Source organism: Bacteroides sp. AF29-11, assembly GCF_003602895.1.
Classification (GTDB): Bacteria; Bacteroidota; Bacteroidia; order Bacteroidales; family Bacteroidaceae; genus Bacteroides; species Bacteroides uniformis.
Genome location: NZ_QTLY01000008.1, coordinates 228,615 through 318,107, shown reverse-complemented (window position 1 = coordinate 318,107; position 89,493 = coordinate 228,615). Strand labels below are relative to the sequence as shown.

The following is an 89,493-nucleotide window of genomic DNA, read 5'->3' as shown; positions in this document are numbered from 1 at the left end:
GCCTCCGTGTCTGATAAGGATACGGAGGCTTTGTTCGTTTTTGGCGGTCTCATAAACTTTTCTTATATTTGCGCCGAACTAATTTTATATCAACGTTTAAAGCAAATTGAAAGTATGAAGACTAAAGTTTTATTGGCTGCCGTTGCGGTAGCGTTTTCTTTCGCAGTGACATCTTGTGGCAACAAAAAGGCTGCAGATTCTAATGCAACTGAGGCAGATTCTTGCTGTGCTGCAAAAACAGAACAAGTATGTGACTCTGCAAAGGCATGTTGCCAGGCTGCTGATTCAGCAGCGTGTCTTAAGGCTGCATGTGATGGTGCCAAGTGTGACAAACCTTGTGAGAAGAAGTAATTCAGAACTTGTATTGAACTGAAGAATAAGGAAAGGCGTACCTTGAGGTACGCCTTTTTTTGTGATATATTTCAGCGATAAATGAATACAAACTTATAAAATGATATTTTTTATCGGAAAAAAGTAACGAATTTGTTTGTGTGGTACGAAATAATATCTACCTTTGCAACGTCAAAACAAAAAAGAAGATGATTCAGAACTTTACATATATTCTACTGTGTGGTATTATTATTCTACTGGCAAAGTTTAGTGGAAGTGAGTGCTGTGCGTGAATATATATGTAAGATGCAATGATATATGAAGCCTTTCTCACTTCCAAGTGTGAAAGGCTTTTTTTATGGAACATAAATTAAATACAATAAAGCAATGAGTGACAAATTATTTATTTTCGACACAACGCTCCGCGATGGCGAGCAGGTTCCGGGATGCCAATTGAATACAGTGGAAAAGATTCAGGTAGCCAGACAACTGGAAGCCCTGGGGGTGGACGTGATTGAAGCCGGATTTCCGATTTCAAGTCCGGGAGATTTCAATTCGGTCATTGAGATATCAAAAGCTGTGACATGGCCCACCATCTGTGCCTTGACACGTGCCGTACAGAAAGATATTGATGTGGCAGCAGAGGCTTTGCAATTTGCCAAGCATAAACGTATCCATACTGGCATCGGTACATCTGACTCGCACATTAAATATAAATTCAATTCCAATCGCGAGGAAATAATAGAGCGTGCAGTGGCTGCCGTAAAGTATGCACGTAAGTATGTGGATGATGTAGAGTTCTATGCCGAAGATGCAGGCCGAACGGATAATGAATATTTGGCACGGGTGGTAGAAGCTGTTATCAAGGCAGGTGCGACTGTGGTGAATATTCCCGATACAACGGGGTATTGCTTGCCTGATGAGTATGGCGCGAAGATAAGATATCTGATGGAACATGTCAACGGTATTCATAATGCCATTATTTCTACTCATTGCCACAATGACTTGGGCATGGCTACTGCCAATACAATGGCTGGCGTACTGAATGGTGCCCGCCAGGTGGAGGTAACCATCAATGGTATTGGTGAACGTGCCGGCAATACTTCTCTTGAGGAAGTGGCGATGATTATCAAATGTCACAAGGACATAGAAATCGAGACCAACATCAATACACAGAAGATTTATCCAACCAGCCGTATGGTGTCCAGTCTGATGAACATGCCGGTGCAGCCCAACAAGGCTATTGTAGGTCGCAATGCTTTTGCCCATTCGTCGGGTATTCACCAGGATGGTGTGTTGAAGAATGTACAGACTTACGAAATCATTGACCCGCATGATGTGGGTATTGATGATAATTCCATCGTATTGACAGCCCGTAGCGGACGTGCAGCCTTGAAGAATCGTTTGTCGATATTGGGAGTACAGCTGGATCAGGAGAAGCTGGACAAAGTGTATGAAGAGTTCTTGAAACTTGCCGATAAGAAGAAAGATATCAATGATGACGACATTCTGGTATTGGCAGGGGCAAATCGTACGCAGAACCACCGTATCAAACTGGAATATCTCCAGGTGACCAGTGGGGTGGGGGTTCGTTCGGTTGCCAGTTTGGGATTGAACATCTCCGGTGAGAAGTTTGAAGCCGCTGCCAGTGGAAACGGTCCGGTAGATGCCGCTATCAAGGCTTTGAAGAAGATTATCGACCGCCATATGACATTGAAGGAATTCACCATCCAGGCTATTAGCAAGGGTAGCGACGATATGGGTAAGGTACATATGCAGGTGGAATACGATAATCATATTTATTATGGGTTCGGTGCCAATACGGATATTATCGCGGCATCAGTGGAAGCGTACATCGACTGTATCAATAAGTTCAAGATGTGATTTTAATCGTAAATTGTAAATAGCTAAATTGTACATAAAGAGATGAATACATTATTTGATAAAATCTGGGATGCCCATGTGGTACAGAAAGTGGAAGACGGTCCCACACAGCTTTATATTGACCGGCTTTATTGTCATGAAGTAACCAGCCCGCAAGCCTTTTCGGGATTGCGCGAACGTGGAATCAAGTGTTTCCGTCCGGAAAAGATTTTCTGTATGCCCGACCATAACACGCCGACGCATGACCAGGACAAGCCGATTGAAGACCCGGTTTCAAAGACTCAGGTAGATACACTGGCCAAGAATGCGGAAGAGTTTGGATTGGCCCATTTCGGCATGATGGACAAGAAGAACGGAATTATCCATGTAGTAGGCCCGGAACGCGGGCTGACCCTGCCTGGCATGACCATTGTCTGCGGTGACTCGCATACTTCCACCCACGGGGCGATGGGAGCAGTGGCTTTCGGTATCGGTACGAGTGAAGTGGAAATGGTAATGGCCTCGCAATGTATCCTTCAGACCCGTCCTAAGACAATGCGCATCACTGTCGACGGCAAACTTGGCAAGGGAGTGACGGCAAAAGATGTAGCATTGTATATGATGTCGAAGATGACGACCAGCGGCGCTACGGGATATTTCGTGGAATATGCCGGAGAAGCTGTGCGTGGTCTGACTATGGAAGGGCGTCTGACCTTGTGCAATCTGAGTATAGAGATGGGTGCCCGCGGCGGTATGGTTGCTCCGGATGAGACCACTTTCGAGTATATTAAAGGACGCGAATATGCTCCGAAGGGTGAGGCATGGGACAAGGCATTGGCCTATTGGAAAACATTGAAGAGTGATGAGGATGCAGTGTTCGACAAGGAAGTCCGTTTTGCTGCCGAAGATATTGAACCGATGATTACATACGGTACCAACCCGGGCATGGGTATGGGTATCACACAACATATTCCTACTACCGAAGGCATGGGAGAAGCTGCCCGGACCTCTTTCATGAAGTCTATTAGCTATATGGGTTTCCAACCGGGAGAACCTTTGCTGGGTAAGAAGGTTGACTATGTGTTTTTGGGTGCCTGCACCAATGGACGCATTGAGGATTTCCGTGCATTTGCCTCCATTGTGAAAGGCCGTCGGAAAGCCGAGAATGTAGTGGCATGGCTGGTTCCGGGCTCCTGGATGGTAGATGCACAGATTCGCGAAGAGGGACTGGACAAGATTTTGGAAGAGGCCGGTTTTGCCATTCGCCAACCGGGTTGTTCTGCTTGCCTGGCAATGAACGACGATAAGGTGCCTGCCGGAAAGTATGCAGTGTCTACCAGTAACCGTAATTTTGAAGGACGCCAAGGACCGGGTTCCCGAACACTGCTTGCCAGCCCGCTTGTAGCTGCAGCAGCGGCAGTGACTGGAGTAATTACTGACCCGAGAACGCTGATTTGATGTACGATTGGACGATTTACGATTAAAATTACTTCGTAAATCAAACATCGTTCAACAAAGGTAAATCAAGAGTATTTTCAATCGTAAAATCGTAAATAAAAAGATGAAGACAAAATTTGATAGATTAACCAGTACCTGTGTGCCTCTTCCATTAGAGAATGTGGATACAGACCAGATAATCCCTGCACGTTTCCTGAAAGCTACTACCCGTGAGGAAAAGTTCTTCGGAGATAATTTATTCCGCGATTGGCGCTATCATCCGGACGGTTCTCTGAACAAGGACTTTGTTTTGAACGACCCCACTTACGGCGGGCAGATTCTGGTGGCGGGAAAGAACTTCGGTTCCGGTTCCAGCCGTGAGCATGCTGCATGGGCCATTGCCGGTTACGGTTTCCGCGTGGTGGTATCGAGTTTCTTTGCCGATATACACAAGAACAATGAACTGAACAACTTTGTGCTTCCGGTGGTGGTAAGTGAGCCGTTCCTGAAAGAGTTGTTCGACTCTATCTCTGCCAATCCGAAGATGGAAGTGGAAGTGAATCTGCCCGAACAGACCATCACCAACAAAGCTACGGGCAAGATCGAACATTTTGAAATCAATGCCTACAAGAAACATTGCCTGATGAATGGCTTGGATGACATCGATTTTCTGGTTGAGAATAAAGATAAGATAGAAGCTTGGGAGAATAAAAATGAAGCATAATCATCCGAAGATAGAAATCATGGACACTACGCTCCGCGACGGTGAACAGACCAGCGGAGTCTCCTTTGTGCCCCATGAGAAGCTGATGATTGCCCGTTTGTTACTGGAGGAATTGAAGGTAGACCGGGTGGAGGTGGCTTCTGCGCGGGTATCCGAAGGAGAGTTTGATGCCGTAAAAATGATTTGTGACTGGGCGGCACGCCGTAATCTGTTGCCAAGAGTAGAAGTGCTTGGCTTTGTAGATGGCCACACGTCGGTGGACTGGATACATGCGACCGGTTGCCGTGTCATCAATCTGCTGTGCAAAGGCTCGCTGAAGCATTGCACCTACCAGTTGAAGAAGACTCCCGAAGAGCATATCGAGGATATTCTGTCCGTAGTGGATTACGCCAACGAGCAGGATATGGTAGTGAATGTCTATCTGGAAGACTGGAGCAACGGCATGAAAGATTCTCCGGAATATGTGTTCCGTCTGATGGACGCCTTGAAGCAGACCAATATCCGCCGCTATATGTTGCCTGACACGTTGGGCGTATTGAACCCGCTGCAGGTCATCGAGTTCATGCGCAAGATGGTGAAACGCTATCCGCATGCCCATTTTGACTTCCATGCCCACAATGACTATGACCTTGCCGTGAGCAATGTGCTTGCCGCCGTACTTAGCGGTTGCAAGGGACTGCATACTACCATTAACGGCCTGGGCGAACGCGCCGGCAATGCTCCGCTTGCCAGTGTGCAGGCTATCCTGAAAGACCACTTCAATGCCATTACCAACATTGACGAAAGCCGCCTGAACGACGTAAGCCGTGTGGTGGAGTCCTACTCGGGCATCGTCATTCCCGCCAATAAACCGATTGTTGGCGAGAATGTATTTACCCAAGTGGCAGGCGTCCATGCCGACGGTGACAATAAAAGTAACCTCTACTGCAACGACCTCCTGCCCGAACGCTTTGGTCGCAAGCGAGAGTATGCCCTGGGCAAGAACAGCGGTAAAGCCAATATCCGGAAGAATCTGGAGGACTTGGGGTTACAACTGGATGAAGATGCCATGCGCAAAGTGACCGAACGCATCATTGAGTTGGGCGACAAGAAAGAGCTGGTGACGCAAGAAGACCTGCCCTATATCGTTTCGGACGTACTGAAGCACGGAATGGCAGAAGAACGCGTCAGCCTTAAGAGCTATATTGTGAATCTGGCGTATGGATTGAAGCCGATGGCTACGTTGAAGATAGAAATTAACGGAAAGGAATATGAGGAAAGTTCCAGTGGAGATGGCCAGTATGATGCTTTTGTGCGCGCCTTGCGCAAGATATATAAAGTGACACTGGGTCGTAAGTTCCCGATGCTGACGAACTATGCCGTGACCATTCCTCCCGGTGGGCGTACCGATGCCTTTGTGCAGACGGTTATTACCTGGAGTTTTGAAGATACGATATTCCGTACACGCGGATTGGACGCAGACCAGACGGAAGCAGCCATCAAGGCGACGGTGAAGATGCTGAATATCATAGAAGACGAATACGAATCATAAAAAATGGATCTCATGGAGAAAAAGAAATCGTTTTTTGAGAGGCGTCCTTATGTATGCTATGCGTTGTATGCAGGCTTGCTTTTTGCTTTCAACCTCTTTCTGCGTTGGTGGAGCGGCGAGTTGGATGCGGACGAGTATCTTATGTCAGCCATCAATACCCTTATATTGACAGCTGGTTTTGTGTGGGGTGACCGGTATCGCCGCAAGAATCTTGCAAACAAAAAGAAGATAGATGAACTTTTAAATAATAAAGAAAACAATGGATTTTAAAATTGCAGTGTTGGCCGGTGACGGTATCGGCCCCGAAATCTCTACCGTAGGCGTGGATGTGATGACTGCCGTGTGTGAGAAGTTCGGACATAAAGTGAACTATGAATATGCCATCTGCGGTGCAGACGCGATAGACAAGGTGGGTGACCCGTTTCCCGAAGCCACTTATGAGGCTTGTAAAAATGCGGATGCTGTATTGTTCTCTGCCGTAGGTGACCCGAAATTCGACAATGACCCTACTGCCAAAGTGCGTCCCGAGCAGGGCTTGCTGGCTATGCGCAAGAAACTGGGACTGTTTGCCAACATCCGTCCCGTGCAGACCTTCAAATGTCTGCTCCATAAGTCTCCCCTTCGTGCGGAACTGGTGGATGGCGCCGATTTCCTTTGCATCCGCGAATTGACCGGTGGCATGTACTTCGGTGAGAAATACCAGGACAATGACAAGGCGTATGATACGAACATGTATACCCGTCCTGAGATTGAGCGTATCCTGAAAGTCGGATTTGAATATGCCATGAAACGCAGTAAACATCTTACGGTGGTGGATAAAGCCAATGTGCTTGCCTCTTCCCGTCTTTGGAGACAGATTGCCCAGGAGATGGCACCGCAGTACCCCGAGGTGACAACCGACTATATGTTTGTGGACAACGCCGCCATGAAGATGATTCAAGAGCCGAAATTCTTTGACGTAATGGTTACGGAAAATACGTTTGGTGATATTTTGACGGACGAGGGTTCCTGCATCAGTGGCTCTATGGGATTGCTGCCTTCTGCTTCTACGGGAGAGAGCACGCCGGTATTCGAACCTATCCATGGTTCCTGGCCGCAGGCGAAAGGCTTGAATATAGCCAATCCGCTGGCGCAAATTTTGTCTGTAGCCATGCTTTTCGAATACTTCGACCTGAAAGAGGAGGGGGCGTTGATTCGTAAGGCAGTTGATGCTTCACTCGATGCGAATGTACGTACACCGGAGATTCAAGTAGAAGGTGGCGACAAATACGGTACCAAGGAAGTGGGCGCGTGGATTGTAGACTATCTTAAGAAGTCTTGATAACAGTGTCTCATTACCGTTCTGTTCATCAGTAACTTCTCACTGCAAAGTTCTGCAAACCTTTTGCAGTGTCACTGCAAAGCTGTTACAGTTGCGCTGCAAAGCAGTTGCAGTACCACTGCAAACCTATTTGCAGTAACGCTGCAGCTCGTTTGCAGTACTACTGCAAAAAGCATGCACCATCTTTGCAGTGGGAAGTCGCTGATTGTCAGATATGGTTCTTCCTCCTCATCCTGCCTTCTTCAATCGTTTCATATCCTTTCATCCTCTTTATTCGTGTTAAGCTTTGATAGATGGCAGTATAATCTTTCCTTTCCCGCACGGTTTATTTCTTGGAATTTCCATATCTTTGTCAGCATATCCATGTTACATAAGTGTGTACGGGAAGAATGTATTAGACAGTGAGATTATGGCGAAAATTGCAAAGAACCTGACGGAGTTGATTGGGCATACTCCTTTGATGGAATTGGCTGAATACAGTCGTAAATACGGATTGAAAAGAAATATTGTGGCTAAGCTGGAATCTTTTAATCCGGCGGGAAGCGTGAAGGACCGTGTGGCATTTGCCATGATTGAGGATGCCGAGGCACGTGGGGCTTTGAAACCCGGAGCCACGATTATTGAACCTACCAGTGGCAATACCGGCGTGGGACTGGCGATGGTAGCAACCATCAAGGGATATCATTTGATATTGACCATGCCGGAGACCATGAGTGTGGAACGCCGTAATCTGTTGAAAGCCTTGGGTGCGGAGATTGTACTGACCGACGGACTGGCAGGTATGGCCGGCTCCATTGCCAAAGCGAAAGAATTGCGGGATGCGATACCTGGTGCGGTTATTCTGCAGCAGTTTGAGAATCCCTCCAATGCCAAGGCTCATGAACATACTACGGGGGAAGAAATCTGGACGGACACGGATGGTAAAGTGACTGTTTTTGTTGCCGGTGTGGGTACGGGCGGTACGGTCTGTGGAGTGGCGCGTGCCTTGAAGAAACATAATCCGGATGTCTATGTTGTGGCTGTAGAACCGGCCTCCTCTCCGGTTCTGGAAGGAGGGGAAGACGCACCGCACCGCATCCAGGGGATTGGGGCCAATTTTATTCCTTCCATTTATGATGCTTCTGTAGTAGACGAGATTATTCCGGTGCCCGATGACGAGGCCATTCGTGGAGGACGAGAGCTGGCTTCTACGGAAGGCTTGCTGGCGGGCATCTCATCCGGTGCGGCGGTATATGCGGCACGGTTGCTGGCCGAACGCCCTGAATTTGCGGATAAAATGATTGTTGCCCTACTGCCCGATACGGGGGAACGCTATTTGTCAACAGAACTGTTCGCTTTCGATACCTATCCTTTGGAATAAATACTGAACTATTATATGAAGAAACTTATTTTTTCTTTCTTCTTGTGTGGAGCCACGATGTTCCCTGCCTTTTCACAAACCTATCAGGAACTGAGCGAACGTGCGGTTGCAGCCACGGAGCAAGACAGCTTGTCATTGGCCGAAAAATACATTGAACAAGCTTTGAAAATGGAGCCCGCCAATCCTCATAACGCTTTGCTGTTCTCCAACTTGGGTACGATACAACGTCGGCAGCACCGGTATGAGCAGGCTCTTGACTCGTATACTCTGGCATTGAACATTGCTCCGCGTGCCATACCCGCCCTGATGAATCGTGCCGCTCTTTATCTAGAGTTGGGAAAGGATGACTTGGCCCGGATAGACTATTCTTTGGTGCTGGATATAGAGAGCGATAATCAGGAAGCCTTGCTGATGCGTGCCTATATCTATATGCGGCAGCGCAACTATAATTTTGCAAAGTCTGATTATGAACGTCTGCTGAAACTTGCCCCCCAGAGTTACAATGGCCGTCTGGGGTTGGCTACACTGGAGCAGAAGGAGGGCAAATATGAAGCGGCGCTTTCGATATTGAATGCCATGATTGCAGAAAAAGGAGGAGAAGCTACCCGGCTGACTACCCAGCAATATGCCGTACTTTACGTAGCACGTGCGGGTGTAGAGCAGGATATGAAACATGTGGACCTGGCCATGATGGACTTGGAAGAAGCCATCAAGCTGGATGCTTCGCAGACAGAAGCCTACTTGATACGGGGGCAAATTTACCTTTCTCAAAAGAAAAAGGAGTTGGCAAAACGTGACTTCGAAAAAGCCATTTCGCTTGGCGTGCCGCAAGGTGACCTTAGGGATTTACTGTTACAGTGTAAATAATATTCAACTGTATTTCCGTATCAGTTCCACAAACTCTTTTCCGTATTTCTTCTTTTTATATTCACCGATACCGCTGATATTACCAAATTCTTCTATGGTAGTGGGGCGGGAGGCGCTGAGTAGGTGGAGCACTTTGTCGGACAGTACGATATAGGCAGGAAGTGCTTCCTGGTCGGCAAGGCGTTTGCGGAGAGTGCGGAGAGCCTCGAAAAGTTCCCCACTTTCTGTATTGGGCAATCCCAATGGCAATTCTTTGGTTGGAACTGTAGCCTTGCGTTTACGGCCTCTTGTAGCTTGTACAGCTTCCTCGCGGCGGATGGTGACAAGCAGGGCGCGTGCTCTGCCAAACAAGACATCTGTTCCGCTTTGAGTAATTTTCAGATGGTCGTTTTCATTGTAGGCTATTTCGAAATAGCCGAGTTGCAACATTTGCAGCAGGTAGTCATGCCAATCTCTGGCAGGTACTTCACGCCCGGCTCCAAAGGTCTTAAGGCGATGGTATCCCCTTTCTGTAACTTCAGAACTCATGTTTCCTCGGAGGATGTCCACTAAAATACCGGTTCCTATCTGTTGCTCGGAACGCGCGATTGCACTAAGTGCCTTTTGTACGATTATTGTACCATCGAAACGTTCGGGGGGATTTTTGCATACATCACAGTTTCCACAGTCGCAGGTCGTATTTTCACCGAAATAGCTTAACAGAATGCGGCGGCGGCAGATATCTGCTTCCGCATATTGCTGCATGCGTTGCAGTTTTTCCAGGTTGATGCTTTGTTGTCCGCTGTCCGTTGCGAATTTAGTGAGCAGAATGAGGTCGGCCAGTGAATAGAACAAAAGGGTGTCACTGGGCATTCCGTCTCGTCCGGCACGTCCTATTTCTTGATAGAAACTTTCAATGCTTTTGGGCAAATTGTAATGAATTACCCAGCGCACATTGCTTTTGTCAATTCCCATTCCAAAGGCAATGGTGGCGCATACCGCTTGCACGCGGTCGTTGATGAAGTCGTCTTGTGCTTCATCTCTTCGTGCCGACGACAGTCCGGCATGATAGACTGCTGACTTTATCCCTTGTTTTTGAAGCATTTGTGCCACTGTTTCAGTCTTGCTGCGGCTCATGCAATAAATGATGCCGCTCTCTCCCGGATGGCGGGCGATGAAGTCGAGGATGGCTTTGCTTTTTTCCTTCTGCTGGTAACCTCTTTTTACGGTGAGACTCAGGTTGGGACGGTCGAAAGATGAAATGAAAATTCTCGGTTGGTTGAGGTGTAGCTGTTTAATAATATCTTCACGGGTTATTTTATCGGCTGTGGCAGTAAGTGCAATGATGGGAACCTGGGGAAACAGTTGGTGAAGGATGTCCATCTGTGTATATTCCGGACGGAAATCGTGTCCCCATTGTGAGATGCAGTGAGCTTCATCAATGGCGAAAAGGGAAATATGCATATCCCTTAACAGATAGTTGGCTTCCGCCAATAATTTTTCAGGAGAAATATATAGCAGTTTCAGCTTGCCTTCCATGCATGCACGTCGTAGGGAAGCATTCTCTGTTTCATCATTATTGCTGTTCAGTGCACCGGCCGCGATACCGTTTGCACAGAGCGTTTCCACTTGGTCCTTCATCAAGGAAATGAGCGGAGAAACCACTACCGCCGTGCCTTCACTCAATAGGGCGGGAAGTTGGTAGCAGATGGATTTTCCACCTCCCGTAGGCATCAGTACCAATGCGTCTTTACGGTCCATCAGATGGCGTATGATGTCTTCTTGTAAGGGGCGGAAACTGTCGTAACCGAAATATGTCTTGAGCGTTTGTAGCATAATCTGGCAGTATGGATTTCTTCCGGCAAAGGTACACTAATTATTGCATATACTACAAATGGAAAGTCATCAAGATTTTGTATCATATGAGTTTCTGCAAAAGGTTAAAGTTTCTTATTAATGGCTGAATTGACCTACTTTTCAACCTTTTTCGTTGTTTATTTATCAAAAATATATACGGGAAAAGTTGTGTATTAAAAAAAAATGTCTGACTTTTGTAAAGTCTAAGGGGCTAACCCTTTGGCTTTTCCGATTTTAAACAACCCTAACCAGTTAATTCAATGAGTGATTTAGAAAACAATGCCCAGGAAAAAGGAACGAAGAAACGTCCTTATAACCTGCGCGAAAAGAAAGAAAAGGATGCTGCCTACCGTTCTTTGATAAGGCCGGAATTGGCAGATGAGTTGTATGACAAGATATTGAATATCGTTGTTGTACAAAAGAAGTACAGAGATGCTGATTATTCCGCTAAGGATTTGGCGAAAGAATTGCAGACCAATACTCGCTATTTGTCTGCAGTGGTGAATTCACGCTTCGGCATGAACTATTCTTGCCTGCTGAATGAATATAGAGTAAAAGAAGCGCAGCATTTGTTGACAGACAAAAGATATGCTGACAAGAATGTAGAGGAGATCAGTACGATGGTCGGCTTTGCAAACCGTCAGTCTTTTTATGCTGCTTTCTATAAAAATGTAGGTGAGACTCCTAATGGATATCGTAAAAGACACGCAGAAAAAGAAGCTAAGAAGAAATAATTCTGTATGACTGAATGAATAAAAAGGAAATATTCCGGAACAGTTGTTTCGGGATACTTCCTTTTCTTCTTTTTTAATACCAATCTATATACTCCCGACACATGAAGAAACAACTAATTTCTATGGTGACTGCCCTTTCTCTATTGACGGCTTGTGGCGGAAATCCGAAAACAACTGCTGAGGCAGAAAAAATTGACTATACAGTGGAACAATTTGCAGATTTACAGATTTTACGTTACCGCGTACCAGGTTTTGAGGATTTGTCCCTCAAACAAAAAGAATTGGTTTATTATTTGACGGAAGCGGCTTTGCAGGGCAGAGACATTCTTTTCGACCAGAATGGCAAGTATAACCTGACGATTCGCCGGATGCTGGAAGCTGTCTATACCGGCTATAAGGGAGATAAGAATACTCCTGATTTCAAGGCTATGGAAGTGTACCTCAAGCGGGTATGGTTCTCTAACGGCATTCATCATCACTATGGTAGCGAAAAGTTCGTTCCGGGATTTACTCCCGAATTCTTCAGGCAGGCTGTACAGAGTGTGGATGCAGCTACATTGCCGCTTGCCGAAGGACAGACTGTGGAACAACTGTGCGAGGAAGTGTTCCCCGTTATTTTCGACCCCACGGTGATGCCCAAACGGGTGAACCAAGCTGCCGGTGAAGATTTGGTTTTGACTTCCGCATGCAATTATTACGATGGCGTGACGCAGCAGGAGGCCGAAGATTTCTATAATGCCTTGAAGAATCCGCAGGATGAAACTCCCGTTTCCTATGGTTTGAATAGCCGTTTGGTGAAAGAGGATGGCAAGATTCAGGAGAAAGTATGGAAAGTGGGGGGCTTGTATGGACAGGCACTTGAAAAGATTGTCTACTGGCTGAAGAAGGCAGAAGGAGTTGCCGAGACTCCCGAGCAGAAGGCGGTGATAGCCAAACTGATGGAATTCTATGAAACCGGCGATTTGAAGACATTCGATGAATATGCCATTTTGTGGGTGAAGGATTTGAACTCACGCATTGACTTTGTGAACGGTTTTACCGAAAGTTATGGTGACCCGCTCGGCATGAAGGCAAGCTGGGAATCTCTGGTGAATTTTAAAGATTTGGAAGCTACCCAGCGTACAGAGTTGATAAGCGGCAATGCACAGTGGTTTGAGGACCATTCGCCGGTAGACGGACAATTCAAGAAGGAGAAAGTGAAAGGGGTGTCTGCCAAGGTAATCACGGCGGCTATTCTGGCCGGTGACTTGTATCCTGCAACTGCTATCGGCATCAACCTGCCCAATGCCAACTGGATACGTAGCCATCATGGTTCGAAATCCGTTACAATCGGTAACATTACAGATGCTTATAACAAGGCAGCTCATGGCAACGGGTTCAATGAGAAGTTTGTGTACAGTGATGCAGAGCTTCAACTGATTGATAAGTACGCAGATGTGACAGATGAACTGCATACTGACCTGCATGAATGTTTGGGACATGGTTCCGGTAAATTGCTCCCGGGTGTGGACCCGGATGCGTTGAAGGCATATGGTTCTACTATCGAAGAAGCGCGCGCCGACTTGTTCGGACTCTACTACGTGGCCGACCCGAAGCTGGTGGAACTGGGGCTTACTCCAAGTGCGGATGCTTATAAGGCTCAATACTACACCTATCTGATGAATGGTTTGATGACACAGCTTGTACGTATCGAGCCTGGTAACAATGTAGAAGAAGCCCATATGCGCAACCGTCAGCTCATAGCCCGCTGGGTGTACGAGAAAGGTGCGGCGGAGAAGGTTGTGGAATTGGTAAAGAAGGATGGGAAGACGTACGTCGTGATAAACGATTATGAGAAAGTGCGTGACTTGTTTGGCCGGTTGCTTGCCGAGATACAGCGTATCAAGTCCACCGGTGACTATGCCGGTGCCCATGATTTGGTGGAAGCCTATGCCGTGAAAGTCGATCCCGCTTTGCATGCCGAAGTGCTGGAACGCTACAAGAAGCTGAATCTTGCGCCGTATAAGGGTTTCGTCAATCCCAAGTATGAAGCGGTGACGGATGCCGACGGTACTATAACAGATGTGACAGTGACTTATGATGAAGGTTATGCGGAACAGATGTTGCGTTATAGCAAAGACTATTCTACATTGCCTTCTGTCAATAAATGATGAACTATGATAGATACTAAAGAGCAGCTGCATCAGCGGCTGAAAGATATAAAGACACAGCTCCGTCTCTCAATGAACGGGGCTGTGTCCCAAAGTATGCGTGAGAAAGGGCTGGTATATAAGCTGAACTTTGGCGTGGAGCTGCCCCGTATCAAGGGTATTGCTACCGGTTACGAGAAGGACCACTCTCTGGCTCAGGCTTTGTGGAAAGAAGATATCAGAGAGTGCAAAATATTGGCGGGACTTTTACAGCCGGTAGAGAGTTTCCTGCCCGAGATAGCCGATATCTGGGTGGAAGATATCCGTAATATCGAGATTGCAGAACTTACCAGCATGAATTTATTCCAACATCTTCCTTATGCGCCTGCCAAGTCCTTCCATTGGATTGCAAGCGAGGACGAATACACGCAGGTTTGCGGCTTCCTCACCATAGCCCGTCTATTGATGAAGAAAGGGGATATGAACGAACGGGTTGAAAATGAGTTCCTCGACCAGGCAATAACGGCTTTTTTGTCGGGCTCCTACCATGTACGCAATGCAGCCATGACTGCCATCCGCCGCTTTATGCAGCAAAATGAGGAAAATTCTTTTCAAGTTTGCCGCAGGGTGGAGGGTATGGACAATTCTTCTTCTGATGTAGAACAATTACTATACAATCTTGTAAAAGAGGAGGTTTGTTAGATTAGTTCTATGGTTATAGAGACTGATGCGGTAAGGGAATATTTCCCTTATCGCAATTTTTATCTCTTTCTCGTTTGCTTTCCACAAAAAAGGATTAACTTTGTTGGCTGTAAAACTGCGCCGTCAAATGGAAAGTCAGAATGTGAAAGATACAGTTAGGCAGATATTCACTGAATATCTGAATGCGAACGGGCATCGGAAGACTCCCGAACGTTATGCTATACTTGACACCATTTACTCCATAGACGGTCATTTTGATATCGACACGCTCTATTCACTGATGGCCGACCAGGAGAACTTCCGCGTCAGCCGTGCAACGCTTTACAATACCATCATTTTGCTTATAAATGCTCGTCTGGTCATCAAGCATCAGTTCGGCAACTCTTCCCAATACGAAAAATCTTATAATCGCGATACGCACCATCACCAGATATGCACCCAGTGCGGAAAGGTGACCGAGTTTCAGAACGAGGAGTTGCAGCATGCCATTGAGAATACCAAACTGAGCCGTTTTAATCTTACGCACTATTCCTTATATATGTATGGGTTGTGCAGCAAGTGTGACCGGGCCAATAAACGGAAGAAAAAGAATAATAACCATAAAAAAGAAAAATGAAAGTAGACGTATTATTAGGATTACAATGGGGCGACGAAGGCAAAGGCAAAGTCGTTGATGTGTTAACTCCGAGATACGATGTCGTAGCTCGTTTCCAGGGCGGACCGAATGCCGGACATACACTCGAGTTTGAAGGGCAGAAGTATGTGCTCCGTTCCATTCCGTCTGGAATATTCCAGGGGGACAAGGTGAATATCATCGGTAACGGTGTAGTGCTTGACCCGGCTCTCTTCAAAGCGGAAGCCGAATCTTTGGAAGCGTCTGGCCATAACTTGAAGGAACGCTTGCACATTTCCAAGAAAGCGCACCTCATTCTGCCGACTCACCGCATACTGGATGCTGCATACGAAGCTGCCAAAGGCGATGCAAAGGTAGGAACGACCGGAAAAGGCATCGGACCGACTTACACGGATAAAATCAGCCGTAACGGTGTGCGTGTAGGCGACATTCTGCATGACTTTGACAAGAAGTATGCAGCGGCCAAGGCCCGTCATGAGCAAATCTTGAAAGGCTTGAACTATGAGTATGACATTACCGAAATGGAGAAGGCATGGTTCGAAGGTATCGAATACTTGAAACAGTTCCAGTTGGTGGATAGCGAACACGAGATGAACAATCTGCTGGCTGCCGGCAAGTCTGTATTGTGCGAAGGTGCACAGGGGACAATGCTGGACATTGATTTCGGTTCTTATCCGTTTGTAACGTCTTCTAATACGGTCTGTGCAGGTGCTTGTACCGGTCTGGGTATTGCTCCCAACAAGATTGGTGAGGTATATGGGATTTTCAAAGCCTATTGTACGCGTGTAGGTGCCGGTCCGTTCCCGACGGAACTCTTCGACAAGACCGGTGACCAGATTTGCACGCTGGGTCATGAGTTCGGTTCTGTGACAGGACGTAAGCGCCGTTGTGGCTGGATTGACCTGGTAGCATTGAAATATGCCATTATGGTAGACGGGGTTACCAAACTGATTATGATGAAGAGCGATGTGCTCGATTCTTTTGAAACCATTAAGGCTTGTGTAGCTTACAAGATGGATGGGGAAGAGATTGATTACTTCCCGTTCGATATCAACGAGACTATTGAACCGGTTTATGTAGAGCTACCCGGTTGGCAGACGGATATGACCAAGATGCAGAGTGAAGATGAGTTCCCGGAAGAATTCAATGCATACTTGTCATTCCTGGAAGAACAGCTTGGTGTGCCCATCAAGATTGTTTCCCTGGGACCGGACCGTGAGCAGACCATCGAACGCTATACAGAGGAATAATAAAACAAACAGATAACCTTAGGCACGGATTACACGGATTTCGCGGCTTCATCTGAAGAACCGTGGGTGTCCGGATAATCCGTGCCTTTTTTATTTATTGCCATGAAAACACGTCTTTTGTCTTTTTTACTGCTGTTGCTCCTTGTGCCCTCCGCACAGTCGCAGACTTATCAGCCGACGGAGGAAAATCTGAAATCCCGTCAGGAGTTTCGGGATGGCCGTTTCGGTATTTTCCTGCATTGGGGGATATACAGCATGCTGGCTACCGGAGAATGGACCATGACGAACAAGAATCTGAATTATAAGGAGTATGCCAAGTTGGCGGGCGGCTTTTATCCTTCCAAGTTCGATGCGGCCAAATGGGTAGCGTCCATCAAGGCATCCGGGGCAAAGTACATCTGCTTCACATCCCGGCATCACGATGGCTTTTCCATGTTCCACACACGCTTTTCCGATTACAATATTGTGGATGCCACCCCTTTCAAGCGGGATATTCTGAAAGAATTGGCGGACGAGTGCCACAAGCAAGGTATTCGTCTGCATCTCTACTATTCGCACATCGACTGGTATCGCGAAGATGCTCCGTGGGGACGCACCGGACGTGGAACGGGACGGCCGAATCCGAAGGGCGACTGGAACAGCTACTATAAATTCATGAACAACCAGCTGACCGAGTTGCTCACCAATTATGGAAAAATAGGTGCCATCTGGTTTGATGGCTGGTGGGACCAGGACCAGAATCCGGATTTTGATTGGCAACTGCCCGGGCAATATGCCATGATACACCGCCTGCAACCGGCTTGCCTGGTTGGGAACAACCATCATCAAGTACCGTTTGTCGGCGAGGACATCCAGATATTCGAGCGCGACCTGCCGGGAGAGAACCGTGCCGGTCTTTCCGGACAGGATATCAGCGCCTTGCCCCTTGAAACCTGCGAGACGATGAATGGAATGTGGGGATATAAGATTACGGACCAGGATTATAAATCCACCAAAACGCTGATACATTACCTGGTGAAGGCTGCGGGTAAAGATGCCAATCTGCTGATGAATATCGGTCCTCAGCCGGACGGTGAGCTGCCTGCTGTTGCATTGGAGCGTCTGGCAGAAGTAGGGGAATGGATGAAGGTATACGGTAAAACCATCTACGGAACCCGTGGCGGCTGCATTGTTCCGCATCCTTGGGGAGTCACTACACAAAGAGAAAATAAATTATACGTGCATATTCTCGAATTGCAGGATAAGGCTCTCTTCCTGCCGTTGGAAGGCAAGAAAGTGAGGAAGGCAGTGGGGTATGCCGACCGTCTTCCAGTGAAGTTCCGTAAGTGTGAAGGAGGGGTGATGCTTTACTTGCCGGAGGTTCCGACGGATATCGATAAAGTGATAGAGGTGGAGATTGAAAAATAAATTATAAATCAGAAATCTTTAATTCTTCCTAAAAGATAAAGGAAACGCTGGCATTGCTCACCGTTTCCTTTTATTTTTGGCAGACTATTTGTTATACAATAAGAAACGACTGATTTATTCACAATTTAAAGAAAGAAAATTATGGGAACAGGAATGATAGGAATGCAATGGATTATTTTTATCGGTATTGCCGTCGTCAGCTGGCTGGTACAGATGAATCTTCAGAACAAATTCAAGAAGTACTCTAAAATCCCTACCGGCAACGGAATGACGGGAGCAGACGTGGCCTTGAAGATGCTGCACGACAATGGCATCTACGATGTGACTGTGACGCATACTCCCGGACATCTGACCGACCATTATAATCCTGCCAATAAGACAGTAAACCTGAGTGAGAGTGTTTATAGCAGTAACAGCATCATGGCTGCTGCCGTTGCAGCCCACGAATGTGGTCACGCCGTGCAGCATGCACGCGCATATGCTCCGTTGACAATGCGCAGCAAGCTGGTGCCGGTGGTGTCTTTTGCTTCACAATGGATGACGTGGTTGCTGCTGGCAGGTATCTTGATGCTGAACTCCTTCCCACAACTGTTGCTGGCGGGCATTATATTGTTTGCATTGACAACTTTGTTCAGCTTCATCACCTTACCGGTGGAAATCAATGCAAGTAAGCGTGCGCTGGTATGGCTCAGCAACTCCGGCATTACGAATTCATATAATCATGCGCAAGCGGAAGATGCACTCCGTTCGGCTGCCTATACGTATGTAGTGGCTGCTCTCGGTTCGCTTGCTACCTTGATTTATTATATCATGATATTCCTGGGACGCAGAGATTAAACACATGATGCAGACATAAAAAACAGATGATGTGTCTCTGCCGGATGTATCATCTGTTTTTTTATTCCTGATAGGGCGACTGCCAGAACCAGGTATCGTCATTGACCACGTACTTGGCTTGGAAGAAGTTTTCTGCATTAGGGTCTGAGGGGCAAAGCAGTACATCGTCTGCTTTTATGCTATAGAGATTCTTGGCCATATAGCTGTCTAAATAATATTCTTTGGTAATCTTCTGCTGGTTGTTCCAGTTGGCTTCTTCATTTAGGATTACCGGACGACCGTCTCGCAGGCGTTCGCGCACTTCTTGCACACTTAGCATGATGCCGTTTTCATCCATCACCCAGGCATTGTTGGTGGGGTCTATCCATATCCATTTATCCAAGGTATTGGAATAAACTACGTTAATGGAATGGCATTCGCCGATGTATTTTTGAGGTAATCCGCTGATGTGGCGTGCCTTAAATCCCATGGACAGATAACAATCCTTCAGTACATGGGCAAGACCTCCGCAATGCAGACCTCGCGCACCGCCTTTGCAAGCTTCTGCCCATTTGATGATGTTGCTGCCTGCCGGACTTTCATGGTTTCCGTCATGTTTTATGGTATTGTGTATATAAGTCAGTATGTTCTTTATTTTTGATAATTCGTCGCCTGCGCCTGCCACACTGTCCAACTTGAAGTATTGGCGTACCTCTACTAAATACTTGTTGTTGGGATTGATGTATTCGAAGCGGGGGAGTGTATCAGGGCGCTCATTGTGGGTGTATCCCGGTGCTTTTTGAAGTATGTCGAGGTAGTCACCCACTTCCTTCACTTTGGCAAGCACTGCCTTGAAGCGTTTATCGCTGCGCAGGTTGTCTAAGTCGGTATCATTCATCATGTGGTTGTAATCTTGAAATCCATTGTCGTAGGCCAGTTCTAAATTTTTGATGGCTTCACCTTTTTTCTTTAACAAGGATTGGAAGCAGGCTAAATTGTAGTAATAGGACTGTATGAGCCAGCTGTACTTTTTCTGAGTGTTCTCGTCTTGTTCTTTGAACAGAGTTATCAAAGCCTTACCGTTCTTTTCGGCTTCTTTATAGTTTTTCTCATTGACGGCTTGTTGCAGCTTTTGTACGATGGCTTCTTCTTTTTGGTCGAAGTCTTTGGCGTTGCCGGATTGTGCCCGGCTAACACCGATGCCGCATAGCAACAACATGCAGAATAAAATCAGTCTCTCTTTCATAAATGTGTAAGTTTGAAGTTTGTTTTGGTCGTTTTTATGCGACGGTAATGATACAAAGGTAAACATTCTCTTTTCTTAATCAATAAAATACTGTAACTTTGTCGTCCGATTTTTAAAATAATTGAACTGATTATGGCAGCAAAACCAAGTATTCCGAAAGGAACCCGTGACTTCTCGCCCGTAGAAATGGCGAAGCGTAACTATATATTCAATACGATTCGTGAGGTATATCATCTCTATGGTTTTCAGCAGATAGAAACGCCCTCGATGGAAATGCTTTCTACCTTGATGGGGAAGTATGGTGAGGAAGGCGACAAGCTTTTGTTCAAGATACAGAATTCCGGTGATTACTTCTCCGGACTGACAGATGAAGAACTGTTGAGCCGTAATGCTCCGAGACTTGCCTGCAAGTTTTGCGAGAAAGGTTTGCGCTATGACCTCACAGTACCTTTTGCTCGCTACGTGGTGATGCACCGCGATGAAATAACTTTTCCTTTCAAACGTTATCAGATACAGCCTGTGTGGCGCGCCGACCGTCCGCAGAAAGGACGCTATCGTGAGTTCTATCAGTGCGATGCCGATGTGGTAGGCAGTGATTCCTTGCTGAATGAGGTGGAGCTGATGCAGATTGTCGATACGGTATTTACCCGCTTCGGCATCCGTGTTTGTATCAAGATTAACAACCGTAAGATATTGAGTGGCATTGCCGAAATCATCGGTGAGTCTGACAAGATTGTTGATATTACTGTGGCCATTGATAAGTTGGATAAGATAGGTCTGGACAATGTCAATGCCGAGTTGAAAGAGAAAGGCATCAGTGACGAGGCTATCGCCAAACTGCAACCTATCATTTTGTTGAGCGGAAGTAATGAAGAGAAACTTGCAACTCTGAAGGAAGTTCTTGCTGCCAGCGAGACCGGACTGAAGGGCGTGGAGGAAAGTGAATTTATCCTTTCCACCTTAAAGAACCTTGGCTTGAAGAACGAAATCGAGCTGGATTTGACATTGGCCCGTGGCTTGAATTACTATACCGGTGCCATCTTCGAAGTAAAGGCGCTGGATGTGCAAATCGGCAGTATTACTGGTGGAGGACGCTATGACAACTTGACGGGTGTATTCGGTATGTCCGGTGTCAGTGGTGTCGGTATCTCGTTCGGTGCAGACCGTATCTTTGATGTGCTGAACCAGCTTGACCTTTATCCGAAAGAAGCGGTGAACGGTACTCAGTTGCTGTTTATCAACTTTGGTGAGAAAGAGGCCGCATTCTCAATGAATGTATTGACTGAAGTGCGTGCGGCAGGCATCCGTGCCGAGATTTTCCCCGATGCAAGCAAGATGAAGAAACAGATGGGGTATGCGAACTCCAAAGCCATCCCGTTTGTGGCCCTGGTGGGTGAGGATGAAATGAATGAAGGTAAGGTGACATTGAAAAACATGGAGACCGGAGAGCAGAAAATGGTCACTCCCCAAGAGCTGGTTAGCGAACTGAAATAATAAAAACTGAAATACATTTAAAAAGGAGCACAAAATTGCTCCTTTTTTTGTATATTTATGGCACGAATATAGGTATTTGTAATAGTGGCGTAGGAGAAATGAAACATCCTGCATTTATCTTTGTACTGACAAAAAAAGGAGGTTCTTATGGTTTCTGTTGAGCTTAAGCAAGAAAAACACAATGCCCTCGTCAGTTTCCTGATGATTGTCATAGCGGCATTGTTCCTGCTCTATATGGGCAGTTCATTGGTACATTCTACAAAAGCGTTCTGGGAAAATTATTCCATAGAAGAGTTGCTGGAATAGAAGGAATTCAAGTCAAATCACTACCTTTGTCGGCAAAACATACTGCCGATGATACTTTATTTTACCGCAACCGGAAACTCACGCTGGATTGCAGAATTGCTTGCAGAGGCTATGCATGATACTGCCGTCAGCATTGTTGATTGCCTTAAGCAAGGCTCGATACCCGCAGGGCTGTCGACAGCTGACAGACTGGGCATTGTTTTTCCGGTACACTCATGGTATGCACCCCGTGTCTTGATTGATTTTTTGTCGCAGCTCCGGTTGCCGGACTGCTGTTACCGTTATGCCGTGTGTACATGCGGGGACGATATGGGAAAGGGAATGAACCGCCTGGCGGAACATTTTCCGTTGGATGCAGCCTGGTCTGTTGCAATGCCCAATACCTATGTACCGATGTTCAATTTGGACGATGGGGCGCTTTGCCTCAAGAAGATAGAGAACGCACGGCATGCTGTCGCTTCGATTGCCGAAGATGTCATTGCACGGAAGAGGGTCTGGAATGTGCATGAGGGCAGTGCTGCCTGGCTGAAAACGTATGTTGTGAATCCTTTGTTTGTCCGTTTTGTCATTGGTACAAGGAGTTTCCATGTAGATGAAGGCTGTATCTCTTGCGGAATATGCGGCAAATCTTGTCCGGTAGGTAATATCCGGTTGGTGGATGGGCATCCGGTGTGGGGAAAGCAGTGCATTCATTGTATGGCTTGTTTGCATTTTTGCCCCCGGAAAGTGATACAGTATGGAAAAGCGACACAGAAGAAGGGGAGATACCGGTTGGAAGATTATCTTTGCCGCTTCACCACTCCCACATAAATCAGCAGAATAACATTCATTACCAGTGCGTAGATAATGGCAGGTATTGCAATAATGTCATTGTTGAATACAAACGGACTACTGGCAACAGCAATTGCTTGTGCGGCATTCTGCATACCGATTTCTATAATGAGTGTACGTTGTTCTTTCCGGTTGAGGTGCATGGACTTCGATAGCACTACGCCGCCTCCCATAGCCAGCAGGATAAGAATGGAGATGCAGAGGCCCAGTTTGCCGAATTGCCCGGTGATGGTAGCATGGTGCTGTATGAAGAAGATGGTTGCCAGCAGGATAAGTGCAGGAAAGGCTGTCTTGGACAATATCTTATGAAGCCTTTCTGCCATTTGCGGACGGTAGCGCCTCGTGAGTATGCCGGCTACAATGGGAAGAAGCATTAGGACCAAGTTCTGCATGATGAGGCTGCCTACGGGGAGATGGATATCTATGTCCAGATTGCTGTCTACAAAGTGTGTGGCGAATTCCATAATCACGGGGATAGTGAACAGCGTAATAATGCTGCTGCATGCCGTCAGTGATACGGACAATGCTACGTCTCCTTTGGCTATCATGGAGAAGATGTTGGATGAGCTGCCGCCTGGCGAGCAGGCTATGAGTATGATGCCGATAAAGAACAGAGGTTCGAGATGGAAGACATGTCCTAAAGCAAATGCCAGTATCGGCAGTAGGATGATTTGGCCTGCCAGCCCGGCAATAATGGGGCGGGGGCGTTTGCGGAACAGTTGAAAGTCTTCGGTTTGTAATGTCAGTCCCAGTTCAAACATCAATAAGGTAAGAATGGGGAGGACTATCCATATTGCATTCATAAGTCAAATCATTTTGGAGGCTGCAAAGATAGCAAATCTTGTTTATACTTTGTCATTTTGTCAGTCTTTGTCTGCCAAACAAACAGCTTGTCGGTTTGGCACGGTTTTCGTAAGTTGTTTATTGCTTGTTTAAAGCAAAATTACTATTATAATAAATGTATAACATATAAAACAAAAAGACTATGAACATTAAACCATTAGCAGACAGAGTGCTGATACTCCCTGCACCTGCAGAAGAAAAGACAATTGGCGGTATCATTATTCCTGATACAGCGAAAGAGAAACCTTTGAAAGGTGAAGTTATTGCAGTAGGCAACGGAACAAAAGACGAAGAAATGGTGTTGAAGGTTGGTGACACAGTGTTGTATGGCAAGTATGCTGGTACTGAACTGGAAGTTGAAGGAACCAAGTATCTCATCATGCGTCAAAGCGATGTGCTCGCTGTTTTGGGATAATTTTTAATTAGTAAACCGTTAAATAGTAAATAAAATTATGGCAAAAGAAATATTATTCAATATCGATGCCCGCGACCAATTGAAGAAAGGTATCGACACACTGGCAAATGCAGTGAAAGTAACCCTCGGCCCTAAAGGTCGTAACGTTATCATCGAAAAGAAATTCGGTGCTCCCCACATCACGAAAGATGGTGTAACGGTAGCGAAAGAAGTTGAGTTGGCAGACGCATATCAGAATACCGGCGCACAGTTGGTAAAGGAAGTTGCTTCCAAGACCGGTGATGATGCAGGTGATGGTACTACAACCGCTACTGTTTTGGCTCAGGCCATCGTAGCCGAAGGCTTGAAGAACGTGACTGCTGGTGCCAGCCCGATGGATATCAAACGCGGTATCGACAAGGCTGTTGCCAAAGTGGTTGATTCTATCAAAGGACAGGCAGAGAAAGTGGGTGACAACTATGACAAGATTGAACAAGTTGCTTCTGTTTCTGCCAACAATGACCCCGTTATCGGTAAGCTGATTGCAGACGCTATGCGCAAAGTTTCCAAAGACGGTGTCATCACTATCGAAGAGGCCAAGGGTACTGATACTACTATCGGTGTGGTTGAAGGTATGCAGTTCGATCGTGGCTACCTCTCTGCTTACTTCGTTACCAACACGGAGAAGATGGAGTGCGAAATGGAGAAACCGTACATCCTGATTTATGATAAGAAGATTTCCAACTTGAAAGATTTCCTGCCCATTCTTGAACCGGCAGTACAGACTGGTCGTCCTTTGCTGGTTATTGCAGAAGATGTGGATAGCGAAGCGCTGACAACTTTGGTTGTAAACCGTCTGCGTTCTCAGTTGAAGATTTGTGCAGTGAAGGCTCCGGGCTTCGGTGACCGTCGCAAGGAAATGTTGGAAGATATTGCAGTGCTGACCGGTGGTGTTGTCATCAGCGAGGAAAAAGGTCTGAAGTTGGAACAAGCTACTATCGAAATGCTGGGTACTGCCGACAAGGTAACTGTCTCCAAGGATAATACAACCATTGTAAACGGTGCCGGTGACAAAGAAAACATCAAGGAACGTTGCGAGCAAATCAAGGCTCAGATTGTATCTACGAAATCTGATTATGACAAGGAAAAACTGCAGGAACGTCTGGCCAAGTTGTCTGGCGGTGTAGCTGTTCTTTATGTAGGTGCTGCTTCTGAGGTTGAAATGAAGGAAAAGAAAGACCGTGTAGACGATGCGCTTCGTGCTACCCGTGCCGCTATCGAAGAAGGTATTGTTCCAGGTGGTGGTGTAGCCTATATCCGTGCATTGGATGCTCTGGAAGGCTTTAAGGGTGACAATGTAGATGAAACAACCGGTATTGACATCATCAAACGTGCTATTGAAGAACCGTTGCGCCAGATTGTTGCCAACGCTGGTAAAGAAGGTGCTGTTGTTGTACAGAAAGTGCGTGAAGGCAAGGCAGACTTTGGTTACAATGCCCGTACAGATGTTTATGAAAACCTGCATGCAGCTGGTGTGGTAGATCCTGCCAAGGTTACTCGTGTGGCTCTTGAGAATGCCGCTTCTATTGCAGGCATGTTCTTGACTACAGAATGTGTAATCGTAGAGAAGAAAGAGGATAAGCCCGAAATGCCGATGGGTGCTCCCGGAATGGGCGGCATGGGTGGAATGATGTAAGACTTTTCCCCTGATTGCTTAATCAAATAGAAGAACCGCAGTGTCTTTTTGATAGATACTGCGGTTTTTTTGTTTCATTTTCCTTCTTGATTATCAATAAAAAGAGTGTAATATTACAAAAGTGTTGCAAAAACGGTTCATTTTTATATCTTTTGTTCGTTTTTGTTGTTAGTTAAATAAAAAATCATATCTTTACCCTTTGTAAAGATAACCTAATCAACAAGAGCTATTAACCTTTTTAATTAAAGAGAAAAATGAACAAAAGCGAAATTGGACTAAATGCTGGGAAAGTTTGGCAGTTGCTTAGCGATTATACCAGATGGAGCTACGATTCTTTAAAGAGGAAGTCCGGACTGAAGGACAAGGAATTGGGAGCCGCATTGGGGTGGCTTGCCCGTGAGGACAAGATTGAAATTCATCAGGAAGAAGATGAACTTTATGTTTCACTAGGGGTAAATGTTTATATCGGATAAAGGGAACCGAGTGAATGGATTGATTGAGGGGCACAGATTTCATAGTGCGGAAGCATTTTCTGCCGGGGGGATGAAATCTGTGCTCCTTTGTTTTTTCATGTTGCAGAATATTCTTTCCTTTGCACATTCTTTTCAATGAACAAAAACAGAAAGATTATGAGAAGTTTTGCTTCAGACAATAATTCAGGCGTACATCCGTTGGTAATGGAGGCACTGAACCGGGCCAACAGTGACCATGCTGTCGGTTATGGGGATGACCCTTGGACAGAAGAGGCTGTCCGTAAAATAAGGGAAGCGTTTACGCCGAATTGCGAACCGTTGTTCGTATTCAATGGTACGGGCAGTAATGCGGTGGCTTTGCAGCTGTGTACCCGCCCTTATAATTCCATTATTTGTGCGGAGACCGCACATATCTATGTCGATGAGTGCGGTGCGCCTGCCCGTATGACAGGTTGTCAGATTCGTCCTATAGCTACCCCTGACGGCAAGCTGACGCCCGATTTAGTCCGTCCTTATTTGTGCCATTTCGGCGAACAGCATCATTCGCAGCCCGGAGCCATCTATATTTCGCAATGTTCGGAGCTGGGCACTGTCTATAAGCCGGACGAGTTGCGGGCTTTGACGGATTTGGCCCATCGGCATGGCATGTATGTCCATATGGACGGAGCACGTCTGGCAAATGCTTGTGCAGCCTTGAATCTTGGCTTTAGGGAACTGACAGTGGATTGCGGGATAGATATCCTCAGCTTCGGTGGTACGAAAAATGGACTGATGTTGGGAGAAAGCGTGGTTGTCTTTAACCCAGCTTTGAAGAAGGAAGCTTATTTTGTGCGCAAGCAGTCGGCACAGCTCGCATCCAAGCTCCGCTATCTGTCCTGCCAGTTCACTGCCTACCTGACAGACAGCCTTTGGTTGAAAAATGCCGCGCATGCCAATCGTATGGCAAAGATTCTTTACGACGGATTGAAGGAATTGCCAGGTGCGCATTTTACGCAGAAGGTGGAAAGTAACCAGCTTTTCCTTACGATGCCCCGTCCGGTGATTGACGAGCTGTTGAAGGAGTATTTCTTCTACTTCTGGGATGAGGCCATCCACGAAATCCGTTTTGTAACCTCTTTTGATACTACGGAAGAAGATATCGAGCAATTGCTGCAATCGGTAAAAAGGCTTCTCTGAAATATATAAAAGCTCCTAACCTTCACAGGCTGGGAGCTTACTTCGAAACTTTCCCCTCTTGGGGGTAGGGGAAGGTTTACTGAAAACAAACCGATTGAATATTTACCTTAAATACCTTTGTACGATAACCTTTTTAACTAACCTTTTCAATAAATCCTTGTTAGAGTATGCTTATATACCGACAGCCTCGCGGACCGGTACAAAAGTGTAGCCTTTTCGTTTCAGCGTCTTAATCATTTTGTCCAGATAGCCATTATAGAACTTGTCTGTGCGGCGGTCGTCCGTTCCGAAGTGTATCAGCATCAAGTGTCCGTTCAGACCTTCTTTCTTTTCCACCTCCATAATCTTGTCGTAGATGAATTTGCTGCTCCGGTACTTCTGTCCCATGTCCGGAGTGGTGTAGTCGGCATTGCTCATGGTACCAGGGGTATAGTTGATAACTTGAATACCCATATTCTTTGCCCAGGCGGATATTTCCTTGTTATAGTATTCGTAAGGAGGAATATAGACGGGAGCGTCCTTGTATTCGATACCTGCCTTGCGGAGGGTCTCGTAGCTTTTCATCATATCGTTCTCAAACTCTTCTCGGGTGACCAGCAGAGAATCACGGTCTTCCCACGGCATGTACAAAAGATGTCCGTAACTGTGGCTGCCTACAAAATGCCCTTCGTCGAGTAGGTGTTTCACTACATCGGGATAGAGTTCATAGAACTCTCCGGTAAAAAAGAAGCTGCCTTTGATGCCATGCTTCTTCAAGGTGCTGATGATGGCATCGGCACCGTCTGCTTTGTCGGCGGCAGTGAATACGAGGGTGATTTGCTTTTTTGAGGGATCGGTGCGGATAATGCCTCCGTCCACATATACATTCTTGTCATTTGGGATACCGGCTTGCTTCATTCCATCCTTCTGCATGGCAGAGAGGTAGTACGTGAGGCAGGCGGTTCCGTCCATGGTAGGCTCATTGGTGGAATAGTCGTGGATGGCGTCGTGATATACCATCAGGTCTGGCTGGAAGCGTTCGTAGTCTTGTCCGGGAGTTCCGGGAATTCCCGTCATGTTGACACCGCGCAGGCTTTCGAAGATGGTACGATAGACAGGACCGTCCACCAGTCCGCCGGTAGTATTGCCCACGCCTGCATTCAGCAGTGAGGAGTGGGGTTGCGAGGGATAGTCTCCGTAAAGGGGAAGTTCCACAATCATGCTGGTTCCCCAAGGGTTACAGCCGAACAGCCAGTCGCGCAGGGAGGCTTCCATTTCGGCGTATGTGTCATCGCCGGTGGTTTCACGGTACAGCCGGCATTGGGTCAGCATGGCGGTAGTCAGATTGTTGGAACACCAGATGTAGGGTATACCGTGCAGGAAGGGGCTTTCTACCGCTTTCTCGTACGTGCGTTCAATGCCCGTACGCATGTTGCGGATGAATTCCTTGCTGATGCGGCTGTTGTCCACTTTGGCAAGATGGTAGTGCCCCATATTCATGAATGGATACCATTGGTAGTGGCGTGCACTGTCGGCGCCCATCCAGGGAGTCACCGGTTCGCGACGTCCGTATTCAAGGGCTTGGGCCAGGTATTTGTTGTCGCCGGTGGCTTTGTACAGCTCAATGGCTCCCAGTTCCATATCGTCCACCCAGTTGTCCTCTTCGTAAATGTAGGGAGACAAGACAGAGGCGGTCTGGCATGCTCCCGGTTTCTTGACGCCTTCCTGATAGGCGGCATCGGCCTTGGCTTCGATTTCTGCTGCAAATTCAGGATAGTAGTCTTTCAATATCTTGGCGCCTAAAGTGAAGCAGGAGGCAAACTTGCCGGCAGTGCTTGCCACTCCGGTCGTTGCGTTCTTGAACTCTCCACGTACTTGCGGTTCGCCACTGCAAAAGTAAACGGGGCGTCCTTTACCCGGTCCGTAGCCATAATTCACCAGGTCTTTGTTAGGTAGGCGCATTCCGGCATGGTCACGGTCGTCGGCTATCTGGTTGTACAGCTCGCCCGGAGCAGGATTCATCCTGTTCAGCCAGTCCAGTCCCCACTTGATTTCGTCCACGATGTCGGGAATGCCGTTGGCTCCCGGATTTCCGGCTGCATCATAGGCGTCACCGAATGATTCCGGATTTTCTTGATAGGCAAACATCATCTGGTAGATGGCATTGGCGGAAGTGGTGGTGTATTGCAGATAGTCCGTAGCATCGTGCCAGCCTCCGCGGACGTCTATATGTTGTCCGGTTTTGGTGGGGTGATAGACGATGTAGCCGTCGTGCACGTGGCAGCTGTCTTTCAGGAACGGATTATAGCCGCAGCGTTGCTGCCGCATGTAGTGCAGCAGGTAGTCTGCGGTACCGTTGTAGACTTGTGCATTGATGGGGAAACGGGGGGAGACCGCTTTGCCTGCTTTCAGATAATACGTGCCCGGTTCTGTGAAATCACTGAAGTTCAACCGGTAGGTACTCTTCATGCCTCCCATCTTGCCGGTGGCCTTGGCCGTGTTGAAGGTACGCACCACCTTTCCGGTGAAAGCGTCAATCAATGAATAATTTTCTACGTTTGTTCCTTCCTCGCTCATGAATACAGCGACTTTGACGGATTGCGGCAAATAGCCGAGTTGGTTGATTCTGATCCATTCGCCTGCTTTGCCCGGCAGGGCTACGAGAGCGAATATTACCGTTAGGAGCCAATAATTACTTTTCATAATGGGGGTTTTTAATCTAAGGTTGGGGATTATATATAAAACAAATTTTCCTTATTACAAATAAAGCATTTTCTGTCAATTTTAGGAAGATTTAGGATGAATAATTAGACGATATTAGGTGTCGTTTACACTATTTGGGTATTTTATAGACGTGAAATAAGTGTTTGGTTGAAACTAAATGTTTGTTTATTAAGTAATTATTATGCTTGATGATGCTTTTTAATTTTCGTTTACCTATTTTAGTAATGCGTAAAACAAATTGGCGTGTTATTTGTTTTATGGTATTTAGACAATAAAACTAATAGACTATGGCTTATATTGATTACTATCAGGTCCTTGGAGTGGACAAAAAGGCATCTCAGGATGACATCAAGAAAGCGTTCCGCAAGCTGGCGCGCAAGTACCATCCTGACTTGAATCCGAACGATGCTACGGCCAAGGATAAGTTTCAGGCTATCAACGAGGCGAATGAGGTGCTGAGTGATCCTGAAAAGAGAAAGAAATATGATGAATATGGTGAACATTGGAAACATGCCGACGAGTTTGAAGCGCAGAAGCGGGCACAGCAGCAAGCCGGAGGCTTCGGGGGATTTGGCGGTGCCGGTTTTGGAGGTTCCGGTGCGGGATTTGGTACGGACGGAGGCGGTACGTATTGGTATTCTTCCGACGGCCAGGAATTTTCGGGCAGTAATGCCGGTGGTTTCTCAGACTTCTTCGAACAGATGTTCGGTCATCGTACGCGCGGCGGAGGCGGTGCCAATGCCGGTTTCCGCGGGCAGGATTATCATGCGGATTTGAACCTCTCGCTTCGTGAGGCTGCGAAGACCCATAAACAGATATTGACGGTGAATGGCAAGCAAGTGCGTATTACCATTCCGGCCGGTGTGGCCAACGGACAGGTCATCAAACTGAAAGGCTATGGTGGCGAGGGCATCAACGGAGGTCCTGCAGGTGACTTGTACATCACGTTTGTGATTCCGGACGACTCGGTATTCAAGCGTTTGGGAGATGATTTGTATGTGGATGTGACCGTCGACCTTTATACAGCCCTGCTGGGTGGCGACCAGTTGGTGGATACTTTGGATGGTCAGGTGAAGCTGAAGGTGAAACCCGAAACTCAGAACGGGACTAAGGTACGTCTGAAGGGTAAGGGCTTCCCCATATATAAGAAGGAGGGACAGTTTGGCGATCTCATCGTGACTTATTCCGTGAAGTTGCCGACAAACCTGACGGAACAGCAGAAAGAGATGTTCCGTAAAATTCAGAGTATGAACTAATGAAAGGAGAACGGATTATGCAGAACGAATGGATTGTCATCAGCGAATATTGTGACAAGTGTCATATAGAGCCCACTTTTATTGATATGTTGTGCGAAAGTGGGCTGATAGATGTGGAGCAGGAAGGTGGAGAACGTTATCTTCCTTTCTCCGAGTTGCCGGATGTGGAACGGTACAGCCGTATGTACTACGACCTTTCCATCAATATGGAAGGGATTGATGCCATCCATCATCTGCTGGCAAGGATGGAAGAGATGCAGCGGGAGATACATTCGCTGCGCGGCAGGCTGAGGCTGCACGGAGAGTATTAATTTCCCTTTCTCTCTTTGAGAGCTTTTGTCCCTTTAAGAAGGAGCAAGCAGGAAATATTTCAGAAAAAACAAGCGGGCATCGGAGTTTAGCTACTCCGGTGCCCGCTATATTTGCCTTGTCCAAGCAATGCGTTTATTTATTTGCGGTAGCTTTCCAACTCTTCTGCCTTGAACTTACGGATGAAGTTAAAGTGTTTTTCCACTTCAGCTTCTGCGTAGTTCACATACACCAGAGCCGACTTGCCGAACAGTTCGGGAGCCTTTGTCGCGTCCTGGATGATGAGGTGCGACATGATACATACCGCAGCCATCTCATAGAGGCGACGTGCCACGAAGTCCAGCAATTCCTGATTCTGTGCCTCTTTCACCGCATTGGTGCAGGCTTCGAACTTGTTGGTCATCTCTTTGATGCGGTCCATCAACGGTTGCATTTCTTCGCTGCACGGCACTTGCTCGTAGTCGCGCAAGGTGGCAGAGTATGAGCCGTTTGTTACATAGCGGATAGCAGCTACGGTCTGCAACTGAGTAGTACCTTCGTAGATAGAAGTGATACGTGCATCACGATAGATACGTTGGCAAGCATACTCCAGCATGAAGCCCGAACCGCCGTGAATCTGGATGCTGTCGTAAGCATTCTGATTGGCATATTCAGAGTTCATACCTTTTGCCAGCGGAGTGAAGGCGTCGGCAAGTTTGGCATACTTCTTTTGTTCCTGGCGTTCTTCCGGAGTCAGTTTGCGTTCGCGAGCAATGTCGTCCAGCGCTTTGTAGATGTCCACGTAGCGGGAAGTCTGGTACAGCAAGGAGCGTCCTGCATCCAACTTAGCTTTCATAATAGCCAGCATGTCATATACAGCCGGGAATTCGATGATGGCCTTGCCGAACTGCTTGCGGTCTTTGGCATAAGCCAGACCTTCGTTGTAGGCAGCTTGTGAAAGACCTACTGACTGTGCGGCAATACCCAGACGGGCACCGTTCATCAAAGCCATAACGTATTTAATCAAACCAAGCTTGCGGTCGCCGCAGAGCTCTGCCTTTGCATTCTTGTAAACCAGTTCGCAGGTGGGAGAGCCGTGGATACCCAGCTTGTTCTCGATGCGGCGCACGTCTACACCGCCTTCATTCTTGTCGTAGATGAACATGGACAAGCCACGTCCGTCTTTCGTTCCTTCTTCTGAACGTGCCAGTACGAGGTGGAGATTGGCATCACCGTTAGTGATGAAACGCTTCACACCGTTCAGGCGCCAGCAGTTGTTGGCCTCGTCATAGGTCGCTTTCAGCATTACGCTCTGTAAGTCGGAACCGGCATCCGGTTCTGTCAGGTCCATAGACATGGTTTCTCCGGCACAGACACGTGGTATAAAACGGCTGTGCTGGTCTTCGTTACCGAATTCGTAGAGCGTTTCGATGCAGTCTTGCAGTGACCAGATGTTACCGAAACCGGCATCGGCGGCGGCAACGATTTCCGCACACATGGTGTACGGAGTAATCGGGAAGTTCAAGCCACCGAAACGGCGCGGCATGGTCATACCGTTCAAGCCAGCTTTTACCATGGCGTCGAGGTTCTGCTTAGTGCCGCTGGCATATTCCACGCGGCCGTTGGCACAGTGGGGACCTTCTTCGTCCACGCCTTCGGCATTGGGAGCAATAATCTCTCCGGTAATCTCTCCGGTGATTTCAAGTACCTTGTCAAAAGAGTCCATAGCGTCCGCATAGTCCTGCGGAGCATAGTCATACTTGTCTTTGTCTTGGTAACCGCGTTCTTTCAGTTCGCAGATACGTTCCATCATCGAGTTGTTCAGATGATACTTCAATTCGGGAACTTCGGTATAAAAATTTGCCATAATTTCTTGGTTATTTAGGTATTCTGAAGTATAGGGGCATTGTGAATTTCACTCGCTTGGCCTCTCCGTCCTGATAGCCGGGCGACCAACGGTAGACGTCGGCAATGGCCTTGAAAGCACGTATGGCTTCTTTATCGATGTCATAGCGCACGGACTGGAGGATTTTTGGATAGGTCATCTTGCCTTCTTCGTCTACAACAAACTGCAGGATTACCCTTCCTTCTGCCTTTTGCTTCCAGGCGTCTTCCGGATATTTGGTAACATTGGCCACCAGTTTCATGAGGTTCTCTATTCCTCCGGGGAAGGATGGAAATACGAAATACGGCTGATGTGCCATTTCAGTTCCGTGCTTGTCGAACATCTTTCCATCGGTGCACTGATTCTCTGAATAGTGTTCCTTTCTACGAAGTTTTCCATCGGGATAGTATTGCAGGAGTGTTCCGTCAAGTTTCCCATCACTGTAGCTCCGGGCCAGATGTATGGCACCGTCGGGATAATACACCATGGTTTGCCCCTCCAAGCGATTGTCTCTATATACTTCTGTCAGGCTGTCCTTGCCGTTTGCATAGAATGATGTATGCAAGCCTTCCCTTATCCTTTTGCGGGGATTGCTTTTGTATTCGGAGAAATGCCAGACATCCTTCTTTTGTCCTTCCAAAGCATACTCTTCCACCTTGATGCACTTTTTGTTTATCTTGGAAACAAGAGCATACCTGACTGCTTGGATGGAGTCGTCCGTCCATTGGTAATTCTTGTCCAACCAGAGTTTCTCTTGAGCGATAGCGGAAGATATACCTGAAAGAAGAACAAATATAAGAATCAGCCCTTTCATGATTACCTTTATTGTTATTTACTGTGTGATTTATAATACTTAATCATCTTCGGGATAACCTCTTCCACCGTACCGTTGATGACGTAGTCGGCAATCGTGTTGATGGGAGCGTTCTCGTCATTGTTGATGGAGATGATAATACCACTTTCCTGCATACCGGCAATGTGCTGGATTTGTCCGCTGATGCCGCAAGCAATATACAGTTTGGGGCGGACAGTGACACCGGTCTGGCCAATCTGGCGGTCATGGTCGGCATAACCGGCATCGACGGCAGCACGGCTGGCGCCTACCTCAGCATGGAGTTCTTTGGCAAGCTCGAACAACATGTCAAAGCCTTCCTTGCTTCCCATGCCGTAGCCTCCGGCAATCACGATGGGAGCGCCTTTCAGGTTATGTTTTGCCTTTTCTACGTGGCGGTCGATGACTTTTACCACATAGTCCGTCTCGGGCACGTACTTGGCAACGTCGTGGTTGATGACTTCGCCCTTATAGTCGGCGTCCAGAATCTCTTTCTTCATCACACCTTCGCGAACGGTTGCCATCTGCGGACGGTGCTCGGGATTCACAATCGTGGCAACGATGTTACCGCCGAATGCGGGACGGATTTGATACAGCAGGTTCTCGTAAACCTTGCCTTCCTTCTTGTCTTCGTGGTTGCCGATTTCCAGTGAGGTACAGTCGGCAGTCAGTCCGCTGGTCAAAGCGGAAGAAACGCGCGGACCGAGGTCGCGACCGATAACGGTGGCGCCCATCAGGCAGATTTGCGGCTTTTCTTCTTTGAACAAATTGATGAGGATAGAGGAGTGGGGAAGGGAAGTATAGGGGAACAAGCCCGGAGCGTCGAATACGTGGAGTTTGTCTACTCCGAAGGGCAATACCTGCTTTTCAATGCCTACCAGATTATTGCCGGCAGCAACTGCCTCCAGTTGACAGCCCAACTGATTGGCTAATTTACGACCTTTGGTCAAGAGTTCGAGACTGACGTCGGCAACTGTTGTGCCTTCTATCTCTAAATATACAAATACATTATTCATAATCTTATCCTATCGTATGGTTAGCTAACAGTTCAACAATCAAATCTTCTACATCCTTGTCGCTGCCCGTCAGCGTTTTGCTTTCTTTGGCCTGGAATGAAATGTTCTGAATGGTCTTCACCTTGGTGGGCGAGCCGCTCAGACCGCATTGTGCAAGGTCGCCGTTCACGTCGGCAACGCTCCATTCCGTGATGTTCAGATAGGGATATTTCTCGTAGAGGTCGGCGTAGGCAAGCCCAGCGCTTTCCTTGGTGATGGCAGCTTTTTCCTGGGCACCGAGGGCGCGTTTGTACTTCTGCACCAGTTTGGCATTGCGCGGGCGGCAGGGAGCGGCACTTCCGTTTACGGTGATGACTATGGGCAGGGGAGCCTCAACGGTTTCCACACCCCCGTCGATATGACGTTTCACGGTAATTTTCTTGGCGGCTTTGTCCACGTTCAGAATCTCTTCTGCGTAGGTCACTTGCGTCAGCCCCAGCTTTTCGGCAACCTGCGGGCCTACTTGGGCGGTATCGCCGTCGATGGCCTGGCGTCCGCCAATGATGACGTCATAGTCGCCTATCTTCTTGATGGCTGTGGCAAGGGCATACGAAGTGGCAAGCGTATCGGCACCTGCAAAGGCGCGGTCGGTCAGCAGATAGCCGTTGTCGGCACCACGGTAAAGTCCTTCACGAATAACTTCGGCTGCACGTCCCGGTCCCATGGTCAGGATGGTAACGGTGGAGCCCGGATGTTCATCTTTCAGTCGGAGAGCCTGCTCAAGAGCGTTCAGGTCTTCGGGGTTGAAGATGGCAGGGAGTGCCGCGCGGTTGATGGTTCCGTCGGCTTTCATGGCATCTTTCCCAACGTTGCGTGTGTCGGGAACTTGTTTTGCCAATACAACAATTTTCAAACTCATGCTATTAATTATTAGTATTAGTATTTCTTTGTATGTCAGTACCGGGAATAGGAGTAGTAGAATCCTGCTACTGAAATTGGCCGGTTAACTCATTATCAGCCTGCAAATTTACGGAAAGAGTTGGGTTTGACAAGAAAATGGGGTGAAAAATGCACAAGTTGAGGGATTTTGCGCAAATATCAGTTGGCTCTATATCTGTAAAAAAGGTAATAAAACCGGTAATTTATCTACCTTTCCGTTCCCGTTTCCTCTGTACTTTTGCAGCGTCCGGATGAGGCCTGCACGACGGGCGGCATCGGATAAACAAGCATCGCTACTTAAATGTTATTATAGAATATGTATATTGAAAAAGTAAATTCCCCTGCTGACGTGAAAAAGTTATCAGTCAGCGAGATGAACGGATTAGGTGGAGAAATCCGCCAGGTGTTGTTAAACAAGTTAAGCTCTCACGGAGGACACGTAGGTCCCAACCTGGGAATGGTAGAAGCCACCATAGCCCTGCATTACGTGTTCGATTCACCAACGGACAAGATAGTCTATGACGTGTCTCACCAAAGTTATACCCATAAGATATTGACAGGCCGCCGGGCAGCGTTTATGAATGCGGACGAGTATGACGAAGTCTCCGGATATTCCGAACCGTCGGAAAGTGAGCATGACTTTTTCGTTATCGGGCATACCTCTACCTCCGTCAGTCTGGCAAGCGGGCTTGCCAAGGCACGCGACCTGAAGGGTGAGACGGGTAATGTGATTGCGGTCATCGGCGATGGCTCGCTAAGTGGTGGTGAAGCTTTCGAAGGATTGAATGTAGGTGCCGAACTGGGCACGAACTTCATCGTCATTGTCAACGATAACCAGATGTCCATTGCCGAGAATCATGGCGGGCTATACCGTAATCTGCAACAGTTGCGCGAAACGGAGGGGCAGGCTCCCTGCAACTATTTTAAGGCAATGGGATATGATTATCTCTATGTGAAGGATGGCAATAACGTGGAGCAATTGATAGAGGCTTTCCGTGAAGTGAAGGACAAGAAGCATCCGGTTGTGGTACATATCAATACCTTGAAAGGTAAAGGATACAAATTGGCGGAAGAGCAAAAAGAACGTTTCCATTACAGTGTTCCGTTCGACCTTGAGACCGGCAATCTGACCGGTGAGCCTGGAGAGGATGAAGACTATGCCGACCTTACCGCTGGTTATCTGTTGCAGGAGATGAAGAAAGACCCGACTGTGGTGGGCATCACCGCAGGCACACCCACGGTATTCGGCTTTACACCGGAGCGACGCAAGGAGGCTGGTCGCCAGTTCATCGATATGGGCATTGCCGAAGAACAGGCTGTTGCCATGGCTTCTGCCATTGCTGCCGGAGGTGGAAAGCCGGTATTCGGCGTCTACAGCACCTTTATCCAGCGCGCCTACGACCAGCTGTCGCAAGACCTCTGCATCAACAATAATCCTGCACTGATTCTTGTTTTCTGGGGAAGCTTGTCGAGTATGAACGACGTTACCCATCTTTGTCTTTTCGATATTCCGGTCATTGGCAATATTCCGAATATGGTTTATCTGGCACCTACTTGTCGTGAGGAGTATATGGCAATGCTGGAGTGGGGGATCCGTCAGACGGAACATCCGGTTGCCATCCGCGTGCCGGCCAATGGGGTTGTCCGCAGGAATGTAGAACCGGAGAAGGATTACGGCAAGACGCTGAACCGTTATGAGGTGTCCCATCGTGGAGAGAAGGTTGCCATATTGGGACTGGGCTCTTTCTATCAGTTGGGCGAAGCCGTGGCTGCCCGGTTGAAGGAAGAAAAAGGAGTGGATGCCACGCTTGTCAATCCCCGCTACATCACGGGTGTGGACGAGGCTTTGCTCGATGACCTGAAGCAGGACCATGCACTGGTCATTACTCTTGAGGACGGAGTGCTGGATGGTGGCTTTGGCGAGAAGATTGCCCGCTACTACGGTCCGTCGGATATGAAGGTGTTGAACTATGGTGTGAAGAAAGAGTTTATCGACCGTTACGATGTGGAGGAGCAGTTGAAGAAGAATCGGTTGACGGTTCCGCAGATTGTGGAAGATATCTGTAGGATTTGGTAAGAATTGAAGAAGGAGATGCATCAAACTGCATCTCCTTCTTTTATTTATTTAATACCCAGTTTCTTGGCAATATCCTTAGGCAGTGCATCCTTGTGCACAATGATGTTCATTGTTTTATAGCGCACGAAAGCTTTGGAAGCATACCACAGCCCTTTGTACTTTCCGGCTTCACCCCAAGAGTTCTTTACCATATAGTATTCGTTGCCTTCCTGGTCTTTGGCTATACCGTAAATCAGCATACCGTGGTCGTCAGTAGTTTCCCAGTTGTCGTATGCCAGCTGGCGCTCTTCTTGTGTGCACCACTTCTGCGGTTGAGGCTTGCTGTTCAGTTTCTTTTCTTCGGGTTTCATTTTCAGCCAGTGTGCCATGTCCGAACCGCTCAGTTCTTGCACCTTTTCTGCATCGGGCATTACGGCTATACCGTCGCGTGTGAAGCCTTGTTCGCTTACGTCACTACCCCATGCAATGGTGTAACCCTTATTGATAGCGTTGTCAAACACTTCCATCAACTCGTCGATAGGCAAGTTGTAGGAAGAAGCCCAACGCCAGTTGTCTTGTATTTCCAGGACGAACGGCTGGTAGAAGGGATGGTGGGTATAGGAAGTCAGTGAGATATAGTCATCTGCATTCAGTCCGGTAGATTCATAGAAAGACTTCGGAGTATATTCCTTGCCTTTGTAGGTGAACTTCTCGGGACGTTCGCCCAGATAGATGTCGTGGATGGCAGTGATGGCCTTCTTCCAAAGCGGGTTATTTTCCTTGTCTGCTTGCAGGCTGCGGTGTCTTCCCTTGGCAATGGCTGCCACTACGGCATCAGATACGGCTGTCAATTCGGTGTGGTTGCTCAGCGTGTCGCCATACATAACGCCCGGACGCATTTCCTCTTCGGGCACCAGACCGAAAGTTTTCATACCATAAATTACATCGTAGAACGAACCGCCTTGTGAGAACGAAACGTCACCATGTGTACGCACTGCCTTGTCGGCACGGTCCAGATAGGTGTTGTGTACGATAAACATTTCAGAAAAGTCGTATTCGCCTTTGCCCATGCGGAGCAGTTCGGATTCGATGAATGCCAGTCCGGAATAGCACCAGCATGTACCGGCACGGTTTTGGTTCTTAACAGAAGTGATAGGATTTTCTTTTACGGTTGTAAAAATGAAACCTTCCTCTTTCGGAGTGTCTTGTGCTATTGTGTTTAAACTTAATAAACCCAATGCAGCCATCAGTATTGATTTCTTCATCATAATTAAAATGTTATAGATTTATAGTTGCAACTGCAAATATAGGCAGAATATCGTAAACAAAAGCTATCTTTGAAGCGTTAATTCTGACACTTATGGAGAAAATAATACGTATCGACGACCATAGCGGTCTTGTTTTGGAGGGCGGCGGTATGCGCGGCGTCTTCACTTGCGGTGTGCTCGACAGCTTTATGGATCGTGGCATTCGCTTTCCCTATACCATCGGCGTCAGTGCCGGAGCCTGCAACGGACTTTCTTATATGTCCGGTCAGCGCGGGCGTGCCAAGTACAGCAATATCGACTTGCTGGAAAAATACAATTACATCGGATTGAAGTATCTGTTGAAGAAGCGGAATATCATGGATTTCGACTTGTTGTTCCAGGAGTTTCCGGAACACATACTTCCCTACGACTACGAGGCATACTTTCATTGTCCCGAACGTTATGTGATGGTAACTACCAACTGCGAGACGGGCGAAGCGAACTATTTTGAGGAGAAGCGGAGTAAAGAGCGCGTCATTGATATTGTGCGTGCTTCGAGCAGTCTGCCGTTTGTCTGTCCCATTACCTACGTGGACAACATCCCGATGCTGGATGGAGGTATTGTGGACAGTATCCCTTTGATGCGTGCCCGTCAGGATGGATTTATCAATAATGTAGTGGTGTTGACGCGCAATCATGGGTACCGTAAGGAAATTCAGGGAACGAAGGTTCCACCTTTTATATATAAGAAATATCCGCTATTGCGTGAAGCCATCAACCGCCGCAGTATTGTCTATAATCAACAGTTGGAGCAGGTGGAACGGATGGAAGCCGCCGGGGAAATCGTTGTGATCCGTCCACAGAAGCCGGTAGTGGTAGACCGCATCGAGCGTGACATCAAGAAGCTGACGGAGCTTTATGAAGAAGGATACCGGTGTGCGGAACATTTTGCTTTTCGTTTTTGATTCTGAGAGAGTATACTATGAGAGCTGGTGCAATTAGCATCTGCTCCCATATTGTTTTCATTCTTTTCTATTAATTTGCTGCTAAAGCTAAAGTTTATTTAGCAAAAAACACGCGTAGAATACCTTTAGAAAGGGGATGTATCAAAAATACCACCTTTCGTAACATTTGTTATAGGTGCAAATCCTGGTTTCGCTTAATTTTGCTGACACAAAACTCAATTGCAGAATTGGTTTATTACTAACTTTAAATTAATAGATATGTTGAAAAGCATTAGTCTCAGGCTTTGCACACTAATTGTGCTTCTCTTTGCGGGCATCTATTCCTTTGCCCAGCAAGTCCAGGTAAAAGGTACTGTCGTTGAAAAATCGAGTGGTGAATCCATTATCGGTGCTTCTGTCATGGAAGTAGGTTCCAACAGTAATGGAACAATTACGGATATTGACGGAAATTTCACTCTGTCTGTAGCTTCCGGTGCCACATTGTCTGTATCCTATATAGGATATAAAACCGTTACAGTAAAGGCACGGCCCACTTTACGCATTGAGTTGACGGAAGATTCCCAGTTGATTGATGAAGTAGTAGTGACCGGCTATATGTCCGAGAAGAAGGCCAGTTTGACTGGTTCGGTGGCTGTGGTCAAGATGAAGGATGTAGCAGATATTCCTACGGGAAATGTGTTGTCGAGCTTGCAGGGACGTGTTGCCGGTATGAACATTACGACTGACGGCACACCGGGCGGTGGAAATACTTCTACATTGGTCCGTGGTAAGTCATCTTTCCGAAATGATGCCAATTCCCCGCTTTATGTCATTGACGGTGTGATGACCCGTGAGAACATCTCGTCTATCCTTTCTTCCAATGATGTAGAATCCATTCAGGTATTGAAGGATGCCGCTTCCGCTTCTATTTATGGTGCACAGGCTGCCAATGGTGTGATTATCATTACTACCAAACGTGCCAAGAAAGGGGAGACCCGTGTGGATTTTGATATGTCGTTGACTTTGCAGACCTATCAATGTGGCTTTGATATGTTGAATGCAGATGCGTGGGGTCAGGTTTATTGGTCGGCTTATAAGTATGCCAATAATGGAGCTACGCCAAGCAGCGAAATATATGGTAATGGTGCAACTCCCCAACTTCAAGACTATATCGGCCTGAATGGAGCTAAAGTACATGCCGTTGATACGGATTGGCGCGATGTGGTTTATCGCACTGCCTTGATGCAGAATTATAGTGCGACACTTTCAAAGGGCTCTGACAATGGTGCCTTCTCGTTAGCGTTGAACTATCTCGACCATGACGGTCTGGTAGAGAATACGAATTTCCAGCGTATCAATACCCGCATCAGTTCTAACTATCATTATCTTGACAATCGCTTGCGTATCGGCGAGAACGTTGCCATCAATCGTTGGACACAGACCCTCAGTCCGGCCGGTGTAGATGAGAATGCCATCAAACAGCATCCTGCCAAGACGGTTTATGATGAGAATGGCAATTATAACGATGCCATCAATGATGTTTTGGGTGATGCCCCCAATATGGCACGTTTGTTGGAGAATGAAAAACAGAACAAACATGATTACTGGCGTATCTTTGGTAATGCATTCCTTGAAATTGAACCGATTAAGAACCTGGTGCTGAAAACCAATTTCGGTATGAATTATTATGATGAAACCAACAAAACTTTTGAGCCGGCATGGGCACGCGATGAGGTCAATAAGCTGACTCAATCATCCAACAAAAGACTGGATTGGGTATGGACCAATACCGTGACTTATAGCAAAGCTTTTGGAAAGAACAATCTGACTGCACTTCTTGGTACAGAAGCCAAGAAGAACCATTCGGAATCCATGTTCGGTTATGGTACGGGACTGGCTGTAGAAGATGAAGATTATATTTATCTCGACGGTGTGACTGCCGGTAAGAATGTAGGTGCCGGTGCTTCCAATTATGGTATGGTGTCTTACTTTGGTAAAGTGAACTATGATTATGAAGGACGGTATTTGGCCTCTGTTACGGTGCGCCGTGATGCTTCTTCCCGCTTGGCAAAGGGTAATAATGTGGATTACTTCCCTTCAGTGTCGGCAGGCTGGCGCATTTCAAGTGAGAAGTTTATGGAAGCGACCAGGGATTGGTTGGCTGATTTGAAACTACGTGCTTCATGGGGTGTCAATGGTAACGATATTATTGATAATGAGGCTCCCTATACAAAATACTTGATTAGTCTGAAGGATGCAAGCTACAACATGAACGGTGATGGAACGACTTTGGCTCCCGGTGGTTACAAAGTGAGGTCTACCAATCCCGATTTGAAGTGGGAGAGTACAAGACAGCTCAATATCGGTGTGGACGCCGCTTTCCTGAACGGACGTCTGAGTGCTTCTCTCGATTATTTTGATAAGAAGACAAGTGATATGCTTGTGGAGAAACCGTATATCGCTGTCATTGGCGAGGGTGGTTACTGCTGGTATAATGGTGGTACGATGAACAATAAAGGTTTCGAGATGGCACTGACCTGGAATGATAAGGTAAAGGATTTCCAGTATAATGTAGCATTCAACCTTTCATATTACAAAAATGAAGTGACAGAGCTGACGGAAGAAATTTACTATACTTATGGTGGCGGTAATGGGGTTGACAAGACTTTGGTTGGCCAACCGTTCGGTTCATGGATGGGCTTCAAGACAGATGGAGTGTTCCGTACCCAGCAGGAGGTGGATGAGTATAAATCCAAATATAATGTGCAGTTTGGCGCTCCCGGAGTAGGACGTATCAAATACGTGGATGCTGATGGTAACGGTACGATTGATACGAACGACCGTGTATGGTTGGGTTCTGACAATCCGAAAGTGATTGCAGGTCTGAATCTTGGGGCATCTTGGAAAGGCTTTGACCTCAGCATGTTCTTCAACGGTATGATTCGTGATGCCTATAACAACTCCAAATATTATACGGATTTATTCCAATGCTGGACCGGTAATCACTCTACCCGCCTGCTCGATGCCATGCATGCTTATGAGAACTTTGAAAAGACGGGTGTTTACAATAGCAGTGTACCTGCTTTGACCACTCTTAACAGCAACAATGAGCACGAAGTATCTGAGTTCTATATTGAAAATGGTTCGTATATCAAGCTGAAAAGTCTGACATTGGGTTACACGCTTCCTAAAGCAGTTCTCGACAAGATGAAGATGCGTCATGCGCGCATTTATTTCCAGGCTCAGAATTTGTTTACGATTACCGGTTATACAGGTGCCGACCCTGAAGGTCTGGGTTATCCTTATCCGTTGCCCCGTACGTTCTCTTTGGGATTATCATTTGGTTTCTAAACTTTAAAACTATACTATCATGAAATTGAAACATTTATATATGCTTGGCGTAGTAGCGCTGATGACTGCAAGCTGTAATGAAGACCGTTTCCTGGATTTGAAGCCCCAGGGTAGCTTGAATGAAGATATTATGACTTCTACAGAAGGTGCCGACCTTTTGGTGAATGCCGCGTATGCAGCTTTGGGTGGTCCCGAAGGACAGAGCTGGAGTGTATGGTGTCATCCTACTTCCAATTGGACCTATGGTGAGGTACGTTCGGATAATGCCTATAAAGGCGGTGGTGGTGTTGGTGACCTTAATGAAGTGCACCGTATGGAGACATTTGATATGGATGCAACCAATGGATTTCTGGACAGCAAGTGGTACCATCTATATTGCAGTGTACAGCGTTGTAACTCTGCATTGCGCGTTCTGAATGCTGCAACAGATGAGCAGGTGAACGGACGTGTATCCCGTATTGCGGAGATGAAAGTGCTTCGTGCCCATTATTACTTTGAATTGAGCCGCCTTTTCAACAAGATACCTTATTTTGATGAGAACGTTGAGATTTCCCAATATCCGGATATTCCGAACAATGAGTTTACCCGTGACGAGATTCTGAGTATGCTGGCCAAGGAGATGCTTGATGCCGCCGAACTGCTTCCTGCATCACAGTCGGAGGTAGGGCGTATTCATAAATATATAGCACTGGCCTATGCGGCTAAAATCAAGCTGTACCAAGCGTATCAGCAAGATGAGACTACGCATGCCGTAACTTCCATCAATAAAGAGCTGCTGAGGGAAGTCGTTTCGCTTTGCGACCAAGTGACTGCCAGCAACCGTTACGGTTTGCTTGACGATTTCCAGGGATTGGATTTAGTAGCTAATGAAAACGGTAAAGAGTCTGTTTTTGCCATTCAATATTCCATGAATGACGGTACCGAAAGTGCCGGCCGCATCAACTGGAGCAATCTGTTGAATTCTCCGGGTGGAGGCAGCCCTTACGGAGGTGACGGTTTCTTCCTGCCCAGCCAAGACCTGATTAATGCTTATCAGACAGATGCAAACGGTCTGCCCGATTTTAATTATCAGTCAAAGTCTGATTATAGTTGGGCGGTATTGAACAATGGGGTTTATACTTTACAAAACACGACTCCCAATGTAGACCCGCGTCTCGATTTTGTTGTGGGCCGTCCTACTATAACTTGGAAAACTTACCCAGACAAGCCATGTGAGGGATGGGTGCGTGATAAGGAAACTTATGGCTATAATTGCGCGAAGCGCTTCTGGGTTTCTCCGGAAAGTAGTGATATGTTTAATGGCTGGCCTTGGGGGGCTTCACAGTTGAACTGGCAGATTATACGTTACGCAGATATTCTTCTTTGGAAAGCTGAGGCTCTTATTGAACTCAATGAAGGCGATGGACTCGAAACTGCCCGTGATTTGATTAATCAGATACGCAATCGTGCCCGGAACAGTGCCTATGTAAAGGATTTCAACGACCATTCCAAATATGCGGCCAACTACCTTGTCAATCCTTATCCTGCTGATGTCTGGAATCAGGATTATGCCCGTCAGGCCCTCCGTTGGGAAACACGTCTGGAGAAGGCTTTGGAAGGTGAACGTTTCTTCGACCTGGTCCGTTGGGGCATAGTGGAAACAACCATGAACAAGTACATTACCGCGGAGTCAGACAATCGCATTTATTATGCCAATGCGCACTTTACGGGTGGAAAGGATGAGTATTATCCGGTTCCGAACAATCAATACGGATTTTCTGGAGGCAAGTATGTACAGAATCCCGGTTATGCTCCGTTCAACTAATTATATTTTGAAATGAAAACGCAAGGGAGGGGAAACGTTTGTTTCCCCCTCTTCCTTTAAACAATCTTTTATTATGAAACACTTTGCCTATTCTATATTGGGCTGTCTATTGCTTTCTTTGAATGCAGCTTTTGCTCAAAAAACATGGTCGTTTGACGGGCAGGACCCCTTACTTTCCAGTGACGGCAAGTCATTGTTGAATTTGTACACTATAAAGGAAATACCGGAATTTGTTACCGGAGTCGAAGGTAAAGCCCTTCGTACAGACGGGTATTCCACTTGGATGGATACAACCACGGAAGGAGATGTTTCGTCGTTGTCCGGATGGTTTGCTCTGGAATCTTATCCGACGGATACTGCTGCCTTTATGGGAATCAGAGACATGGCAGGAACATCTGTAGCGGTATGTGTAGACCGTTATGGTGAGTTGCTGTTGGGAATGGGGCAGAATGGCTCATACTCTTACTGTTCATTAAAGACAAAAGTCGACCGTTTCAAGTGGCTGCATGTGGTCCTTGATTTAAGTAATGAATCGGTTTGCCTGAATGGGCAGAGGATGAGTGCAGAGGTATGGCCCCGGAACTTGCAGGATGGTGAAATGATGCTTCGGGTAGGTAAGGATTTCAGGGAAAAGAAGGTTTGGATGTACGATGTTACGGCTATAAACGGGTTGATTGACGGGATAAGCCTCACTCCCTTTTCCGATGATTCGTCTGCATGGAGAGACGAGATTGCCTTAGGATTGAAGAAGACTCCGGTTTTGGCTATTCCGGAAACCCGTTTTGCGAAGGACTTCAACCGTCCCCGCTATCATCTGTTGCCGGCTGCCAACTGGACGAATGAGACGCATGGTTTACTTCTTTATAAAGGTAAATATCATATATTCAATCAGAAGAATGCTTCTGCAATCTTCCTGGGACAGATAAATTGGGGACATTTCAGCAGTCCCGATATGCTTCATTGGACGGAGGAAAAGCCGGCTTTGACTCCTGATGCTGCTTATGACAAGAATGGAATATGGTCCGGGCATGCTGTTATCAATGATGACGATATCCCCCAGCTGATATACACAGCCGGTGGAGACAAGATGGGAGTGGGTATTGCTTTTCCAAAAGATACTGCGTTGATAGAATGGGAGAAATATGCGGGTAATCCGGTTATTGCCGAGAAGCCTGCCGGATATACCCGTACGGACATGCGTGACCAGTATGTCTGGAAAGAGGGTGATGTCTGGTATATGATTATCGGTTTCGGCATTGAGCAGACCGATACACCCCACGGGGCTTTGCTGCTTTATAAATCGGCAGACTTGAAGAAATGGGATTTTGTACATTTGCTGTTTGAGGGCAATCCGGAAGTGGATGACTCCGGTATTTTCTGGGAAATGCCGGTCTTTAAGAAGATGGGCGGCAAGTATGTTCTTTTGGTGAATAGGGTTCCTCATAAAGGCATACCTGCGCGTTGCCAGTATTGGATAGGAGATTTCAAGAATGAAAAGTTTATACCGGACAATCCGGTTCCTCAAAATCTAGAGGTCATCAACCGCTTGCTGTCCCCCTCTGTTGTGGAGACTCCGGAAGGGGATGTTGCTGCCATTGCCATTATACCCGATGAAATAGGAGGGGAGGCCACTTATGAACAAGGATGGGCACATCTCTACAGTATGCCCAGAAGATGGCAGCTGAAAGATGGGAAACTATGCCAAACACCCCATCCCGTGATGAAACAATTGCGTGAACAACCGACGGTTTATTCCAGACAGGCATTGACTGCTGCGAAACCGTGCATTGTGAGCAGAAGGGAACATCAGCTTGAAGTCAAGGCGACTTTTTATCCCGGTGACGCAAAACGGTTTGGATTTACATTGTGTAAGAATCCGGATAATAGCGAATATAGCCTGATTTATTATGATGTGGAGAAGGAGGAACTTATTGTGGACCAGACGCATTCTTCCTCGCGTGCACACATTCCTTTGAAGATTCGTAAGGACTGGTATCGGTTGGATACAACCAAGCCGGTGGAGATTCGTCTATTTATAGACGGTTCTGTGGTGGAAGGATTTATTAATGATGAGGATGCATTCACTACAAGAATCTTTCCTCTGAAAGAAAACAGTACGCTATTGGAACTATTCTCTGATGGAAATACAACGGAAGTTGCTGCCGAAGTTTGGAGACTGAAAGATGCAAGGGTAAAGATGAACTTTTAATGAAAATACAGAAAATGAAGATACCTACTATATTGGGTGCACTTTTAGTGGCAGGAACATTGTCTGCCGGTGCACAAATGAATTCAGACAGTTTATACAAAGAGCCTTATCGTCCTCAGTATCATTTCAGTCCGGAGAAGGGATGGATTGGTGACCCCTCGGGATTCATGTACTATCAGGGTAAATATCATATGTACTGGTGGGGCAAAGTCGAATCTACAGATTTGGTACATTACCAGCAGATAACCCCTTATGCCATGACCGGAGCGGATGACAATATCAGTTACTTCACCGGTTCTGCGGTCATAGACAAGAACAACACGGCCGGCTTCGGCAAGGGTGCTTATGTGGCGGCTTACACCGTTTTTGAGAAGGACTCCAAGAAACAAGCGCAGGGCATCTCTTTCAGTCATGACGGAAAGACATTTCATTATTACGAAGGTAACCCGGTTCTGGACCTTTGGAGTACGGAATTCAGGGACCCTACCGTCTTCTGGCACGAGCCGACCCAAAAATGGGTGATGGCTGTAGCCAAGGCCCTGGAGAAGAAAATCAAGTTTTATACCTCTCCTGATTTGAAGAACTGGACTTGGACCAGTGATTTCGGCCCTGTCGGTGACAGTGAAAAGTCTTGGGAGTGCCCGGATTTATTCCAGTTGCCGGTTGACGGGAATTCTGACAAGAAAAGGTGGGTGATGGTCGTATCTGTAAACTGGGCGCAAGAACAATACTTTATAGGAGACTTCGACGGCACTTCTTTTAAGCTGATGGAGAACCATCCTGCAGAGCCTCTATATGTGGACAAAGGGCTGGACTTTTATGCATCCCGCACATTTCAGGATTTTGACGGAACGTTGGATTCCAAAATTTCGATGGGCTGGGTTGCAACCTGGGACTATGCACCGGTAGCTCCATCGAGGTATGGGAAGGGCTTCTGGTCTATTCCCCGCAACCTGGAACTGAAGACATACAAGGAAGGTGTGAGGCTGGTACAGAAGCCGGTGGAACAGTTGCAAACACTTCGCCATAAGCCTGCGTCGGTGAAACGTGCTTTATCGGTGGGAACACAGAGGTTACCCGGCTTTGTTCCCGATGAGAATGTCTACGAACTCGATGCTTCGTTTTCTACTGACGTATCCAACACCTTTGGCTTGAATTTGTGTGTGGGTGAAGGGCGCAAAGTGGTGGTCAGCTATGATACGGATTCACATAATCTGGTGATTGACCGTACCCATTGCTCCGATGTGCAGATTCCTAAATTCAGCCGTATGGCATATGCCAGGGTGGAACCGGTAGATAATAAGATACATTTGCATATATTTGTAGACAAATCGAGTATTGAAATCTTTGCCAATGACGGGAAGGATGTATTCACATTATTAACCTATCCGGGCGAGGCTCAAACCGGTATCGAACTTTTTGCGCAGAAGAAGGGGACGAAGATGGAGTTGGATGCCTGGATGCTTAAATCAATATGGAGATGAGGAATTTAATTTGTATTATTTTAGACTGAATGTAACATTTGTAGTATGCTTTGAAACAAAAAAGATAGCCTCCTGCTGCTTGGTGGCGTATCTTTGCATGGTAGAAAAACATAATTAATTTAATACCAACAGAAACATGATTCATTTAAAAGACTTTTGGCGGACAATCAGAAGGACGCTTACCGTATTTATATTAGGAACTACCGTGGCTGTCTTCACATGCCAGGCCATAAATCCTCCTTTCGTGATTAAACATCTGGGTGACGGACAGAGTATCGTCCAAATTGACGAGCAGAAGAAGTTTTTGCTGCTGCCGGTGGAAGAGGCTTCTCCGGAGGCAAAATTGTATATGATAGCAGACAATGATGTTGTACGCAGTATGAACGTGCGATTGGCAGTCAATAAGGTTGACTATTTTGTTCCGGTCGATTTGACTGGCTTCGATAATAAACATCTCTCTTTCAACTTCCAGCTTATTCCGGATTCGGCCTTATGCTGGGAAGAAATGAAACTGTCGGATGAATTCGATGTTTCGAACCGGGAGAAGTTCCGTCCGGTGTATCATTTCAGCCCGGCTTACGGTTGGATGAATGATCCTAACGGAATGTTCTACAAAGACGGGGTTTACCATTTGTTCTACCAGCATAATCCCTACGGCTCCATGTGGGGGAACATGCATTGGGGACATGCCACCAGTACGGACCTCGTCACTTGGGAGCATCACGGAGATGCCATTTCGCCCGATGCGCTGGGAACAATATTCAGTGGCTCTTGTGTTGTCGACAAGGATAATACGGCCGGGTTCGGTGCCGGTGCCGTCATTGCCTTCTATACATCGGCAAGCGACCGTCAAGTGCAGAGCATGGCCTATAGCCTTGACAACGGAAAAACCTTCAAGAAGTATGCGCGAAATCCCATCCTGACTTCCACGCAGCGCGACTTCCGTGACCCTAAAGTCATCTGGCACGAAGATACCAAGAAATGGATTATGGTTCTTGCCGTAGGGCAGGAAATGGAGATATACTCTTCTGCCGACCTGAAGAACTGGACGCTGGAGAGCAAATTCGGTGAAGGACAAGGTGCTCACGGCGGAGTCTGGGAGTGTCCCGACCTGCTTGAACTGCCGGTTGAAGGTACGGAACTGAAGAAGTGGGTACTCGTCTGTAACCTCAATCCGGGCGGACCGTTCGGTGGCTCTGCCACACAATATTTCGTAGGGACATTTGACGGTAAGAAATTCGTGAACGAGTCTCCCGCAGTGACGAAATGGATGGACTGGGGAAAAGACCATTATGCAACTGTCACTTGGAGCAATGCTCCTGCAGGACGTGCCATTGCATTGGCATGGATGAGCAACTGGCAATATGCCAATGATGTGCCCACCCGTCAATACCGTAGTGCCAACTCCGTGCCGCGTGACCTTTCGCTCTATACCTCGGAGGGTGAAACCTATGTAAAGGTAACCCCGTCTCCCGAATTGCTGAAACTGAGGGATAAAGGCAGCAAGAAGCGTGCTTTCAAGGTAGACCGCACGTATAATCTGGACAAACTGCTGAATGACAATTCCGGAACGTATGAAATCGAAATGACCATCAAGAACAAGGATGCGGATGTGATAGGATTCCAGCTCTTTAACTCGAAAGGCGAGGAGGTGGAGATGTACTATAACCTGGCGGAAAAGACGTTCACCATAGACCGTACCAAGAGTGGTGAGGTGTCGTTCAGCAAGGACTTCCCTGCAGTGACCGTGGCTCCTGTCGAGGGTGGCAATGAAATGAAACTCCGCTTGTTCGTAGACAAGTCGAGCATTGAAGCGTTTGGCAACGACGGACGTTTTGCCGTGACAAATCTCGTATTCCCGTCGGAACCTTACAACCGCATCAGTTTCTATGCTAAAGGTGGAAGCTGCAATGTCACCTCGTTTACTGTGTACAAACTCGGATTAAAATAACAGATAATAATCTTCAGCATGGAAAATACTAAGAATTCTTCTTTGGCAAAGCTCTTTCCGGTCATGCTTTGCTTCTTCGCCATGGGCTTTGTGGATTTGGTGGGCATCGCCTCCAACTACGTGAAGGCCGACTTGAACCTGACCGACTCGCAAGCCAACATATTCCCGTCTCTGGTGTTCTTCTGGTTCCTCATCTTCTCCGTACCTACGGGTATGCTGATGAACCGCATCGGACGCAAGAAGACGGTGCTTCTCAGCCTTGTCATCACGTTTGCCTCTTTGCTTCTCCCGGTTTTCGGAGACGGCTACGTGCTGATGCTGCTCTCGTTCTCATTGCTGGGCATCGGCAATGCGCTGATGCAAACGTCGCTCAACCCGCTGCTTTCCAATATCGTAAGCGGCGAGCGGCTGGCAAGTTCGCTCACCTTCGGACAGTTTGTAAAAGCCATTGCTTCGTTTCTGGCTCCATACATCGCCATGTGGGGAGCTACGCAGGCCATTCCGTCTCTGGGCATGGGCTGGAGGGTGCTGTTCCCGGTCTATATGGTCATTGCGGTGATTGCCATTCTCTGGCTGAGCGGTACTTCCATCCGCGAGGAAAAGGAAGAGGGACGCCCTTCCACCTTCGGGGAGTGCCTCGCCCTGCTGGGCAAGCCGTTTATCTTTCTCTGCTTCCTGGGCATCATGTGCCATGTGGGCATTGATGTAGGTACGAATACCACAGCGCCCAAAATCCTGATGGAGCGTCTGGGCATGACGCTGGCCGATGCCGGCTTTGCCACCAGCCTTTACTTCATTTTCCGCACGGCGGGTTGCTTTCTCGGAGCCTTCATCCTTCAGAAGATGGCTCCCCGAACCTTCTTCGGCATCAGCGTGTTATGTATGTTGGCTGCGATGGTAGGGTTGTTCGTTTTCCATGAAAAGGCAATGATATACATCTGCATTGCCCTTATCGGTTTCGGCAATTCGAACATCTTTCCGGTTATCTTCTCCCAAGCGTTGCTTGCTATGCCACAAAAGAAGAACGAGGTTTCCGGCTTGATGATTATGGGGCTCTTCGGCGGTACGGTATTTCCGATAGCAATGGGCTTGGCAAGTGATGCTGTAGGACAAAGCGGTGCCGTGGCTGTAATGACGGTGGGGGTAGTGTACTTGTTCTTCTATATGCTGCGTATGAAGCGGTAATCTTTGTTCGCAGGCTGCGGACACATATCCCAAGGCTGCGGATATCTGTCCCAAGGTTGCGGATGTCTATCCCAAGCCTTGGGATAGAGATAATCCTTAGTTCTTAGAGACTTTTTAATAGATAATTGGCAACTTTTCATTCTATAGTTAGGAACTTTTTTATTAGGTTTGCAGCGGGTAGGACATTGAGTTTGCCGTGAATAAAATATATCATTCATTAAACAATATAATATTATGAATAAGATAATAGTAGGTATGGGCGAGGCTCTGTGGGACTGCCTCCCCGAAGGAAAGAAGATAGGCGGTGCTCCGGCAAACTTTGCTTACCATGCATCGCAGTTTGGTTTCGACAGCCGTGTGGTCAGTGCCGTAGGTGCCGATGCGGATGGGGACGAGATTCTGGATGTGTTCGCCCGGAAGGGGCTGCGCACGCAGATTGAGCGCGTGCCTTACCCCACGGGAACGGTGCAGGTGACGCTCGATGCCGTGGGCGTGCCGTGCTATGAGATAAAAGAAGGCGTGGCCTGGGACAACATTCCCTTTACCGACGAACTGAAGCGTCTGGCACTGAACACGCGTGCCGTATGTTTCGGCTCTTTGGCGCAACGCAGTGAAACAAGCCGCATCACCATCAACCGTTTTCTCGACACGATGCCCGATGCGGAGGGGCAACTGAAGATATTCGACATCAATCTCCGCCAAGGGTTCTATACCAAAGAGATACTCTGCGAATCCATGCGCCGCTGCAACATCCTCAAGATAAACGATGAGGAGCTGGTGACCATCAGCCGTATTTTCGGCTACCCGGGCATCGACTTGCAGGACAAATGCTGGATTCTGCTGGCCAAGTATAACCTGAAGATGCTTATCTTGACTTGCGGAACGAACGGCAGCTATGTGTTCACTCCGGGAGTGGTTTCCTTCCAGGAGACGCCCAAGGTACCGGTGGCGGACACCGTTGGAGCCGGTGACTCGTTCACGGCAGCCTTCACCGCTGCCATTCTCAGCGGGAAGCAGGTGCCCGATGCCCATAAACTGGCGGTGGAAGTCTCTGCCTATGTATGTACCCAGAGCGGTGCCATGCCGGAATTGCCGGTGGCCTTGAAAGAAAGGCTGGCATAGATTTTTCTTATTCTTTTCACATTTTTCGTTATCTTTGCTCATCTGCAATCTTAAATCAGAGGAAAGTGAAGATGAGACAGCATAACCTTCGGATTTTATTCTTTCTGCTCGTGCTTTGGGGAGTGGCGGTTGCCTGCTCCCGGCGCGAGGCACGTTTCCGTATCGGCGTTTCCCAATGTAGCGAGGATGAATGGCGGCGCCAGATGAACAGTGAGATACTCCGTGAAGCCCATTTCTACGAGGATGTGGAGGTGGACATCCGTACTGCCGTCGACGATAATGACCGTCAGGCAAAAGATATTCGTGAACTGATAGCCGAAGGGGTGGATCTGCTGATTGTGGCCCCTAATGAAGCCACTCCGATAACTCCGGTTGTGGAGGAGGCATACAACCGGGGCATTCCGGTGATTGTAGTGGACCGTAAAATCCTTTCGGACAAATACACGGCCTACGTCGGTGCAGACAACTACGAGATAGGGAAAGCTGTGGGAGAGTATGTGGCCAATGTGCTGCATGGGCAGGGAGATGTGGTGGAAATCTCCGGTTTGGTGGGCTCCACACCTGCCGTAGACCGTCATCAAGGATTTGTGAAGGCTATATCCGATTATCCTGGTATCCGGTTGCTGGCCGCTGAAGACGGTGCCTGGTTGCAACTCAAGGCCGGAGAGAAAATGGATACCCTGCTGAGCCGCTTTCCGCATATCGACCTGGTGTATGCGCAGAATGACCGTATGGCGGCCGGAGCCTATGCTGCCGCTGCCCGCAAGGGGCGGGAGAAGGAAATGCGGTTTATCGGCATAGACGCCCTGCCCGGCAAAGACTACGGAGTGGAGAAAGTGCTTGCCGGCGAACTGGATGCCACGTTTATATATCCTACCGGTGGCGACCGCGTGATGCAGATTGCCATGGATATCCTGAACAAGCGTGATTTCCCCCGTGAAACTATCCTGGGCACTTCCGTCGTCGACCGCGACAATGCTCTCATCATGAAGATGCAGACCGCCCACATCGGCACCCTGGATGGAAAGATAGAAACCCTGAACGGAAAGATAAACCAGTATTTGGCCAGTTATGCCACGCAGCAGGTTGTCTTGTACGGCAGTCTGTCTGCCCTATTGTTGCTGGTCGGTTTGTTGGTGGCTGTCTACCTCTCCTTGCGTGCCAAGAACCGGTTGAACCGTGAGCTGTCCATGCAGAAAAAGAAACTGGAAGAACAGAAAACTCAGTTGATACAGCAGAAGGAACTGTTGGAAGTGCAGAAGTCGCAGTTGGAACAGCTTTCCCATGAACTGGAGGAGGCTACGCACGCCAAGCTGGTGTTCTTCACGAATATTTCACACGATTTCCGTACTCCGCTGACGCTGATAGCCGATCCCATAGAGCAGCTTCTTGCCAACCGCACCCTTGACGGACAGCCGCGCCAGCTCCTCGAGCTGATGAAAAAGAATGTGCATATCCTGCTTCGCCTGGTCAACCAGATACTTGATTTCCGGAAGGTGGAGAACGGGCGCATGGAGCTCCATCTCGAACCTTTTGATTTGCTCGACAGCTTCCGGGGCTGGAACGACTCTTTCCGCATGGCGTTGCTGAAGAAACATATTGCTTTCAGCTTTGAGGCATCTCCCGATACGGACTTCCGGATGATGGCGGATGCGGAGAAGATGGAGCGCATTTACTTCAATCTCTTCTCCAATGCCGTGAAGTATACGCCGGAGAACGGGAAAATCACCGTACGGTTGTTAAAGTCGGAACAGAACTACAGTCTGTCCGTCTTCAATTCCGGCAGCTACATTTCTTCGACCGATGTGGAAGCCATCTTCGAGCGCTTCTATCAAGTGGACGGGCATCAAGCCGGTACCGGTATCGGACTGGCGCTGGTACGTGCCTTTGTAGAGATGCATGGCGGTAACATTACGGCACGCAGTGACGAGAAAGGCACTACTTTCATCGTTACTTTCCCGCAGCAGGATGTTTCGCAGTACCATCCCACCATAGTGACGTTGCCTGCCGAAGAGAAGGACGTGTCGTCCACCCTGATAGATACGGAAGTGAAGGCATGCGAAGAGGTGGTTGAGGCTGATTGTCCTACTGTGCTGGTAATTGACGATAATGCGGATATTCGCAACTATGTGAAGTCTCTTCTGTCGAACGAGTTCCGTGTATTGGATGCTGCGGACGGGACAGAGGGTATCCGGCTGGCCATGAAGTATGTGCCGGATGTGATTATCTCCGATGTAATGATGCCCGGTATGGATGGTGTGGAATGCTGCCGCCGCTTGAAGGGGGAGTTGCAGACATGCCATATCCCGGTGATTCTGCTGACGGCCTGCTCGCTGGACGAACAGCGTATCCAGGGCTATGATGGCGGTGCCGATTCTTATATTTCCAAACCATTCAATTCGCAGTTGCTCTTGTCTCGTGTCCGCAATCTTATTGCAAACCGCCGTCAGTTGAGGCAGTTCTTCGGAGATAACCAGACTATCGAGAAGGAAGCCATCAGTGATTTGGATAAGGGTTTCGTCTCCCGCTTCAAATCGCTTGTCGAGGAGAGGATGAAAGATGCGGAACTCAATGTGGAGGATTTGGGACGGAATATGGGTATGAGCCGTGTGCAGCTTTACCGTAAGCTGAAATCGCTGACCAACTATTCGCCGAATGAGCTGCTGCGCCAGATGAGGTTGAAAAAGGCTGCCTCACTGCTTGCCTCCTCTGACATGACGGTAGCGGAGATTGCCTATGAAGTGGGCTTTTCGTCACCTTCCTATTTCACGAAATGCTATAAGGAACAGTTTGGGGAGAGTCCTACCGAGTTTCTGAAAAGAAGGGGATAGCTGTTGTCTATCCCCCTTGTTCTTAATACACGTCTGTTTACTTCTGTAAATGATACTGGAACTTATTTCAGTATTTGAGGCAGGTTTTCCCTTCCCCAGAAGTAGTAAACACAGATTCCAATCCAGCTTGTGAGCAGGATGATAATTGCAACTAATAGTTTCTTCACGCCGTCTACCGGCCACTTCATGATTTCAAGTACGGCTTTGACACACAGAACCACACCGATAATCCAAATGATAAATCCAATCATAACCTGTGATATTTAGTATTGTTAATTAAAAACAAATAGAGACTACGCCTTATTCAGGAGCAGCCTCTATTCTTTATTTAGTAATCGGAATTACTCTGTAACTTCAGCGCCCCAATTTTCTTTGGAAAGACGCTTGTAGCTGTTGTAACGCCATTTAGCGTTTTCTTCAGCAGCCTTGAACAGCTCGTCGGCCTCCTGCGGATATTGCTTCATTACGGATGCGTAACGAACTTCACCCTTCAGGAAGTCTTGGAATCCGCTCCAATCCGGTTCCTTGCTATCCAGCGTGAACGGATTCTTGCCTTCAGCCTCCAGAGCCGGGTTGTAACGCCACAAGTGCCAGTAACCGCACTTAACGGCCTTTTCTTCCTCTGCCTGGCTCTTGCCCATACCTGCCTTCAGACCGTGGTTGATACACGGAGCGTAAGCGATGATGAGTGACGGACCGGGATATGCTTCTGCTTCACGGATAGCCTTCAGGGTCTGAGCCTGGTCGGCACCCATAGCGATTTGGGCAACGTATACGTAACCGTAAGTAGTAGCCATCAGACCGAGGTCTTTCTTGCGTACACGCTTACCGGCAGCGGCAAACTTGGCGATAGCGCCTACCGGAGTAGCCTTGGAAGACTGACCGCCTGTGTTGGAGTAAACCTCAGTATCCAGTACGAGGATGTTGACATCCTTACCGCTTGCGATTACATGGTCGAGACCACCGTAACCGATGTCGTAAGAAGCACCGTCACCACCGATAATCCACTGGCTGCGTTTTACCAGGTATTGAGACAGACTGGCGATAGTCTTGCAGCTGTCGCACTTGTCTTTGGCAGCTTCTACCATCGGAATAATCTTTTCAGCCAGTTCCTTGCTCTTGTCTGCATCGTACATGTTTTCAATCCAAGCCTGGAATACTTCTTTGTATTCGGCCGGAGTTCCTTCTGCTGCGATGGCATCTTCCATAGCCTTCACGATACGTGCGCGCATCTTTTCGTTGGCAAGCTCCATACCCAGACCGAATTCGCAGAAGTCCTCGAACAATGAGTTTGCCCAAGCAGGACCGTGACCTTTTTCGTTCTTGGTATAAGGAGTAGAAGGTACTGAACCGGAGTAGATGGAAGAACATCCTGTTGCGTTGGCTACCATTTCGCGGTCACCGAACAACTGGGAAATCAGTTTAACGTACGGAGTTTCACCACAACCGGAGCAAGCGCCTGAGAACTCGAACAACGGAGTAGCGAACTGAGAGTTCTTCACGTTGGCCTTGATGTCAACCAAATGTTGTTTGCTCTTCACGTTTTCAGCACAGTAGGTCCAGTTGGCAGCTTCCGGCAATTGGCTTTCGAGGTGCTTCATAGTCAGAGCCTTGCCACCCTTCTTCGGGTTGCCCGGACAGACATCGGCACAGTTGCCACAACCCAGACAGTCGAGAACGTCTACCTGAATACGGAATGTCATACCGTCGAATGCTTTACCTACAGCCTTCAGTTGAGTGAAGTTGGCACCCTTCTGCTCTTCAGCATCGAGTACGAACGGACGGATGGAAGCGTGAGGACAAACGTAAGCACACTTGTTACACTGGATACAGTTCTCAGCGTTCCATTCGGGAACGAATGCGGCTACACCACGTTTCTCATATTTGGCAGTGCCTTGTTCCCAAGTACCGTCTTCGATACCCTTGAATGCAGATACCGGCAATAAGTCACCGTCTTGTGCGTTGATAGGACGAACCACTTCGTTGATGAATGCAGGGTCGTTGTTTTCAGCCTTGGCGTCGTCTGCCAGATTGGCCCAAGCCGGGTCAACGGTCAGCTGCTTGTATTCGCCGCCACGGTCAACGGCTGCATAGTTCTTGTTGACAACATCTTCACCCTTCTTGCCGTAAGACTTAACGATGAACTTCTTCATCTGCTCTACAGCCAGGTCAACCGGAATAACGCCGGTGATACGGAAGAATGCGGATTGCAGGATGGTGTTGGTACGGTTGCCCAAACCGATTTCCTGTGCAATCTGGGTTGCATTGATATAGTAAACAGTGATATTGTTCTGTGCAAAGTACTTCTTCACCTTGTTAGGCAGGTTCTTGGCAAGCTCTTCGCCTTCCCAGATGGTGTTCAGCAAGAAAGAGCCGTTCTTACGCAAGCCGCGGGTTACGTCGTACATGTGCAGGTAAGCCTGAACGTGGCAAGCCACGAAGTTAGGCGTATTTACCAGGTATGTAGAGCGGATAGGAGTGTCGCCGAAACGCAGGTGCGAGCAAGTGAAACCGCCTGATTTCTTGGAGTCGTAAGAGAAATAGGCCTGGCAGTGCTTGTCGGTGTTGTCACCGATAATCTTTACGGAGTTCTTGTTGGCACCTACTGTACCGTCAGCGCCCAAACCGTAAAATTTGGCTTCGAACATACCTTCGCCGCCCAATGCGATTTCTTCTTCCTGGGGCAGAGAAGTGAAGGTAACGTCGTCCACGATACCGATAGTGAAGTGGTTCTTCGGCATCGGCATAGCCAGATTCTTGTAAACGGCGAGGATTTGAGCAGGAGTAGTATCCTTGGAACCCAAACCATAACGGCCGCCTACGATAACCGGAGCATTCTCTGCACCGTAGAAGCAGTCTTTTACGTCGAGGTACAACGGTTCGCCGTTAGCACCCGGTTCTTTCGTACGGTCCAGTACGGCAATCTTCTTGGCAGTCTTGGGAACGGCGGCAAGGAAGTGCTTGGCAGAGAACGGACGATACAAGTGAACGGCAACCAAACCAACCTTTTCGCCATTGGCAACGAGGTGGTCGATAGCTTCGCGGGCAGCTTCCGTTACAGAACCCATGGCGATGATAACGCGTTCTGCATCTTCTGCACCGTAGTAATCGAACAAACCATACTTGCGGCCTGTGATTTTGGAAATCTCGTTCATGTATTCCTCAACGATAGCCGGAACTGCTTCATAGTAGTTGTTGCAAGATTCACGGTGTTGGAAGAAGTGGTCAGGATTTTCGGCCATACCACGGGCAACCGGGTTCATCGGGTTCAATGCACGTGCGCGGAATTCAGCCAAAGCTTCCTGGTCGATAAGCGGAGCGAGGTCTTCGTTCTCCAACATTTCAATCTTCTGGATTTCGTGAGAAGTACGGAAGCCGTCGAAGAAGTTCATAAACGGAACACGGGCCTTGATGGTGGCTAGGTGGGCAACACCTGCCAAGTCCATAACTTCTTGTACAGAACCTTCGGCCAACATGGCAAAACCAGTCTGGCGTGCAGACATAACGTCCTGGTGGTCACCGAAGATACACAGTGCATGGCTTGCCAATGTACGTGCTGATACGTGGAATACACAAGGCAGGAATTCACCGGCAATCTTGTACATGTTCGGGATCATCAGCAACAGACCTTGTGAAGCTGTGTAAGTAGTAGTCAGCGCACCGGCTTGCAGAGAGCCGTGGACGGCACCTGCAGCACCACCTTCTGACTGCATTTCCTGTACCAATACTGTTTCGCCGAAGATGTTCTTGCGACCTGCGGCAGCCCATTCGTCTACGTATTCAGCCATCGTAGAAGAGGGGGTGATGGGGTAGATGGCAGCTACTTCGGAGAACATATACGAGATATGTGCAGCAGCCTGGTTACCATCACAAGTAATGAATTTCTTCTGTTTAGTCATAACTAAATTGAATTATTTATTTAAGTAAAAAAATCTCTCTCTTAATACAAGAAACCGAATAACCAGAGAGGTATTTGGTTGCCTCGGCCTATTTCTGCCTTATGCAGTACATAAGTAACTCCCGGATTATTCTTTATCTTTGTTCCTTCCGGACAAATCTTGAAAGGCATCACCTCATCTACCATGAACGAGATGTTCTTGTCGCCCTTGTTCACCTTGTGGTCCTTCCACATTGTGTTGGCAAAGAAAGTGTCCAGTACGTCTTGCTCTTCCACCTTGACGGGATAGATGGAATACATCAGATTTGAATTGTGCATCATTATCTTCGACGGCTTCTTGGGGAATTCTTCTCCCTTCGGATAGACCATATTGATGAGTCGTGCGTCTGCCAGATACTTGATGTAATTCATTACTGTGGCGCGGGAGGTCTGTATGTCGTTTGCCAGTTGGCTGACATTCGGCGCTTTCGGCCCGTCCACGGCCAACAAATATAGTAATTTCTTTATCTTCGAAAGGTATTTCAGCTCAATTTGTTTGATGAGCAGGATATCCACTTCCACCATCATGTTCATCGTCTTGAGCAGATTCTCCGAAAAGTTACGCTTTTCAAGGAAGAAAGGGTAGAAGCCGTGGTGCATATAGTCTTGTATGTAGTCCAATGGACGTACTTTGGAGAGGATGCCTTTGGCTATCTGTTCGTGGTTGCTCAGGATTTCTTCCAACGGATAGGCATGGAACTTCATGCCCGTCTGCAGGTTCAGGTATTCGCGGAAGGAGAAGCCGCGCAGGTTGTAGCTCTTCACGATGTCGCGCAACTCCATATTCTCCTCTTTCAGACGCATCACGGACGAGCCGGTGAACACGATTTTCAGGTTGGGGAAGCGGTCGTAGCACATACGCAGTTCCTTGCTCCATTCCGGGTACTTGAATACCTGGTCTATCAACAGCACTTTTCCTCCGCGGCGCTGGAATTCGGCGGCGAACTCCACGATGCCATGTCCGGAGAAGTAAAAGTTGTTCATGTTGATGAAGAGGCAGGAGCGGTCTGTGCCGAATTTCTCTTTGGCATATTGCAGCAAGAAAGTGGTCTTACCTACGCCTCTTGTGCCTTTGATACCGATAAGACGGTCATTCCAGTCTATTTCGTCCATGAGGTCGCGGCGTACGGGAGCATTGGTATGCTCTACGAGATAAGCGTGTGTACGGTAAAATGCTTCCATGCTTTAAATTCGGTTTATCGGGCGACAAATATACGGCTTTTTTATAGATTTGCAAAGTAGAGATGGCAAAATATTATATAACTTTGCACTCTCATACAAAACGTGAGTAATTGGTTAACATTTGAAAGATGAAACTTTATGTGTTCAATCCTGATGCAGATATGGCATTGGGAAATAATGAAGAAAATTATATGGCGCCCGCTACCATCCGCCGTATGGCTGAAGACTTGGCTTTGTTGCCGATTTGGTATGCCCAGCCGGGTAGTGGGGTACTGGCCTCTTCCGCCTATAATGCAGATTATCTGAAACAGATGCAACAGTTGTTCCGGCTGGATGTGCATTTGGTGACAGAGCCGGAGCTGCCCGATTATGCTGATGTGCGGGTAATGCCTTGGGGATGGAACCCCGCTATCCGTAAACGGATGTTGAAAGGCGGTGTTCTGGAAAAAAATCTTCCTACGCCGGATGCTTTGGATAAATATCGTATGAAGGCTGCCCGTAGTAACGCTTTGGCTTTTCGCGCACTTTTCTATTTCAATAAAATAGATTATACTTGTGGTGACGGTTGTTGCTTGGTGGAGGCTGATGGTAGAATGACGGATATCTCTCCGGATATTGTTGATCGTTACAAGGAGGGATGTGTGTTCAAATCACTTTGGTCGGGAAGTGGAAAGGGATTGTGTTGGTGCCGTCATGGCTTTACGAAAAATGTTTCCGATTGGTGTAGTAGGGCGCTGAAAGAAAATAGAGGTTTTGTGATGGAGCCTATATTTGATAAAGTGGAAGACTTTGCCATGGAATTTTATTCGGATGGTCGGGGAAAGCTTCTTTTTGTCGGCTATTCCCGTTTTGTTACGGATGACAAAGGGGCATATCGTGGTAATATCCTTACTTCGGATGAGCAAGTGGAGGAATGGATTCAGCAATATGTACCCTTTGAAGCATTTGTACGCATACGCAATATGATGCAGAAAGCATTGGAAACGAGTTATGCTACATCTTATATGGGTTTCTTGGGTGTGGACATGATGGTCTGCCGTCAGAAGGAAGGGCATCCGTATGCCATCAACCCCCATGTCGAAATAAATCTACGGATGAATATGGGAATCGTTTCCCATGTGCTTAGTGATCATTTCATTGTCCCCGGTGGGGAGGGACGTTTCTCCATTGATTGTTTTCCGACCCATGAAGCTTTGATGGAGCGGCATGAGCAGGATATGCAAAGCTATCCGCTGGTGGTGAAGGACGGCAGGGTTGTTTCCGGCTATTTGCCTCTGGTACCGGTCACTCCGAAGAGCCGTTACCGGGCTTTTGTCTGTGTCACTGCTGCTGAATAGCTTCGCTTTCGTTTCCGCAACGGTCTATGGCTGTCACGGCAAAATATTTTCGGGCAGTCCACGGGCGGATGGGGGCATAGGTATATTCCGTGCCTTGTACTCGTTGTGCCAGGATATTCTCCGGATTGGAGGTATCTACGGGATAGGTGTCCGAACCGTAGATTACATACATCGGAGCATTCCGCTTGTCATTGTCCGTGGCGGGTTGCCAGCTTAGTTTCCAATAGCCGTTTTCCGGTGTTTCCACCGTGAGTCCGGCGGGAGGTGTAGGAGCTACATTGTCTATCCACGGCATGGCGGGTTGCAGGGCCGGGGCGGTATAGAAGTCTTCTTCCAGCGCATCATAAAGCCCTTGCGTATTGTCCATCAGATACTTCACGCGGTAGTGTGCCTCGCCCGCCAGACCGTGGGCGCGGATAAAGTGCATCTGCCGTTCAATCTCGTCCAGCGTCCAGTTCCCTTCGCTGGGGTCGAGGAAGTAGATGCCCAGACCGGGAATGATTTGGCGTCCGTTACTTTGTTCCTGCCAGTCGAGGGCAAAGGGATAGAAATGATTGCCACGGAAATAGAGCATCGGATAAATCTGGTCCTGGATGCCCTCGCCCAGCCAACCCTGCACGTCTTGATAGACGGTGTGGAAGGCATTCCAGCCACGGGAGGGGTAGCGGGAAGTGTCTTTGTATTTTCCTACCGGGCAGGTGCTGACCTTTACCCAGGGTTTCATGGCTTTTACACCTTTATATATATAGCGTACTATTTCCGTCAGGTTGTCTCTGCGCCATTGGGCAAGGCTGCGTCCTTTGCTGTATTTGCGGTAGTCGTAGCTGTCGGGAAAACGGGGGGCGTTTTCCGGATAGCGCAGGTAGTCGAAGTGTATCCCGTCTACATCGTAGCGTTCCACCACTTCGCGGACAAGGCTCATCAGGTACTCTTTGGTTTGCGGATGTCCGGGATTCAGGAAGTATTCGCGTTTGTAGGGTACGCAGATGGCGCGTTTCTTTTTGGTGACGGACTCTTTACCGAGGGCGGCTACATGCTTGCGGTTGCCCAGAGGGATGGTCACCATCCAGGCATGGCACTCCATACCGCGCTTGTGGCATTCGGCTATGGCAAAAGCCAGCGGATCGTAGCCGGGGTCGCCGCCCACCTTTCCGGTCAGTATGGAGTTGTAGGGCTCGATGGCTGATTTGTAGAGGACATCTCCCCGTGTACGGGTCTGGAACAGTACTGTGTTGAAATTGGCGGCTTTCAGTCTGTCCAATATTTCAATCAGTTCGGCCTGTTGCTTGCGGATGCCTTCGGGCGAAGTGGTGCGTGTCTGCGGCCAGTCCAGGCCATAGACGGCAGTTATCCAGGCGGCACGCACTTCATGCTTGGGCGGTTGCGCAGCCAGTGGCAGCAAGACGGCCATATATAGTAAAATGGAAATAATTCGTTTCATTTTTCTCTTTTCTTCTTTATTTCTGTCATATTTCTCGGCGAAGATAAGCAAAACACCCGATTATTTTGTGCTGTTTACTTGGAAACTGTTACATTTGCATACATTAAAGATATTAACACGCCATGATTACATTTACGCTTTGCCTGCTGGCGTTGATAGCCGGCTATTTTATCTACGGACGCTTCATAGAACGCGTCTTTGGTCCCGATGACCGCAAAACACCCGCCCTTACCAAAGCCGATGGTGTGGATTACATTCCACTGCCTACTTGGAAAATCTTTATGATACAGTTTCTCAATATTGCCGGGTTGGGACCTATCTTCGGTGCCATCATGGGAGCTAAGTTCGGTACGGCATCCTATCTGTGGATTGTACTTGGCAGTATCTTTGCCGGTGCAGTGCACGACTATCTTGCCGGTATGCTCTCCTTGCGGCATGACGGGGAAAGCCTGCCGGAAATCATCGGACGCTATCTGGGGCTGACCACCAAGCAGGTGATGCGCGGCTTTACCGTCATCCTGATGATATTGGTGGGAGCTGTCTTTGTGGCAGGGCCGGCCGGACTGCTTGCCAAGTTGACCCCCGACAGCTTGGATACCACCTTCTGGATTATTGTTGTTTTCGCTTATTATATCTTTGCCACTTTGCTGCCGGTAGATAAGATTATCGGTAAGATATACCCACTGTTCGCCGTTGCCCTGCTGTTCATGGCGGTCGGTATTCTGGTAATGCTTTACGTCAACCATCCTGCATTGCCGGAGATATGGGGCGGATTGCAGAACACGCATCCCGATGCGGTTGCATTGCCCATCTTCCCCATCATGTTCGTCAGCATTGCCTGCGGTGCCATCAGTGGCTTCCATGCCACGCAGAGTCCGCTGATGGCACGTTGCATGACAAGCGAGCGCCACGGACGCCCCGTTTTCTATGGGGCAATGATAACCGAAGGCATTGTAGCTCTGATATGGGCTGCCGCCGCCACTTATTTCTTCCACGAGAACGGGATGGGGGAGACGAATGCCTCTATCATTGTAGACGCCATTACAAAAGACTGGCTGGGTGCCGTAGGTGGCGTATTGGCCATTCTGGGTGTTATTGCCGCGCCTATTACCAGTGGCGACACGGCTTTCCGTTCAGCGCGCCTCATTGTGGCGGATTTCTTGGGAATGGAACAAAAATCCATGCGTCGCCGTTTATATATATGCATCCCGATGTTCCTGGTAGCCATTAGCTTGTTGCTTTACAGCCTGCGGGACAAGGATGGATTTGACATGATTTGGCGTTATTTTGCCTGGGCCAATCAGACTCTGTCCGTCTTTACGTTGTGGGCCATTACGGTCTATCTGGTACGCGAGAAGAAAGGACGTTATTATTACGTCACCTATTTCCCGGCATTATTCATGACGGCTGTGTGTACCACTTACATCTGCATTGCTCCCGAAGGTTTCGGGCTCGGTCCGAATTATGCGCTGGGCGTAGCCTTGATAGCTGTTGTGCTGGCTGCTATTTGGTTTAATATTTGGTATTTTAAGACGACTAAAAAACTTTGGTAATGAAGAAAATCAAGAAATCTACCGGGCTCACGTTGGCCCTGCTTATTTACGTTTCTGCTACTGCCGCTTATTTCCTTCCCCGCAATACGGAAATCAGCGATACTGAGAAGTATGTCACCGTAGCTGCTTCGTACCTCATTGTATTTGTGCTGTGGCTGGTGCTTCGCAAGAAGGAGGCGCTGCAACGCAAGCGATTCGAAGAAGACAATAAACAACATTGATTATTTACTCAAAAAACAGAACAAGATGAAAAAACTGGCATTATTCGTTTGCTTGCTTGTTGTCACAGTGGCAGCTCAGGCACAGTTTGAAAAAGGTAAGTGGATTTTGAACCCGTCCATCACCGGTTTGGAATTTTCTCATGACACGGGAACCGACAAGACAAGTTTTGGCCTTGAAGCCAAGGGAGGTGCTTTCCTGCTCGACAACATCGCCTTGCTGGTGCATGCCGGGGCTGCTTGGAATACCGGAGGGTCTGACCTCGATGTCTATACGCTGGGTGTAGGTGGACGTTATTATTTCGACAAGATTGGCGTGTATCTGGGTGCCGATGTCAATGTGGACCGTTGGGATTGGGGACATGATTTGGATGATACCAAGTTCTCTTTCGGTCTGGAAGCCGGTTATGCGTTCTTCCTGACCCGCACGGTGACCATCGAACCTGCAGCTTACTGGAACGTCAATAGCGACCGTTCTAAATTCGGTCTGAAGGTAGGTTTCGGATTCTATTTCTAATCTTATTTTCCTGCTACTGCAAGTTTTTTTGCAGTGCCGCTGTAAATGTGTTGCAGTGGCACTGCATAAATGTTTGCAGCAGTACTGCAAAAGATATGCAGTGGTTTTGCAGTAACGTTTTGCTTAGAGCAATGCTGCATATTTTCTAACTTGTTTCAAGCGCTCCATGAGTGTTTGGTCACTTTCAGCCAATTGCATGTTATAGTCTAGCTGCATTCGCATCAGCAAGCCGGCACTGATTCCCAAGGCTGCTTCAAAGAGCAATGCTGTAGATGTTGTGAGGGGACGTCGACAGTTCAAGATGTCGTTTAGTACCTTATATGAGATGCCGGTTTGTGCAGCAAGCTTAGTTTGGGGTAATTTTCTATTTCCCACCTCTTCTTTGAGTAATTCACCCGGATGTATAGGGCGTTGACATTTATAATTTCCCATATTCATAATCATTTATAGTGGTTCGATAATTCCAGGATATTACATATTGTCACTACGGTTTCAGATGTACTCTGCTTTACTGTGAATTCTATGCGGTATTGGTCATTTACTCTAATGGAAGAAATACCTGCTTTATCTCCTTTCAATACTTCGTAATGAAACGACCGAATGGCGTAAAGCTCTTCGATATTTTGAACGTATTCCAAGGTCTTTATGCGCAACTGATATCGTTTCACCATTTGAGGCTGAAAGCGATATTTCTTATCCTTTGTTTTTCCTTCCTCATATAGTTGTTGCAAGTATTCCTTATCAAAGTGTATTTCCATTGTTTTTAGATTGTTTTCATTGTGCAAAGGTAATGTATATCTCCAATATTCCACTATAAAAGTGGATATTTGTTGGTTGCCTGGATAACGTGAAACTTTTTATATGTTAATGAAAGTAGAGGCTGGTTTTGAACATTATAGCAAAAATCCTTATATTTATACTCGAAGTATGAATCCTAAAAGCAAAATGCCATGAATAGAGTTTGTATTACCTTATTGCTTTGCTGCTTGTCATCTTGCCGAATGAATAAGACGGAACGCATGGAAATGTCTGAAGATTCCATAGATACAGTAAGGATAGACCAAGGGGTGGGAAAAAAAACAGTGAGCGATAGCCTCAAGATAGGGATTGCGGATGATGGTGACTACTTGCAAAGACAATTGCTTGCCATTCACGAAGAACTGAGAAAAAGATTGAATAATACACCATATACACACATTCAGAGGAATGTGACCGGATATGGGGTGGGGTTGCATTGCATCGATATAGATTTGATGGTGAATACTCCCGAGCGGCAGAAAGAGTTCCGGGAGAAGATAATGGACTCCCCCGTTTTCTGTTTTCATGGTGTAGAAGTCCCCGTCATCAACGAGAGAGTAGGCAGGAATCATATTCGTGGCATCCATATCCGTCCCGAATATCCGGTCTTTTCAACGAAAGCTCTCCATGCGACATTCATCCTCAGCAATCACAGCGGCGGAGATTTGACCTGCGGCGAGCATTACTACCTGACGTTCGAAGACGAAAAAGGTACCTGGCGGGAATTGCCGATAAACGCTGCCTTTTGGGACATCGCCTATGTGCTGCGGGATGGGGAGGAAAGGGTTATGAAAGCCTCCCTTTATCCGGATGTGCATCCCAACAAGCCGGGACGCTACCGTTACTTTTATGAGATAACCATCAGGAGGAAACCTGTCTTGATGATGGCTGAGTTCAGACTGACGGACAATGAGGAAGAATGGAGAACGGCGGAAAAGACATCTCTTCCCCCTTATGTTTCGGATGCAGGGAAGGGCGGGAGCCCACAATTGATAACGGAAGAGCCAATGGAAGAACCTGTCTATAAAGTAGTGGAAGTGATGCCCGAGTTTCCGGGAGGTATGAAAGCCTTAATGGATTTTATTCAAAAGAATATCCGTTATCCGGAAGAAGTCCGTAAGAATGGCATTCAAGGAAGAGTTGCTGTCAGCGTGGTGATTGACGAGAATGGTCGTGTGACGGACCCCGTTATTATGCGCAGCAGGTATCCTGCCCTGGATGAGGAAGCATTACGGATTGTAGAATTGATGCCACAATGGAAACCGGGGATGCAGCAGGGTAAAGCCGTGAAGGTGGAATTTACTTTTCCGGTTACTTTTAAATTGGAGTAGTAGCACCCGGTAAGATTAAGCACAAAGACACGGAGGCATAGAGTTTTATTCTTTTTCCTTGAATTTAATATCTCTGTGTCTCCGTGCCTCTGTGTTCTATTTAAGGAAGCGAGGGGTGTAATTTCTCTTGCAAGAATTGTCCCGTATAACTTGCCGCACACTTCGCCACTTCCTCCGGTGTACCGGTAGCTACGATGTTTCCTCCTTTGTCCCCTCCTTCGGGCCCCAGGTCTATCACATGGTCCGCACACTTCACCACATCCAGATTATGTTCGATGATGACAATGCTGTGCCCGCGGCGTATTAGGGCATCGAAGGCTTCGAGCAGTTTCTTGATGTCATGGAAGTGTAGTCCGGTGGTCGGTTCATCGAAGATGAACATGGTCGGGTCTGCTTTCTCCTGGCTGAGGTAGAAGGCGAGTTTCACGCGCTGGTTCTCTCCACCGGAGAGGGTGGAGGAGGCTTGCCCCAGTTTGATATATCCCAAACCTACATCCTGCAAGGGTTGCAGCTTCTTCACAATCTTTTTCTGTCCGTGTTGCGTAAAGAATTCGATGGCTTGGTTTACGGTCATCTCCAATACGTCGTAGATATTCATGTCGTGGAACTTCACTTCCAGCGTGTCCGCCTTGAAGCGTTTGCCGTGGCAGGATTCGCATTCCAGTACAAGGTCTGCCATGAATTGCATCTCCACCGTGATGGTGCCTTCACCCTTGCATTCCTCGCAACGGCCGCCTTCGCTGTTGAAGCTGAAGTATCCGGCACTGTATCCCATCTGCTTGGCAAGCGGTTGGTCTGCCCATAGTTTACGGATTTCATCGTAGGCCTTGATGTAGGTCACGGGGTTACTTCTCGATGACTTCCCGATAGGATTCTGGTCAACAAACTCTACATTGCGCAGGTTCTGCAAGTCTCCTCCAATGGAAGTGAACTCGCCCGGACGTTCGTTGCATTCGTCCAACTCCCGTTTCAAGGCGCGGTAGAAGATGTCGCGTACCAGCGTACTCTTGCCCGAACCGCTGACACCGGTGACTACGGTCATTACATTCAGCGGGAACCGTGCCTCTACACCCTTCAGGTTGTTTTCGCGCGCGCCTTTTATTTCTATGTAGTTGTTCCACGGGCGGCGGTGTTCCGGCAGGGGGATGGTTTCTTCGCCCAGCAGATAGCGCACGGTATAGCTGTCACTGTCTTTCTGAAGGTCTTTCATATCTCCTTGGTAGACGACCTCCCCTCCCAGGCGGCCTGCCCGGGGACCGATGTCGATGATATAGTCGGCAGCGCGGATAATCTCTTCGTCGTGTTCCACTACCACTACCGTATTGCCCAACTGTTGCAGCTGGCGGAGCACGTGTATCAGTTTGTCCGTATCGCGGCTATGCAGGCCGATGCTCGGTTCGTCAAGAATATACAGACTGCCCACCAGGCTGCTGCCCAATGAAGTGGCAAGGTTGATTCGCTGGCTTTCACCGCCGGAGAGCGAGTTGCTGAGGCGGTTCAGCGTGAGGTATCCCAAACCGACATCCAATAGGAATTGGATGCGGCTGTTGATTTCTGTCAGGATGCGGCGGGCTATGTCGGCGTCATGCGGGTCCAGCTGCAGGTTGTCGAAGAAGAGCTTCAACTCAGTGATGGGCAAATCTACCAGTTCGGAGATGTTGCATCCTCCCACGCGTACGTAGTTTGCTTCGGGTTTCAGGCGGGTACCGTGGCATTTGGGGCAGAGCGTCTTTCCGCGGTAGCGTGCCAGCATCACACGGTATTGTATCTTGTACTGGTTTTCTTGCACCATCTTGAAGAAGGCGTTGATGCCCTCAAAGTAAGGTGTCCCTTCCCACAGCATCCGGCGTTGCTCGTCGGTCAGTTCATAATAGGGAGTGAAGATGGGGAAGCCGGCTTTCTCGGCTCCGTGTATCACCATATCCCTCCATTCGCCCATCTTTTCGCCCCGCCAGCATACGACGGCTCCGTCATAGACGGACAAGGAACGGTCGGGTATCACGAGATGCTCGTCGATGCCGATGACCCGTCCGAATCCCTCGCATACGGGGCATGCGCCGATGGGAGAGTTGAAGGAGAACATCTGGTCGTTCGGTTCTTCGAAGGTGATGCCGTCTGCCTCGAACTTGGTACTGAAACGATAGAGGCAGGTACTCCCGTCGGGCTGGTAGAAACGCAGCAGGCAGGCGCCGTCTCCTTCGTACATGGCTGTTTCGGCCGAGTCGGTGAGGCGGCTGACGGAATCTTTTTCTGAAGAGGCTGTCATACGGTCAATCAACAGAAAAACGGTGTCTCCGGTTTTTGGCTTGTATTCGTCGATGCGCATCATTTCACCGTTCACTTCCAGACGGGTGAAACCTTGCTTCATGTCTATCTCCAGTTGTTGTTGCAGCGTGCGGTCTTCGCGCAGTAATATCGGAGCGAGCACGGTATACCTGGTCCCTTCCGGATGCTCCAGCATGCATTTCACGATGTCTTCTGCCGAGTGTTTCTTCACTTCCTGTCCGCTGACCGGGCTGAAGGTTTTCCCCACGCGTGCATAGAGCAACCGCAGATATTCGTATATTTCGGTGGAGGTACCTACGGTGGACCGTGGGTTACGGCTGCTTACTTTCTGCTCAATGGCAATGGCAGGTGGAATCCCTTTGATGAAATCGCATTCAGGCTTGCTCATACGTCCCAGAAACTGGCGGGCATAACTGCTCAAGCTCTCCACGTAGCGGCGCTGCCCCTCGGCATATAATGTATCGAAAGCAAGTGAGGATTTTCCGGAACCGGACAGTCCGGTGATGACTACGAGTTTGTTACGGGGAATCTCTACGTCAATATTCTTGAGGTTATTGACACGGGCTCCCTTTATGATAATCGATGTATTTTCTGCCATATAAAAGTCACTTATGTGATTTAGGATTTGCAAAGATAATGCAAACCGGGGTAGAATAAAACGAACCTGCTGGAAAAATCGCATCAGATAGGTAAGGTTAAGATTTGTTATACTTTAGGATGACTGCTAATTTACATTAAATAAAAGCGTTAAATTCGCGTCCGACTCCTTTTAATGTCCGAACATGGTAAAGCGTAATATAAAATGGCTTCTTGTTGTGCTGGTGTTAGGTTTATGCCCCTCAATCCTGCATGCCGAAGACCCTTATGGAGAGATGAAAGCTCTGGCAGATAGTGCGCAGAAAGTGTTGGGACAAGACCGACTGCCTTCCATCAATGCCCGGTGGATAAAACTTGCCCGCGAACTGAACGATATGGTACAGATTAGTGATGCCCATAACAACTTGATTTCTCATTATTATCAGTTGGGGGACATTGACCACTTGAAAGCCGCAACCTATGAATATATGGACTGGTGCCGGAAATACCAACGGACACGAGACCGGTATATGGCGTGGCGGCAGTACATTCAGCGCATGACGGAGAAAGGTATGCAGGAGGAGGCGATGGCTGAAACCGTCAGGCTCCATCAGGATGCCGAGCAAGCCCGGGACAAATACGGATTGGCATGTGGCGAAATGTGCATCGGGTATAACCATCGGGTCTTTGGAAACAACGTAAAACTGTGTATAGAGAATTACAACAATGCACTGAAACTTTTCGAGGAGGGCAGCTATTATCGTGACGCATACGTGGTGTTGCTTAATATTATCCAGACTTATCTTTCACGCAGTGAGTATGCGGAAGCCGGCGAGTATCTGAGTAAATTGTCGCAACTGGAGGACAAACTGAACCGTAAACAAGTCAGCATAGACCCTTCCCTGCACCTGCGTTTCTGTGAATTCAGGGTTATAGGCTTATTGGCCAATGAAGGTAGAAAGGCTGCTGAGCCTTATATTGAGGAGACCGACCGCTTTTACCGTCAACATCCGGAGAGCTCGACGCCCGAAGCATGGTTTGGCTATAAGATAATGTGTTGCCGTATCCTCGGTGATTTGAAAGGTAACATTGCTTACGTGGATTCACTCATGGATTATCAGCATTCACTGGGGCTTTGCTATCCTTATAACCATTATATGAAAGGAGAACTGCAGGAACAGTTGGGCGATTATCGTGCGGCTTGCCGCAGTTATGCCAGATATGCCGCCGTGAGTGACTCCGTGCGTACGGCAGAAATGGATGACAAGCTAAGCAAATATACGGCACAGTTTGAGGTGGACCGGTTGAAGATGGAGAAGCTGGAGCTGAGTGCCAGATTGAACAAGGAACGACTGATGATAGCCTTGGCCGTTGGCGGACTGGTATTGTTGCTTTTGCTGCTCATTACTTATCTGTATATCCGCACCCTCTCCATGAACCGCAAGTTGGAAGCTGCACGCAGGGCGGTGGAAAAAATGAGCCAGGTCAAAAGTTCCTTTATACAGCATATCACCCATGAAATCCGTACTCCGTTGAATTCCATCGTCGGCTTTTCTACCTTGCTGGCTCAAGAGAAACTGGATGATGTGGAGAAACGCGAGTATGTTGAACAAGTGGAGGGCAACAATACATATCTGTTGAGTCTGATGGAGAACATACTCAATATTGCGGATATGGATTCGCGAGTGTGGGAGATGCCGCGGGAGGAGATAGAAGTGGATGCGTGTTGCAAGGAATGTATTGAGGGCTTCCGTCCGGAACTGAAGCCGGGAGTTGAACTGGAATATGTGCCTGCTTCCGGCATTATGGCCTTTTATGCAGCCCGGCAATGGCTGAAAATGGTGCTGGTGTCTTTGTTGGATAATGCGGTGAAGTTTACGGAAGAAGGTCATATACGCGTTTCCTGCGAGGAAGATAAGTCCCGACATGTATTGCGCTTCGTGATAGAGGATACCGGTATAGGCATCAGGCCGGACGAATCGGACCGTATTTTCGAACGTTTTTATAAAGTGGACACGTTTACCAAAGGGTCCGGATTGGGGCTTGCCATAGCCAATGAGATAATGGAGTTGGTGGGAGGCCGGATTTATCTGGATGACACCTATTGCGGAGGATGCCGCTTTATTGTGGAATGGCCGATGAAGGACAAACCTTAATTATAAACTATTTTAAGTATTAAAAAGCTGTAATTAGAGAATGAGAGTAAAATCCCTTTTATGTGTATTCTTCTTGCTGCTAATGGCGGGAGGAGTATTTGCGCAAGTGCAGACCGGGTCTGCCTATCCTAAACGTGAATTTCGTGCAGCATGGATACAGTCAGTAAACGGACAGTTCCGTGGAATGCCGACCGAAAAGCTGAAGCAGAATCTGATTGGGCAGTTGAATTCCTTGCAGAAGGCAGGAATCAATGCCATAATTTTCCAGGTACGTCCCGAAGCGGATGCTCTGTATGCTTCCAGACTGGAACCGTGGAGTCGTTTCCTTACCGGAGTGCAGGGTAAAGCGCCCGAACCCTATTGGGACCCTATGCAGTTTATGATTGATGAATGCCATAAGCGTGGTATGGAGTTTCATGCATGGATTAATCCGTATCGCACGAAGACGACCTTGAAGAGTGAGTTGGCTCCCAATCATGTGTACAATATCCATCCGGAATGGTTTGTCACTTATGGCGACCAGTTGTATTTTGACCCGGCACTGCCTGAGAGCCGCCGGCACATCTGCATGGTGGTGAGCGACATCGTTTCCCGCTATGATGTGGATGCCATTCATATGGACGATTACTTTTATCCTTATCCCATTAAGGGAAAGGATTTCCCTGACGATGCAAGTTTTGCACGTTTTGGTGGAGGTTTCAGCAATAAAGGAGACTGGCGCCGGAGCAACGTGAATGTGCTGATTAAGAAACTGCATGAAACAATTCGTGAAATCAAGCCGTGGGTGAAGTTCGGGGTTTCTCCGTTTGGCATTTACCGGAATGAAAGCAGTGACCCGCTTGGCAGTAAGACCAAAGGGTTGCAAAACTACGATGACCTTTATGCGGATGTACTGCTGTGGGCCCGTGAAGGTTGGATAGACTATAATATTCCGCAGATTTATTGGCATATAGGACATCCGGTTGCCGACTATGAGACACTGGTGAAATGGTGGGCCAAGAATACGGAAAACCGTCCTTTGTTTATCGGTCAGTCCGTAATGAACACTGTGCAGAATGCCGACCCAAAGAATCCGTCAATCAATCAGCTTCCCCGTAAGATGGCTTTGCAGCGGGCTTATCAAACCATCGGCGGCAGTTGCCAGTGGCCCGCCAGTGCGGTGATTGAGAATGCGGGCAAGTATCGTGATGCCTTGATTGCCGAATATCATAAATATCCGGCATTGCCTCCCGTTTTCGATTTTATGGATAACGAAGCTCCAGGAAAGGTGCGTAAGATGAAACCGGTATGGACGGAAGACGGATATATTCTTTTCTGGACAGCACCCAAGTACAAAGAGGAGATGAATCGTGCTGTCCAGTATGTAGTCTATCGTTTTGATGCCAAAGAGAAAGTGAATATAGACAATCCTTCCCATATTGTAGCCATCACGCGCGATAATTTCTATAAACTTCCTTGTGAAGACGGAAAGACAAAGTACCGTTATGTGGTGACAGCCTTGGACCGTCTGCATAATGAATCGAAATCCGTTGGAAAGAAGATTAAACTTTAAAAAGGAAATTAAGGATTAGGGATTAATCATTAATCCCTAATCCTTAATTTCCCTCCCTAATAAAGTATCAACCCTGCTATTCCACAGGCTACAATCATTCCTATCGGGTTCAGTTTATATTTCTTTGTACCTATAAATGCCACGAGGAAGATGAGGCAGCTGATGACGAAGGAATATATGTCTTCTTTGGGAGAACTGAAGTTTTCCGAATTCATCAATACCAGCGCGGCTGAGGCCAGCAGACCGACCACTGCCGGGCGAAGCCCACTGAATACCGCTTCTACCGAAGGATGTTTCTGATATTTCAAAAAGAACTTGCTGATGGTCAGCATCAGTAGGAAAGAGGGGAGCACTACGGCAAAAGTGGCGACAATAGATCCCCATACACTACCAGTGGCAGTAAAACCTACATAGGTTGCCGAATTGATACCTATCGGACCGGGTGTCATCTGGCTGATTGCCACGATATCAGTAAACTCTTGAGGGGAAAGCCAGCCATAACGGGTGACTACTTCGCCTTGTATCATGGACAGCATGGCATATCCGCCGCCAAAGCCGAAAAGGCCGATTTTAAAGAATGTATAGAATAACTGTAAGAAAATCATAATCAGAGTGATTAATGGTTAGTGGTTAGTGTGCTTGTCCTGCATCTTTAATTTTAATTCTTTGATTCTTCATTTCTGGAATGTTGAAAACGTCCGAAGAAGTATCCTCCCACTCCTGCAGCAATGATAATCCAGATGGGAGAGAAGCCCAACAGCCAGATGAGCAGTGCTGAAACCACCGGTATCCATATGTTGTATCGGTTTATCCGGGCCGATTTTGCCATGCTGAATGTAGGGGCGGCAATCAATGCAACCACTGCCGGGCGAATACCTTTGAATATACGTTCCACGATGGTGTTGTCCTTGAAGTTGTGAAAGAACAACGCTATGGCGAGGATGATGAGAAACGAAGGAAGTATGGTTCCCAATGCAGTGATTATGCTCCCTCGTATTCCCCGTAGCCGATACCCTATAAAAATGGATATATTGACGGCAAGGATGCCCGGAGCGGACTGTGATATAGCAAGCAGGTCAATGAAATCTTCTTTGGCTATCCAGTTTCGTTTGGTTACGATTTCGTTTTCTATCAGCGGTACCATAGCATAACCGCCGCCGATGGTAAAGGCTCCTATCTTAAAGAAAATGGAGAATGCTTCAAGATATATATTCATATTCAAAATGTTGTAATTTACTTTATTTCTTTATCATCTTTCCCTTCCTTCCCTCTCTTGGCATACTGGCTTGGGCTCATATTGAAATGTTTCTTGAATACTTCACGGAAATATTTCGCATCACTGAAACCGGTCAGCTCTGAAATCTCGGTGATGGTATGCTTTTGTTCTTTCAGAAGTTGGGCAGCATGTTTCAGTCGAATCAGCCGGATGTAGTCAGCCGGAGCTTGGTCGGTCAGTGCCTTTATCTTATTGTAGAAGCTGGTCCTACTCATATTCAGCAGGTTGCAGAGCACGTCGACGTTGAAACTTGGGTTGTCCATATTGTCTTCGACGCTCTTTTTGACGGTTGCAATGAATTTCCAGTCCAAGTCGTTGGAGCAGTTGATGCAATCCGTATTGTTCTTCTCGTCGTTCAGGTCCAGGCTGGCATATTTGTGGCGCAACAGTGCCCGGTTAGTCAGCAGGTTGGCAATGTTTGCCCGCAATATACCGATATTGAAGGGTTTCACAATATATTCATCCGCTCCGCTTTGCAGTCCCTCGATGATATTCTTGTCGGTATTCAGTGCTGTGAGCAGGATGATGGGGATATGTGATGTCTCGATGTCGTTCTTCAGGATATGACACAATTCGTCTCCTCTCATTTCCGGCATCATGATGTCTGAAATGACGAGGTTGGGCATATACTCCTTGACAATGGTCAGTGCTTCTTTTCCATTGGAGCATACTTGTATGTTGTATTGTTCAGACAATGTTCTGCGCAGATATTCCCTTAATTCGTCATTGTCCTCTACAATAAGAATTTTCTGGTGGTTACTGTTGTTTTGTGACTGTTGCTGCGTCTTGTCGTAGATTCCACTGGAAGCAGGGGATGATGTAGTAGAGGCATTGATAGGCACTCCGGAAGCCGAATAAACAATCCGTTCGTTTTTGGGTTGAGGGCGTTGGATTGCTTTGCGGAAATGCTTGTTCCCTTTGGGGAACGTGATTTTGATGCAAGAGCCTTTCCCTTCCATGCTGCTGAAGTTGAGCTTTCCTTTATGTAAGCGTACAAGTTTCCCTACCAGAAGTAGTCCGATGCCGCTGCCGGTAACTTTGGAATTGATAGCATTACTGCCACGGAAATGCATCTTGAACAGCTTTTTCTGTTCTGAAGCCGGAATTCCGATACCGGTATCTTTCACCTCAATACTCCAGGTATCTTCTGTCTCGGAAGTAAAGACATGTACATTGCCGCCGTCCGGTGTATATTTCAGTGCGTTGGATATGATATTTTTCAAAATGGAATCCATCTTGTCCTTATCTAACCATACGTTCAGATAACGGAAGCTGCTTTCGTAGGTTAGGTTGATGTGTTTTATGTTTGCGTATGAACGGAAAGCATCGATCGTCTCTTCCATATATGTGCTCAGTTCGTATTCGGATACGTATAGACTTCCGGAATAGGTGTCTGCGCGTTCGAAATTAATAAGGTTGGTGGTCAGGCGCAACAAGGCATTTACGTTTCGCAGGGCTGTATTGATGTTGCTCTGTCCGCTGGAAGTCAGTTGCTCGCGTTCGGTGATTTCTTCCAAGGGTGCTTTGATGAGCGTCAGTGGAGTACGTATATCATGCGCCGTATTGACGAAGAAGCGTATTTTCTCATCGGATTCTTTCCGCTGTTTTCTCAAGACTATTATTCGTAGAGTGATGCTTGCAATGGATATGATAATCACTGCATAGAGTATCAGCGCCCAGAAACTGAGCCAGAGGGGTTGCTCGATAATGATGTCCATACTGCGTTCCTCCAGGACAATACGACGGTCTTCGTTGGAGATGGCACGTACGCGGAGGGTATAGTTGCCCGGACTCAGGTTGGTAAAACGGATGACGTTTTCCTCTCCCGGACGGCTCCAACCCTCATAGAAGCCTTCCAGTTTCCAGGAGTACAGAATTAGGGAAGGATAGTCATAGTTGATGTCTGAGACCTGCAATGAGAAGATGTTCTGGTTGTACTTCAAACGCAAGGTTTTTGTCTCGTCAATATCCAGAATAAGTGGAGAACCTTCATCCTTGGGATAAACGGTCTGATAGAATACCCGCAGGTCACTGAATACCATTTTGAACTTATAGTCGCGAGGCAGGATCATGTCTTTGTTGAATTCTATGGCTCCATCCGTACTGCCGAAAATGAAATTGCCGTTTTTCCTCAAGGTGCCTGAGGCTGCGTTGAAATGGTCAGACTTCAGTCCTTGTTCTTTGGTCCAGTTATGGAATGTCTCTTCGACAGGATAGAAGGTGGACAGACCGTGTTCTGTACTCAGAAAGATATTTCCTTTACCATCAGACAATAGTGTATAGATATTATTGGAAATCAAGGCGCAGTTGTCTCTATGATAATGTCTGAATGTGTTTTTGGTCGTATCATATACCAGTAAACCGGCATTGTTGGTACCGATATACAGCATTCCGTCGGAAGCTTGGCATAGGGAGTAGATGTAGTAGGATTCTACCGGCATCTGGATATAGGTATACTTACCGGTTGCTTTTTCCAACAGGTACAAGCCGGTGGAAGTGCCTATCCACATATGTGTGGAGTCTTTCTCTATGATGGCAGTGATACCATTCAAGCCCGGGAAATGGCGTATATTTTTTCTGGAATAATCTATTTCTTTTAAGTTATAATACCCTCCGGACCAGATGTTTCCTGAAGAATCTTTCATAATGGAACGGATATACTTGTCCGGCCGGATATTCAGATTACTGAATAAAGACGGAGTAAAGAACTCTGTGGACAGTAGTTTCTTGTTGATCTGGTAGATGCCGGAACTATATCCTCCGGCCCAGATGATGCCGGGCTCCACTTCGCACAATGAGATGAAGATATGGTTTTTACTATGGCTTGCGGTGTCGAAACTGCTGAGAAAAGAATGCCATTGTTTCGTCTTGCTATAATAAAGGCTGATGCCGTTATTGGTGGCAAACCATAAATCGCCGTCATGGTCTTCAATGATGGCATTTACCTGGTCATTGATGAGTGACTGTTTATTGCCGATAGAGTGTTTTATCCATTGATAATCGGCATATCGGTTGTTGCGTACAGTTATACCAATGGGATAATTAGCCATCCAGATGCGTTGTTCACTGTCAATGTAGATATCATTGATGGTATTTCCGTTCATTGAGTTGTACCGGTTATAGTCAGCAACAATGTATGGTATAGATTCATAGGTATCGGTATTCATTTTGTAGACACCGGCCCCGTCTGTAGCTATGAGGATTTCATTGTTATTGTAGGCACGGATACAGTTAATACTAACGTCCATCAGTCCGGATGGGATATGCATGACTTTGTGCTCATTCAGGTCATAGGTAAATATTCCCCGTTGGAAAGTACCGATAAAAACCTTGTGAGACGGTTTATGATAGTATAGTTCGTTGATTTGTATCTTCAAGGTGTCCAATTGGTTGCAGGGACTGAGGGTGAGGGTGTTGTTGGCCAGCTCAGCATAATGTATGCCGATGTCGGTCCCGATGAAGAAGTGGGTCGAATCAATCTGTGCGATATCAGTAATTCGTTCTCCTATTTCGTTTTGAATGAATGTCACCTTCTGGGTATTGCTGTCGTACAGATATAGGGCATCTTCATTGCAAAGCCATATTACGCTGTTGGCATCCACAAAACCGTAACTGATAGGGGTTGGACGTCCTTTCACTTCGCTTTCGGGTAGCTTGTATACCAGGACAAAACGGTCGTGTTTTGTATCATAGCGGAACACGCGTCCTTTCTTGCCAATTTCCCATATGGTTCCTTTGGAATCCACATAGAGCCAGTTCAGGTTCATCATGGAATTCACTTCCTCATCTCCATCCATCAGTTTGTACGGCTTGAATTCTTTTCCGTTGTATCGGTCGATGCCGTCGTGGGTAAGAAACCACATGTAACCTTTGGGTCCCTTTTGAATAGCATATACCCGTCTGTTGCTCAAACCGTCTTCCACACCGATGTATTTGTATGTTTGTGCAATGCCTATAATTGGCAATAATAGTAGTATGCAGAAAAAGAAGTACTTTTTCATAATTGTCGAGCGGTTTTTTTGAATGTTGTACTGAGGGAGAGTTGAAAATAAACACAAAAATAATGCTTTTGTTTGAGAAAAGCAAAAAAAGAAAGCGAAGAATAGAAATGTAACAAGCGCGGGATTATTCATAACCCGCGCTTGTTACATTTCTATAAAAAAGGAAGTTCAGTTCATTTTTTATTGGCTTCCACCCACTTGCGTGCATTGACAAATGCTTCTACCCAAGGAGTGATTTGGTCGCTGTTTACGCGGTCTGCGGGGTAGCAACCGTTCTGCCAGGGGAAGATGGCACGTTCCAAGTGGGGCATCATGGCCAGATGACGTCCGTCGGCACTTGCCAATCCGGCTATGGAATAATCTGAGCCGTTGGGGTTGGAAGGGTATTCGTCGTATGAGTATTTCAGCACGACGTTGTATTTGTCCTCGTCGTATGGCAAGGAGAATTTTCCTTCACCGTGAGCTACCCAGATACCCAGTTTGCTTCCACTCAGTGAGCCGAGCATTACGCTGCGGTTGGTGGGGACAGTAACACCGAGGAATCTGGATTCAAACTTGTGTGAGTCGTTATGAAGCATCTTGCCGTTTTTCTTGTGCTCGGGATTGATAAGATTAAGTTCCATCATGAGCTGGCAGCCGTTGCAGACACCTAGTGAAAGCGTATCCTCGCGTGCATAATATTTGTCGAGCGCCTCTTTCGCTTTCGGATTGAACAGGAAAGCACCGGCCCAACCCTTGGCAGAACCAAGAACGTCGGAGTTGGAGAAACCACCGCAGTAAACAATCATGTTTACATCTTCCAGCGTCTCGCGGCCGCTGATAAGGTCGGTCATGGTAACATCCTTCACATCGAAGCCTGCCAGATAGAGTGAGTAGGCCATTTCGCGTTCGCCGTTGGTTCCTTTTTCACGGATGATGGCGGCGCGTATACCTGACGGTGTACGGCGGTCCGGATTAATGCCGTATTGTGAGAACTTGCCTTTGAAGTCCGGCATGAAGGCGAATTCCACCGGTTGCATCTTGTAGTTTTCGAAACGCTTCTTGGCGCAGCCGTTCATGGACTGCTTACGGTCAAGGAGATAAGAAGTAGAGTACCATACATCACGCATATAGTCGATGCCAAACTGATAAGTAACATCGCCTTTTGATACAAGAATATGGCGTTCGTCTGTCGGTTTGCCGAGCTTCACGTAACCTACGCCTGCATCTTCCAGTATTTGCTTTACAGCTTCCTTGTGCTTGTCGCTCACCTGGATAACGATACCCGGGTTCTCTGCAAACAGAATCTTGATAAGGTCTTGCTCCTTGATTTTATCCAGGTTGATTTCCATACCGCCTTCCACATTGGCAAAGCACATTTCAAGCAGTGTAGTGATAAGACCACCGGCGGAAATATCATGTCCGGCAAGAATCAGTCCCTTGTTGACCAGTTCCTGCACGGCAAGGAAAGCATCGCGGAAGTATTCGGCATCCTGCACGCTGGGAACTTCGTCACCTACCTTGCCCAGGGTCTGAGCAAAGGCGGAACCGCCGAGTTTCAGGTTGTCGAAACTGAAGTCTATATGATAAATGGTAGTCTTTTCATTGTTAACCAGCACCGGAGATACGACTTTCTTGACGTCGGAAACTTCTCCACCGGCAGAAACAATTACCGTGCCCGGAGAAATTACTTTGCTGCCGTCGGGGTATTTCTGTGTCATGGAAAGAGAGTCTTTACCGGTCGGTACATTGATTTGCAGGGAACAGCAGAAGTCACTCAAGGCCTTTACTGCCGTGTACAGACGGGCATCTTCACCTTCTTGCGAACGGCAAGGCCACATCCAGTTGGCAGAAAGGGAAACGCTGTCCAGACCTTCGGCAAGCGGTGCCCAAACCAAGTTGGTCAATGCTTCGCTGACGGAAAGAACGGAGCCGGCTGCCGGGTCGGCAAGTGCCGCCTGGGGAGCATGGCCCAGAGAGGTTGCGATACCCTTTTCGCCGCGATAGTCTAAAGCTACCACACCACAATCGCTCAGAGGCAACTGCAATTCACCCTGGCACTGTTGGCGGGCAATCTTGCCTGTTACAGAACGGTCCACCTTGTTTGTTAACCAGTCTTTACAAGCCACAGCTTCCAGTTGGAGCACATTGGTGAGGTATTCGTGTAGTTGGGAAACTTCGTATTGGGGCATTTCGTAGTGACGTTCCACGGTCTTGTCCACCATATAGGTCTTGGGGGAAGAGCCGAACATCTGTTCTACGGCGAGGTCGAACGGACGTACACCGTCAGCTTGCTGGAAGGCAAAGCGATGGTCGCCGGTCGTTTCACCGACTACGTACATCGGGGCACGCTCACGTTCGGCTACCTTGCGTACATGTTCGATGGCCTCTTCCTGAATCAGCAAGCCCATGCGTTCCTGGCTTTCGTTGGCAATGATTTCCTTGGCAGACAGAGTCGTGTCACCGATGGGCAACTTGCTCATGTCAATTAAACCGCCGCATTCCTCTACCAATTCGGACAGACAGTTTACATGTCCGGCAGAGCCGTGGTCGTGGATGGAAACCACCGGATTGGTCTCTTCCTCACAAAGTGCGCGTACCACGTTGTAGGCGCGTTTCTGCATTTCGGCGTTGGCGCGTTGTACAGCATTCAGCTCGATGCCACTGCTGTAGCGTCCGGTATCTACGGAAGATACGGAGCCGCCGCCCAAACCGATGCGATAATTGTCTCCACCGATGACAACCACTTTGTTGCCGGCTTCCGGTGTACCTTTCAAACAGTCACGCTGGGTACCGTAGCCTACGCCTCCGGCAAGCATAATCACTTTGTCGTAACCATAGACTTCATCTTTTTCCTTATGTTCGAAAGTGAGCACGGAACCGCAGATTAGCGGTTGGCCGAATTTGTTCCCGAAATCACTGGCACCATTGGAGGCTTTGATTAGTATTTGTTCGGGAGTTTGATACAGCCATTTGCGTACCGGCAGAATCTCTTCCCAGGGACGTCCTTCTTCCGTACGGGGGTAGGAGGTCATGTAAACGGCTGTTCCGGCAATCGGCCAAGAGCCCTTACCGCCGCCCATACGGTCGCGAATCTCACCGCCCGTACCGGTAGACGCACCATTGAACGGTTCTACTGTTGTGGGAAAGTTATGTGTTTCCGCTTTTAGGGAGATGACACTCTTGATGTCTTTTACTTGGAAATAGTCGGGCTTGGAGTGGTCTGCCGGAGCAAACTGTTCGATAACCGGACCTTCGGCAAAGGCCACATTGTCTTTGTAGGCAGAGATAATCTTGTTGGGATTCTCTTGTGTGGTCTTCTTTATCATTTGGAAGAGTGAAGATTCCTGTTCCACTCCATCGATGATGAATGTTCCGCCGAAGATTTTGTGACGGCAGTGCTCGGAGTTGATTTGCGCGAAGCCGAATACTTCGGAGTCTGTCAGAGGGCGCCCGAGGTCTTTCTCTACCTTCTTGAGGTAATCCATTTCCTCTTTGGAAAGTGCCAGACCTTCCTTTTCATTGTATGCCTCCAGGTCTTCGATGTGTACAATCGGTTCCGGCTGCCGGTTGGTTGTAAATACATTCTGGTCCAGCCCCTTGTACATACGTTGCAGCATCGGGTCGTGGTCTGCGTTCTCATCTTTTACGGGGAAGTACTCTTCGATGCGTATGATGCCGTCCAGCCCCATATTCTGGGTGATTTCTACGGCGTTTGTACTCCAAGGAGTAATCATCTCACGGCGCGGGCCGACGAAATGTCCTTTCAGGTTGTCTTCACTTTCGGGGGTGGCTTCTCCAAAAAGCCAGCAGAGTTTGTCGCTGTCTGCCTGGGGGAGTTCATGATTACATTCTACGGCAATCACGCTCTTGGATGGGGTTCTGAAAAAAAGAATCATAGTTATATTTACGATTTTACGATTTACGATTTTACGATTGAAGTTACTTTTTTGAGTATCTTCATCTTTTCTTCTTGGGGACAAAGATACGCAAAATCGGTGGGGAGGAGAAAAAAAGAAAACAAAAAACGCATGCAATTTTACTTGCATGCGTTTTTTTGTTCTGTTTTATAAAGCCGGATGCGTATTATTGTATGACGATTTCATCCGTAAATAAGAATTGCTTCTTCCCTTGTATGGCGTGGAAACGTACATACCGTGCTTCAGTAGGGGTGCCGGTCCAGCCGAAATCTCTGAAAATCACGTCTTTTCCGGCCTCCTCCTCACTGCAAGTATCACTGCCCAGCAGGGTGAATTCTTTGCCGTCCACTGATGCCCACACTTCTACTTTGGCTGGAAGAAAAACCTGTGGGGTACGGATTTGCATGAAGTTGGCCATGACCCGGTGTATAGCGGTCACTTCGCCCAAGTCGATGGTAGCATCCAAATCATTGGGGCAGAATCCCTGCCAACGTCCGTCCATATAGCTTTTACCGCCACGTAGTCCGTCAAGTAGTCCGGTATCGCCACCGCCTTTATACACATCTTTGTTCTGGTAGTATCCGCCATCCGGCGCATAGGTTATCTTTTTGCCTATGCCTTTGTGGTAGTCGGTGCGCAGCTCGAGGCTTTTGCCGAGTGGCTTATTTCCGTCGAAAAGACGGGCTGTCAGCAATATCGAATCTTTTACGGCAAATGGCTTTTTGTATAATTTGGAAGATGCGGTCGGTTCGGAGCCGTCTGTTGTATAGCGGATGTCAATCGGATATTTTTCGGAGGTGAGGGAGAGCATGATTCTCTTCTTGGCATAGTCAACGGTCTGGCTGGTCTGCACTAGTTCGGACAGGGTGAACGGGTTGTAGCCTTTTGCCTTGATATGGCGTATTTCGTTGTTGATACGTCTCTTGAAACTTTCCGGATGCTTGTTCTTTACGGGAGTCCAGCCTACTTCTGCCAGGGCGATGATACGCGGATATATCATGTATTCGGCATGCTCGTAGGTGGGCAGATATTCTGCCCACACATTGCCTTGCACACCTAATATATATTTGCAGATATCTGTTCCTAATGAATCGGGAGCCGGGTCGTAGGAGTAGGTCTGTCCGATGGGGACGCAGGCGCCAAACGCCAGAGGCTGTGTCTCAGGGTCATCCTGGTAGTGGTCCAGATAGCAGTGGCTCTCCGGTGTCATGATGGCATAATGCCCCATGCGGGCGGCGGCAATGCCACCCTCCGTACCTCGCCACGACATGACGGTTGCATTGGGGGCCAGACCTCCATCCAGTATCTCATCCCAGCCGATGATTTCACGCCCTTTGTCGTTGAGGTACTTCTCTATGCGGGCTATCATATAGCTTTGCAGCTCACTTTCATCTTTGAGTCCTTCTTCCTTCATGCGCTTCTGGCATTTGGGGCATGCCTTCCAGTGGCGTCTGCTGGCTTCATCGCCTCCAATATGGATATACCGGGAAGGAAACAGCCGTATCACTTCATCCAGCACGTCTTCGAAGAACTTGAAGGTCTCTTCGTTACCGATACAGACTTCGCCGGATGTATAAGGCTTGCCGGTGCAGGACAATTGCGGATAGGCAGCCAGCACTTCTCCTGAGTGTCCCGGCATTTCTATTTCGGGGATAACGGTGACATGCCTCAAGCGGGCGTATTCTAAAACTTCGCGTACATCTGCTTCCGTATAGTAGCCTCCATAGGCTCCTTCTTCATTCTTCTCGCAGAAGCGGTGGTCGTATTTCCCCCAATCCTGCAGATTGGCGGCTTTTCTCCAGGCTGCGAATTCCGTCAGGCGAGGGTAGCCCGGAATCTCCAGCCGCCATCCGGCACCGTCGGTCAGATGCCAATGCAGGCGGTTGATTTTGTAGGTGGCTACCAGGTCTATTTGTTTCTTGACATAGTCCGTGTTAAAGAAGTGTCTTGAAACATCCAGGTGCAGCCCACGATAGGGGAATCTGGGTTCGTCCTTGATGGTCGTGACTGGCAGTTTCTTCCCGTTACGGGCAAGTTGTGCCAGGGTTTGCAGTCCATAGAAGGCACCTGCAGCGGAGGAGGCCTGAATGTTTACACCTTGTTTGCTGACTGTCAGGTTGTAGCCTTCGGCAGCGATTGGATTATCCGTTGCGTCCGTTATTTCTATCGTTACAAAAGGGTTCTTGTCGACAAGCTTCATGGGGATGGCAAAGTCCGGCAGATAGGCCAGCAGGTCATTCATGTCGGATTTCGCCAGATTGGTCGAGAAGGTTACCGTAGATGGCAGTTCGACTGTTTTTGACGTTGTTTGGGCATACTGCGGATATGGAACCACACCGAGTTCCTTGGGGGCTTCGCATGCCGTCAGTAGTAAGACGGCCATGGAAACGAGTGTTAGAGTTTTTTTTATTCGTTTCATAAGGGGGTATTGTTAAGTTCGGAGGTAAATATACGGAATAATATGTAAAATGGATAATCTTTACTTCTTAAAATCCTTTTCCGTCGAAAAAACGTTAACACTATTCGTTCGTCTCATAAAAAAGTCCGATATTTGCAGCCATGATTCAGATAGAGACCATATTTGACATATTGTGGAAGGGGTTCATTATCGGCGTCATTGTGTCCGCGCCATTGGGTCCTGTAGGAGTATTGTGTATTCAGCGTACTTTGAATAAAGGACGGTGGTATGGTTTCGTAACGGGGATAGGAGCTTCGCTAAGCGATATTGCATATGCTTTGCTGACGGGCTACGGGATGAGTTTCGTTTTTGATTATGTCAACAAGAACATCTTTTACCTGCAACTTTTCGGAAGCATTCTTCTGTTGGCGTTTGGCGTTTATACGTTCCGCAGCAATCCGGTACAGTCCATCCGTCCGGTATCCATCAACAAGGGTTCCTATTTTCATAACTTCATAACGGCGTTTGCCGTCACGCTTTCCAATCCTCTGATTATATTCCTTTTTGTAGGCCTTTTCGCCCGCTTCGCTTTTGTAAGTGAGGGAGTGCTGGTATTCGAGGCCGTTACCGGATACTTGGCCATCGCATTGGGCGCTTTGGCATGGTGGTTTGGCATTACCTTTTTTGTCAATAAAGTCCGTACACAATTCAACTTGCGTGGCATCTGGATGCTGAACCGTATTATCGGGAGCATTGTCATTGTGGTGTCTGTGGTGGGATTGGTGTTTACGCTGATGGGTGAATCGCTGTATTGAGTGGGAAGGTGAAAAATCATAATTCATACATTTTATCGTGAAGATTGCGCAACAACTGAAAGAAAAGAATATAGCCGAATACCTTATATATATGTGGCAGGTGGAGGATTTGCTCCGTGCCAACGGCTGTGACATAGACCGGATACGCCAGAACATCATTTTGCGCTATCCGGAGGAGGAACGGCCTGCGTTGGAAGAATGGTATGGAAATCTGGCAGATATGATGCGTGCGGAAGGCGTAACGGAAAAAGGACATCTGCAAATCAACCGGAATGTCATTCTGAACCTGACGGAGCTGCATGGCGAATTACTGGCTTCTACGAAATATCCGTTCTATAATGCGGCTTATTTCAAGGCACTGCCTTTTATCGTGGAGCTGCGCCAGAAGAGCGGCCGGAAAGAGGAGCCTGAGGTAGACACTTGTTTCGAGGCGCTTTATGGAGTGCTGCTGTTGCGCTTGCAGAAGAAGGAAATCAGTCAGGGCACGGCAAAGGCTATGGAGGCCATCAGCGGTTTCGTCTCGTTGCTTGCCAACTATTATGACAAGGAGAAGCGGGGAGAATTGGAGTTGATGGATAATTGATAATTATGGAGGAAAATATTGTTCATCGTAACATTCTATATATAAGTGTAACTTTATTAAATGAATATTCTGATAACCGGTGCCAACGGTCAACTTGGCAATGAAATGCGAGTGTTGTCGAAAGAAAACGGACAACATGCTTATTTTTTCACTGACGTGCAGGAATTGGACATTTGCGACGAACAAGCTGTGCACGGGTTTGTGAAGGACAACCGGATAGATGTAATCGTGAATTGCGCCGCTTATACGGCTGTAGACAAGGCGGAAGACAATCAGGAGCTTTGCGACAAGCTGAACCATGTCGCTCCGGGCTATCTGGCTGCCGCTGCCGAAGCTTGCGGTGCTGCATTGATACAAGTGTCTACCGACTATGTTTTTGACGGAACCGGACACACCCCCTATACGGAAGAGGCGGCTACTTGTCCCAATTCAGTATATGGTTTTACCAAACTGGCGGGTGAGCAGGCGGTGATGAAGTATTGCAGCCGTGCCATGATCATCCGTACGGCGTGGCTCTATTCCATTTATGGAAATAATTTTGTGAAGACGATGCTCCGTTTGGGACGCGAGCGCGAGACGCTGGGAGTTGTATTCGACCAGATAGGTACGCCGACATACGCCAATGATTTGGCACGCGCCATCTTTGCGGCTATCAGCCAGGGAATCGTGCCCGGCATCTATCACTTCAGCAACGAGGGAGTCTGCTCGTGGTATGATTTTACGTTGGCTATCCATCGTCTGGCAGGTATCAAGAGCTGCAAGGTAAGTCCGCTGCATACGGACGAATTCCCTGCCAAGGCACCGCGTCCGCATTATTCTGTGTTGGACAAGACAAAGATAAAGAAGACATTCGGCATCGATATACCCCATTGGGAGGCGAGCCTTGCCGTCTGCATGAAGAATTTGGAAGAGTGATTATTACTGACTAATTGATATATGGCCAATAACAACGAAATAGAGAGACGGAGAACGTTTGCGATTATTGCGCATCCGGATGCCGGTAAGACATCATTGACCGAGAAGCTGTTGCTTTTTGGTGGACAAATCCAGGTGGCGGGTGCCGTAAAGAGCAATAAGATAAAGAAGACGGCAACGTCGGACTGGATGGATATTGAAAAACAGCGTGGTATTTCCGTTACCACTTCTGTAATGGAG

The 89,493-nt window shown here is 47.8% G+C and carries 67 protein-coding genes (1 of these 67 cut by a window edge); 46 read left to right on the top strand and 21 right to left on the bottom strand.

Going from position 1 to position 89,493, the window contains the following annotated elements; translation table 11 throughout:
* Positions 1-114: 114 nt before the first annotated feature.
* From DWZ03_RS15410 to DWZ03_RS15370, 9 genes are all read left to right on the top strand, one after another.
* Complete coding sequence (locus DWZ03_RS15410; protein ID WP_120130381.1) at positions 115-351, top strand: hypothetical protein; 237 nt, start codon at positions 115-117, stop codon at positions 349-351.
* A 366-nt stretch (positions 352-717) separates the two neighbouring features.
* Positions 718-2,214 carry a 2-isopropylmalate synthase gene (locus DWZ03_RS15405; RefSeq protein ID WP_005835565.1) on the top strand — a complete coding sequence of 499 codons (1,497 nt, stop codon included), beginning with the start codon at positions 718-720 and terminating at the stop codon, positions 2,212-2,214.
* 42 nt (positions 2,215-2,256) lie between these two features.
* Positions 2,257-3,651, top strand: a complete 1,395-nt coding sequence (gene leuC, locus DWZ03_RS15400; protein ID WP_016273151.1) for a 3-isopropylmalate dehydratase large subunit — start codon at positions 2,257-2,259, stop codon at positions 3,649-3,651.
* Positions 3,652-3,754: 103 nt separating this feature from the next.
* The gene (gene leuD, locus DWZ03_RS15395; RefSeq protein WP_120130372.1) at positions 3,755-4,354 is read left to right on the top strand and encodes a 3-isopropylmalate dehydratase small subunit; all 600 of its coding nucleotides are present in this window, start codon (positions 3,755-3,757) and stop codon (positions 4,352-4,354) included.
* Positions 4,344-5,885 (top strand): alpha-isopropylmalate synthase regulatory domain-containing protein, encoded by a 1,542-nt coding sequence (locus DWZ03_RS15390; protein ID WP_035457864.1) that lies wholly within the window; start codon positions 4,344-4,346, stop codon positions 5,883-5,885. Before leuD ends, DWZ03_RS15390 begins: the two co-directional genes overlap by 11 nt.
* Before the next feature lie 12 nt (positions 5,886-5,897).
* Positions 5,898-6,155, top strand: coding sequence for a hypothetical protein (locus tag DWZ03_RS15385; RefSeq protein ID WP_005835569.1), 258 nt, complete (start codon positions 5,898-5,900; stop codon positions 6,153-6,155).
* Positions 6,145-7,206, top strand: a complete 1,062-nt coding sequence (leuB, locus tag DWZ03_RS15380) for a 3-isopropylmalate dehydrogenase (protein WP_005835570.1) — start codon at positions 6,145-6,147, stop codon at positions 7,204-7,206. Before DWZ03_RS15385 ends, leuB begins: the two co-directional genes overlap by 11 nt.
* Positions 7,207-7,615: 409 nt before the next feature.
* Entirely contained in the window at positions 7,616-8,566 is a 951-nt protein-coding gene (gene cysK / locus DWZ03_RS15375; RefSeq protein WP_035449638.1) for a cysteine synthase A, read from the top strand.
* Positions 8,567-8,581: 15 nt separating this feature from the next.
* Positions 8,582-9,433, top strand: coding sequence for a tetratricopeptide repeat protein (locus tag DWZ03_RS15370; protein WP_005826199.1), 852 nt, complete (start codon positions 8,582-8,584; stop codon positions 9,431-9,433).
* A gap of 3 nt (positions 9,434-9,436) precedes the next feature.
* On the opposite strand, the gene recQ is transcribed toward DWZ03_RS15370, so the two are convergent.
* Complete coding sequence (gene recQ, locus DWZ03_RS15365; protein WP_120130371.1) at positions 9,437-11,248, bottom strand: DNA helicase RecQ; 1,812 nt, start codon at positions 11,246-11,248, stop codon at positions 9,437-9,439.
* Positions 11,249-11,529: 281 nt separating this feature from the next.
* Between recQ and DWZ03_RS15360 the strand changes: the two genes are divergently transcribed.
* The 7 genes from DWZ03_RS15360 to DWZ03_RS15330 all read left to right on the top strand — a co-directional run bounded on the left by DWZ03_RS15360 (position 11,530) and on the right by DWZ03_RS15330 (position 18,962).
* Positions 11,530-12,003 (top strand): helix-turn-helix domain-containing protein, encoded by a 474-nt coding sequence (locus DWZ03_RS15360; protein WP_005826207.1) that lies wholly within the window; start codon positions 11,530-11,532, stop codon positions 12,001-12,003.
* A 101-nt stretch (positions 12,004-12,104) separates the two neighbouring features.
* Complete coding sequence (locus tag DWZ03_RS15355) at positions 12,105-14,153, top strand: dipeptidyl-peptidase 3 family protein (protein WP_120130370.1); 2,049 nt, start codon at positions 12,105-12,107, stop codon at positions 14,151-14,153.
* A gap of 6 nt (positions 14,154-14,159) precedes the next feature.
* Positions 14,160-14,834: a DNA alkylation repair protein gene (locus DWZ03_RS15350; protein ID WP_120130369.1), complete on the top strand. Its 675-nt coding sequence runs from the start codon at positions 14,160-14,162 to the stop codon at positions 14,832-14,834.
* A gap of 127 nt (positions 14,835-14,961) precedes the next feature.
* On the top strand, positions 14,962-15,450 hold the full coding sequence (locus tag DWZ03_RS15345; RefSeq protein WP_005835580.1) for a Fur family transcriptional regulator: 489 nt from the start codon (positions 14,962-14,964) through the stop codon (positions 15,448-15,450).
* Positions 15,447-16,718, top strand: coding sequence for an adenylosuccinate synthase (locus DWZ03_RS15340; RefSeq protein WP_009036529.1), 1,272 nt, complete (start codon positions 15,447-15,449; stop codon positions 16,716-16,718). Before DWZ03_RS15345 ends, DWZ03_RS15340 begins: the two co-directional genes overlap by 4 nt.
* A gap of 102 nt (positions 16,719-16,820) precedes the next feature.
* Positions 16,821-18,125 (top strand): alpha-L-fucosidase, encoded by a 1,305-nt coding sequence (locus tag DWZ03_RS15335; RefSeq protein WP_120130380.1) that lies wholly within the window; start codon positions 16,821-16,823, stop codon positions 18,123-18,125.
* Between the two features lie 141 nt (positions 18,126-18,266).
* Entirely contained in the window at positions 18,267-18,962 is a 696-nt protein-coding gene (locus DWZ03_RS15330; protein ID WP_016273159.1) for a zinc metallopeptidase, read from the top strand.
* 61 nt (positions 18,963-19,023) lie between these two features.
* Here the strand turns inward: DWZ03_RS15330 and DWZ03_RS15325 are convergent, their stop codons facing one another.
* A complete protein-coding gene (locus DWZ03_RS15325; protein ID WP_229078301.1) occupies positions 19,024-20,187 on the bottom strand; it encodes a TPR end-of-group domain-containing protein in 1,164 nt (387 codons plus the stop codon).
* A 132-nt stretch (positions 20,188-20,319) separates the two neighbouring features.
* On the opposite strand from DWZ03_RS15325, the gene hisS reads away from it, so the two are divergent.
* From hisS to DWZ03_RS15315, 3 genes are all read left to right on the top strand, one after another.
* A complete protein-coding gene (gene hisS / locus DWZ03_RS15320; protein ID WP_120130367.1) occupies positions 20,320-21,681 on the top strand; it encodes a histidine--tRNA ligase in 1,362 nt (453 codons plus the stop codon).
* Between the two features lie 147 nt (positions 21,682-21,828).
* A complete protein-coding gene (locus tag DWZ03_RS20050) occupies positions 21,829-21,987 on the top strand; it encodes a hypothetical protein (RefSeq protein WP_008663974.1) in 159 nt (52 codons plus the stop codon).
* 48 nt (positions 21,988-22,035) lie between these two features.
* Positions 22,036-22,797, top strand: a complete 762-nt coding sequence (locus tag DWZ03_RS15315) for an EFR1 family ferrodoxin (protein ID WP_057256353.1) — start codon at positions 22,036-22,038, stop codon at positions 22,795-22,797.
* Here DWZ03_RS15315 and DWZ03_RS15310 read toward each other — a convergent pair.
* A complete protein-coding gene (locus DWZ03_RS15310) occupies positions 22,767-23,621 on the bottom strand; it encodes a bile acid:sodium symporter family protein (RefSeq protein ID WP_120130366.1) in 855 nt (284 codons plus the stop codon). The genes DWZ03_RS15315 and DWZ03_RS15310 overlap by 31 nt on opposite strands.
* Before the next feature lie 182 nt (positions 23,622-23,803).
* On the opposite strand from DWZ03_RS15310, the gene DWZ03_RS15305 reads away from it, so the two are divergent.
* From DWZ03_RS15305 to DWZ03_RS15290, 4 genes are all read left to right on the top strand, one after another.
* Positions 23,804-24,076 (top strand): co-chaperone GroES, encoded by a 273-nt coding sequence (locus DWZ03_RS15305; protein ID WP_004290132.1) that lies wholly within the window; start codon positions 23,804-23,806, stop codon positions 24,074-24,076.
* A 37-nt stretch (positions 24,077-24,113) separates the two neighbouring features.
* Positions 24,114-25,751 carry a chaperonin GroEL gene (groL, locus tag DWZ03_RS15300; RefSeq protein ID WP_016273163.1) on the top strand — a complete coding sequence of 546 codons (1,638 nt, stop codon included), beginning with the start codon at positions 24,114-24,116 and terminating at the stop codon, positions 25,749-25,751.
* Between the two features lie 254 nt (positions 25,752-26,005).
* Positions 26,006-26,224 carry a winged helix-turn-helix domain-containing protein gene (locus DWZ03_RS15295; protein WP_016273164.1) on the top strand — a complete coding sequence of 73 codons (219 nt, stop codon included), beginning with the start codon at positions 26,006-26,008 and terminating at the stop codon, positions 26,222-26,224.
* Between the two features lie 156 nt (positions 26,225-26,380).
* A complete protein-coding gene (locus tag DWZ03_RS15290) occupies positions 26,381-27,400 on the top strand; it encodes a threonine aldolase family protein (RefSeq protein ID WP_120130379.1) in 1,020 nt (339 codons plus the stop codon).
* A gap of 171 nt (positions 27,401-27,571) precedes the next feature.
* Here the strand turns inward: DWZ03_RS15290 and DWZ03_RS15285 are convergent, their stop codons facing one another.
* Entirely contained in the window at positions 27,572-30,082 is a 2,511-nt protein-coding gene (locus DWZ03_RS15285; RefSeq protein ID WP_120130365.1) for a glycoside hydrolase family 9 protein, read from the bottom strand.
* Between the two features lie 308 nt (positions 30,083-30,390).
* Here DWZ03_RS15285 and DWZ03_RS15280 point away from each other — a divergent pair, with 308 nt between their 5' ends.
* Both DWZ03_RS15280 and DWZ03_RS15275 read left to right on the top strand, forming a co-directional pair.
* Complete coding sequence (locus DWZ03_RS15280) at positions 30,391-31,359, top strand: DnaJ C-terminal domain-containing protein (protein WP_025834562.1); 969 nt, start codon at positions 30,391-30,393, stop codon at positions 31,357-31,359.
* Between the two features lie 17 nt (positions 31,360-31,376).
* The gene (locus tag DWZ03_RS15275) at positions 31,377-31,670 is read left to right on the top strand and encodes a chaperone modulator CbpM (RefSeq protein ID WP_009036538.1); all 294 of its coding nucleotides are present in this window, start codon (positions 31,377-31,379) and stop codon (positions 31,668-31,670) included.
* Positions 31,671-31,807: 137 nt separating this feature from the next.
* On the opposite strand, the gene DWZ03_RS15270 is transcribed toward DWZ03_RS15275, so the two are convergent.
* From DWZ03_RS15270 to DWZ03_RS15255, 4 genes are read right to left on the bottom strand one after another with little or no spacing between them, the layout of a single operon-like run.
* A complete protein-coding gene (locus DWZ03_RS15270) occupies positions 31,808-33,514 on the bottom strand; it encodes an acyl-CoA dehydrogenase family protein (protein ID WP_005826256.1) in 1,707 nt (568 codons plus the stop codon).
* A 10-nt stretch (positions 33,515-33,524) separates the two neighbouring features.
* Positions 33,525-34,346: an energy transducer TonB gene (locus DWZ03_RS15265; RefSeq protein ID WP_117601572.1), complete on the bottom strand. Its 822-nt coding sequence runs from the start codon at positions 34,344-34,346 to the stop codon at positions 33,525-33,527.
* A gap of 14 nt (positions 34,347-34,360) precedes the next feature.
* Entirely contained in the window at positions 34,361-35,380 is a 1,020-nt protein-coding gene (locus DWZ03_RS15260; RefSeq protein WP_005835598.1) for an electron transfer flavoprotein subunit alpha/FixB family protein, read from the bottom strand.
* 4 nt (positions 35,381-35,384) lie between these two features.
* A complete protein-coding gene (locus DWZ03_RS15255; protein WP_057281742.1) occupies positions 35,385-36,278 on the bottom strand; it encodes an electron transfer flavoprotein subunit beta/FixA family protein in 894 nt (297 codons plus the stop codon).
* Positions 36,279-36,614: 336 nt separating this feature from the next.
* On the opposite strand from DWZ03_RS15255, the gene DWZ03_RS15250 reads away from it, so the two are divergent.
* Positions 36,615-38,375 carry a 1-deoxy-D-xylulose-5-phosphate synthase gene (locus tag DWZ03_RS15250; RefSeq protein WP_118940697.1) on the top strand — a complete coding sequence of 587 codons (1,761 nt, stop codon included), beginning with the start codon at positions 36,615-36,617 and terminating at the stop codon, positions 38,373-38,375.
* A 44-nt stretch (positions 38,376-38,419) separates the two neighbouring features.
* Here the strand turns inward: DWZ03_RS15250 and DWZ03_RS15245 are convergent, their stop codons facing one another.
* Positions 38,420-39,619, bottom strand: a complete 1,200-nt coding sequence (locus tag DWZ03_RS15245; RefSeq protein WP_034525503.1) for an aminopeptidase C — start codon at positions 39,617-39,619, stop codon at positions 38,420-38,422.
* A 95-nt stretch (positions 39,620-39,714) separates the two neighbouring features.
* Between DWZ03_RS15245 and DWZ03_RS15240 the strand changes: the two genes are divergently transcribed.
* The 9 genes from DWZ03_RS15240 to DWZ03_RS15195 all read left to right on the top strand — a co-directional run bounded on the left by DWZ03_RS15240 (position 39,715) and on the right by DWZ03_RS15195 (position 56,482).
* A complete protein-coding gene (locus tag DWZ03_RS15240) occupies positions 39,715-40,566 on the top strand; it encodes a patatin family protein (RefSeq protein WP_120130364.1) in 852 nt (283 codons plus the stop codon).
* 258 nt (positions 40,567-40,824) lie between these two features.
* The gene (locus DWZ03_RS15235) at positions 40,825-43,896 is read left to right on the top strand and encodes a SusC/RagA family TonB-linked outer membrane protein (protein ID WP_119993015.1); all 3,072 of its coding nucleotides are present in this window, start codon (positions 40,825-40,827) and stop codon (positions 43,894-43,896) included.
* 19 nt (positions 43,897-43,915) lie between these two features.
* Positions 43,916-45,700, top strand: coding sequence for a RagB/SusD family nutrient uptake outer membrane protein (locus DWZ03_RS15230; RefSeq protein WP_016273168.1), 1,785 nt, complete (start codon positions 43,916-43,918; stop codon positions 45,698-45,700).
* A gap of 73 nt (positions 45,701-45,773) precedes the next feature.
* Positions 45,774-47,909, top strand: coding sequence for a glycoside hydrolase family 32 protein (locus DWZ03_RS15225; RefSeq protein WP_120130363.1), 2,136 nt, complete (start codon positions 45,774-45,776; stop codon positions 47,907-47,909).
* Positions 47,909-49,393, top strand: coding sequence for a glycoside hydrolase family 32 protein (locus DWZ03_RS15220; protein ID WP_120130362.1), 1,485 nt, complete (start codon positions 47,909-47,911; stop codon positions 49,391-49,393). Before DWZ03_RS15225 ends, DWZ03_RS15220 begins: the two co-directional genes overlap by 1 nt.
* A gap of 136 nt (positions 49,394-49,529) precedes the next feature.
* Positions 49,530-51,344, top strand: coding sequence for a GH32 C-terminal domain-containing protein (locus DWZ03_RS15215; protein WP_120130361.1), 1,815 nt, complete (start codon positions 49,530-49,532; stop codon positions 51,342-51,344).
* An 18-nt stretch (positions 51,345-51,362) separates the two neighbouring features.
* Positions 51,363-52,529, top strand: a complete 1,167-nt coding sequence (locus tag DWZ03_RS15210) for an MFS transporter (protein WP_035449592.1) — start codon at positions 51,363-51,365, stop codon at positions 52,527-52,529.
* A gap of 234 nt (positions 52,530-52,763) precedes the next feature.
* Positions 52,764-53,651, top strand: coding sequence for a carbohydrate kinase family protein (locus tag DWZ03_RS15200; protein WP_005826288.1), 888 nt, complete (start codon positions 52,764-52,766; stop codon positions 53,649-53,651).
* Between the two features lie 71 nt (positions 53,652-53,722).
* Positions 53,723-56,482: a substrate-binding domain-containing protein gene (locus DWZ03_RS15195; protein ID WP_057089266.1), complete on the top strand. Its 2,760-nt coding sequence runs from the start codon at positions 53,723-53,725 to the stop codon at positions 56,480-56,482.
* Between the two features lie 62 nt (positions 56,483-56,544).
* Here DWZ03_RS15195 and DWZ03_RS15190 read toward each other — a convergent pair whose 3' ends face one another.
* From DWZ03_RS15190 to DWZ03_RS15180, 3 genes are all read right to left on the bottom strand, one after another.
* A complete protein-coding gene (locus DWZ03_RS15190) occupies positions 56,545-56,733 on the bottom strand; it encodes a hypothetical protein (RefSeq protein WP_005826290.1) in 189 nt (62 codons plus the stop codon).
* Between the two features lie 90 nt (positions 56,734-56,823).
* Complete coding sequence (gene nifJ / locus DWZ03_RS15185) at positions 56,824-60,381, bottom strand: pyruvate:ferredoxin (flavodoxin) oxidoreductase (RefSeq protein ID WP_005826291.1); 3,558 nt, start codon at positions 60,379-60,381, stop codon at positions 56,824-56,826.
* A gap of 41 nt (positions 60,382-60,422) precedes the next feature.
* Positions 60,423-61,601, bottom strand: a complete 1,179-nt coding sequence (locus DWZ03_RS15180; RefSeq protein WP_005835624.1) for an ATP-binding protein — start codon at positions 61,599-61,601, stop codon at positions 60,423-60,425.
* A gap of 128 nt (positions 61,602-61,729) precedes the next feature.
* Between DWZ03_RS15180 and DWZ03_RS15175 the strand changes: the two genes are divergently transcribed.
* Positions 61,730-62,938: a hypothetical protein gene (locus DWZ03_RS15175; protein ID WP_044467947.1), complete on the top strand. Its 1,209-nt coding sequence runs from the start codon at positions 61,730-61,732 to the stop codon at positions 62,936-62,938.
* Here DWZ03_RS15175 and DWZ03_RS15170 read toward each other — a convergent pair.
* Complete coding sequence (locus DWZ03_RS15170) at positions 62,922-64,379, bottom strand: glycoside hydrolase family 10 protein (RefSeq protein WP_229122443.1); 1,458 nt, start codon at positions 64,377-64,379, stop codon at positions 62,922-62,924. The genes DWZ03_RS15175 and DWZ03_RS15170 overlap by 17 nt on opposite strands.
* Before the next feature lie 122 nt (positions 64,380-64,501).
* On the opposite strand from DWZ03_RS15170, the gene DWZ03_RS15165 reads away from it, so the two are divergent.
* Genes DWZ03_RS15165 through DWZ03_RS15155 form a run of 3 tightly spaced genes read left to right on the top strand, consistent with a single transcriptional unit; the run spans position 64,502 to position 66,667 of the window.
* Complete coding sequence (locus tag DWZ03_RS15165) at positions 64,502-65,932, top strand: carbon starvation protein A (RefSeq protein ID WP_120130359.1); 1,431 nt, start codon at positions 64,502-64,504, stop codon at positions 65,930-65,932.
* Positions 65,932-66,153 (top strand): hypothetical protein, encoded by a 222-nt coding sequence (locus DWZ03_RS15160; protein ID WP_005826297.1) that lies wholly within the window; start codon positions 65,932-65,934, stop codon positions 66,151-66,153. The genes DWZ03_RS15165 and DWZ03_RS15160 overlap by 1 nt, the downstream gene beginning before the upstream one ends.
* 25 nt (positions 66,154-66,178) lie before the next feature.
* Entirely contained in the window at positions 66,179-66,667 is a 489-nt protein-coding gene (locus DWZ03_RS15155) for an outer membrane beta-barrel protein (RefSeq protein ID WP_005826298.1), read from the top strand.
* A 123-nt stretch (positions 66,668-66,790) separates the two neighbouring features.
* Here the strand turns inward: DWZ03_RS15155 and DWZ03_RS15150 are convergent, their stop codons facing one another.
* Both DWZ03_RS15150 and DWZ03_RS15145 read right to left on the bottom strand, forming a co-directional pair.
* Positions 66,791-67,099 (bottom strand): HigA family addiction module antitoxin, encoded by a 309-nt coding sequence (locus DWZ03_RS15150; protein ID WP_005835633.1) that lies wholly within the window; start codon positions 67,097-67,099, stop codon positions 66,791-66,793.
* Positions 67,100-67,107: 8 nt separating this feature from the next.
* Positions 67,108-67,425 carry a type II toxin-antitoxin system RelE/ParE family toxin gene (locus DWZ03_RS15145; RefSeq protein ID WP_005826303.1) on the bottom strand — a complete coding sequence of 106 codons (318 nt, stop codon included), beginning with the start codon at positions 67,423-67,425 and terminating at the stop codon, positions 67,108-67,110.
* Between the two features lie 192 nt (positions 67,426-67,617).
* Between DWZ03_RS15145 and DWZ03_RS15140 the strand changes: the two genes are divergently transcribed.
* Positions 67,618-68,796 (top strand): energy transducer TonB, encoded by a 1,179-nt coding sequence (locus tag DWZ03_RS15140; RefSeq protein ID WP_120130358.1) that lies wholly within the window; start codon positions 67,618-67,620, stop codon positions 68,794-68,796.
* Between the two features lie 100 nt (positions 68,797-68,896).
* Here the strand turns inward: DWZ03_RS15140 and uvrA are convergent, their stop codons facing one another.
* Positions 68,897-71,680, bottom strand: coding sequence for an excinuclease ABC subunit UvrA (gene uvrA, locus DWZ03_RS15135; protein ID WP_120130357.1), 2,784 nt, complete (start codon positions 71,678-71,680; stop codon positions 68,897-68,899).
* 184 nt (positions 71,681-71,864) lie between these two features.
* Between uvrA and DWZ03_RS15130 the strand changes: the two genes are divergently transcribed.
* Both DWZ03_RS15130 and DWZ03_RS15125 read left to right on the top strand, forming a co-directional pair.
* Positions 71,865-73,814, top strand: a complete 1,950-nt coding sequence (locus tag DWZ03_RS15130) for a sensor histidine kinase (protein WP_120130356.1) — start codon at positions 71,865-71,867, stop codon at positions 73,812-73,814.
* 40 nt (positions 73,815-73,854) lie between these two features.
* Positions 73,855-75,366, top strand: a complete 1,512-nt coding sequence (locus tag DWZ03_RS15125; protein WP_120130355.1) for a glycoside hydrolase family 10 protein — start codon at positions 73,855-73,857, stop codon at positions 75,364-75,366.
* Between the two features lie 56 nt (positions 75,367-75,422).
* Here DWZ03_RS15125 and DWZ03_RS15120 read toward each other — a convergent pair whose 3' ends face one another.
* The 5 genes from DWZ03_RS15120 to DWZ03_RS15095 form a co-directional block, all read right to left on the bottom strand.
* Positions 75,423-75,971, bottom strand: coding sequence for a chromate transporter (locus DWZ03_RS15120; RefSeq protein ID WP_119958152.1), 549 nt, complete (start codon positions 75,969-75,971; stop codon positions 75,423-75,425).
* Positions 75,972-76,024: 53 nt separating this feature from the next.
* A complete protein-coding gene (locus DWZ03_RS15115; RefSeq protein WP_119958157.1) occupies positions 76,025-76,582 on the bottom strand; it encodes a chromate transporter in 558 nt (185 codons plus the stop codon).
* Positions 76,583-76,599: 17 nt separating this feature from the next.
* The gene (locus DWZ03_RS15110; RefSeq protein WP_117703682.1) at positions 76,600-80,643 is read right to left on the bottom strand and encodes a two-component regulator propeller domain-containing protein; all 4,044 of its coding nucleotides are present in this window, start codon (positions 80,641-80,643) and stop codon (positions 76,600-76,602) included.
* 173 nt (positions 80,644-80,816) lie between these two features.
* Positions 80,817-84,521 (bottom strand): phosphoribosylformylglycinamidine synthase, encoded by a 3,705-nt coding sequence (purL, locus tag DWZ03_RS15105; protein ID WP_117922746.1) that lies wholly within the window; start codon positions 84,519-84,521, stop codon positions 80,817-80,819.
* Between the two features lie 187 nt (positions 84,522-84,708).
* Positions 84,709-86,961, bottom strand: a complete 2,253-nt coding sequence (locus DWZ03_RS15095; protein ID WP_120130354.1) for a family 20 glycosylhydrolase — start codon at positions 86,959-86,961, stop codon at positions 84,709-84,711.
* 140 nt (positions 86,962-87,101) lie between these two features.
* Here DWZ03_RS15095 and DWZ03_RS15090 point away from each other — a divergent pair, with 140 nt between their 5' ends.
* The 4 genes in view from DWZ03_RS15090 to DWZ03_RS15075 are tightly spaced (at most 60 nt apart) and all read left to right on the top strand, a layout consistent with a single transcriptional unit that may run on beyond the window.
* Positions 87,102-87,755 carry a LysE family translocator gene (locus tag DWZ03_RS15090; RefSeq protein WP_005826316.1) on the top strand — a complete coding sequence of 218 codons (654 nt, stop codon included), beginning with the start codon at positions 87,102-87,104 and terminating at the stop codon, positions 87,753-87,755.
* A gap of 37 nt (positions 87,756-87,792) precedes the next feature.
* Entirely contained in the window at positions 87,793-88,338 is a 546-nt protein-coding gene (locus DWZ03_RS15085) for a DUF4924 family protein (RefSeq protein ID WP_005826317.1), read from the top strand.
* A 60-nt stretch (positions 88,339-88,398) separates the two neighbouring features.
* Positions 88,399-89,253 carry a dTDP-4-dehydrorhamnose reductase gene (rfbD, locus tag DWZ03_RS15080; RefSeq protein ID WP_005826319.1) on the top strand — a complete coding sequence of 285 codons (855 nt, stop codon included), beginning with the start codon at positions 88,399-88,401 and terminating at the stop codon, positions 89,251-89,253.
* Between the two features lie 21 nt (positions 89,254-89,274).
* A protein-coding gene (locus DWZ03_RS15075) for a peptide chain release factor 3 (protein ID WP_005835727.1) crosses the window boundary here: on the top strand, positions 89,275-89,493 show its 5' end (the start). It continues 1,356 nt past the right edge of the window; 219 of the gene's 1,575 nt are visible here — the first part of the coding sequence; it begins with the start codon at positions 89,275-89,277; its stop codon lies off the right edge, out of view.

Coding starts and splice junctions, on each gene's coding strand:
- DWZ03_RS15210 (WP_035449592.1), top strand. CDS start 51,363: ATGGAAAATACTAAGAATTCTTCTTTGGCAAAGCTCTTTCCGGTCATG.
- DWZ03_RS15120 (WP_119958152.1), bottom strand. CDS start 75,971: ATGATTTTCTTACAGTTATTCTATACATTCTTTAAAATCGGCCTTTTC.
- DWZ03_RS15310 (WP_120130366.1), bottom strand. CDS start 23,621: ATGAATGCAATATGGATAGTCCTCCCCATTCTTACCTTATTGATGTTT.
- DWZ03_RS20050 (WP_008663974.1), top strand. CDS start 21,829: ATGGTTTCTGTTGAGCTTAAGCAAGAAAAACACAATGCCCTCGTCAGT.
- hisS (WP_120130367.1), top strand. CDS start 20,320: ATGGCAGCAAAACCAAGTATTCCGAAAGGAACCCGTGACTTCTCGCCC.
- DWZ03_RS15305 (WP_004290132.1), top strand. CDS start 23,804: ATGAACATTAAACCATTAGCAGACAGAGTGCTGATACTCCCTGCACCT.
- DWZ03_RS15360 (WP_005826207.1), top strand. CDS start 11,530: ATGAGTGATTTAGAAAACAATGCCCAGGAAAAAGGAACGAAGAAACGT.
- DWZ03_RS15115 (WP_119958157.1), bottom strand. CDS start 76,582: ATGAATATATATCTTGAAGCATTCTCCATTTTCTTTAAGATAGGAGCC.
- DWZ03_RS15255 (WP_057281742.1), bottom strand. CDS start 36,278: ATGAGTTTGAAAATTGTTGTATTGGCAAAACAAGTTCCCGACACACGC.
- DWZ03_RS15190 (WP_005826290.1), bottom strand. CDS start 56,733: ATGATTGGATTTATCATTTGGATTATCGGTGTGGTTCTGTGTGTCAAA.
- DWZ03_RS15265 (WP_117601572.1), bottom strand. CDS start 34,346: ATGAAAGGGCTGATTCTTATATTTGTTCTTCTTTCAGGTATATCTTCC.
- groL (WP_016273163.1), top strand. CDS start 24,114: ATGGCAAAAGAAATATTATTCAATATCGATGCCCGCGACCAATTGAAG.
- leuD (WP_120130372.1), top strand. CDS start 3,755: ATGAAGACAAAATTTGATAGATTAACCAGTACCTGTGTGCCTCTTCCA.
- DWZ03_RS15200 (WP_005826288.1), top strand. CDS start 52,764: ATGAATAAGATAATAGTAGGTATGGGCGAGGCTCTGTGGGACTGCCTC.
- DWZ03_RS15330 (WP_016273159.1), top strand. CDS start 18,267: ATGGGAACAGGAATGATAGGAATGCAATGGATTATTTTTATCGGTATT.
- leuB (WP_005835570.1), top strand. CDS start 6,145: ATGGATTTTAAAATTGCAGTGTTGGCCGGTGACGGTATCGGCCCCGAA.
- recQ (WP_120130371.1), bottom strand. CDS start 11,248: ATGCTACAAACGCTCAAGACATATTTCGGTTACGACAGTTTCCGCCCC.
- DWZ03_RS15130 (WP_120130356.1), top strand. CDS start 71,865: ATGGTAAAGCGTAATATAAAATGGCTTCTTGTTGTGCTGGTGTTAGGT.
- DWZ03_RS15175 (WP_044467947.1), top strand. CDS start 61,730: ATGAAACTTTATGTGTTCAATCCTGATGCAGATATGGCATTGGGAAAT.
- DWZ03_RS15170 (WP_229122443.1), bottom strand. CDS start 64,379: ATGAAACGAATTATTTCCATTTTACTATATATGGCCGTCTTGCTGCCA.
- DWZ03_RS15335 (WP_120130380.1), top strand. CDS start 16,821: ATGAAAACACGTCTTTTGTCTTTTTTACTGCTGTTGCTCCTTGTGCCC.
- DWZ03_RS15125 (WP_120130355.1), top strand. CDS start 73,855: ATGAGAGTAAAATCCCTTTTATGTGTATTCTTCTTGCTGCTAATGGCG.
- DWZ03_RS15160 (WP_005826297.1), top strand. CDS start 65,932: ATGAAGAAAATCAAGAAATCTACCGGGCTCACGTTGGCCCTGCTTATT.
- purL (WP_117922746.1), bottom strand. CDS start 84,521: ATGATTCTTTTTTTCAGAACCCCATCCAAGAGCGTGATTGCCGTAGAA.
- cysK (WP_035449638.1), top strand. CDS start 7,616: ATGGCGAAAATTGCAAAGAACCTGACGGAGTTGATTGGGCATACTCCT.
- DWZ03_RS15290 (WP_120130379.1), top strand. CDS start 26,381: ATGAGAAGTTTTGCTTCAGACAATAATTCAGGCGTACATCCGTTGGTA.
- DWZ03_RS15155 (WP_005826298.1), top strand. CDS start 66,179: ATGAAAAAACTGGCATTATTCGTTTGCTTGCTTGTTGTCACAGTGGCA.
- DWZ03_RS15240 (WP_120130364.1), top strand. CDS start 39,715: ATGGAGAAAATAATACGTATCGACGACCATAGCGGTCTTGTTTTGGAG.
- rfbD (WP_005826319.1), top strand. CDS start 88,399: ATGAATATTCTGATAACCGGTGCCAACGGTCAACTTGGCAATGAAATG.
- DWZ03_RS15350 (WP_120130369.1), top strand. CDS start 14,160: ATGATAGATACTAAAGAGCAGCTGCATCAGCGGCTGAAAGATATAAAG.
- DWZ03_RS15370 (WP_005826199.1), top strand. CDS start 8,582: ATGAAGAAACTTATTTTTTCTTTCTTCTTGTGTGGAGCCACGATGTTC.
- DWZ03_RS15325 (WP_229078301.1), bottom strand. CDS start 20,187: ATGAAAGAGAGACTGATTTTATTCTGCATGTTGTTGCTATGCGGCATC.
- DWZ03_RS15280 (WP_025834562.1), top strand. CDS start 30,391: ATGGCTTATATTGATTACTATCAGGTCCTTGGAGTGGACAAAAAGGCA.
- DWZ03_RS15390 (WP_035457864.1), top strand. CDS start 4,344: ATGAAGCATAATCATCCGAAGATAGAAATCATGGACACTACGCTCCGC.
- DWZ03_RS15230 (WP_016273168.1), top strand. CDS start 43,916: ATGAAATTGAAACATTTATATATGCTTGGCGTAGTAGCGCTGATGACT.
- uvrA (WP_120130357.1), bottom strand. CDS start 71,680: ATGGCAGAAAATACATCGATTATCATAAAGGGAGCCCGTGTCAATAAC.
- DWZ03_RS15195 (WP_057089266.1), top strand. CDS start 53,723: ATGAGACAGCATAACCTTCGGATTTTATTCTTTCTGCTCGTGCTTTGG.
- DWZ03_RS15405 (WP_005835565.1), top strand. CDS start 718: ATGAGTGACAAATTATTTATTTTCGACACAACGCTCCGCGATGGCGAG.
- DWZ03_RS15355 (WP_120130370.1), top strand. CDS start 12,105: ATGAAGAAACAACTAATTTCTATGGTGACTGCCCTTTCTCTATTGACG.
- DWZ03_RS15165 (WP_120130359.1), top strand. CDS start 64,502: ATGATTACATTTACGCTTTGCCTGCTGGCGTTGATAGCCGGCTATTTT.
- nifJ (WP_005826291.1), bottom strand. CDS start 60,381: ATGACTAAACAGAAGAAATTCATTACTTGTGATGGTAACCAGGCTGCT.
- DWZ03_RS15180 (WP_005835624.1), bottom strand. CDS start 61,601: ATGGAAGCATTTTACCGTACACACGCTTATCTCGTAGAGCATACCAAT.
- DWZ03_RS15275 (WP_009036538.1), top strand. CDS start 31,377: ATGCAGAACGAATGGATTGTCATCAGCGAATATTGTGACAAGTGTCAT.
- DWZ03_RS15140 (WP_120130358.1), top strand. CDS start 67,618: ATGAATAGAGTTTGTATTACCTTATTGCTTTGCTGCTTGTCATCTTGC.
- DWZ03_RS15215 (WP_120130361.1), top strand. CDS start 49,530: ATGATTCATTTAAAAGACTTTTGGCGGACAATCAGAAGGACGCTTACC.
- DWZ03_RS15235 (WP_119993015.1), top strand. CDS start 40,825: ATGTTGAAAAGCATTAGTCTCAGGCTTTGCACACTAATTGTGCTTCTC.
- DWZ03_RS15220 (WP_120130362.1), top strand. CDS start 47,909: ATGAAAATACAGAAAATGAAGATACCTACTATATTGGGTGCACTTTTA.
- DWZ03_RS15385 (WP_005835569.1), top strand. CDS start 5,898: ATGGAGAAAAAGAAATCGTTTTTTGAGAGGCGTCCTTATGTATGCTAT.
- DWZ03_RS15145 (WP_005826303.1), bottom strand. CDS start 67,425: ATGGAAATACACTTTGATAAGGAATACTTGCAACAACTATATGAGGAA.
- DWZ03_RS15410 (WP_120130381.1), top strand. CDS start 115: ATGAAGACTAAAGTTTTATTGGCTGCCGTTGCGGTAGCGTTTTCTTTC.
- DWZ03_RS15225 (WP_120130363.1), top strand. CDS start 45,774: ATGAAACACTTTGCCTATTCTATATTGGGCTGTCTATTGCTTTCTTTG.
- DWZ03_RS15340 (WP_009036529.1), top strand. CDS start 15,447: ATGAAAGTAGACGTATTATTAGGATTACAATGGGGCGACGAAGGCAAA.
- DWZ03_RS15345 (WP_005835580.1), top strand. CDS start 14,962: ATGGAAAGTCAGAATGTGAAAGATACAGTTAGGCAGATATTCACTGAA.
- DWZ03_RS15270 (WP_005826256.1), bottom strand. CDS start 33,514: ATGGCAAATTTTTATACCGAAGTTCCCGAATTGAAGTATCATCTGAAC.
- DWZ03_RS15095 (WP_120130354.1), bottom strand. CDS start 86,961: ATGAAACGAATAAAAAAAACTCTAACACTCGTTTCCATGGCCGTCTTA.
- DWZ03_RS15315 (WP_057256353.1), top strand. CDS start 22,036: ATGATACTTTATTTTACCGCAACCGGAAACTCACGCTGGATTGCAGAA.
- DWZ03_RS15260 (WP_005835598.1), bottom strand. CDS start 35,380: ATGAATAATGTATTTGTATATTTAGAGATAGAAGGCACAACAGTTGCC.
- DWZ03_RS15245 (WP_034525503.1), bottom strand. CDS start 39,619: ATGAAGAAATCAATACTGATGGCTGCATTGGGTTTATTAAGTTTAAAC.
- DWZ03_RS15090 (WP_005826316.1), top strand. CDS start 87,102: ATGATTCAGATAGAGACCATATTTGACATATTGTGGAAGGGGTTCATT.
- DWZ03_RS15150 (WP_005835633.1), bottom strand. CDS start 67,099: ATGGGAAATTATAAATGTCAACGCCCTATACATCCGGGTGAATTACTC.
- leuC (WP_016273151.1), top strand. CDS start 2,257: ATGAATACATTATTTGATAAAATCTGGGATGCCCATGTGGTACAGAAA.
- DWZ03_RS15285 (WP_120130365.1), bottom strand. CDS start 30,082: ATGAAAAGTAATTATTGGCTCCTAACGGTAATATTCGCTCTCGTAGCC.
- DWZ03_RS15110 (WP_117703682.1), bottom strand. CDS start 80,643: ATGAAAAAGTACTTCTTTTTCTGCATACTACTATTATTGCCAATTATA.
- DWZ03_RS15250 (WP_118940697.1), top strand. CDS start 36,615: ATGTATATTGAAAAAGTAAATTCCCCTGCTGACGTGAAAAAGTTATCA.
- DWZ03_RS15295 (WP_016273164.1), top strand. CDS start 26,006: ATGAACAAAAGCGAAATTGGACTAAATGCTGGGAAAGTTTGGCAGTTG.